The sequence below is a fragment of the Ensifer sp. ENS07 genome (assembly GCF_014852185.1).
GTDB classification, from domain to species: Bacteria; Pseudomonadota; Alphaproteobacteria; order Rhizobiales; family Rhizobiaceae; genus Ensifer; species Ensifer adhaerens.
Map to the genome: position 1 here is coordinate 55,239 of NZ_JACVBE010000017.1, position 104,394 is coordinate 159,632.

Sequence of the window (104,394 nt, forward strand, 5' to 3'; positions counted from 1 at the left end):
CGCGCCGCCAAGGCTGGCGGTACCGACGCGGTGTCGCTGATCAACACCATCAACTCGATCGTCTCGGTCGACCTCGACAACTTCGCCCCCAACCCGACGGTCGGCGGCAAGGGCACCCACGGCGGCTATTGCGGCCCGGCGGTGAAGCCGATCGCGCTCAATATGGTCGCCGAGATCGCTCGCGATCCGGAAACCTACGGCCTGCCGATCTCCGGCATCGGCGGCATCACCACCTGGCGCGACGCGGCCGAGTTCCTGGCACTTGGCGCCGGCAACGTCCAGGTCTGCACCGCAGCCATGACCTATGGCTTCAAGATCGTCCAGGAAATGATCTCGGGCCTCTCCGACTGGATGGACGCCAAGGGTCACCGCAACCTCGATGATATCACCGGACGCGCGGTCCCGAACGTTACCGACTGGCAGTATCTGAACCTCAACTACATCGCCAAGGCGAAGATCGACCAGGATGCCTGCATCAAGTGCGGTCGCTGCCACATCGCCTGCGAGGATACCTCGCACCAGGCGATCACGCAGTTCGTCAACGGCGTACGTCACTTCGAGGTAATGGAAGACGAGTGCGTTGGCTGCAATCTCTGCGTCAACGTCTGTCCCGTCGAAAACTGCATCACCATGGAAGAGCTGCCGGCCGGCACGCTCGACCAGCGCACCGGCAAGCCGGTCGATCCAAACTACGCCAACTGGACGACCCATCCGAACAACCCGATGGCCCGCCAGGCCGCTGAGTAGCGGATCTCGTCACTTCATCGAAACGCCGCCGGACCACAAGTCCGGCGGCGTTTTCTCATGTGCCCTCAGAACTCGACGACGACCTTGCCGAACGGGCCGCGGTCGAGATGCGCCAAAGCCTCGCGGAACTGTTCGAACGAATAGCGCGCATCGATGACTGGCTTGATCGCGGTCCGGTCGATCGCCACGGTGAAATCCTCGAGTGCCCGGCGATGGGCAACGCCAATGCCCTGGATGACCGGCGATTTCAGCAGGACCGGCGTGACCGGCGCCGAGATCTCCGCGCCCTCGAACACCCCGATCACCGATATCCGTCCCTGCACGGCAACCGCCTGCAGCGACTTGCCAAGATTGGTACCACCCGCCATCTCCAGAATATGATCGGCGCCGTGATCGCCGGTAATCTCAAGAACCCGCTCCGCCCAATCCTCTTTTACGCGGTTGATGCCATGGTCGGCGCCCAGAGCAAGCGCGCGCTCGAGCTTTTCCTGGCTGGCCGACGTGACGATGACCTCGGCGCCATGCGCCTTGGCGATCTGCAACCCGAACAGCGATACGCCGCCGGTGCCCTGCACGACGACGCGGTCGCCGGCCTTGGGATGCCCCTTCTCGACCAGGGCGAACCAGGCCGTCACCCCGGCACAGGGCAAGGTGCTCGCCTCGCCGTCGTCGAGGCTCTCGGGTGCTGCGACGAACCAGTCCTCAGGGAAAGCGACATATTGCGACGCGACACCCGGGTTCAGGCCGCCAAGGGCAAACGACGTTGGGTGACGAGCCGTTCCCGGCTTTTGACCGTCGATCCAGGTCGGATCGAAAACGGAGATGACCCGATCGCCGGGCTGGAAACGGGACACGCCCCGGCCGACCGCTTCGACCACACCGGCCATGTCGGAGCCCGGCACGAAGGGGAAGGATAACGGCATGCCCATGCCGTTATCCAGGACCAGCTTGTCACGAAAATTGAGTGACACGGCCGTCGTGCGAACCAGCACCTCACCTGGGCCCGGCTCCGGAACACGGCGCTCGGTAATTTTGAGGTTTTCGGCTCCAAGCGCGTCGATCGTCCATTCCTTCATCAGTCTTGCCATGGTCCGTTCCTTTCACTGGATTGATCTGATGGAGGAAGCATAGAGTTGAATTTACCTCTCCAGTTGCGATAAGAATTCGCCACATTGGTTCTTAAAAGGAGACAATTGTGGAGCGGTTGGGAGGCATTTCGATCTTCGTCGAGGCGGTCGACGCTGGTGGATTTTCAGCGGCGGCCGAACGGCTGAACCTCTCGCGCTCCGCTGTCGGCAAGACGATTGCCAAGCTCGAACAAAGACTTGGCGTCCGGCTCTTCCATCGCACGACCCGCACGCAGAGCCTGACGGCCGAAGGCCAGCTCTATTATGAAAGTTGTCTCAGAGCCGTTGGTGAGATTCGTGCCGGCGAGGCACTGCTGGAATCGGGCAAGCAGGAGATCAGAGGTCGGCTGCGCATGTCCCTGCCCGTGGTTTTCGGACGGCAATGCGTCATGCCGCTCTTGTCGGAACTACTGGGTCAGCACCCGCTCCTGGAACTCGACGTCAATTTCAGCGACCGCAGGGTCGATCTTGTCGAGGATGGCTTCGATCTCGCCATTCGCACAGGTCCACTGCCCGATGAACCCGATGTAATGGCGCGCAAGGTTGCCGACCAGCCCATGACGGTCTGCGCCTCCCCCGCCTACCTGCAGCGGCACGGCACGCCGCGCAGCATCGATGACCTTCTTCACCATCAGGCGATCCTCTATCGGCGCAGCAGCGATGCGCTTTCCTGGTCCTTCCCGGTCAAGGGAGCGGTACCCCGGCAGGTGACGCCGCCGGCACGGCTGAAACTCGACGACCTGACCTCGATCGCCGATGCGGCGGCAGACGGCTTCGGCCTCGCATGGCTGCCGTGCTGGCTGGTGCGCAGCCACATCGACTCAGGACGGCTCGTCCGCATTCTTACCGATGTGCCCGCCCTCTCCTTCGCAGCCCATGTCGTGTGGCCGCGCACGCAATACATGCCGCCGAAATTGCGGCTGATGATCGACACGCTGGCCGATCGACTGGCCCCCATGATGCAATGATCCGCCGAGCATTCCTGCTTCCGAAGGCGGCGGCGTGCGGATAATGGTCGGCTTTGGCGGCCGCTTCGCCCGGCTCTGCGGATCCCGCCCGCACCCGAGCGCGTTCCTGCGGCCGGATTCGGATGAATAGCGTGCTGCGCCGATAACGAACAGGACACGAAAACGAAACAGATTGTGTAAAAATGGTAAGTTGTCGGCTCGTACGATCTGGATAATAAGGGAGTACTCATACGGGGTGCGTCGCGGGCTCGATCAGGGCCGCAACGCGATCTCCAAAGGTTTTGACACTGCAGCCGGACGACGCTCCGGCAGAGCCGGACTTGTTGCTTGACGATCATTTCGGCCAACCGACGCAAGCGAATGCACCTCGTCTCCGGGGCCATACTCGGTACGTTCGTTCTGGCGCATTTCTTCAACCACTCGCTCGGCCTGATCTCCGTCGAAGCGATGGAAACCGCCCGCAAAGGCTTCAATCTCATCTGGCACAGCCTGCCCGGCACGGTGCTGCTCTACGGCGCCCTGCTGCTGCATTTCGCCATGGCGCTCGAAAGCATCTATCGTCGGCAGACGCTCAGAATGCCGGCGCGCGAGGCGCTGAAGATCGTCTTCGGCCTCAGCCTGCCTTTCCTTTTGATCGGCCACGTGACGGCCGCACGCGTCGAGCCACTTCTTACCGGGGTCGACGCGGATTATCCGGACATGCTCCGCATGCTCTGGTCGAATTCCGTCAATGCCACGAGACAATCGCTCGCCCTGCTGCTCGTCTGGGGCCACGGCTGCCTCGGCGCCTGGTTCTGGATGCGCGGCCGCGCCTGGTTCCCGCGTTACGAAATCCTGCTCTACACGGTCGCGATGCTCGTGCCAATCTTCGCGCTGCTCGGCTTCGTCAGCGGCGCCCGCTCGATCGAGGATCGGTTACGCCGAACATGGCGGCTACGGCGACCGTTCCTATTCGAAGCCTCAGTTCGACCTCACGCTTCTCGAGGATATTCGGCTCGGCCTCTATTTCGGCTTCGGCGGCCTGATCGCCGGCACGTTCCTGCTGCGGGCCATGCCAAAGGGCGGGCGCATTCGCGTGCGCTATCCCGACGGTCGGGTGGCCACCGTCAATCTCGGCTTCAGCGTGCTTGAGGCGAGCAGGGCCGCGGGCATCGCCCACGTCTCGGTCTGCGGCGGCCGTGGCCGATGCTCGACCTGCCGGGTACGCATCATCCAGGGGCTTGAAGACCAACCGCCACCCGAGGATGCGGAGCTCGCGACACTCACCCGGATCGGCGCACCCGACAATGTCCGCCTCGCCTGCCAGTTTCGCCCTGTCCATAACGTCACCGTCGTGCCGATCCTCGACAGCGACAGCCTCGGCATCAAGAAGCAGATCGGCCGCGAGGGCGGCGAAGGTCGCGAACGGCGCATCGCCGTGCTCTTCTGCGACCTGCGCGGCTTCACCAGCATTGCCGAACACAAGCTGCCTTTCGACACCGTGTTCCTGCTCAACCGCTACTTCGAGATGGTGGGCGAAGCGGTCGAGGATTCCGGCGGCGTCATCGACAAGTTCATCGGTGACGGCGCATTGGCGATCTTCGGGCTGAAGAGCACCTACACGGAGGCCTGCCGGCAGTCGCTTGCCGCCGCCGTGCGCATATCCAAGGGCCTCGAGACGCTGAACCAGACCTTCCGCGGCGAACTCGACGAGCCGCTGCGCATCGCCATGGGCCTGCACGCCGGCCCGGCGATCATCGGCGAGATCGGCTACGGCCAGGCCACATCGCTGACGGCGGTCGGCGATACGATTAACACGGCGAGCCGTCTGGAAGGCCTCGCCAAGGAACACGACGTACAATTGGCCGTCTCGGCCGAGCTCGTCAACCGCGCGGGCCTGGTGATCGAAGGGCATGAGCGGCTGGACATCGGCCTGCGCGGCCGGCAGGCGACGCTCGAAACCTGGATCGTCGGGGATGCCGCCGGTATCTCCACGGCCTTGCAACCTGCACCGTCGAACGCGTAGTGCAACCCCTTGAAAGCGTGAAACAGTTTTTACGCCCGAAGTTGCATACCTTCAAGGCTTTGGATCTTTTCACGGTTTCAATGAAGCGCTGAAATGATCTAGTAGTGGAGATCCTTCCCGCCCTCGCCGCCGATCCAATCCGGAAGCCCGCATGAAACAGGACGTCTCCCCGAAAACCGCGCACCAGGTTCATGCGAAGGGCGCCGAGAAGCTGAAGGCGCACCTGGCGATGATGACCTTCGCCGTCCTGATCGCCGGCTCCTTTTCCTTCGGCGGCCTTGCCACCCAACATATGGGCGCCGGGCCACTGACGCTCTGGCGCTATCTGTTGACCGTCGTCGTCCTTGGCCTGCTCACCTTCGGCTATGCACGCGTTCCCTTTCGCTTTCCCAAGCAAGCGTGGCGCTTCGTGATCCTCGGCGGGCTGATCGCCGTCTACATGCTGACGATGTTCAAGGCGCTGGAGTTCACCAGCCCTGTTTCGACAGGCGCGGTCTTCACGCTGATGCCGCTCTTGAGCGCCGGCTTCGCGTTTTTGTTGCTCGGTCAGCATACGCGCCCGGGCGTGCTCGCCGGTCTGATCATCGCTGCCCTTGGCGCCGTCTGGGTGATCTTTCGCGCCGATGTCGGCGCGATCCTTGCCTTCGACGTCGGCCAGGGCGAATTGATCTTCTTCGTCGGCGTCGTCTGCCACGCGGTCTATGTGCCGCTGATCCGCAAGTTCGGCCGAGAGGAAAGTCCATTCGCCTTCGGCTTCTGGGTGGCTGTCTTCACCGTGCCCTGGCTGCTGGTACCGGGCGCGGCCGGTCTCGTCACGGCCGATTTCGCCAGCCTGCCACCGGTCGTCTGGCTCGCCGTCCTCTATCTGGCTGTTGTGACCACGGCGATCACCTTCCTGCTCCTGCAATACGCCTCGATGCGGCTACCCGCATCGAAAGTGCTTGGCTACGGCTATCTGACGCCGAGCTTCATCATCCTGCTCGAGGGTCTGCTCGGTCATGGCTGGACCAGCCTACCGGTGCTTGCCGGCGCGCTGACCACGGCCTGCGGCCTGCTGTTGATGGCGCTGCTGCCAGATTGAAATGCGGCTCAAGCCGCCGGCTGCTCGCTCACCTGCAGCCCGTCGACGAAGAGCCGTTCGAGGAAGCGTGCCGCATCCTCGAAGCGCCCGTCCCCGGCGTTTCCCTGGCCGAGCACGGCGCGCACCTGCACGTCGAAGTCGGCGTAGTGCTGGGTGGTGGACCAGATCGCGAAGATCAGGTGATAGGGATCGCATTTGGCGATCTTGCCGGCCTTGGCCCAGGCCCGGATTACCTCGGCCTTCTCGTCGACCAGCGACTTCAAGGGCCCCTTGAGCTCGTCCTCGATATGCGGCGCGCCCTGCAACACCTCGTTGGCGAAGAGCCGGCTTTCGCGCGGATAGTCACGGGCCATTTCGAGCTTGCGCCGAATATAGCTGCGGATTTCGGCGACCGGATTCCCCTCGGCGTTGAACTCCCGCAAGGGGTCGAGCCAAGTGTCGAGCACCCGGTCAATCAGCGCCCGGTGCATCGCTTCCTTGGTGCGGAAATAATAGAGCAAATTGGGCTTCGACATTCCCGCCACTTCGGCAATCTGGTCGACGGTCGAGCCGCGGAAACCGTTGGCGGAAAAGACTTCGAGCGCGGCCTCGAGAATGCGCTCTTCCTTCTCCCCTTGTATGCGGGTCCGCCTCTGGGTCCTGGCCGCTCTCGGTAATACCATCTTTCCCCCTGGCCATGCCTGCGCAGCTCGTCGCGCAGGAACCGGCTGCCCAATTTCCGGCCTCGCCATCTTATTGGGCAACAACTTCGTTTTTTTGTTTTTCCGGCTTGAGTGCCGCAACGGAAGTTGTAATGTTTACCAACCGGTCAAATTATCAGCCAGTTCACCGCCAAAGGCAACGGCTGATCGAAGGGCACCAGAAAAAACCAAGCCTGGATTTGACCACGGGAACATGAGGGCGCGCCGATCAAGGCAAAGCCCTGAAAAGATGAGGAGACCGCCGTGGCTGCACCTGGCGAGAACATGCGCGTCAATGCCGACCGCCTGTGGGATTCACTTATGGAAATGGCCAAGATCGGCCCTGGTGTCGCGGGCGGCAACAACCGCCAGACGCTGACCGACGAGGACGCCGAAGGGCGCCGGCTGTTCCAGTCCTGGTGCGAAAAGGCCGGCCTCACCATGGGCGTCGACACCATGGGCAATATGTTCTTCACAAGGCCCGGCACCGACCCGGATGCGCTGCCCGTCTATATCGGCTCGCATCTCGATACCCAGCCGACCGGCGGCAAGTATGACGGCGTGCTCGGTGTGCTCTCGGGCCTCGAGGTCGTACGCTCGATGAACGACCTCGGCATCAAGACCAAACATCCGATCGTGGTCACCAACTGGACCAACGAGGAAGGCGCGCGCTTCGCGCCGGCCATGCTCGCATCGGGCGTCTTTGCCGGCGTGCACAGTCAGGATTTCGCCTATGGCCGCAAGGATCCCGAAGGAAAGACCTTTGGCGACGAACTGAAACGCATCGGCTGGGTCGGCGACGAGGAAGTCGGCGCCCGCAAGATGCACGCCTATTTCGAGTACCATATCGAGCAGGGCCCGATCCTCGAAGCCGAGGGCAAGGACATCGGCGTCGTCACCCACTGTCAGGGCCTGTGGTGGCTGGAGTTCACGCTGACCGGCCGCGAAGCCCATACGGGCTCGACCCCGATGAACATGCGCGTTAACGCCGGCCTTGCCATGGCCCGCATTCTGGAAATGGTCCAGGGCGTCGCGATGGAAAACCAGCCGGGCGCCGTCGGCGGCGTCGGCCAGGTGTTCTTCTCGCCCAATTCCCGCAACGTGCTGCCGGGCAAGGTGGTCTTCACCGTCGACATCCGCTCGCCGGACAAGGCCAAGCTCGACCGCATGCGGGCAAAGATCGAGGCCGAGGCACCGAAGATCACTGACGCGCTTGGCGTCGGCTGTTCCATCGAGGCGATCGGCCATTTCGAGCCGGTCACCTTCGATCCAAAGCTCGTCAGCGCCGTGCGTAACGCCGCCGAGCATCTCGGCTACAGCCACATGAACCTCATCTCGGGCGCCGGGCATGATGCCTGCTGGGCCGCCAAGGTGGCGCCGACGACGATGATCATGTGCCCCTGCGTCGGTGGCCTCAGCCACAACGAGGCGGAGGACATCTCCAGGGAGTGGGCCAGCGCCGGCGCCGACGTCCTCTTCCACGCCGTCGTCGAAACGGCCGAAATCGTCGAATGAGTTTGCGGGCGGGACGAAAGTTCCGCCCTTTTTCGTGGCGGTTGCCTGGCCGCCGGAAGCGCAATCGCGAGGAACAATCATGAGCACTGTCATCAAGGGTGGAACCATCGTCACGGCCGACCTGACCTACAAGGCGGACGTCAAGATCGAGGGCGGAAAGATCGTCGAGATCGGCCCGAACCTGTCGGGCGACGAAACGCTCGATGCGAGCGGCTGTTACATCATGCCCGGCGGCATCGACCCGCATACCCATCTCGAAATGCCCTTCATGGGCACCTATTCCTCCGACGATTTCGAAAGCGGCACGCGCGCAGCCCTTGCCGGCGGCACGACCATGGTGGTCGACTTTGCACTGCCCTCGCCCAACCAGTCGCTGCTCGAAGCGCTCACGATGTGGGACAACAAGTCCACCCGCGCCAACTGCGACTATTCCTTCCACATGGCGATCACCTGGTGGAGCGAGCAGGTCTTCAACGAGATGGAGACCATCGTCAAGGACAAGGGCATCAACACCTTCAAGCACTTCATGGCCTATAAGGGCGCACTGATGGTGGATGACGACGAAATGTTCTCGTCCTTCCAGCGCTGCGCCGCCCTCGGCGCGCTACCACTGGTGCATGCCGAAAACGGCGACGTGGTCGCCCAGCTCCAGGCAAAGCTGCTGTCAGAAGGCAACAACGGGCCGGAAGCGCACGCCTATTCGCGCCCGGCCGAGGTCGAAGGCGAAGCGACCAACCGCGCGATCATGATCGCCGACATGGCTGGCTGCCCGGTCTACATCGTGCACACCTCTTGCGAACAGGCGCACGAGGCGATCCGCCGCGCCCGCTCCAAGGGCATGCGCGTCTTCGGCGAACCGTTGATCCAGCATCTGACGCTCGATGAAACCGAGTATTTCAACAAGGACTGGGACCATGCGGCCCGCCGCGTGATGTCGCCGCCGTTCCGCAACAAGCTGCATCAGGACAGTCTCTGGGCCGGCCTTGCCTCGGGCTCGCTGCAGGTAGTGGCGACCGACCACTGCGCCTTCACATCCGAGCAGAAGCGCTTCGGCGTTGGCGATTTCACCAAGATCCCGAACGGCACCGGTGGCCTCGAAGACCGCATGCCGATGCTGTGGACCCATGGTGTCAACACCGGCCGCATCACCATGAACGAGTTCGTGGCGGTGACCTCGACCAACATTGCCAAGATCCTCAACATCTACCCGAAGAAGGGCGCAATCCTTATCGGCGCCGATGCCGACCTCGTCGTCTGGGATCCGAAGCGCACCAAGACGATCTCCGCCAAGAGCCAGCAGTCGGCGATCGACTACAACGTCTTCGAAGGCAAGGAGGTAAAGGGCCTGCCGCGCTTTACCCTTACCCGTGGCGTCGTCGCGATCGAGGAAGGCACGGTCAAGACCCGCGAGGGCCACGGCGAATTCGTCCGCCGCGATCCCTTCCCGGCGGTCAGCTCAGCCCTTTCCAACTGGAAGGAAGTCACCGCCCCCCGCGCCGTCCAGCGCACCGGCATCCCGGCCACGGGCGTCTGAGGCCTCATGTTTCGCGGCTTGCACGTCTTCGCGCCGCTCTGTCCCACCGGACATGCCCCGCCACCTTGGCGGGGCAGTTCGGCGCGGGCGGCGTCAGGCGGGCACGAGGTGATCGAGCTCGGGCAGCAGCACGAGGCTCTCGCGCTGGTTCGGATCCGTGCGCGCGATGACGGCCGAACAGGGCGCGTTCGAGCGGTTCTCCGGCAGATGCGGCATGCCGGCGGGGATGTAGACCATCTCACCGGCCCTAGCGACGACGTGCTCCTCAAGCCTCTCGCCAAACCAGGTCCAGGCCTCCCCGGAAAGCACGTAGATCGCCGTCTCGTGGCTCTCATGCAGATGCGCCTTGGCGCGCGCACCGGGCGGGATCGTGACGATGTGCATGCAGAGCCCGGTTGCCCCGACGGTCTCCGCCGCAATGCCCTCGAAATAGTTGAGCCCCTGCTGGCCGGCCACGGCGCCTTCAGGACGAACCACGCGACAGCCCGGATTGGATGATCGAGACATGAGCGTTCTCCAGAATTCCCTGAAAAACCAGCAACAAACGGCTTCGCACCCAAATCCGCGATTGCATGTTGCCGGTCCGGATAGCAGTCTGACACAGACCAGCCAGAATGAGTATTCGCCGATGACGTCCAATACCGCATCCGTGGTTTCGGCCCGGGACCTCTGCCTGACTTTCGAAACCGCCGATGGCCCGGTGCATGCACTGACCGGCGTCAACCTGGATGTCGCCAAGGGTGACTTCGTTTCCTTCATCGGTCCGTCCGGCTGCGGCAAGACCACCTTCTTGCGCGTGATCGCCGATCTGGAAAAAGCGACCTCCGGCACGATCAGCGTCAACGGCATGACGCCTGAGCAGGCGCGCAACAAGCGCGCCTATGGCTACGTCTTCCAGGCCGCAGCGCTCTATCCCTGGCGCACCATCGAAAACAACATCGCTCTGCCGCTTGAGATCATGGGCTATTCGAAGGAAGAGAAGAAGGCCCGCATCGAGCGCACGCTCGACCTCGTCAACCTCTCCGGCTTCGGCAAGAAATATCCCTGGCAGCTCTCCGGTGGTATGCAGCAGCGCGCCTCCATCGCCCGCGCACTGGCGTTTGATGCCGACCTGCTTCTGATGGACGAGCCCTTCGGCGCGCTCGACGAGATCGTTCGCGACCACCTCAACGAACAGCTCTTGAAGCTCTGGGCCCGCACCAACAAGACGATCTGCTTCGTCACCCATTCGATCCCTGAAGCTGTCTACCTCTCCACCAAGATCGTGGTGATGAGCCCCCGCCCCGGCCGCGTCACCGATGTGATCGAATCGCCGCTGCCGCGCGAACGGCCGCTCGGCATTCGCGAAACGCCCGAGTTCCTCGAAATCGCCCATCGCGTCCGCGAAGGCCTGCGCGCGGGACACAGCTATGACGAATAGCATCGGCATCCGCCGGGCCGAACAGACCGACATGGCCGCCTGCGCCGGCATTCTCAACCGCTGGATCGACGCGACGGCCTGGATGCCGCGGGTGCACGAGCATGCCGATGTCGAACGCTATTATGCCGAGACCGTCTTTGCCGAACGCATCGTGCTCTTGGCAGAGGACGACGGCGAGATCGCCGGCTTCCTTTCCCTCTCTGACGACCACCACGTCACCGCGCTTTACATCGATGAGTGGCATCGTGGCGCAGGCATTGGCGCCCGGCTGATCGACACCGCCAAGGCGATGTCACCGGACGAATTGAGCCTATGGACCTTCGAACACAATCGTGATGCCCAGCGCTTCTACGAGCACCAGGGCTTCGAGGCTGTGCGGCGGACCGACGGCGACAACGAGGAGCAACTGCCGGATATCCTCTATCGCTGGCGCGGCAGAAAGGTGCGGGCATGAACCTTGCCTTCGGCCTCTGGATGCTCTTGGCAACGACGATCTTCCTCGGTGGCGCGACCGCCTCGCGCGCCTATGTCTCCAACAACCACCTCGGCATGCTCTTGCTTGCACTCGGGCTCTACGTGATCGGCAACATCATCATGGTGAAGCTCATGCGCGAGGGCGGCCTCGGCCTGGCAATCTCGCTGTCGGCGATCGTGCAGCTCGTTATGGTCAATGTCATCGCCTTCACCGTGTTCGGCGAACGATTGAGCCTCACGCAGGCCGCCGGCGTGCTTCTCGGCATCGTCGCAATGGGCCTGATGTTGTTCCCCGCAAGCGGAAAGGCGTGACAATGCAGGAACCAAGTTTCTTCAGGGACAAGTTGGTGCCGGTCGGCACCGTCGTCCTGCTGCTGATCGCCATCTGGTATGTCGCGGTCGTCTTCCTCAACGCCCCCTTCGAGCGTGATACAGCAGCCCGCGCCGGCACCGAGATCAGCTTCTCTGAGATCGTGCGCAACACCATGGCGCAAGAACGTCCGGTACTGCCGGCACCGCACCAGGTGATCGCCGAGATCTGGGACACCACCTTCAACAAGGCAATCACCTCGAAGCGCAGCCTCGTCTACCACGCCTGGATCACGCTTTCGGCAACCCTTCTCGGCTTCGGCATCGGCGCCGCCCTCGGCATCCTCCTGGCAGTCGGCATCGTGCACAACCGCGCCATGGACCGCTCGCTGATGCCCTGGGTCATCGCCAGCCAGACGATCCCGATCCTCGCGATTGCGCCGATGATCATCGTCGTATTGAACGCCATCGGCATTTCCGGACTTTTGCCGAAGGCACTGATCTCGACCTATCTCTCCTTCTTCCCGGTCGTCGTCGGCATGGTGAAGGGCCTGCGCAGCCCGGAGACGATCCAGCTCGACCTCATGCACACCTACAATGCCTCCCCGTCGCAGACCTTCTGGAAGCTGCGCTGGCCGTCGTCGATGCCCTACCTCTTCACCTCGCTGAAGGTTGCCGTCGCCATCTCGCTGGTCGGCGCCATCGTCGGCGAATTGCCGACCGGTGCGGTCGCAGGTCTTGGTGCCCGGCTGCTGGCCGGCTCCTACTATGGCCAGACGGTGCAGATCTGGGCCGCTCTCTTCATGGCGGCAGCCCTTGCGGCCGTTCTCGTCATGATCGTCGGCTTTGCCCACACCGCCGTCCTGAAGCGCATGGGAGCCAAGCCATGAACCTTCCCGTCCTTGCCGCCGCGATCATCTTCTGGCTCGCCGCCTGGGCCTTCAACGAATGGCTGGTGCGCCAGAACTTCCGGAGCGCGGCCGCAAACAGCGCCGCCCGCTTCGCCGTGCCGGTGATCTTCGGCATCACCATCCTGGTTCTCTGGGAAGGCATCGTCCGCGGCTTCCAGGTCCCCTCCGTGCTTTTGCCGGCACCCTCGATGATCTGGCAAAAGCTGATCAATTCGCTGCCGACGCTTGGGGCTGATTTCCGCCAGACCTTCCTGAAGGCAGTGTTGATCGGCTATGCGCTCGGCTGCGGCCTCGGCTTCGCCGTTGCGATCCTGATCGACCGTTCGCCCTTCCTGCAGAAAGGCCTTCTGCCACTCGGCAATTTCGTCTCGGCCCTTCCCGTCATCGGGGTAGCCCCGATCATGGTCATGTGGTTCGGCTTCGACTGGCAGTCGAAGGTCGCCGTCGTCGTCATCATGACCTTCTTCCCGATGCTGGTGAACACGGTTGCCGGCCTTGCCGCCGCCAGCCACATGGAACGCGACCTGATGCGCACCTACGCCGCCTCCTGGTGGCAGACACTGGTCAAATTACGCCTGCCGGCCGCCTGGCCGTTCATCTTCACCGCGCTCAAGATCAATTCGACGCTGGCGCTGATCGGCGCCATCGTCGCCGAGTTTTTCGGGACCCCCATCGTCGGCATGGGGTTCCGGATTTCCACGGAAGTGGGACGCATGAATGTCGACATGGTCTGGGCCGAGATCGCCGTTGCGGCGGTCGCCGGTTCCGCCTTCTACGGCGTGGTCGCACTCATCGAGCGCGCCGTCACCTTCTGGCATCCCTCCATTCGCGGAGGGCGCGCCTGAGCCTGCTTGAAGAACTTAAATAAAACGAAGTAAAAACAAGAGGGAACTGACATGAACAAAAGACTTGCATCGCTTCTCGCCGCAGGCGTCTTTTCGCTCGCAGCGTTCCAGGCTGAAGCTGCCGAAAAGGTGACGCTGCAGCTGAAGTGGGTGACCCAGGCGCAGTTTGCCGGCTACTACGTCGCCAAGGACAAAGGCTTCTACGAAGAAGAAGGCCTCGACGTCGACATCAAGCCCGGCGGTCCGGACATCGCCCCGGCCCAGGTGATCGCCGGCGGCGGCGCCGACGTTATCGTCGACTGGATGCCGTCGGCCCTTGCCACCCGCGAAAAGGGCGTGCCGCTCGTCAACATTGCCCAGCCGTTCAAGAAATCCGGCATGATGCTGACCTGCCTGAAGGAAACCGGCGTCACCAGCCCGGACAAGTTCAAGGGTCAGACGCTTGGCGTGTGGTTCTTCGGCAACGAGTATCCGTTCCTCTCCTGGATGGCGCACCTGAAGATCCCGACCGACGGCGGCCCGAACGGCGTGACCGTCCTGAAGCAGGGCTTCAACGTGGACCCGCTGATCCAGAAGCAGGCAGCCTGCATCTCCACCATGACCTATAACGAGTACTGGCAGGTCATCGACGCCGGCATCAAGACGGACGACCTGGTGACCTTCAAGTATGAAGACCAGGGCGTAGCGACGCTCGAAGACGGCCTGTACGTACTTGAGGACAAACTCAAGGATCCCGCCTTCAAGGACAAGATGGTCAAGTTCGTCCGCGCCTCGATGAAGGGCTGGAAATATGCCGAGCAGAACCCGGACGAGGCCGCCGATATCGTTCTTGAAAACGATTCCACCGGCGCCCAGACCGAGAAGCACCAGAAGCGCATGATGAGCGAAGTGGCAAAGCTCACCGCCGGCTCCAACGGCTCGCTCGACGAAGCAGACTACAAACGCACCGTGCAGTCGCTGCTTTCGGGTGGTTCCGATCCCGTGATTTCCAAGGAGCCCGAGGGCGCCTGGACACATGAGATCACCGACGCCGCGCTGAAATAGGCCTGTCTCGGCAACGCAAAAGAGGGTCGCACGGCTCAGTATCGTGCGGCCCTCTTCCGTTTTCTTAGCGGTCGTTCGCATCCGCCAAGCTGCTGCCGGGTACCGGGCGTGGGGGTGGCAATCCGGCGAACAACGGCGCTACCTTTGCTTGCCATTGTCAAGATCGTGTCAAGATCGCAACCATAACCGCAGAACGAACGGAATATTGAGGCACCATCGCTTCGTGCACCCTTGTAAGCGTCGAAGGCCGAGATTACATAGGCCACGATGTTTGTTGGAGGCAGGCATGACGGAGGACGCCTTTTTTCCAGTGCCTTGCCTGCGGTAACCGGTCCCAGTTCCGCCCGCGTCTACGGTCTGATACCGTGCACGCGGAGCGCGAAGTGAGGAATACGCCATCTCCTGTTCCCGAGCGCTTTGCCGGGACCTTGTGGCGGTGCGGTAAAATAGCCTGATTGCCCGTGGATCCTGCATCAAGCGGAGATCCGCTCGATATTGTTTCCATTGCCGGGACTGTGAAGCCGATGGCTCAAAAAGTATTGCCTGTCCTCAGCGTGTGCGCTGCGATGACCCTTGGTTCGCTTTCCTTCGCCCGGGCGGAGGAAGCAGCGCAACCGAAACCAGCACCAAGCTTGCCCTCCATCGTCGTGACGACGGCGGTCGACCAGTCGATCAGCGACCGGGTGGTTGCGACCGGCACCATCCAGGCCGTCGAGCAGGTCTATGTCGCCCCGATGGTCGACGGCCTCTCCATCCGCACGCTCAATGTCGATGTCGGCGACACGGTTGAAGCCGGCAGTGTTCTCGTGGTCCTCAACGACGACGCGCTTCGCCTGCAAAAGAGCGAACTCGAAGCCTCGCTTGCCAAGGCCGAAGCCGGGCTTGCCCAGTTGAACGCACAGCTCAGCGAAACCAAAGCCAACAACGACGAGGCCAAACGCGTCAGCGACCGTGCAGCCGAACTCTCCAAGAACGGCACCGTCTCGACGGCCGAGGCCGATCGCGTCCGAGCGCTCGCGATCGCGACGCATGCCCGTGTGCTTTCGGCTGAACAGGCCGTTGCCGTGGCCAGTGCCGACATCAAGGTCGCCGAAGCGCAAATCGACGACATCGACCTGCGCCTCGCCCGCACCGAGGTCAAGGCGCCGGTCGCCGGCGTCATCTCCGCCAAGAACGCCAAAGTCGGCGCGATCGCCACCGGTAACAGCGACCCGCTCTTCGCCATGATCCGCGACGGTGCCATCGAGATGAAAGCCGATGTCGCCGAAGCCGATATCATCAAGCTCGCCGTCGGCCAGCCGGCCGTCGTGACGCTTGCCGGCGGCAACACCAAGGTCGAGGGCAAGATCCGCCTGATCGCGCCGACGGTCGATCCCGTCAGCCGCCTCGGCACCGTCTTCATCAGTTTGATGGACACCGAGAAGGCACGCGCCGGCATGTATGCGAGCGCGCTGATCACCGCCGAACAGAAGCAGACGGTGGTCCTGCCGCAAACGGCCGTTACCAATGAGAACGGCCGCACCATCGTTCGCAAGGTCGAAAACGGCGTCATCCGCATCCTGCCGGTCAAGACAGGGATTTCCGACGGCAAGTTCATCGAAGTCCTCGAGGGCCTGAAGGCCGGGGAGGAAGTGGTAGCGAGAGCCGGCGCCTATGTCCGCGACGGTGACCGCATCAACCCCGTCAAGTCCGCCGCATCAGCGACCAACTGACAGGAACCGTGACCATGAACTTCTCAGCCTGGTCCATACGCAATCCGATCGCTCCGATCCTCTTCTTCGTCGTCCTGATGGTGCTGGGCTACCAGTCCTTCGTGTCGTTGCCGATCACCCGCTTCCCCAATATCGACGTCCCGATCGTCTCGATCAACGTGACGCAGAGCGGCGCCTCTCCGGCCGAGCTCGAAACCCAGGTCACCAAGGAAGTCGAGGACGCGGTCGCAAGCGTCACCGGCGTCGATCATATCCAGTCGACGATCAACGACGGTACCTCGACCACCGCCGTCATTTTCCGCATGGAAGTGCCTACGGCACAGGCGGTGCAGGACGTCAAGGACGCGATCGACCGCATCCGCAGCGACCTGCCGACCTCGATCGAAGAACCGATCGTCTCCAAGGTCGACGTCGAAGGCCAGGCGATCCAGACCTTCTCCGTTTCCGCGCCGGGCATGTCGCTCGAAGAACTCTCCTGGTTCGTCGACGACGTCATCAAGCGTGAGATCCAGGGCAAGAAGGGCATCGGCCGCGTCGACCGTTACGGCGGCGCCGACCGCGAAGTCCGGGTCGAACTCAACGAAGACAAGCTGAATTCGCTCGGCATCACCGCCGCCGACGTCAACGGCCAGCTGCGCCGCATGAACATGGACCTCGGCTCCGGCCGTGGTCAGGTCGGCGGCAGCGAACAGGCGATCCGTACGCTGGGCGATACCCGCAATGTCGAGCAGCTCGCCAACACGATGATCTCGGTGCCGAGCGGCCGCTTCGTGCGCCTGTCCGATCTCGGCACGGTCACCGATACCTATGAGGAACCGCGTTCCTTCTCGCGCTTCAACGGCAACCCCGGCGTGACCTTCGCGGTCTTCCGGGCGAAGGGCGCCTCGGAAGTCAGCGTTGCCGAGACGGTCGCCAAGTCGCTCGAAAAGATCCGCGCGGCCAACCCCGACGTCACCATCGAGATGGTCGACGATTCCGTCTACTTCACCTACGGCAACTACGAGGCGGCGCTGCACACGCTGATGGAAGGCGCGCTGCTCGCCGTCATCGTCGTCATGCTCTTCCTGCGCAACTGGCGGGCAACGCTGATTTCCGCCGTGGCCCTGCCGCTGTCGGCGATCCCGACCTTTTGGGTCATGGACCTGCTCGGCTTCTCGCTGAACCTCGTCAGCTTCCTGGCGATGACGCTCGCAACCGGTATTCTCGTCGACGATGCGATCGTCGAGATCGAGAACATCGAGCGGCACATCCATATGGGCAAATCGCCCTATCGCGCCTCGATCGAAGCGGCGGACGAAATCGGCCTTGCCGTTATCGCGACGACCTTCACCATCATCGCGGTCTTCGTGCCCGTATCCTTCATGCCGGGCATTCCCGGCCAGTACTTCATCCAGTTCGGTCTGACGGTCGCCGTGGCGGTGTTCTTCTCGCTGCTCGTCGCGCGTCTGATCACGCCTGTGATGGCCGCCTATCTGATGCGCCCGTCGGACGCCGGCAGTGATCATCATGACCGGGACGGCTTCATGATGCGCAACTATACGCGCCTTGTGGTCGCCACGACGAAGCACTGGTACACCCGCTACCTGACGCTGCTTGCGGCCATCGTCTTCTCGGTTGGTTCTGTCTTCGCGCTCGTCCTCTTCGTGCCCGGCAGCTTCCTGCCGCCGGAAGACGCCTCGCGCGTCAGCCTGTCGATCGAGCTGCCGCCGGACGCCATGCTCGAGGACACCGACCGCACCACCACCGAGATCTACGATCGGATCAAGGATATCGACGGCGTCGACAACATCTTCGTACTCGGCGGTGCCTCGCCGAAGGGCGACCTGGAACTGCGCCGCGCGACGGTGACGGTGCTTCTCAAGAAGCTCGACCAGTCGCTCGTCAACAAGATCGTCAATGACGTCATCGGCCGCACGCCGCTGATCGGCGCGTACCTGCCGAAGATGCCGCCTGCCGGCCGCATCATCCCGCAGTCGCAGATCGAGAAGGAAATCTTCGCTCGCGTCCGTGACATTCCGGATGTGCGGGTGATCAAGCTCAACGACCGCGGTGAGCGTGACCTCTCCTTCAACCTGCTCTCCAACAACGAGGCCGATCTCGACCAGGCGGTGGCGACGCTGGAAGGCAAGTTGAGGAGCGACTCGTTGCTGGCCAATGTCAGCCCGGATGGCGCCCTTCCCCGTCCGGAACTGCAGATCCGTCCGCGGGACGAGCAGATGTCGCGCCTCGGCATCACCACCGCGCAGATCTCCGAGGTGATCCGTGTCGCCACCATCGGCGATATCGACGCGGCGCTGACCAAGATCGCTCTCGACGGGCGGCTGATCCCGATCCGCGTGCAGATCAACCGCGACTTCCGCACGGATATCGCCGCGATCCGCAATCTGAAGATCACGACCGCCGCCGGCGCCACCGTGCCGCTGTCGAGCGTTGCCGACATCAACTATTCGGAAGGCCCGAGCTCGATCAAGCGCTACGATCGCAACCGCGTCGTATCGCTCGGCGCGGATCTCCCGGTCGGTGTTGCGCTCAACACCGCCTCGGAGCGCTTCAAGCAGATCGCCGGCCAGGCCGATCTGCCGAAGTCCGTGCAGTTCCTCGAAAGCGGCGACGCCGAGGTGCAGGCGGAAATGCAGCAGAGCTTCGGCAACGCCATGCTGCTCGGCCTGATGCTGGTGCTGGTGGTGCTGATCCTCTTGTTCAAGGACGTGATCCAGCCCTTCACCATCCTGTTCTCGCTGCCGCTCGCAATCGGCGGCGTGGCGGCCGCGCTGATCCTGACACAGAACGCGCTATCCATGCCGGTTCTGATCGGAATCCTGATGCTGATGGGTATCGTCACGAAGAACGCGATCCTGCTCGTCGACTTCGGTATCGAGATGATGCATCACGGCATGGACCGGCAGGTCGCCATGATCGAGGCCGGCCGCAAGCGCGCCCGCCCGATCATCATGACCTCGATCGCCATGTCGGCGGGCATGCTGCCCTCCGCGCTCGGCGTCGGCGAAGGCGGTTCGTTCCGCGCCCCGATGGCGATCGCCGTGATCGGCGGCATCATCGTCTCGACGGTGTTGAGCCTCGTGATCGTGCCGTCGTTCTTCCTGATCATGGACGACCTCTCGCGACTGCTCGCCCGCATCTTCGGCCGCTTCGTCGGCAAGAAGGACGAGGAAAACCTGCCGCTCGACCGCGAGGCCCTCACAGATCTGGTGCATGAGCAAGGCAAGACGATCGAAGGCCTGGAGGACCGGCTGAAGACGCTGGAAACGGACCAGACCAAGGGACGGTCCGGCGGCAAGGTCATCAACCACCCAGCGCTCGCTGCCGAGTAGGTCATCGCCGAAGGGGCTCACCGCCCGGGGCGGCCACAATTCTAAAGCAAGCCCGCGCCCTGCAAGCGCGGGCTTTTTGTGATTTCTATTTGATCGAGGTCAAACCAAGATCTGCAAAGCCCTCTACCCTAGCACTGGATTTTACTCAGGACGGGTACGATGAAGACGTTGCGATTGAACTCGAACGACAGGGCGGTGCTGCTCGGCTCCTGCTTTTTCGAAAAGCTGCCGGCGGCGGCGTCGAGCGCCATTCTCGATGATGTCGTGGTTTCCACACACGAGGAGCACGACATCCTCTTTGGCCAGGGCGAGGCACTGGATCAAGTCTTCTTGGTCCTCTCCGGTCTGGTGCGGCTCTACCGGCTGGGCAAGGACGGGCGCGAGGCGGATATCGCCGTCTTCCCGAAAGGCGAGCTGTTCGGCGAAAGCGCCATGTTCCTTGGCAACCGCGCCACCGCCAACGCCCAGGCGATCGAGACGACGATGCTTGCGCGCATCGACAGCCGCAGGCTTCGCAAGCTGGCCGAACAGACGCCCGAGATCGCCGACGCACTGATGCAGCTTTTGTGCCGGCACGCGCAAATGGCGGAGGATTGCCTGGCCGAAGACCGGCTGCTCACGGCACCGCAGCGGGTCGCGAGCTATATCCTCGGCAATTGCCCCGATGGCATCACCAACTTTTCCTTCCGCCTGCCCTTCCAGAAGAATGTGCTGGCCGGCAAGTTGGGCCTGGCGCCCGAGGCACTGTCTCGCGCCTTCTCGGCCCTTCGCCGCTCCGGCGTCACCGTCAAGGGCCGCGTCATCGAGATCCACGACCGGCAGGCGCTGGAGCGCTTCTGACGCGTTGACGAAGGTTCAGGCGCCAGAAGCAACAAAAGCGGACGGCGTCAGAGGCCGCCGTGCAGCGTCAGGAAATCGACGATCCGGTTGATGCCGTCGCCGCGCTTCATGTCGGTAAAGACGAAGGGCTTTTCCGCCCGCATGCGCGTCGCATCCCGCTGCATCACGTCGAGATCGGCCCCGACATAGGGCGCCAGATCCTTCTTGTTGATGACCAGAAAGTCCGATTTGGTGATGCCCGGCCCGCCCTTGCGCGGGATTTCCTCGCCCTGGCAGACCGAGATGACATAGATCGTCAGGTCAGCGAGATCAGGCGAAAAGGTCGCCGCAAGATTGTCACCGCCGGATTCGATGAAGACGACATCGAGATGGGGGATACGGCGGTTGAGATCAGCGATCGCCTGCAGATTGATCGTGGCGTCCTCGCGGATCGCCGTATGCGGGCAGCCACCGGTCTCCACCCCGACGATGCGATCGGACGGTAGCGCCTGCATGCGCACCAACGCCTCGGCATCTTCCTTGGTGTAGATATCGTTGGTGACGACGGCGACGGAGTACTTCTCCCGCATCGCCTTGCAAAGCTTGTCGGTCAGCGCCGTCTTGCCCGAGCCCACCGGCCCGCCAATGCCGACGCGAAGGGGACCGTTCTTCGATGCCATCTGGATGTCCTTTCAAGGTGGAAGCAATTCCAGGGAAGCGTGAGACAGTTTCCGTCCGAAATTGCGCAGTTCTATGAGTTACGAACGGAAGAGCCGCGAATGCAGGCTCTCGTGTCTGAGCGACGAAATATCCGCTGTCATCGTGGCCGAGCCGAGATCGTCGAGCGAGGCGCCTGCGGCCTTGACGGCTGTCGCCGCGATGACCGGTTCGAGTGCTGCAATGATGCCGACGCCATCGCGCTGGCCGGTCACGCCGCAACGGATCGCCACCGAGACGGCGTTCGAGACCGAGGCGTTGAGATAGGCGGCAAGCGCCGGCTCGAGGCCCGTTTCATGAGCGCCGGCGACGGCACCGACTGCGACCGGATAGGCGACACTCTCAGGCAGCGCATCGAGAACCGGATGCGGCCACGAGCGCGCCGCTGCCAGAAACGCCTGGCCCTGCAGCATCGTTTCCATATGGCGCTCGCGGCCTCCCGCCAGGGCTTCGGCAAGCTCTGCCGCCGCAGCCAGCCGGGCATGGTCGTTCACGGCGCGATAGCTCTCGGCCAGAAGCAGCGCATCGTTCCAGCCGTAGCCCAGAGAGATGACCGCCTCCAGCCAGTTGCGAAGCTCGCCGGCGTCGCTCACCAGACGGTCGTGAACCGCCTGCTCAAGCCCGCTGGAATAGGAAAACGCGCCGACCGGAAAGGCCGGCGACATCCATGTCACGAGGCGAAGCAGCGCTTGCGTGTCGACCCGCTCAGCCATGGTGGTGATGATTATGGCCATGATTGTGGCCGCCGGCATGGTAGGCGCCGCGCAGCGGATGGAAAGGCAGCGAAACCTCGTTCACCGCCGCGCCCAGGCCTTCGAGCATCTGGCGGATCACCGGATCGCGGGCAATCAGGATGCGGCTCTCTTCGAACTGTGCCGGCAAGTGGCGATTGCCGAGATGCCAGGCAAGCTCGATCAGATGCATCGCGTCGCGCGGGCGGATCTCGTAGAGCGCCTCGGGCGCGGCAGCGATGCGGATATGGCCGCCGCCTTCGAGCACCAGGAGGTCGCCATCGGCAAGCATAACCGCTTCCTTGAGATCCAGCATCACCACATCGTCGTTTTCGAGATGCAGCAACTTGCGGCGCAGATGCCGCGCGTCGTGCGTCAATGTCACGCTATGAAGCGGCGCAATATCGGCCGGCCCCGGCGAGAGAACCTCTGTCGAACGATAGGGCATCGTCAGAGAACCTCGACCTTTTCCGGCGTCACGAGCTCGAGGCGCGCCTCGACGAGCAGGTCGGCCATCGCCGCCTGAAAGGCCTTCAGATGTGGTTCCTCGAAATGCGCGTCGACGGCTGCCTTGTCCTTCCAGGTTTCGACAAAAACCAGCGCGTCGGGCTCGGCCGGCTTGCGGTAGAGATCATAGGTGATGCAGCCGGCCTCGCGCCGGGTGGCCTCGATCAGCGGTGCTGCGAGCGACACTACCTCATCCCCCTTGCCGGGGTGTGCGGTCAGGTAGGCGATAATGTAAACCATTGAACCCTCGATATCTTTTCTGCCGGCTACTTTAGCAAGAAAAAGCCCTGGCGCCAGCGGCGGGTGCGGCTTTTCAGGCGCTTGCGGCGGCTGTACCGCGCAAGAAAAAGCCCGAAGACCGGATCCGATCTTCGGGCTCTTTCCAATCAGGAACGATAGGCTGCCATCAGGCGGCGAGCTTCTGGGACTTCAGCGTCTCCAGAATGTTCTGCGGCGAGGAAACGCCATAGGGGTCGCTGTCGCAGTTGTCGGAATAGCCCTCTTCCTCGAACCACTGCTCGACAACGCCGTTGTTGACGACGGCAGCGTAGCGCCAGGAGCGCATGCCGAAGCCGAGATTGTCCTTGGCGACGAGCATGCCCATCTTGCGGGTGAACTCGCCCGAACCGTCCGGGATCAGCTTGACGTTTTCGAGGCTCTGGGACTTGCCCCAGGCGTTCATGACGAAAGCGTCATTGACCGAGATGCAGTAGATTTCGTCAACGCCCTCGGCGCGGAAATCGGCCGTCAGCTTTTCGAAATCGGGCAGCTGGAAGGTCGAGCAGGTCGGCGTAAACGCGCCCGGCAGCGAGAACAGCACGACGCGCTTGCCTGCGAAGTAATCGTCGGAGGACACGTCCTCCCAGCGGAACGGGTTCGAGCCGCCAACGGCCTCGTCGCGAACGCGGGTGCGGAACGTTACAGCGGGTACTTTTCTGCCAAGCATCGTCATCTCCTTTGGACCACGATGATTTGGGATCGGTTCGACCAAAATCATGAACGTGATCGTCTCTTGTAAGTTAGAGCGGGATACATGCGGAGAACCGCAAACCGCTCTGGCGCAGCTCTCGGTCGGCAGGTCTTGGGAGGATTGCTGGCAACCGAGGAAGGTCGGCCGTCTTCCTATCGGATATTGCGCTGCGACGCAGCACGAAAGGCCCCAATTCACATGCGAGCATGGCAGCCATGCGGTGGCCGCATGGCTGCTGCCTGCCAATCACTGCCTGCCAATCCTTGCTCAATTATGGAGCCGCAGCGACAACCCGAGGCTTGGCGGGACCGGGTTCCACAGGCCCGTTCGCAAGCCCGCCTCACGCAACGCCCGCGCCGTCCATGTGTTGCAGCCGAAAAGCGCGTTGAAGCTGCCTCCGGCCTCGAAGAAGCGGTCGTTGCCGTTGTAGGAAAAACCCTCGATCGAAACGACAGCTCCGGCCTCGCGGGTGAAGCTTTCGGCAATAAAGCCGAGCAGCCGATCGTATCCCGCTTCGTCCAGCTCGAAGCCGGTGACGGCAGCCTGCGGCTCGACGATCCGACCGGCGATATCCACATGCATCACCGAGCGATCGACGGTCAGCGCCTTGAACACGGGCCCGGGCTTCAGCTCAGACCAGGTCGGCGTTTCCAGATAGAAGGACCGCCCGCCCCAGCCAAAGATCAGCCATTCAGCCTGCGGATGCGCAAGCGGCACGCCGGCCGCCTCGACAAAGCCGAACCGCGCTCGAATCTCGTCCGTCAGGGGTATGGCGATGTCCGTGTGGATCGGGCCGGAAAGCAGAAGGATGCGCGTGCCCCCTGCTCCCGCCGCAGAGGCGGAAACCGGCAGGAGCGGCCGCGGCAGCAAGGTTCCGGCAACGATGGCAAGTATCGCCGCCAGTAAGCCGAAGAAAGCCCATTTCAGGCCACGCTTCATTCCCTGTCCCTGCTTGTTCAGAACAGGAAATAGCGCTGTGCCATCGGCACGACCGTCGCCGGCTCGCAGGTCAGAAGCTCACCGTCGGCGCGCACCTCATAGGTCTCCGGATCGACCTCGATATGCGGCAGGAGGTTGTTGTGGATCATCGATGCCTTGCCGATGCCGCCACGGGTGTTGCGGACCGCCACAAGCTGCTTGGCAACGCCGAGCTTGGCGGCAAGGCCGGCGTCGAGCGAGGCCTGCGACACGAAGGTTACAGACGAACTCGTGCGGTTCTTGCCGTAGGCGGCAAACATCGGCCGGTAGTGCACCGGCTGCGGCGTCGGGATGGAGGCATTCGGATCGCCCATGGGTGCCATCGCGATCGAGCCGCCGAGAAGCACGAAGTCGGGCTTCACACCGAAGAAGGCTGGGTTCCAGAGGACGAGATCGGCGCGCTTGCCGACCTCGATGGAGCCGATCTCATGGCTGAGGCCGTGGGCGATCGCCGGATTGATCGTGTATTTGGCGATATAGCGCTTCACCCGGAAATTGTCGTTGTCGCCGGTTTCCTGCGGCAGCGGCCCGCGCTGACGCTTCATCTTGTCGGCGGTCTGCCAGGTGCGGATCGCCACTTCGCCGACGCGGCCCATGGCCTGGCTGTCAGACGAGATGATCGAGAAGGCGCCGATATCATGCAGGATGTCCTCGGCGGCGATCGTCTCCTTGCGGATGCGGCTCTCGGCAAAGGCGATGTCCTCGGGGATCGACGGCGACAGGTGATGGCAGACCATCAGCATGTCCAGATGCTCGGCAAGCGTATTCTTGGTGTAGGGCCGCGTCGGGTTGGTCGAGGACGGAATGACGTTCGGCTGGCCGCAGATCTTGATGATGTCGGGCGCGTGGCCGCCGCCGGCCCCTTCCGTGTGGAAGGCATGGATGGTGCGGCCCTTGATCGCCGCGATCGTATCCTCGACGAAGCCGCTCTCGTTCAAGGTGTCCGTATGGATCATCACCTGCACGTCGTATTCGTCGGCGACACCGAGGCAGCAATCGATCGCCGCTGGCGTCGAGCCCCAGTCCTCATGTAGCTTCAGCGAGGTGGCGCCGGCGAGCACCATTTCCACCAGCGCGCCCGGCCGCGACGCATTGCCCTTGCCGGCAAAGGCGATGTTCATCGGGAAGCCATCGGCAGCCTCGATCATGCGGGCGAGATGCCAGGGACCGGAGGTGCAGGTGGTGGCGAGCGTGCCATGGCCCGGCCCGGCGCCGCCACCAAGCATGGTCGTAAGCCCGCTCACCAGCGCTTCCTCGATCTGTTGCGGGCAGATGTAATGAATGTGGCTGTCCATGCCGCCCGCGGTGATGATCTTGCCTTCGCCCGCGATGACCTCCGTGCCGGGACCGACGATGACGGTGACGCCCGGTTGCGTGTCCGGGTTGCCGGCCTTGCCGATGCCGGCGATGCGTCCGTCCTTGAGGCCGATATCCGCTTTGACGATGCCCCAGTGATCGACGATCAGCGCATTGGTGATGACGGTGTCGACGGCGCCCTCGGCGCGTGTCGCCTGGCTCTGCCCCATGCCGTCGCGAATGACCTTGCCGCCACCGAACTTCACCTCCTCGCCATAGGTCGTGAAGTCCTTCTCCACCTCGACGAAAAGTTCGGTATCAGCGAGCCGCACCTTGTCGCCGACCGTCGGGCCGAACATGTTGGCATAGGCCGCGCGCGACATCTTGTAGGGCATGGTTCAGGCTCCTTGGGACGAAGTAGAAATGGGATGGAGGCGGCGAAGACGGCCGCTGGCTGCAAGCGCATCGACATGGCGGCGCTCGGCGGCGAAGGGATGCCATTCCCAGCCGACATGGCCGAAGCCGGCAAGAACGACCTCGTCGTCGGGTGTCGCAAGATGCGCGAGCACATCGGCAATGACGATCATCCCGCTCGATGGAACGACATAAGGGGCCGGCGAAAAGCCGGCGAGATCCTGCTCCACCTGGTCGTGCACATCGACCGGGACGACGCGAAAACCGCGGTTGGTCGAACGGGCGAAGCTCTCGAAACCGACAGTGTAATCGTCGCAGAAATCGTCGAGATCCGGATGCGTTTCCGCAAGCCCGGCCCGCATGGCGGCAAACTTCGCGCCGGAGCGAACGCACCATATCTCCCGCGCCTGGCGCACGGCGGCATTCGTCTTCCAGCGACCACCGCCGAGCATGGAAATCCCCGGGCGTCCGGTATTGCAGACCGCGACGATATCGGTCCTGTGGCCACCGGAGCCGACAGAGCGGCAATCGTTGAAGCGCACGACCAGATCGGCGGCATCGATCGTTGCGCCGGCGCCGTCAGGCACCTCGCCATTGCCCACGATCATGATGACGCGGCGAGCCTGCAACGGTCAGTTCCCTTGAGCTTCGAGAAATTCGTTGAGTTCGGCGGTACGCTTCTGCGTGAGCTGGGCAAGGCAGCCTGAAACCAGCATCGGCTCCGCCTGGCCGCCTCGGGCCTGGAAACCGGCCAGCTCGCATTGTCCGTCGCGATAGCCGATCCAGGCGCGCTGCGCCGTCTTCAGCGCCTCGACCGCGCCGATATCGGCGCCTTCCAGCTCCTTGTCGACCTTCTGCGCCGCCGTCATCGCCTGCCTGTAGACCGCATTCAGTTCCGCGTCCGCCGCTTCGTATTCCCGGTAGGCGCAGTCATTCAGATCCGGCTGAGCCATCGCATTCGCGCAATCCACGTCCGGCTCATCCTCGGCGAGCGCCGGGGTGGCAAGCACCAGAAGCAAACCGAGAACCGGCAGCACTCTCATAGCTTGCCCATCACCTGCTGGCGGAAGCCATAGACCTCGCGCTTGCCGGAAAGCGGTATCAGCGTCACCTGGCGCGTCTGGCCCGGCTCGAACCGCACGGCCGTGCCGGCGGGAATGTCGAGCCGGCAGCCGTAGGCTGCTTTCCTGTCAAACTGCAGCCCCGCATTGGTTTCGGCGAAGTGATAGTGGCTGCCGACCTGGATCGGGCGGTCGCCGGTGTTGGCAACCTCGATCGTCGCCGTGTCGAGACCGGCATTGAGCTCGATCTCTCCGGCCGCAGCAATGATTTCTCCTGGGATCATGGTCTTCTCCTCAAGCCGCCCTCGGCCGGCCGCATGCTTTTATCCCGCGTTCAGGCCTCAGGCACCCTGCGCCAACAAGCCACGTACTCACCTCAAGCTTAGCGGATCGGCTCGTGCACGGTGACGAGCTTGGTCCCGTCAGGAAACGTCGCCTCGATCTGGATGTCGTGGATCATCTCGGGGATTCCCTCCATCACCTGATCGCGCGTCAGCACCTGGGCGCCCGCCTCCATCAGTTCGGCAACCGAGCGCCCGTCGCGCGCGCCCTCGACGACGAAATCGGTGATCAGCGCGATCGCTTCGGGATGGTTGAGTTTCACGCCGCGCTCCAGGCGCCTGCGGGCGACCATGGCCGCCATCGAAATCAGCAGTTTATCTTTCTCGCGCGGGGTAAGATTCATGCGTCGCCACCGGTTGTTCGTGAAGCAATTCCCTGGAAATCTGCGAAGCGATCTTCCGCCAGGAATTACAAAGTTTCAATGCGTTAGATCATTTCACTGTTTCAAATAAAAATGTGAAACGAGCTAGAGAACCCAGACTTTCGGCACAGTCTTCTGCTTGCGCAAGTGCGAAATAACCGGGATGAGGATTTTTCTGAGCGCGAAGCCATCCGGCGCCACGAAGCGGGCAACCAACTTGTCGCGGCCATGGACCTGAAAATGGCTGATGCCGACGCCCGCTGCGCCATCGACGAGCGACCGAAGACGCGGCAGCAGGGGCTCGCAGTCGGGACCGACATAGAGCAGCGTGGCGAAGGCGGCCCCACCATCGAGCACCGCCTTGCGCTGACTGAGGCGCGCGACCTCTCCTGATAGCGCCAGATTGTCCGCATGCAGCAGCTTGCCCTCGACGCGGATACGCCAGCGATCGCGGAAGAGCCCGGTTTCAACCGCCTCGCCCATCGCCTTGCGACCGAGCAGAACCGCTTCCACCGCGAGAAACGTCGCGTCGGCAGCAAGCTCCACCTCCAGCGAGCGCGATAGCGAGGCACGGTCGAAGAGGATCGTCTCCTGTGGCAACCAGTCGACACGCGCGCCGGCGGCAACCTCGATGCGCGTTTTCATTTCGACGGTATCGGCGCTCGCCTTATAGATCTTCTCGCAGGCCTGCGTCGTCACCGTCACATCGGTTCCAGCCCCCGCCGCGACCTCCCAGACCATGCGGTCGCCGCCGGTGAGGCCGCCGGAGGAATTGATGAGCACTGCCTCCATCGAGGTGTCGAAGGTCTTTGGCAGGCGGATCTTGGCGCAGCCTTCCTGGTAGAGTTCGGCAATGCGGCTGTGGCCGAGCGCCGCCTTGGCGACCAGCCGTCCCTTGCCCCAGGCCCGCTGCGGGGCGATGCGTGCTGCCTTGTCCATGTCAGACCGCTAAGCGGTGTCCTTCATTCTCGACGCGGCGCCCATGGGCGCGATCGCCTTATCTTGGCGCTATCGTCCGCATCGCGGCACGACAAGTCAAGTTATTGTTTTGCAAAGAAAATCGCCAGCATGCCGCATTTCCGTGCAGGCCCTGCGCAGAAAACGGGCAACCGCCTACGCCACCCGATCCGGCGGCTCGCGACCGTCGAAAAACGCCGTGATATTGTCGACCACCTTCATGCCCATGGCGACGCGCGTCTCCTCCGTGGCACTGCCGAGATGTGGAAGCAGCACGACATTTTCGAGCCCGCGCAGACGTTCCGGCACGTTCGGCTCCGCCTCGAAGACATCGAGCCCGGCGCCGCGGATGACGCCGTTTTCGAGCGCCGCAATCAGCGCCGGCTCGTCGATCACATCACCCCGCGCCGTGTTGACGAGGTAGGCGCCCTTTTTCATCAGCGCCAGCCGTTCGGCGTTGATCAGGTGACGGTTTTCGCCGCCGCCGGGGCAATGGAGCGACACGAAGTCTGCAACCTTCAATACGTCCTCGACCGTGTCGAGTTGACGCGCACCGTAGCGGCTTGCCTCGGCCGGGTCGATGCGCGAGCGATTGTAGAAGACGATATCCATGTCGAAGCCGAAATGACAGCGCTTGGCCATGGCCTTGCCGATGCGGCCGAAGCCGATGATGCCGAGCGTCTTGCCGGTGACCTTGCCGCCGATCATGTGGGTCGGCCGCCATCCACTCCATTCGCCGGCCCGTACCTGCCGCTCGCCCTCGCCTGCCCGCCGAGCGACCGCAAGCAGCAACGTCATGGCGATGTCGGCGGTGCAATCTGTGAGAACGCCGGGCGTGTTGGCGACGACGATGCCGGCAGCCTTGGCGGCCGCGACGTCGATGTGATTGTAGCCGACGCCATAGTTGCCGAGGATCTTCGCGCGGAGGCCGCCACCGGCGAAGAGGTCGGCCGGAAGTCGATCAGAAACTGTCGGAAGAACGGCGTCATAGGTCCGGAGTGCTTCAGCCAGTTCTGCAGCCGTCAGAGGCACGTCCCCTTCGTTCAAGGTGACGTCGAAGCGTTCGGCAAGCACCTGCTCCACCGCCGCCGGCCAACGACGGGTGACGAGAATGCGGGGTTTCGAGCTCATGCCTGCCTCCGGATCAGAATCGCTGCGAGATAGTGCACGAAACGGCGCGACGCGACAGCTATCTCAACAAGCGAAACACCTATCACGAAAAGCAAAAAAGAGGCGCCGTTGCGGGCGCCTCTTCTCGGGCTTCGGACATGTCAGGCCTTGGCGAAGGCGAGCAGGTCGGCGTTGAGCTGGTCCTTGTGCGTGTCGGTGATGCCGTGCGGGGCGCCGGCATAGACCTTGAGCTCCGCATGCGGCACCAGCGTCTTCGAGGCCCGTGCAGTCGCATCGATCGGCACGATCTGGTCGTCGTCGCCATGGATGATCAAGGTCGGGACGTCGAACTTCTTCAGGTCCTCGGTAAAGTCGGTCTGCGAGAAGGCGACGATCGAGTCATAGGTGTTCTGGTGTCCCCGGGACGAGCGGCAGGTCCGGGTGCAATTGACCGAGATGGGCAAGGCGCTGCGGCAGAAGGCAATCGACGTGCCCCGCAACCTTGGCGAAGCGACAAAGCTCGGCCCCGGCGATCTCGAGCGACTGCGCGCCGAAGTCTCGTCGCTCAGAGACACGCTATTGAAATAATAGACCGCTGCGCCAAGCGTCACCAAAAGAAAAGCCCGGCGATTGCTCGCCGGGCCCCAACCAGTCGGACACAAGGTCCGAAATCAGAACTACTCGTTCTGGAAGTAGTTGTACTTGCCGTCGTCACCCTTCTTCCAGGTGTACATGACGTAGTCCGGACGCGTGATGTCGCCCTTTTCGTCATAGCCGAGTTCGCCGATTGCGGTCTTGAACGGACCCTTTGCCTTGATGGCTTCGGCCACTGCCTGCGGGTCGTTGCCGCCGGAAGCCTTGGCAGCTTCGGCGATGACCTGGAGAGCGGCGTAGGCGTAGAGCGTGTAGGCTTCCGGTTCGAAGCCGGCAGAGCGGAACTTCTCGACGAGGTCCTTGGCAGCCGGGTTCTTGCGCGGATCCGGAGCGAACGTCATCAGCGTGCCGTCAACGGCGTCGCCGGCGATCGAGGCCAGTTCGTTCGAAACGATACCGTCGCCCGACATCAGGGTAGCCTTGAGGCCCTGGTCCTTCATCTGGCGCATGATCAGGCCGGCTTCGGTGTGCAGACCGCCGTAGTAGACAATCGAAACGCCGGCTTCCTTCATCTTGGCGATCAGCGCCGAGAAGTCCTTGTCGCCGGTGTTGATGCCTTCATAGAGGGCTTCGGTGAGGCCAGCTTCGTTCATCGACTTCTTGGTTTCGTCGGCAAGGCCCTGACCATAGGGGGTCTTGTCGTGAATGACCGCGATCTTCGCGTCCTTGAAGTTGGCAGCGAGGTAGGCACCGGCAACCGCACCCTGCTGGTCGTCACGGCCGCAGGTACGGAACGTGTTCCAGAGACCGCGCTCGGTGAACTGCGGGTTGGTGGAGGCCGGGGTTACCTGCAGGATACCGTTTTCGGCGTAAACTTCAGAAGCCGGGATGGACACGCCCGAGTTGAAGTGACCGACAACGAACTTCACACCGTCAGCAACGAACTTGTTGGCAACCGAAACGCCCTGCTTGGCATCCGAAACGTCGTCGCCGAGCACAACCTTGATCTGTTCCCCATTGATACCGCCAGCGGCATTGATGTCAGCGGCGGCCTGCTCTGCACCTTTCTGGAGCTGTGCACCGAAAGCGGCGTTCGGGCCAGTCAGCGGGCCGGCGACACCAACGAGAATATCAGCCCAGGCGCTGCCGCTGAAGGCAACCATAGCCGTCAGCGCGACCGCCGACAGAAGAGACTTTTTCATCTTGTTACTCCCAATTATTCGAGCGGGTCTCGTTACCAACCTGCGCAATGCCCACCATAGTTGCGCCGGTGTTTCTTTCGCACCGGCCGCGGCGGCCGGCGCGCGCTGTTCCCTTTATTTGGCTTTCCAGGAGAAAGGCGAAGCCTTCTCATAGAGCCAATAGTAGTTATTGGTCATTTGCTTGGTCCGGTAGTACCGGAAACCTGCGGTAGCAAACAACAAAAGTACGATCGTGTCCACGATATAGTATTGCAGGCTGAACATGGTGCCTTCGAACAGCGCATGGTGGACGAAACGGATCCCCAGTCCCAGCAACGCCACGTAGAGGATGAGCCGCGGCATGCCTTCCCAGCTTTCAGCCACGCTCTTGCCCGTGCGCCAAGCGGTCCAGCCGCCGAGCACGCAGCTTATGAAAAGAAACTGCCAGATCGACACTTCTTCGTAGAGAATTCCCTGCATGTCACTTGCTCCAGATGCGGCCGGTCAATGACGGCCGCCTTCGAGATAGGCCGCGCGCACTTCCGGATTGGCGAGCAGTTCCTTGCCGGAACCGCTCATCGTCACCCGGCCGTTCACCATCACGTAGCCGCGGTCCGAAAGCTTGAGCGCGCCGAAGGCGTTCTGCTCGACGAGGAAGACCGTCAGCCCCTCCTCCTTGTTGAGTTTCTTGATCGCTTCAAAGATGCCCTTGACGATCAGCGGTGCGAGACCGAGCGACGGCTCGTCGAGAAGCAAAAGCTTCGGCCGGGCCATCAGCGCGCGGCCGATCGACAGCATCTGCTGCTCACCGCCCGAAAGCGTGCCGCCGCGCTGCGCCTGGCGCTCCTTCAGGCGCGGGAAAAGCGTAAACACCTTTTCCACGTCCTGGTCGAAGTGCTTCAGGTTGTCGAGGCTGGCGCCCATCTGCAGGTTTTCGAACACGGTCATGCGCGGGAAGATGCGCCGACCCTCAGGCGATTGCGCAATACGCAGCCGGGCGATCTCGTGCGTCGGCATACGGGTGATGTCCTGACCTTCGAAGAAGACCGAACCGGTGCGCGCCTGCGGGCTGCCGCAGATGGTCATCATCAGCGTCGACTTGCCGGCACCGTTGGCACCGATCAGGCAGACGATTTCACCACGGTGAACTTCGACATCGACCCCGCTGAGCGCCCGGATGTTGCCGTAGTAGGTCTCGACGGCTTTGACTTGGAGAAGTGGCGCCGTCATCAGTGGGTGCCCCCCTGCCCGCCTTCGATTTCCTCGATTTGTTCGATCACCTCTTCAACCTCTTCATCCTCGACACCCAGATAGGCCGCAATGACCCTCGGATCGTTCTTCACGAAATCCGGTGTGCCGTCGGAAATCTTCTGTCCATATTCCAGGACCACCACGTGGTCGGAGATCTCCATGACCACGGACATGTCGTGTTCGATCAAAAGAATCGACGTGCCGGTATCGGCGCGAATGCTTTTCAGCAATTCGTTGAGCGCCAGAGACTCGCGCGGATTGAGACCGGCGGCCGGCTCGTCCAGGCAGAGAAGCTCGGGCCCGGTGCACATGGCACGCGCGATCTCGAGACGACGCTGGGCGCCATAGGAGAGATCGCCGGCCGGATCGTCGGCACGGTCGATTAGCGACGCCTTTTCCAGCCAGTGCTTGGCAAGTTCGATCGCCTCGCGCGATGCCTGGCGGTAGGCCGGGAAGCCGAGCAGACCGAGGAAGGTGTAGCCGGATGCCTGCATCAGCTTGTTGTGCTGCGCGACGAGCAGGTTTTCGAGCACCGTCAGACCGGAGAACATCCGGATGTTCTGGAAGGTACGCGCTACCTTGGCGAGCTTGGTGATCTCGAAGTCGGGCAGACGCTCCAGCAGGTATTCCTTGCCGGCCTTCTGCTTCATCGTGATCATGCCCATCGTCGGCTTGTAGAAGCCGGTGATGCAGTTGAACACCGTGGTCTTGCCCGCTCCGTTCGGGCCGATCAGCGCGGTGATGTCACCGCGATAGGCTTCGAAGGAGAAGTCGTTGATGGCCATGAGACCGCCGAAGCGCATCGACAGGTGCTCAACCTTGAGAATGGGGTCTTTTGTCATTGTCGTTGTCTCGCGGGCCATCAACCGTGCCCTTCCTTTGTGAAGCTGCCGGAGACTGCCTTGCGTTCGTGCAGGAAGGCTGTCGGTTCGCGTGATCCGACGAAGCCGCGCGGCTTCCAGACCATGACGACGACCATGGCCAGGCCAAAGATCAGCATACGGTAGAGTTCAGGTGTGAAGTCCGGTCCGAAGACCATCTTCAGGAAGGAAAGCTCGCGCAGGATTTCGGTGCCGCCGATCATGACGGCCGCAGCGACCGCGATGCCGGTGAGCGAGCCCATGCCGCCGAGAACCACGATCGCGAGAATGACCGCGGATTCCAGGAAGACGAAGGATTCGGGCGACACGAAGCCCTGGCGCACCGCGAAGAACGAGCCGGCGATGCCGCCGAACATGGCGCCCGTCGCAAAGGCGGTGAGCTTGGTCGTCACCGTGTTGATACCGAGCGAGCGGCAGGCGATCTCGTCCTCGCGCAACGCTTCCCAGGCGCGGCCGATCGGCATGCGGCGCAGCCGGATCGTCACGTAAGCCGTGAGCAGCGCAAGTGCCAGGATCAGATAGAACAGGAAGATCTTGTAATAGGCCGACGACATCGGCAGGCCCATCATTGCTGCAAATCCGTCCTTCGAGGCATCGAACTTGATGCCGAACAGCGTCGCCTTGGCGATACCGGAGACGCCGAAGGTACCCTTCGTCACTTCGGTCCAGTTGATCAACACCAGTCGGATGATTTCACCGAAGGCGAGCGTCACGATCGCCAGATAGTCACCGCGAAGACGCAAGACCGGGAAGCCGAGAATCATGCCCCAGAAGGCGGCGAGAATGCCGGCGACCGGAAGAAGAACCCAGAAGGACAGGCCGAAATAGGTCGACAGCAGGGCGTAGGAGTAGGCACCGACCGCGTAGAAGGCGACGTAACCCAGGTCCAGCAGGCCAGCGAGGCCGACGACGATGTTGAGCCCCCAGGCCAGCATCACGTAGATCAGGATCTGGATGCCGAAATTGTCGACCCACTTCAGCGAGCCCTGGACGCCGAAGATCGCGACGACGAGCGGCGGATAGATGAGCAGGAACGCAATCGCGAGCTTGGAGAAGTTGCGGCTGAAGAAGGTCTCCTCCTTCACCGCATCCTCGGCCTCGGCCTTGGCGGCCTTGCGCCGAGCCATGGCCGGCTGGACATAGGCAACCATCAGGAAGCGGCCGACGGCAGCGACGATCACGAAGATCGCCAGCAGTCCCCAGCGCTGGTTGAGGATCAGCTCGTTGCGGATGTTCTGGTCGGACTTGAGACCGACGAACAGCACGAAAAGGCCGAGCGAAATCAGGCCCGCGAAGACAGCCTCGCGCAGGGCCCGCGCCGTCACGTCAGTGCCGGCGCTTGCAGTCGTAGAAGCAATGTTTGCCATGGAATTATACCTTCTCGACTTCCGGTCGTCCGAGAATGCCAGACGGCTTGAAGATCAGGACGATGGCGAGAATGGAGAAGGTCGCGACGTCCTTGTAGTCGATGGTGAAATAGGCCGACCAGAGGGACTCGATGAGCCCGATCAACAGTCCGCCGAGAACGGCGCCCGGCAGCGATCCGATGCCGCCGAGAACGGCCGCGGTGAACGCTTTGACGCCAGGCACGAAACCGTCGGTGAAGACGACGACGCCATAATACATCAGATACATCGTGCCGGCGACGGCAGCGAGTGCTGCACCCATGATGAAGGTCACCGAGATGGTGCGGTCGACGTCAACACCCAGCAGCGCCGCCATCTTGCGGTCCTGTTCGGTCGCGCGCTGGGCACGGCCGAGCGGCGTCTTGTTGACGATGTACCAGAAGATCGAAAGCAGAGCCGCCGTGATGACGATGATGATGATCTGCTTCAGCGAGATGGTGATGCCGAAGACTTCGTAGACCGAAGAGACGAGCGGCGGGATCGGCTTGTTGCGCGGGCCCTGCGTCACCTGGATGAAGTTCGACAACGCAATCGACATGCCGATCGCGGTGATCAGCGGCGCAAGCCGGAACGAACCGCGCAGCGGCCGATAGGCCACTTTCTCGATCGTCCAGTTCCAGAGACCTGCGGTCAGCATGCCGACGATCATCATCAGCAGGAGAGCAAGTACAACCGGGACGCCCCCGATGAATGTTGTGAGAATAAGAAAGACAATCAAAGCAGCAAAGCCGCCGAGCATGAAGATATCGCCGTGGGCGAAGTTGATCATGCCAATGATGCCGTAGACCATGGTATAACCGATTGCGATCATACCATAAATAGACCCAAGAGTCAGCCCGTTGACGAGCTGCTGGACGAAATACTCCATCAATCTTCCCCTGGACCAGATCCATAACGGTCCGGTCTCTTGTTTTTTGAGCTCATTGTTGAGCGCTGTGTTTGCTCGATTCCATACCTCTTTCAAACGAAAAGGAAAGCTAAAAAACGCGACTTCGCCAAAAACTTCCTCGATAAAATCGATTTGACGCTTTTACAGCCAGAAAAATCAAATCTTTCGCAGCTTTCGCCCGCGAAAGCATCAACTTTAGTCGTAAAAGCGTCGGGTATTCTATGAAGCTTCGACAGCCACTTCGGTCTGCATTACACCTCGAATGCTTAGGCGCGCATGCGCTGACCGTTCGAATCGAACAGCGGATGCGGCTGAAGACGGGCCGGCAGGATCTCACCCAAGAGTTCGATCGACCAGCCATCGCTTCGGTCGGCGATCTCCTTGGGCACGTAGCCCATGGCGACCGAAACCCCACTTGCATGCGCATAGCCGCCCGATGTCACCCAGCCGCGCACGACACCGTCGAGATAGATGGGCTCGTCGCCGATGACGTCCGCATCCCTCGCATCGAGCACGAAGGTCCGCAGCCGCATCGCGCCGCCATCCGCCTTCTCCTTCACGGCCGCCGCCTTGCCAATGAAATCCGCATCCTTGCCGGTCGCGACGAAACGGCCGAGCCCAGCCTCGACCGGGCCATAGAGCGGACGATATTCGCGCGCCCAGCTGCCGAAGGATTTTTCGACGCGCAATGCATTCAGCGCCCTCAGGCCGAACAAACGGATCCCGGAAGCCGCCCCCTTCTCCATCAGCAGTTCGAAGAGATAACGCTGGTGCTCCGGTTTCATCCAGATCTCGTAGCCGAGATCGCCGGTGTAGCTGACGCGGCCGACGAGCGCGGGCGCCATGCCGAGATCCATCCGGCGGATGTCCATGAACGGGAAATCGGCGTCGGAGACATCGAGATGGGTCAGGCTTTCAAGCACATCGCGCGCCTTCGGCCCGGCGATCGACAGGCCCACCAGCTCCAGCTTCAACGCCTTCAGCGTCACCGAGCCGTCCGCAGGCAGATGCGCCTCGAACCAGCGCATGTGGTAGTCCTCGGCTATGCCGGATCCAACAAGCAGGAAATCCCCCTCGCCGAGCTTGGCAAGGGTGAAGTCGCCGATCAGCTTGCCGTCCTCCTTCAGCATCGGTGCCAATGCCATGCGCCCGACCTCAGGGATGCGGCAGGCAAGCATGCGGTCGAGCCAGGCTTCAGCGCCCTTGCCGGTGATCGCATATTTGGCAAAGCCCGATGTCTCCATCAGGCCGACGCCTTCGCGCACGGCCCGGGCCTCCGCGCCCACCGTCTCGAAGTCGGTCGAACGGCGCCAGGAGAAGGCGTCCTTCACGCCTTCGGGTGCAAACCACAGCGGCGTTTCAAGCCCGTAGGACGCGCCGAAGACGGCGCCCGCAGCCTTCAGCCGGTCGTAGATCGGCGTCGTCAACAGAGGCCTTGCCGCCGGCAGCTCCTCGTTCGGATAACGGATCGAGAAGCGACGCGAGTAGTTCTCGCGCACCTTGGCATTGGTATAGGCAAGCGTGGCGAAATCGCCGTAGCGCGAAACGTCCATGGCAAAGACGTCGAAGCCGGGGTCGCCATGGATCATCCAGTTGGCAAGCGCCAGGCCGACGCCGCCACCCTGGCTGAATCCGGCCATGACGGCGCAGGCCGACCAGAAATTCCTCAAGCCCCGCACCGGGCCGACCAGCGGGTTACCGTCCGGCGAGAAGGTGAAAGGACCGTTGATGATCTTCTTGATGCCGGCCTTGTTGAAGGCCGGGAAGTGCCGGAAGCCGACCTCGAGTTCGGGCGAGATACGGTCGATGTCCTCGGCGAGAAGTTCATGGCCGAAGTCCCAGGGCGTCGTGACGGGCGACCACGGACGACACGCCTTCTCATAGGTGCCCATCAGCATGCCGTTCCGCTCCTGGCGGAGATAAATCTCGCCGTCGAAATCGACACAGTGCATCAGCTCCTTGCCGCGCGTCTGGTTGAACTCGATGACCTCGGGCATGTCCTCGGTGATGAGATACATGTGCTCCATAGCGAGCACAGGCAGCTCCAGCCCCACCATGCGCCCCACCTCGCGGGCCCAGAGGCCGGCGGCGTTGACGACATGCTCGGCGACAATCTCGCCCTGGTTGGTGATCACCCGCCAGCAACCGTCTTCCCGCTGCACCAGATCCTCGACCTTGGTGTGCAGATAGATCTCCGCACCGTTCTTCTTCGCCGATTTGGCATAGGCATGCGTCGTGCCATAGGGATCGAGATGCCCCTCGACCGGATCGAACACCGCACCGACGAACTGGTCGGGATCGAGCAGCGGCATCAGGTCATGCGCTTCCCTGGGCGTCAAAAGCTCGGCTTCGAGCCCCATGTAGCGGCCCTTGGCAAGGATCGACTTCATCCAGTCGAAACGTTCCTTGGTGGCGGCGAGCATCATGCCGGAGGTCATGTGCAGGCCGACATCCTGGCCGGAATACGCCTCGATCTCCTTGTAGAGCTCGACCGTATATTTCTGCAGCTTGGCGACGTTCGGGTCACCGTTGATCGTGTGCATGCCGCCGGCCGCGTGCCAGGTGGAGCCGGAGGTGAGTTCCGATCGTTCAAGCAGCACGGCATCGGTCCAGCCGAATTTCGTCAGGTGATAGAGCACCGAACAACCGACGACACCGCCTCCGATAACGACGACCTTGGCATGGCTTTTCATGCGTACACTCCGTCTCCCCATGCTCCTGTCGGAGGCATGGCCAAATTGTCAGGAAGAAACTCAGGCACGGCCACCACTTGCTTCAGAGACAGAAGTGCAAGCGGCGAATGATGAAAGCCTAGTCAGAAAGACGGCGCCGATAAAGACACGGCTGCGAAGGACGCTTGTCCATTTCCGCCGTTTGCTGGCGGATGGGCGACCTGTTTGCGGCATTTCATGCCGCATTTGATTTCGACCTCTTGAAGGGGCCGTTTCAATCCGAGAAGGCGGCGGTGAGATCGAAGGCCCGCCCCATCTTCATCAGGTCGTCGAAGAGCGATTCCGCATAGCTCCGCGGCACGATCAGCTCGAACGTGTCCTCGTCCGTCCGGGCGAGATTGACCGGGATGTGACCGCACAGCGCATTGGTGCTGCCGCCAACCGTGAAGGCTGAGGGATGAAGATCAAGGCCGATGCCCTTGGCGAGGATGCTGCGCACGTTCGGGCCGGCGATCCGGAAGACGACGCGCCCATCGCTTTGGTCGACAACATAGGCACCGCCGTCGCAAAGCTCTTCGAGCCAACGCACGAGCCCGCTCGGCGCTTCCACCTCGGAGACGACAATCCATTCCCCCGGTGCCGAAAACCGCATGGACAAGTCGGACTGTGCGGCGATCGCCTCACGCACGGTCTCCTCCCGGCCGGCGCGCGCAAGAACCGTCGCCATCGTGCGCCAATGCCCGACCATCAGGTGGTCGGCCGCCGGCGACATGGGTGCCGATCGCAGTTTCTGCTCCAGTGCGTGGCGGTTGTTGTAGTCGCGAACCATCACCGCCTCCTCAGGCCTTCAGCTTTGCATTTTGCGGATCGACCAAGACCGGGTCGCAGACCTCGGCGACGATCTCCTGATCGCGCAGCTTGTCGAACACCACGACCTTCTCGCCATAGCGTTCGCGCCCGGATTTCAGGAAGGCAAGCGCGATGGCGTGGCCCAGGACCGGCGAGAAACCGGCCGAGCTGACCCAACCCTGATCGTTCAGCGTCGAGGGCTTGGTCCCCTCCTTCAGAAGATGCGCTCCGGCCCGCATGTCCTTGTCGGCATCGACGGGCTTCAGACCAACAAGCTGCATGCGATCCGCCGCCGTCAGGCCGTAGCGCGTCGACAGGCGCTTGCCGATGAAGTCGGTCTTCTGCATCGAGAGCATTCGGCCGAGCCCGGCATCGTCTGGCGTCACGCGACCGTCGAATTCCGCATGCGTCAGCAGACCCTTCTCCAGCCGCAGCACGTTCAAGGCTTCGACGCCATAGGCACAGATTTCATGCGGCCGGCCGGCCTCCATGATCTGGTCGGCCACCGCCTCGCCATAACCTGCCGGCACCGCCAGTTCGAAAGCCAGCTCCCCGGAGAAGGAAATGCGGAAGAGCCGCGCCGACACGCCGCTTTTCAGGACGATCTTGCGGGCGGACAGGAACGGAAACGCGCCATCGGAAATATCGCCATCGACGATCTGCTGCAGCACCGCGCGCGCTTTCGGACCAGCGATCGCCATCTGCGCCCATTGGTCGGTCGACGAGGTGAAGCGGACTTCGAGTTCAGGCCAGAGCGTCTGGGCGCAATATTCCAGGTGCGCCATGACGGGACCGGCCATCGCCGTCGTCGTGGTGACGAAGAAATGTTCCTCGTCGAAGCGGCTGACCGTACCGTCGTCGAAGACGAAACCGTCTTCGCGCAGCATCAGACCGTAACGCGCCTTGCCGATCGGCAGCTTCAGGACCGGGTTGCAATAGAGACGGTTGAGGAACTCCGCAGCGTCGGGGCCGAAGACCTCGATCTTGCCGAGGGTCGAGACGTCACAGAGGCCGACATTGGCCCGCACGTTCAAGACTTCGCGATCGACGCTGTCGCGCCAGGTCTTTTCGCCGGCGCGCGGGAACCAGGCGGAACGATGCCAGAGCCCGGCCTCGACGAAGGTCGCGCCATTTTTCATCGCCCAGCCATGCAGCGGCGACTTGCGCGCCGGTGCTGCATGCTCATCGCGCGCCGTGCCGGCAAGTGCACCGAAGGAGACCGGGGTGTAGAACGGCCTGAAGGTGGTGGTGCCGACCTCTGCCGGGCTGACGCCGCGCATGCCGGCAAGAATGCCGACGGCATTGATGTTGGAAAGCTTGCCCTGATCGGTCGCCATGCCGCTGGTCGTGTAGCGCTTGGCGTGCTCGACATGGCCGAAACCTTCGCGCAGCGCCAGGCCGAGATCCTTCGCATGCACGTCGTTCTGGAAGTCGACAAAGGCCTTCGATTTGGCGCCCGGTACATACCAGAGCGCTGAAAAGGACGTGGCCTCTTCGCCATCGACGACCGGTGCTGCGGCCGAGCTGGCGCTGAAACCGAGGTCGGCCGCAATCGCTGCGGCCTTCTCCGCACCATCGGACAGGCAGCCCGAGAGCGTGTAGACACCGTTTGCAGCGCCCACGGGACGCAGGCCGCCACCGACATCAGGTGCGACGAAGGCCTTCAATTCCTCCGACCAGCCCGGTCTTGCGCCGCGCTGGCAGGCAAGATGCACGACAGGGCTCCAGCCACCGGACATCCCCAGCGCATCGCAGGCGATCAGTTCCTCGAAGCCGGAGCGTTCGACGACGATGCCCTTGAGGCGCTGCCTGCCCTTCGTGTCGACGATCGAGGCCGAGCGGATCACCCTGACACCCTCGGGCGCCTGATCGGTCGCCTCAGCGCGGGCGTCGACGATCGCCGCGATGGCGACGCCCTTGGACGCAAGGGCCCGCGCTGTGCGGTACCCGGCGCTGCCGCTGGTAGAGATCGTGACCTGCTTGCCGGCGGCCACACCATAGCGCTCGGCATAGGTGGTCATGGCGCCCGCCATCATCACGCCGGGCCTATCATTGCCGCCGAACACCAGCGGGCGTTCCTCGGCACCGGTTGCCATCAGCGCGCGCTTGGCAACGATGCGCCAGACACGCTCGCTCACGAGCTTCGAAGACGGTTCAGCGACGTGTTTCTGCACGCGTTCAACCGCGCCGAAGACGTTGTCGTCATACCAGCCGAAGACCGTGGTGCGCGAAAGCAGCGTGACATTGGGCAGCGCTTGCAGTTCGGCGACGGTGCGGTCGGCAAAGACCGATGCCGGCGCGCCGTCGACGGTCTCGCCGGTCGCAAGCAGGGAGCCGCCGAGCCGGAAATCCTCGTCGGCGACGATGACCCGAAGGCCGGCGCGGCCGGCCGTCAGTGCTGCCATCAGGCCGGCGGGACCGGCACCGACGACGAGCAGGTCGCAGAACGCCCAGGACTTCTCGTAGCTCTCGGGGTCGCGCTCCAGCACCGCCCGGCCGAGGCCGGCGGCGCGGCGGATGAAGGGTTCGTAGACGCGCTCCCAGAACTGCTTCGGCCACATGAAGGTCTTGTAGTAGAAGCCGGCGCCGAGGAACGGCGAAAGGACGCCGTTGACCGCCCCGACATCGAAGCCGAGAGACGGCCAGCGGTTCTGGCTTTTGGCAGTCAGCCCGCCATAGAGTTCGGCGACGGTCGCCTTGGTGTTGGCATCGGTGCGGGCACCAGAGCCGAGGGTGACGAGCGCGTTGGGCTCGGAGGGCCCGGCGCTGACGATGCCGCGCGGCCGGTGGTATTTGAAGCTGCGGCCGACGAGCAGCTGGTCATTGGCAAGAAGTGCGGAGGCGAGCGTATCGCCGGAAAATCCGCGCAGCGGCCGGCCGTCGAAGGTGAAGCTCAACGTTTTGCTGCGATCGACGAGGCCGCCGGAGGAAAGACGATAGCCGGTCATCGCGCAGCCCTCCGCGCAAACTCGGCCGCATCGACGACGGAATAGACCTCGTGGGTGGCCGTGTCGCGCTCGACCACCAGGAAGCGGCGACAGCCGGCGATGTGATGCCAATGCTCCAACGTGCGCCCACGCGGGTTGGCGCGCACATAGACGTAATCATGCCAGGCCTCGTCCGAATCCATGGGCTCGGGACGGCCGCGCGAGGCGTCGCCGCGGATCGCGAATTCTTCCTTCGGTCGGACCCCGCAATGCGGGCAGGTAATCAGGCTTGCCATCGTCTTCCGTGTCCTGAAGCCGCACTCCGGCTTCCTGTTCATTCCATACGAGCCGGCGGGCCGGCCGTGTCCTGTCAGTGAAGGTTGGGCTGCGGGCCGGCGCCGGCCTCGTCGACGGCATAGCCGCGGGCGAAGCGATCGAGCCTCAAGGCGCGCGCCACCGGATGGGTGTCGTTCTTGGCGATCAGGTGGGCGAAGCAGTAGCCGGAGGCCGGCGTCGCCTTGAAACCGCCGTAGCACCAGCCGCAGTTCAAGTAGAGATTGTCGATCGAGGTGCGGTCGATGATCGGCGAGCCGTCCATGCTCATGTCCATGACGCCCCCCCAGGCGCGCAGCACCCGAACGCGCGACAGGCCGGGGATCATCGTCACCCCCTCCTCCATCACGTGCTCGGCGGTCGCCAGATTGCCGCGCTGGGCATAGGACGAATAGCCGTCGATCTCGGCGCCGAAGACGAGGCCGCCCTTGTCCGATTGCGAGATGTAGAAGTGGCCGCCACCATAGACGATCACGTGATCGATGCAGGGCTTCAGCCCCTCGGTCACGAAGGCCTGCAGCACATGGCTTTCCAGCGGCAGCTTCAGATCCGCCATTTCGCCGACGCGCGAGGTGTTGCCGGCCGCCGCCAGCGCCAGCTTGCCGCAGCCGATGAACCCCTTGGTCGTTTCGACGCCGGTGACGACACCGTTTTCGCGGCGAATGCCGGTCACTTCGCAATGCTCGATGATGTCGACACCATGCTGGTCGGCGCCGCGGGCATAGCCCCAAGCGACCGCATCATGCCGCGCGGTACCGGCGCGGCGCTGCAGCAGGCCACCGAGGATCGGATAGCGGGCGTGATCGTAGTTGAGGAAGGGGATCATCTTCTTCAACTGCTCACGCTCGATGAGCTCCGCTGCCACGCCTTCCATCCACATGGCATTGCCGCGGCGCACATAGGCATCGCGCTGGCCGTCGCTGTGGTAGAGCATGATGACGCCGCGCTGCGACAGCATTACATTGTAGTTGAGATCCTGCTCCAGCCCCTCCCAGAGCTTCATCGAGAACTCGTAGAAGGGTTCGTTGCCGGGCAGCATGTAGTTGGAGCGCACGATCGTCGTGTTGCGACCGACATTACCCGAGCCGAGATAGCCCTTTTCCAGGACCGCGACGTTCTTCACGCCGAATTCCTTGGCGAGATAATAGGCGGTCGAGAGCCCATGGCCGCCGCCGCCGACGATGATCACGTCATAGTGGGATTTCGGCTGTGGCTGGCGCCAATGCGGTTTCCAGTTCAGGTTTCCGGAAAGGGCGTTCCTGACAAGCGAGAAGGCGGAATAACGCATGAAGGCATCCAGTTCAGTTGCGCCGGCACATTTGCACAGCCGGAACGCGGAAGCAAAGACGCAAAGCCTCTCGCAATTGCAAAAAAGCTTGAGATGCTCCGCCCCGCAGATCAGTTGCGACCACGCGTAAAGAGCCGCCTGCCATGTCAAAAGCATGGCTATAATCTTCCTCTCAATATGCTATGGGCCTGATGACGGACCGAAAGACAGGGCGAATGCTGGAGATACTGCAACAATCGGCAATAACGGCGGGTCGGGCCATTCTCGACATCTACAATGCCGGGCCGGAGGTCACGCACAAGCCTGACTGCTCGCCGGTCACCGATGCCGACACGACGGCCGAACGCATCATCCTGGCAGACCTCGCCTCCGCCTTTCCGGACATCCCCGTGGTCGCCGAGGAAGCGGTGTCCGCCGGCTTCGTGCCGGAGATTTCCGGCAAGTCGTTTTTCCTTGTCGATCCGCTCGACGGCACCAAGGAATTCATCAGCCGCAACGACGACTTCACCGTCAACATCGCGCTGATCGAAAACGGCGCGCCCGTCGCGGGCGTCGTCTACGCCCCGGCGCTTGGAATCCTCTATGCGGCACACCATGGCAAGGCGGTAAAGTCGGTTATTGATGGCAGCTTTCGCCTGACCGAAGAAACGATCATCGGCTGCCGCAGCTGCGGGGATCGCATGGTGGGGCTCGCCAGCCGCTGGCACAACAGCGCCGAGACGATCGACTACCTCGAAAAACACGGCATCGCCGATTACCGGACGGTCGGCTCGTCCTTGAAATTCTGCCTGCTCGCCGAAGGCGTGGCCGACGTCTATCCCCGCTTCAGCCGGACGATGGAATGGGACACCGCCGCTGGCGACGCGATCCTGAGGGCCGCCGGTGGCGAAACGCTGACGATGGATGGCACGCCGCTTACCTACGGCAAGCGCAACCAGAAGGACGACAGCGACTTCGCCAATCCCTGGTTCGTATCGCGCGGCAAGCCCTGAGCAGGTCGCGCAAGGGCTGAGCCGGTTCCTAAGCCTCTCTCGTCTGGATCCCAGCGGCGATCAGCTGGCCGATCGATTTCTCGTTAAAGGGTTTGTCGATCCGCGGAACGTGCCTGAGATAGGTCGGGAAGTGCTCGGCATCGCCGTAGCCGCTGGTGAAGCCGAACGGCATTCCGCGGGCAAGCATGGCATCGGCAACCACGAAACTCGTGTGATCGCCGAGATTGACGTCGAGGATCGCAAAATCGAAGGCCTGGAGCGCCAGCAGCTCCAATGCCTGGTTCGCATTTCCGGCGATCGTAACCTGCAATATTCCGAGAGAAGCGAGGATTTCCTCGACGTCCATGGCGATGATGAAGTTGTCCTCGAGAACGAGGACCGTCCGGACGGACGGTGAAAGCTCGGCCATGTCAATGCACTCCATTTTTCACGCACAGCGACGGCAGTCATCGTCGCTGCAGGCGCATTTCCAGGCGGAATGCCGTCCAGAGTCCCGGAACCTCCACTGAGGCAACGGCAACGACTGAGCTTAGGCTCCAATGGCCTGACCTGGCATTTAAAAAAGACATGTGAGCGTCATGACGGGATCGGGAACAACCCTTTCGTCGCGGCGTTCAGTTCATGCGGCGTGGCCTCGGCCGCCTCCGCTCGACATTCCAAGACAGAAATGGAGCAGAAGAATGAAACAGACTGCCGCCGTGCTGAAGCCCAAGGTCAGGGACGAAGAATTCGACATCGGCCTGACGAAGGCCTATCGCCAGCAGATGGCAACCGCGCTTTCCGATATCCTTGCCGATACCTACAAGCTGGTGATCAAGAGCCACATCTACCACTGGAACGTGGTCGGGCCCCTGTTCAAGCCGCTGCACGAACTGACCGAAGAGCACTACAACGCGCTGTTCAAGGCAACCGACATCATTGCCGAGCGCATTCGCGCCCTTGGCCACCTGGCGCCGGCGAAGCTCGCCGAAGCAAAAACCTTCGCCCCCAGCGCCGCCTCGGTCAACCACACGACGGCGGCCGAGATGGTGGCAGACCTGATCACCGATCACGAAGCGGCGGCGCGGCGCATACGCGAGGCCGGCACCAAGGCCGATGAAAACGGCGACCTGGTCACGACGGACATGCTGACCGATCGCCTCAACTTCCATGAAAAGGCTCTGTGGATGCTGCGGGCGATCGTTGCCGCCTGATCTCCCCCACCTTGACATCGATGCGGCCCTGGCGCCGCATCGATCGGCTTCGACTGGGCACGTCAGATGAACGGCCGCTTGGGTTCGCGGAGCCCTTCCCAGCCTGAAACCGCGAGCAGGCCGTCGATGTCGCGGACATTGCAGCCCTTCTCCGCCCAGCGGATCAGGCCCCGTTCGGCAAGTTTCTTCAAAGTCTTGTTGGTGTGAACGATCGAAAGACCCAGCGTGTCGGCCACATGCTGCTGGCTGATCGGAATGGCGACGCGGCTGTTGCTGAAGAGGTCGAGTACCTCCGCCCGCTGATAGAGGAAGGCGATGAGATAGGCCGCCCGCTCCAGCGCGGATCGGCGGCCGATGCTCAAGAGGTTTTCATCCAGAATGCGCTCCTCGCGTGCAGCGATCCAGGTGAGATCATAGGCAAGCTCAGGGTAGTTCTCGAACAGGCGGTTGAGCTTGCCGCGCTCGAAGACGCACAGAGTGACGGGCGACAGCGCTTCGATCGAATGCTGCATCTCCCCCATCAGGCTGCCCTGCAGTCCGATCAGATCGCCGGGCATCACATAGTTGAGGATCTGGCGGCGGCCGTCATCGAGCATTTTGTAGCGGAAGCCCCAGCCGGAAAGCACGGTGAAAAGGTGCGCACTGTGCGCGCCTTCGACGAGTATGGTCGCGCCACCATCGACCGCCAGTTCGCCAGTCTTGAACTGCGAAACGAAGGCAAGTTCTTCGCCGGTAAAGGCACGAAAATGATCGAGCTTGCGCAAGGGACAGCTTTCGCAAGGGGTGCGCTTTTCGTTGCGGGCTGTCATTTCGTTCATCGTTCCATCCACCGCATGCGTTCGTTCAGGCATTTGCGTCCAAAACTGCAAGTAGCGCCGGCATCGCAGGTGACAAGATACAACCCTGAAAACACTTGGTTTTCCGAAGCGCCATCGTTGCCATGATCATGGACAGCCAGCCCTTCGCGCCCTATCTCTTGCACTCGACCCCGCCACAGGAGCTTCACCATGTCCCACCCTGCCTTCGCCCCCGGCAATGTCGCTGTCGTTACCGGTGCTGCTTCCGGCATCGGCATTGCGGCCGCCAGACACTTCGCGACGCTCGGCATGTACGTCGTGCTCACCGACCTCGCGGGCGACAAGCTGGAGAAGGCGGCCGCCGAAGTCGCAGCCGCCTCGCCCGGCGGGGCGCGGCACGTCACGGCCATCGCGACAGACGTCTCGCGGCTCGACACGCTGGAAGCGCTCGAGCGGGAGGTGCATCAGCGGCTCGGCGACGTGCATGTGCTCATGAACAATGCCGGCATTCAGCCCGGTAGCGCGATCCTCGGCCCCTTGGCCGCCTGGGAGGCGACGCTCGGGGTCAATCTCTGGGGCGTCATCAACGGTTCGCGCGTCTTTGCATCCCGGATGATCGCCCACGGCAAACCGGCCGTCATCATCAACACCGGCTCGAAACAGGGCATCACCACGCCGCCCGGCGACCCGGCCTACAACGTCTCCAAGGCGGCCGTGAAGGTCTTTACCGAGGCGCTGGAGCACGAGCTGCGCAACACCGCCGGAAGCCAGGTCCACGCGCACCTGCTGATCCCCGGTTTCGTCTACACCGGGCTGACGGCTGGCGGCCGCACGGAAAAGCCCGCCGGCGCCTGGACGTCGGAACAGACGGTAGACTTCATGATGGAGAGCCTGGCGCGCGGGGATTTCTACATCCTCTGCCCTGATAACGACGTGCCACGCGCGACCGACGAACGGCGTATCCTGTGGGCCGCCGGCGACATCGTCGCGAACCGGCCGCCGCTGTCGCGCTGGCATCCGAAATATGCGGATGCCTTCAAGGCATTCCTCGACAAGGATGGCGATTGATCCTCCTACGTTGACACTGCGTTCTCGGCGACCCTTCTGGTGCTGGCGGGACACATCGTGTTTTGTGGGACGACGATAATGAGGGACTAAGAATGACGAGCGGCATCCATCACATCACCCTGATTGCCCGGAAGGTCCAGGCAAACGTCGACTTCTATGTCGGCTTTCTTGGCTTGCGCCTCGTCAAGCGGACGGGCGGCTATGAGGACGCCAACCAGCTGCACCTTTTTTACGGCGACGCCGAGGGTTCGCCGGGTTCGCTCGTGACCTTCCTGATGTGGGAAGACGGCGGCCGCGGCCGCGTGGGCCATGGCCAGCCGAGCGAAATCGCGTTTGCCATCCGGCCGGAGAGTATCGGCTTCTGGCTGACCCGCGCGCTGCAGTTCAACATCGCCACGTCAGGGCCAGCGCAGGAGTTCGGTGAGCCGGTGCTGCGGCTCAAGGATCCGGACGGTGTCATCGTCAAGCTCGTCGGCACCGAGTTGGTTTCGGGTGCGGCCCCCTGGAGCCCGCGCGATATCCCGGCGGAAGACGCCATCCGCCGCCTGCGTGGCGCCACGATCCTCACGGAAAAGCCGGAGGATTCCGTTCGCTTCCTGACGTCCCATTTCGGTTATACGGAAACCGGCGCAACCGACGCGATCCGGCGGCTCACCTCCGCCTCCGGCGACACCATCGACGTGCGCAATGCAAGCGGCTTCTGGACGTCTGCCCCCGGAACCGGAACGATCGATCACATCGCCTTCCGCGCGCCCGACCGAGCCGCCGTGGAACGGGTGCACGAGGACCTGCAACGGGATGGCGCGGGCGCGATCAATGCGCATGACCGCAAATACTTCTATTCGCTCTACGTCCGCGAACCCGGTGGGTCGCTCTACGAACTGGCCAGCGACGTGCCCGGCTTCACCGTCGACGAACCGAAGGAAACACTCGGCACCGAACTCTTCGTGCCGGCGCATTTCAGCGCCGCGCGCGAAGAAATGCTGCTGGCCATGCCGCAGTTCGCCCTGCCGGGAGAACCGCGGCTGACCGAGCGCGACCTGCCCTTCGTGCACCGCTTCTATCACCCTGGCGTGCTGGATGACCGCACCTTCATGCTCTTGCACGGCAGCGGCGCCAACGAAACGCAGCTTCTCCACCTCGCCCATCAGGTCGACAGGCAGGCGACGCTTGTCGGCATTCGCGGCCGGTCGAACGAGGAGGGAACGCCGCGCTGGTTCCGGCGCTATTCGCCGACGACCTTCGACCAGAAGGACGTGCGGTCGGAAGCCGAGGCCTTTGCTGCCTTCGTCGAGGGTGCCCGCGACGGCTACCGCATCGATCTGGAGAAGACGGTTTTCATCGGCTACTCCAACGGCGCCAATCTTCTGGTGGCCCTGATGCTGTTGTATCCGGGGCTCGTGCGCAATGTCGTACTGATGCGCTCAATGCTCGTCCTCGACGACGTGCCGCCGCCGGATCTCTCGGGTACGAAGGTGCTGCTCCTGACCGGCAAGCACGACAGCTACGGCGACTTCGCTCCACGCCTCAGGGAAGAGCTCGTCCGCACGCGCGCGGATCTGACCGCGGTCGACCTCGACATGGGCCACGAGATCGGCGCGCCAGATATCGCGGCTATCCAGCAATGGCTGCAGGATAAGGGCCTCTAAGCGTTTCTGAGGTCGTTTCGGCGAATGCTTTCGAGAAATCCAACAGCGCTCGCTCCCTCACCCTCATGCTTGGGCTTTGCCCGAGCATCCATACCCAGTCCTGTCCGCGATGTCCGGGGCAGCCTTAGCGCCTCACTGTGTCGGCAGACTACCGCGCTCCCTCAGCGCCGGCAAAATCCGCAAATGCCTTGACGAAGGCGGCGAGCCGGTCGCGGGCGTCCGTGTCCGTCAGCGTCCCCGCCTCATCGAAAAGCGTATCCGCCTTGGGCAGCATCAGGCGCTTGCCGGACCAGAGCTCGGCGCCGAGCGTGCGCATGACGGGCAGCCAGGCGTTCTGGCTGAGAATGGTGCCGAAATTGCCGGGCGAGCTGCCGGCAAGCGCAAAGGGCCGACCGCGAAACACCTTGGCGATATCGGCGGAAGGCCGGCTCATCCAGTCGATCGCGTTCTTGAACACGCCGGGGATGGAGTTGTTGTATTCCGGCGTGAACAGGATGACGCCGTCGGCAGCCATCACCTTTTGCTTCAGCGCCGTCACGGCGTCCGGAATGCCGCTCTCCTTTTCGACATCGCCGTCATAGAGCGGAATTCCGTGCAGCGTCGCGGTGTCGAATTCGACGCCACCAGGCGGGTTTTCCGCGGCCGCCCGCATCAGGCCGGTGTTGAACGACGCCTTGCGCAGGCTCCCGGAAATGCCGAGGATTTTTGTCATGAGGTCTGGTCCTTTTCCAAGTCCTTGCGGGCGCGCCTCGAAGCGCGAGGCGGGATGCCATCGACATAGGCAACGCAACAGCTGTCATGATGGGTCCGCGCGGAACCGATGTCCAACGGGATCAGAGGGATAGAGACAAAAAAGCCGGGGACGAGCCCCGGCTTTTCGTTGGGATCAGACCGTTAGACGAGCGGCTTCAGCCGGGCCTCGATCTGCGCGCGCTTCGGCTCCAGGAACGGCGGCAGAGACAGGCTCTCACCGAGCGTTTCCATCGGCTCGTCGACGGCAAAACCGGGACCATCGGTCGCGATCTCGAAGAGGACGCCGTTCGGCTCGCGGAAATAGAGCGAGCGGAAATAATAGCGCTCGACCTCGCCGCTCGACGGCAGACGGAAGCCGTTAAGCCGTTCCGTCCACTCCGTCAGCGCCGCATTATCAGGCGCCCGGAAGGCGACGTGGTGCACGGCACCGGCGCCCTGACGCGCGATCGGCAATCCCGGTTGGACGGCCACGTGCAGTTCGGCCGCAGGACCGCCCTCGCCCATGGTGAAGACGTTGACTTCCCCCTCGCCGTCCGGCGACGGATAGGTGCGGGCCTTGCTCATGTTCATCACATGCGTCAGGACGAGTTCGGTGTTCGTGATGTCAGGCACGCTGATGGTGATCGGTCCGAGGCCCTTGATCTGGCGCTCGGCCGGCACCGGGCTCTTTTCCCAGGGGTGTGAGGGCGCAAGCCCGCCGTCGTCGACCAGCCGGAAACGTTGGCCTTCGCCATCCTCGAAATCAAGCGCGGTGCGGCCATCGATCTCCGTGACCTCTCCACTCGTGACCTTGAGTTCGTCGAAGCGGTCCTTCCACCAGCGAACGGTTTCGGCGCTGCCGACCCTCAGACCCGTGCGCGAAATGCTGTGCGTGCCGCGCCCTTCCGGCCCGACCGGCCAGTCGAAGAAGGTCAAGTCCGTGCCGGGCGTGGCGCGCCCGTCGGCATAGAAGAGGTGATAGGCGGTGGTGTCGTCCTGGTTGACGGTTTTCTTGACCAGCCGCAGCCCGAGCGTCTCGGTGTAGAAGCGCAGGTTTTCCGGTGCGTTGGCGGTGATCGCCGTCAGGTGATGGATCCCAGTCAGTTGCAAGCTCATGATTGCCTCCAATGCGTTGGCATTGCTGTTGAGCCCAATATGGGATGCCGCATCGTTTCCGACAGTAGACCAATAGAGAACAGAACGTTCTCCTCAGGTGACAACAAACGGCCCGTCCGCGCTGCCATCGCTGAGGCGCAACGGCGATCGAGGCGCGCTCAGCGGCGATTGAGATCGCCGAGATAGGTGTTTTCAAGGCGGGAGATTGCGTAGGCCTTGGGGTCGATGTCGACGAGGAGCACGGCTTCCTGCCCAGACCCCGCCTTGGCGAGCAACTGCCCGTCGGGTGCTGCAATGCGCGACAGCCCGGCGAAGGAGAACAGCGAGTCCGAACCACAATGGTTGATGTAGGCGACGAACACCTGGTTCTCGAAGGCGCGCGTCTGGATCATGTGCTCGGCGATGAAATCGCCGGACCAGCCCGCCGGCAGCGCCGTCGGCACCAGCACGGCCTCGGCGCCGGCGAGCGCCAGCCGCCGCACATTCTCCGGAAACTCGACGTCGTAGCAGATCAGCATGCCGCAGGTGACGCCACGATGTGTGAAGAGCCGCGTCGACGGCTCCGGCGCGCGGAAGATCGAACGCTCATAGTCGCCGTAGAGATGGGACTTGCGGTAGACGACCGGCGCGGCATCGCCATCGACATAGACGGCGCTGTTATAGACGTCGTCGCCGTCGCGCTCGGCAAAGCCGGCGATGAGCGCAATGCCCGTCTCAGCGGAAATCGCCTTGAGGCGCTGAACGATCGCGCCATCCGGCGCCTCGGCGAGCGCTGTCAACGCCTCGCCGGCGCCATAGCCGGTGACGCCGAGTTCGGGCGTCAAAAGCAGCGTCGCCCCTTGTCCTGCAGCTTCCGCCGCGGCACGGGCAATGCGGTCAAGATTGGCGGCGACGTCACCCGCCGCCGATTGCATCTGGAGGGCGGCGAGTTTCATCATTTTCCATCCGACGACATGGCGCCAAGCAGCTTCGGCAGGTCGCCGAAACGGGCGACGAGGCTGAAGATCACCGCGGCGGTCGTGACGAAGAGTACCGTCACCGACGCCATGGTCGGCGTATAGCCGTAGCGCAGCGCATTGAAGATCTTGATCGGCAGCGTTTCCACCGTGAAGCCAACCGTCATGTAGGCAACGATGTATTCGTTGAGCGACAGCACGAAGGCGAAGGCGTAGCCCGACACGATATAGGGCAGAATCAGCGGCAGCACGACGGTGCGGAAGATCGTGCGCTCATCCGCCCCCATGGTCGAGGCGGCCTCGACCAGCGAGCGGTCGATCGAGGTGAAACCGAGCGACAACGTCACCAGCGGCAGCGTCACGAAGAAGATTGCGTGGCTGACGACGGCCGTCCACGGCTGGCCGTAGAAACCGACCGTCGCCCAAAAGGTGAGCATGCCGAGCGCGGTGATGACGGGCGGCAGCGTGAACGGCGCGACACCGAGAAGCTGAAAAATGTTCGCCCACGGCGCGATCCGCCGCCACAGGAACCAGGAGAGCGGCAGCGCGATCGCCACCGCAAGCGCCGCCGAAAGCACCGCCAGCGTCACCGAGGCAAAGAGCGCGTTGCGCCATTCCGGATTGAGGAAGATCTCGCCATACCAGGAGAGCGAAAAGCCCTGCGGCGGAAAGGCGAGCGTCTGCTTCTGGTTGACCGAGACGCCGGCAACGACGATCAGCGGCAGCGACAGGAACAGGCCGATCAGGAAGAAGTAGGCCTTGCGGAAGATCGAGGTCATGCCGCTTCTCCCTTGCGTCCGGCAATCACGGTGAGCGCCACGAGCCCGAGCGTGACCAGCACGAGGAACACGGCCATGGCGGCGGCAAACGGCATGTTCGACTGGTAGATCGCCTGGTCGGTGATCAGCACCGACAGCGTCCAGTGCTGCGGCCGGCCGAGAAGCTGCGGCAACAGATAGGAGCCGAGCGCGAAGATGAAGACCATGATCAAGGTGGCGGTGATGGTGTTGCGCAGCGCCGGCACGACCACGGTGAAGAAGGCTTTGAGCGGCGAGGCGCCGAGCGTGCGCGCGGCTTCCGTCAGGGTCGGATCGAGACGCACGAGCGCCGGGAAGAGTACGAGCACCGTATAGGGGAAGGCCTGATAGACCATGCCGGTCAAGACCGCGCCGAAGCTCGGCGTCAAGGCCTTGGCCTGCTCCATGATGCCGAGCGCAACGAGGATGTTGGTGATCCCTGCGGTGCGCGAAAACAGCGTCGACCAGGCAAAGCCGATGATGACTTCCGAGAGCGACAGGATCGACAGGAGCGCCACCAGCCACACGACCTGTACCTTCCGCGCCATGCGCGTCAGCATGTAGGTGAAGGGCAAGGCGAGCACGACGCAGCAGATCGCCACGATGACGGCGAGCATCAGCGAAAAGCCGAGCACACCGCCGAAAAAGACCGAGAGGAAGCGGGCGTAATTGTCGAAGACGAAGGCCGGCGTGTAGAAGCCGCCCTGCTGGCGCTGGAAGAAGCTGACGGCGATCATCGTGCCGAAGGGCACGACGAAGAAGATCGTCAGCATGGCCGCCGGAAAGAGGAGCGGCAGGTAGTCACCAAAGGTTTGGGGCGGTTCGCGTCTCATTTCTTCAGCACCACGCAGACATCGGGTGTGAGCGCGATGCCGACCTCCTGGCCGACGGAAACGTCGGGCCGGGCGCGCGGCGTCGAGACGGCGACAATCTGGTGTCCCGCGATATCGACGAAGGTTTCGATCGTGCCGCCAAGATCGCGCACGAAGGTGACCTTGCCGGTGAGCGCCCCGGCGCCGGGCGCCGTCAGGTGCACGTCTTCCGGGCGGACCGACAGCGTGCCCTTGTTGGCGCCCGCAGGCAGGGCGAGGCCGGGGACGACATGACCGAGCACTTCCGCGCGGCCGGCCCTGTCGGCCTGTACCTCGAGCAGGTTGGTCTGGCCGATGAAGTCGGCGACAAAGCTGTCGGCCGGGCGGCGATAGATTTCGATCGGCGACGCAGCCTGGCGGATCTCGCCGCCGCTCATGACGACGACGGTGTCGGCCATGGTCATCGCTTCGCGCTGGTCGTGGGTAACGACGATGGTGGTGATGCCCAGCTTCTGCTGCAGCTGGCGCAGTTCCACCTGCATCGCCTCGCGCAGCTTCGCGTCGAGCGCCGAAAGCGGTTCGTCGAGCAGGAACAGTTTCGGCGAGATCGACAGGGCGCGGGCGATCGCCACGCGCTGGCGCTGGCCGCCGGACAGCTTGGCGACCGGCCGGTCGGCATAGCCCGAAAGATGGATCATCGACAGAAGCTCGTCGACGCGCTTCTTCTGGTCTTCTTTTGCCGCACCGCGGATGCGCAGGGGGTAGGCGATGTTTTCGCCGACGGTAAGGTGCGGAAACAGCGCCAACGACTGGAACACCATGCCGAGGTTGCGCTTGTGCGTCGGAACCCGGGTGATGTCCTCGCCGTCGAGCCGGATCGCGCCGCCGGTCGGCAGATCAAGCCCGGCGATCATGCGCAGCAGCGTGGTCTTGCCGCAGCCAGATGGTCCGAGCATGCAGACGAAGGTGCCGTGCGGCACCGTCAGATCGACATTGTTGACGGCCCTAAAGGCTCCGAATTCCTTGACGACGTTTTGAAGGGCAAGTCCGGACATTGTTTCTCCGCGAGGATGGTTCCCTCCGCCTCATGGGAGGGTTTCAGGCGGGGAGCGGCTGCAAGGCCCCTCCCCGTCGTTATGCTTGTGGCTCTCCCCGGAGGCCGGGGAGCAGGCCGGATCAGCCGACGATCAGCTCGGTCCACTTCTGGTTCAGCCAATCCGACTTGGTCTGGTAGAGATCGTAGCGCGGAATGATCGGCTCGATATCCGACGAGACGGCTGCGAATTCCTTGTCGGTCAGATCCGTAACCTCGCGCTTGACGGTCGGCGACGTTCCGACCTTGCGCGACAGCGTCGCCTGGATCGAGGGTTGGCACATGTAGTCGATGAAGATATGGGCTTCCTCGGACTTCTGCGAGGCACGCGACAGTGCCCAGCAACCGGAATCCTGAATGCCGCCTTCCTTCGGGAAGGTGGAGCGGACCGGGTGACCGTCGGCAGCAGCAAGGCCGGTGACGTCGTGATAGTACTGGCCCATCGGGATTTCGCCCGACTTCAGCGACTGCTCGAACTGCGCCTCGTCGCGGTACCACAGGCGAACGTTGGGCTTCACTTCGGCAAGCTTGTCGAACGCCTTGAGAAGGCCTTCTTCGGTGTCGAGCGCATTGGTGCCGCCGAAGAACGTCTTGGCCGTCACTTCGAGCAGGAACGAGTTGGAGACGAGCGCGAGCAGGCCGAGCTTGTCGGCGTTCGCCGGATCCCAGAAGGCGGTCCAGGAGGTCGGCGCTTCCTTGTAGACGTCGGTGTTGGTCACCAGCGTGATGTACCAGGAAACCGCGCCGATGCCGGCAATGCGTCCGTCCGGATACTTGTTGACGAAGCGATCAAGCAGGTTCGAGGCATTCTTGATCTTGGCGGTATCGAGCGGCGTCCAGAGATCGGTCGACTGGCCCTTCAGCATCGCGACCTGCGACATCATCGAAACGTCGGCTGGGGCCTGGCCGGCGCGGGCGGCCTGTTCGAGCTGGACGAGCCAGGCTTCACCGGTCGGTTCCGCGATCGACTCGACGGCAATGCCGGTCGCTTTGGTGAATTCCGGGAAGATGTTCTTGTCGAACGAATCCTTGAAGTAGCCGCCATAGACGCCGACCTTCAGCGACTTGTCCTGCGCGCGCAGGATCGACGGCATCGCCAGCATGGAGGCACCGGCAAGGCCGGCGCCGAGCAGCGTGCGGCGCTTGATGGAAGTGGTGATCATTCGCGTTCTCCTTTGTTTCGGCGGTGATCCGCCTTGTTCCCTGTTCTGTTTGATTTCTTGCACATTTTCAGTCTCAGTGCGCGGCTGTTTTGCGCTCCAGCATGCGCGAATATTGTGTCAGCGGATAACACAGCACGAAGAAGATCACCGCGACCAGCCCATAGACCGTGAAAGGTTCGAAGGTTGCATTATTGATCGCATTCGCGGTTCTGAGAAGCTCTTCGAAGCCGATGATCGAGGTCAGCGCCGTGCTCTTGATGAGCTGCACGAGGAAGCCGACGGCGGCCGGCCGGGTGATGGCGAAGGCCTGCGGCAGGATGACGAGCCGCAGTTCCTGCAACCGGTGCAGCCCGAGGCTCGCGCCGGCATCCCACTGCCCGCGCGGCAGTGCCTCGACCCCGCCACGCCAGATCTCGGCGAGATAGGCACTGGCATAGAAGGTCAATCCGAGGGCTGCCGCCGTCCACGGCTCGATGCGGAAACCGAGCATCGGCAGGCCGAAGAACATCAGGAACAGCTGCATCAGGAGCGGTGTTCCCTGGAAGAGCGCGATGTAGCCGGAGCCGAAGCGCCGCGCCCAACGGCGCTCGGAAATGCGCGCTGCAAGGACGGCAAGCCCCACTGCTGCGCCGCCGGCAAAAGCGACGATCGACAGCAGGATCGTCCACCGCGTAGCGAAGATCAGGTTGCGCAGGATGTCCCAGAAGGTGAACTCGATCATGACACGCCCGCTCCAAGCACGCGGCGCCCGCCGGCGACGAACAGCCGCCGAAGCGCCATCGACAGGCCGAGATAGATCAGCGTGACGACGAAATAGGTCTCGAATGAGCGGAAAGTGCGCGCCTGCAGCAGGTCCGCCTCATGCGCCAACTCCCGCACCGCGATCTGCGAGACGACCGCCGATTCCAGCATCATGATGATCACCTGGCTGGTGAGCGCCGGGAAAATCACCTTCAGCGCCTGCGGCAGGATGATCTTGACGAAGACCTGGCGGGGCTTAAGCCCGAGCGCAAACGCCGCCTCGCTCTGCCCCTTCGGCACAGCATCGAGACCCGCACCAACGATCTCGGTCGTATAGGCCGCCATATTCAGCGTCATGGCGACGATAGCCGCGACGATCGGGTCGAGCCGGATGCCGAGGCTCGGCAGGCCGAAATAGATGAAGAACAGCTGCACCAGGAACGGCGTGTTCCTGACGACTTCGACGTAGACGGCCACCGCCTTGCGCAAGACGCCATAGCGGCTGCGACGGGCGGCGGCGAAGAGAATGCTGATCAGGATGCCGAGCACCGTGGTGCAGGCGATCAGGAACACGGTCATGGCCGCGCCATGGGCGATTGCGCCCGCGGCGTCCTTGAGCCAACCGAAGCTGAGGCCGTAGCCCATCGTCGCAACCTTTCCTCAAGCGGGCCGCGAGGGGATTGCCCCCCGCGGCCACCGAGCTTGTTAGTCCTTGAGGTTGTCGGGGTTGAGCGGCGTCTTCAGCCAGGCCTCCGAGCTCGCGTTCAACTTGCCGTCCGAGAGCATTTTGGCAACGGAGTCGTTGACCGCCTTCTTCAGGCCTTCCTCGCTCTTGTTGAGGCCGATATGCGACGGCGAGGTCAGAAGCTGGAACTTCTGCTCCGGTTTCAACGCTTCCTGGCGGGCCAGAACCTGGGCGCCGACGTCGTTGCCGACGACCATCAGTTGTGTCTGACCGGAGATGAAGGCCTGGATCACAGCATTGTAGTTGTCGAAGCGCTGGATGTCGGCATTGGCCGGGGCCGCCTCGGTAAGCGAGGTGTCTTCCAGCGTGCCGCGATTGACGGCGATGGTCTTCTCGGCAAGGTCTTCCTTGCCGGCAACCTTCAGTTCCGCCGGGCCGATGACGGCGATGTAGTAAGGCGCGTAAGCCGCGGCAAAATCGATCACCTCGGCGCGCTCCTTGGAGAAGCCGACGCTCATCAGGATGTCGACGCGCTTGTCGTTGAGATAGGGAATGCGGTTCTGCCCTGTGACGCTGACGAGGTTGAGCTTGACGCCGAGATCATCGGCGATCTGCTGGGCGACATCGACGTCATAGCCCTTGATGCTCATGTCGGCGCTGGCCGAGGAGAACGGCGGGAAGTCGGAGAAGATGCCGACATTGATCTGGCCGGCGGACTTGATATCGGCGAGCGCGTCGGCCCTGGCGATGCCTGCGGCGGCCCCGAGCATCAGGGCGGCGGCGAAGGCTGTCTTCAGTTTTGCATGGATCATCATGGTAATTCCCCTACCCGGAAGCTTTGAGATTGTGCAGTCTGGTGGCCGGCCGCCGTTTCCGGTCCGGCAGCCGACGAACCCTTAGTCAGGTCTCAGGCGGACTTGCCCGTGATCGCCGGGCTGAAGACCATGAGGCTCAGGATTTCGAAGAGCACCTGCGCGCCCGCATGGGCCGTGTTGGTGGTCGAGTCATATTGCGGCGCCACTTCGACGACGTCGCCGCCGACGAGGTTGATGCCCTTGAGGCCACGGATCAATTCCAGCACTTCGCGGGTCGTCAGACCGCCGACTTCCGGCGTGCCGGTACCCGGCGCGAAGGATGGATCGAGGCTGTCGATGTCGAAGGACAGATAGGTCGGGCCGTCGCCGACGATCTTCTTCGCTTTCTCGATGATCGCGGGAATGCCGAGACCGGTCACTTCCTCCGCATGGATGACGGTCATGCCGGACTCGTAGGAGAACTCCCAAAGATATTCGGCCGAACCGCGGATGCCGATCTGCACGACGCGGGTCGGGTCGAGCACGCCGTCGAGCACCGCGTTACGGAACGGACCGCCATGGTGGAACTTGGTGAGGTCGTAGGCGCCGCCGGTGTCGCAATGCGCGTCGATGTGGATCATACCGACCGGGCGCTTCTTGCCGACCGCTTTCAGGATCGGGTGGGTGATCGAGTGGTCGCCGCCGACCGACAGCGGCAGCACGCCGGCATCGACGATCTGGTTGATGCGCTTCTCGATGTCCTCATGGCTGAGTTCCAGCCGGTAGCGGCTCTGGAACGGCACGTCGCCGATATCCGCGACGCGGAGTTCCTGAACCGGCGTGCAGCCGAGCACGTGGTTATAAGGGCCGATACGCTCGATCGAGCGCAGCGCCCGCGGTCCAAAGCGCGAGCCCGGACGGTTGGTGACGCCGAGATCCATGGGAATGCCGACGATCGCCACCTGCAGATTGCCGAAATCCGGGTTCTCCGCGTCGACAGGCATGTGCGGCGCCGTCAGGAAGGTCGGGATGCCGGAATAGGGCGCGAGACGTGTGCCGCTCTTGTTGAAGATCTTGTCGGCGACCTTGCGGAAGGTCGGGTCGAACAGCTCGCCGCCATGGCTTTCGCCATACTTTGCCTTCAGTTCGGCAAGCTTGTTGTCGTTCCAGGCCATCGATTCAATCCTCCGTCTTCCATAGCCTGAGGCATGCGCGCGAAGGCGCCACAGATATCTGTCTGCGGAAGGTGCCGGCTCGTCCGGCGCGTTCATGTTCCCCAGGCGTTTTCGCCTTTGTTGATGAATATTAGGCGGCAATTCCCCTAGAAAATCAATTGACATTGTTATAGCGTTTCGTGTGAGAAAAATTCACATCACAGCAACCGCCGGAACACCCCGATTTGTCCAGCCGCCTGCCTCCCCTCAACCCCTTGCGCGCCTTCGAAGCGACGGCGCGGCGGGGCTCCGTTTCGGCCGCGGCGCGTGAACTCAACGTCACCCACGGTGCGATCAGCCACCAGATCCGCGCGCTCGAACTTTCGGTCAAGGCGGCGCTGTTTGAGCGCGGCGGCAAGCGGCTGAAATTGACGCCGCAGGGCGCATTGCTGCTGCCGGCCGTCACCCACGCCTTTGCCGAAATCGCGGCGGCGACCGCAGCGATGACGCGGCCGACGACGAGCGGCGAACTGCGCATCACCTGCGTCCCGGCGCTGCTTTCCTTCTGGCTGATCCCGCGGCTGCACCTTTTCACCGAGCAATATCCGGACGTGCGTCTGACGCTGATCGCCTCTAACGACGAGGCGTATCTCCACTCGCCCGACGTCGACGTCTGCCTGATCTATGGCGACGGCAACTGGTCCGGCGCCTGGGCCAAGCTCTGGAGCCGTCTCGAACTTTTCCCTGTCGTCAGCCCGACCCTGCTCAACATGCGGCCACTGCGCTCGGTTCGCGACCTGCGCGACCACGTCATGCTGCATGGCGACGATGGCCGCGAATGGAACACCTGGCTTGCGGCGGCGGATGCCAGCGACCTGCAGCGCGGCCAGCAGCATTTCATGAGTGACGCACGGCTTTCGACCGAGGCCGCCCTGCACAACCAGGGCGTCGCGCTCGGCGATACGATTACCGCCGGCAGCCTGATCGCGCGCGGCGAACTGATCGCTCCTTTCGACCTGACGGTGCCCGCCAACGACGCCTTCTTCGTCGCCTGCCGCAACGAGGTGCTGGCGGCACCGATCGTGCGCATCTTCATCGACTGGATGTTCGAAACACTCGAAAGCGACCCGATGCCGGAACTGCAGACATCGGCGCGCACGATTATTCGCAGCCGCACCTCGAAATCCGAGCCGACAGATCGTAAATCGGAGAAGAACGGTTTTCAGCCGGTTTCGGCGCCGAGTCGTGCTCGCCGCACCGATCGTCCGCAGAAACGCAAAGCCAAGGCCTAACCCACAGGAACACCCGTCATGCCGCATTTCAACCCGCTCGTCGAAAAGCTCTCGCCGCCGCCCGTGCCCTCGGTGCTGGCCTGGGCGAAGTCCTACGATGGCTCCCGTGGCCCGCTGATCGACCTGTCGCAGGCAGTGCCCGGCTATCCCGCCCATCCGGACATGCTGGCCTGGCTCGGTGAGGCTGCAGCCTCAACCGCTTACACCGGCTATGGCGCGATCGAAGGCGAAGCGGAGCTGCGTGAGGCCTATGCGGCGCATGTCGCCGGCCTCTATGGTGCCGCGGTCGCCGCCGACAACATCCACATCACCTCGGGCTGCAACCAGGCCTTCATCTGCACGGCAATGGCCATTGCCGGCGCGGGCGATACGATCCTGATGACCAACCCCTATTACTTCAACCAGGAAACGACGCTGTCGATGCTCGGCATCAATGTCGAGCTCGTACCTTGCGATGCCGGCGCCGGCTTCCTGCCGGAGGTCGATGCAATTGCCGCGGCACTTCACCCCGGCATCCGGGCGCTCGCGCTGGTCTCGCCCAACAATCCGACCGGCGCCGTCTACCCGCCGGAGCTGCTCGCCCGCATCCACGAAGCCTGCCGTGCCAAGGGCGTCTGGCTAATCCTCGACGAGACCTATCGCGACTTCCTGCCCGATGCCTCCGCAGCACCCCACGGCCTTCTGGCAACCGAAGGCTGGCAGGATAGCTTCATCGGCCTCTACAGCTTCTCCAAGTCCTTCTGCATTCCCGGCCATCGCCTCGGTGCGATCACCGCCGGCCCTGCCGTCATCGAGCAGGTGACGAAGATCATGGACAACCTGCAGATCTGCGCACCGCGTTCCGCGCAAGCCGCCGTCGCCAAGGCCATACCGGCGCTTGCCGAATGGCGCCAGGCCAACCGCGCCGAGATCTCCGCACGCGCCGATGCGCTTAGGGATGTGATGAGCCGCCTGCCGAAGTGGAAGCTGCAGGCGGTCGGCGCCTATTTCGCCTATGTCCGCCACCCCTTCCCCGACATCGACTCGCAGTTCATCGCCGAGAAGCTGGCCAAACTCGCCGGAGTCGTCTGCCTGCCGGGCGATTACTTCGGTGAGGGCCAGGAGAACTACCTGCGCTTCGCCTTTGCCAACGCGGATGCCGATACGATCCGCAAGCTCGAGGAGCGTCTGGCGAACTTCACGCCGCCGGGTCTCTAAGACTTTGAAATGACGCAATTCCGGACGGAAAACCGTTTCACACTTTTCCTGGAATTGCTCTGAGGAAAGCGCGCGGCGTCATCCGCGCCGCGCGATCAGGATGCCGACAAGGACGATCGCGCCGCCGATCGCCTGCATCAGGCCGACGGGTTCGGCAAGCAGGATCCAGGCGAGGATCGCCGCGACCACTGGCTGCAACAAGAGGGTGAGCGACGAGAAGGCGGGCGGCAGATAGGCGAGTGCATAGGTGATCGCCACCTGCCCGCCGGCATGGCTGACGAAGGCGAGACCGAACAGCATCGCCCAGCCGAACGCGGTCGGCGGCAACAGCGTCGGCTCCGACAGAAGCACGATCGGCAGCATGCAGATGGCAGCCGAGGCCGTACTCCAGACCATGATCCTGATCGTGCTGAACAGGCTGCGCAGCCGGCCGATCGCCAGGATATAGCCGGCATAGAACATCGCGGCGACAACGGCGACGCCATCGCCCAGCAGATTGCCGTCACCAAGCGCCATCGGCCCGCCCTTGAGGGTGACCACACCGACGACTGCCGTCACCAGCCCGATGGCAAAGACAGCGCTGATCCGCGCTCGGAACAACAGCCAACTGGCAAGCGTCACGAAGACGGGCGCGAGATTGGCAAGCAGCGTGGCATTGGCGACTGACGTCTTCGTCAGCGCGTAGTGCCAGGCCGCAAGATCGATGGCGAGAAACACGCCGGGCAGAACCAGCAGCGCGTACTCGGAGAGCTTTTGCGGGCGCCGGTCGTTGGCGCCCTCACCGCGAAACCACGACCAGGCGAGAAGCGGGATCAGCGCCAGTGCCACCCGCCAGAAGGCCGTCGCCATCGGCCCCACCTCGGACAGCCGCACGAAGATCGGCGAACCGCCAATCGCAGCACCGCCGATGAGGAGGGCAGCCATGGCAAGGCGATTTTGGGAGGAAGCGGTGGCGGGTACTGGGGTCAAGGCAATGTCGCTATTCTGCTGGCGGGCGATCTTCGCGCCCTCGACAAGGCAGCTAACAGAAGACCGGCATCGGCGACAGTCGCAATAAATCGCCCACCCGAACAATGGCGGCCGCCCTGCGCAGACAGGGCGGCCGCCGATTTCTCCGTCTGGCAGACGCGATAACTCGTTTGTCAGGCCGCGTCGGGAACGTGCACGGTCTTCACTTCGAGGAAGTCCTCAAGGCCGAACATGCCACCTTCGCGACCGTTGCCGGACTGCTTGTAGCCGCCGAACGGGCTGCCGTAGCGGTGCGGCCCGCCATTGATGTGCACCATGCCGGCGCGCAGGCGTCCGGCGACGCGCTCGGCCCGTTTCGGGTCACCTGTCTGCACATAGGCTGCGAGACCGTAGTTGGTGTCGTTGGCAACAGCGATCGCCTCCTCCTCGGTGTCGAAGGGGATGATCGCGAGCACCGGTCCGAAGACCTCCTCGCGGGCGATGCGCATGTCGTTGTTGACGTCGGCAAAGATCGTCGGCTTGACGAAGTAGCCGGTCTCGAAGCCCTCAGGCTTGCCGGCACCGCCCACAAGCAGGCGCGCGCCTTCGGCAATGCCTGCTTCGATCAGCGCCTGCACCCGGCCGAACTGGATGTGACTGACGAGCGGGCCGATATGGCCGCCCTCTTGCGTCGGGTCTCCGACTTTCGCCTCGCGGCCGACGCGCTTGGCGATCTCAACCACCTGGTCATAGACGCTGCGCTCCACCAGCATGCGGGTCGGCGCGTCGCAGGACTGGCCGGAATTGTTGAAGCATTCGAGCACGCTGCCGGTGACGCGGTCTTCGAGATCGGCGTCGGCAAAGACGATGTTCGGCGACTTGCCACCGAGCTCCAGCGTCACGCGCTTGACGGTCTCGGCGGCATCCTTGCTGACGGCGATGCCGGCGCGGGTCGAGCCGGTGAACGACATCATGTCGATATCGGGATGCTTCGACAGCGCCGCACCGGCATTGATGCCGTCGCCGTTGACGAGGTTGAAGACGCCGGCCGGGAAGCCCGCCTCATGCACCATTTCAGCGTAAAGCATGGCGTTGAGCGGCGTGAACTCGCTCGGCTTCAAGACGCAGGTCGAGCCGGTCGCAAGTGCGGGCACCACCTTCAGCGCGATCTGGTTGATCGGCCAGTTCCAGGGTGTGATCAGACCGCACACACCGATCGGCTCGCGCAGGATCACGTCACCGTTCGGCAACCGGTCGCGGGTCTTCAAGCGCTTCAGTGCATCGATGAAGCCCTGCAGGTGACCAACGCCGACATCGGCCTGCTGTTCGCGGGTCATGGTCTTCGGCGCTCCGAGTTCCATGGTGATGGTGTCGACCATCTCGTCATAGCGGCGCTTGTAGACGGCAAGCAGCTTTTCGAGCAGCGCCAGGCGCTCCTCGACGCTCGTCTGGCTATAATTGGCAAAGGCCTTCTTGGCGGCGGCAACCGCTTGGTCGATATCCGCGGCCGTGCCCATGGAGATCACCGCAACCGGCTTTTCCGTCGCCGGGTTCAGCACCTCGAGATCGTTGGCGACGATGGGATCCACCCAGGCGCCGTTGATGTAGAACTTGCGTTTGTCGAGCATTCGCTCCTCCTTCCCGTCAGTTTGTCTTTTGTTTTTCGGCAAGCCATTCAAGGATTAGCGCTCGGTAACGCTCACCCGAAAAGCTCGGAAAATGTCCGCCGTGAACGATACGCACGGGTATCTTCAGCAGCCGTTCCATCGACGCCAGATAGTCGTCGGCATTGGAATGATAGGTGTCCTCGATCAGCGGGCCATCGTAGAGGATGTCGCCGGAGAACAGGATGCCGGTCTTCGCCTCGAAGAGCGCAATGCCGCCGGGCGAATGGCCGGGCGTGTGGATCACCTCGAAGACCCGGTCGCCGAGATCGATACGGTCGCCATCCTCCAGAAGCCGCGTCGCCGGCGCCGCCTTCACCGCATAGGTGGTGGAGGCGTAGGGCTCGGGCGGCAGCGCGTCGAAGATCTCGTCGGCGACGTAGGGGTCGGCGAGCGTGTTCTTGCGCGTCGGATGCGCCAGCAGTTCCGCCTCGGCCGAATGCACGCAGCGGCACTCGAACTCGTGATGGCAGCCGATATGGTCGAAGTGGGTGTGGCTGGCGACGGCGTCCAAGGCGCGTTCGGTGACGAGGGGCACCCATTGCCGGAGCGACACGACACCCATGCCGCTATCGACGAGCATATCGCGGTCGCGGCCGCGCACATGCCAGATGTTGCAGCGGTAGAATTCCTGGATATAGGGCTCATCGATAGCGGTGACGCCGTCGTCGAGCCGCCTCACCCGGTACCAGTCCTGAGGTGCAATTCTCTGCATCGTGCTACGCATGTCCACCCGTGGCGGGCAAGGCTACGACGTCGGCGGCGCGCACGGCAAGCGGCACAATCTCGCCCTCGCGCACGCTTGCCGATTGCGGCAGGTGCGCGACCAGCGCCCTCGTGTCCGCCGCACAGGGCTGCAGGTGGCAGCGGTAATGCGTGCCGAAGAAAGCGCTGCCGGCAACCCGCGCCTCACCAAGCGCCACTGTCGGACCCTCTGCCTTGTCGTCAGCGCGGAAGTGTTCCGGCCGGATGGTGAGCGTAATCCGGTCGCCGGTCTTCGGCGACGATGCGGTAAAGTTGCCGGTCGGCAGCGCCAGGCTGCCGAGCGGGGTTTCGACACGGGCGGAGCTGGCGTCCGCCGCCGCCACACGGCCGGAAACGAAATTGACCTCACCCATGAAGCCCGCCGAAAACAGCGAGCGCGGGCGCATATAGATCTCCGATGGCGGGCCAAAATCCTCGATACGGCCCTGGTTCATCACCACGATCCGGTCGGCGATCGCCATCGCCTCTTCCTGGTCGTGGGTGACGTGCACGAAGGTCGTGCCGACGCGCTTTTGGATCGCCTTCAGCTCGTCCTGCATCTGGCGGCGCAGTTTCAGGTCGAGCGCGCCGAGCGGTTCGTCGAGAAGCAGCACATCCGGGTCGACGGCAAGCGCGCGGGCGAGCGCCACGCGCTGGCGCTGGCCGCCCGAGAGCTCGTGCGGCCGCTTGCCGGCGGAAGCCTTCAGACCGACGAGATCGAGGAAACCGAGCGCCTTTTCGTCCCGCTCGGCCTTGGCAAGGCCGCGCATCCTGAGGCCAAAACCGACATTGTCGACAAGGCGCATGTGCGGAAACAGCGCATAGTCCTGGAACATCGTCGTCGTCGGACGCTTGGCCGGCGCCACATAGGTCATGTCCTGCCCCGCGATCGTCACGCGTCCCGCGCTTGGCGACTGAAAGCCGCCAAGGATCGACAGAAGCGTGGTCTTGCCGCAGCCGGACGGCCCGAGCAGCACGATGAACTCGCCAGCCCGGATATCGAGGGAAACGTTATCCAGGGCCGTGAAGGTACCGAAGATCTTGCTGACGTTTTCGATCGAGACAGGAGCGGTCATTGTTTCTTCGTCCTTCCGAACAGGGAAAGCTCAAGGATGAGGAGCACGGCGACAGAGGCTAAGAACACCAGCGAGCCGATGGCATTGGTCTTGGGGTTGAGGCCGGAGCGCAGCATGCTCCAGATCTCGACGGGCAGCGTCACGTCGAAGCGCGACAGCAGGAAGGCGATGATGAACTCGTCCCAGCTGAAGGTGACGGAAAGGAAGAAGGCAGCAAGGATCGACGGCATCAGCATCGGCGCCGTCACCAGCGCCATCACTTTGAAATCGTTGGCGCCGAGATCGCGCGCCGCCCGCTCGATGTTGATGTGATGATCCCCCATCGAGGCATAGATGATGGCAAAGCAGAGCGGCAGGTTGATCACCACATGGCCGATGCCGACCGTCATCAGCGACAGCGGGATATGCAGCGCGTTCATGAGCGACAAAAGGCCAAGCGCGATGATCAGGTAGCTGACCGTCATCGGCGCGATCAGCAGTCCCCTTTGCAGCGCCGAGCCGGGCAGCTTGTAGCGCGCGAGCGCATAGGCTGCGAGAAAGCCGAGCAGCACGGAGATGACCGAGGAGACGAGCGCCACGACCATCGAGTTACCAAGCGCTGCCATCAGCTTGCGGTCGGCGAAAACCGCCTCGTACCATTGCAGCGAAAAGCCGTTGAACGGCGGCACCGGCAGGCGACCATCCTGGAACGAGAACAGCACCAATACGGCAACCGGCAGGAAGATGAAGGCATAGACGAGGACGAGATAGGTCCAGGAGAGCACGCTTGCGGAGATCTGGCGCAGCATCGTCAGGCCCTCTCGATCTTCAGCCAGCGAGCGCAGGCGAGATAGGCGACGGTGACGGCGAGCATCAGCACGATCGACAGCGCCGCTGCCATCGGGAAATCCGCCCGGCGCCCGAGCTGCAGCATGATGATCTGCGGCAGCACCAGCTCGTTGTTGCCGCCGAGGATCTGCGGCGTGACATAGTCGCCGATGCAAAGCACGAAGGTAAGGAAGGCGCCGGTCATGATACCGGGCAGCGTCAAGGGCAGCACCACATGCCAGAAGGTCTGGAAGGCATTGGCGCCGAGGTCTGCGGCCGCGCGGCGGTAGTTTGGCGAAAGCTGGATCAGGTTGGAATAGATCGTCAGCGTCAAAAGCATGACGAAGAAGTGCACGAAGCCAATGACCGTGGCCGTGCGCGTGCTCGCCAGCTCCAGCGGCTCGGAGATAAGGCCGATGCTCATGAAGACCTGATTGATTACACCGTTCTTCGATAACACCAGCAGCCAGGAATAGGAGCGCACCACATAGGAGGTCCAGAACGGCAGGATCGCCAGGATCAGCGCCATGCGCTGCAGCCGCTTCGGCACGCGCTCGGCGATGATCCAGGCGAGCGGATAGGCGAGCAGCACCGAGATCACCGTGACGATAACGGTGATTTCGAGCGAGTTGACGAGCCCCCGGAACAGCGCGTTTTCGGAGAAGAAGCGGACGTAGTTGTCGAAGGTCCAGGCATGGACGATGTCCCGCCCTTCCCGCTTCCAGAGGCTCATCGCCGCCATGAAGGCGAAGGGCACGACGAAGAAGGCGACGGTCCACAGAAGCGCTGGAGCAACGAAGCCCCAGGCCTTGCGCCGGTCGGCGTCTTCAAGCGCTGTCGCTGATGTCAAAGCGGTGTCTGCCATTACCGTTCCAGATCAAAGGATTTCGGCGAGCGAAGAAGAAGGGCGAGCGCGACACATCGCGCCCGCTGCTTTCATTACTGCTGCAGCATTTCCGTCCAGGCGTCCTGGAACTGCTGGTCGAGCTCGGCCGACGGGATCGGATAGAGCTGCGTCTTCTTCAGATATTCGGCCTGCTGGTCGAAGCGCAGGGCCGCCTTCTGCTGGTCGGTCAGGTGTTCACCCGCCTTGGCATTGGCCGGCATCGCCCAATAGCAGGATGAGGTCGCAAGCCGCGCCTGGCCCTCGGGGCTCACGATGTACTGTACGAACTTCAGCGCCAGATCCTGCTTGGTCGAATCCTTCATCACGCCGATCGACTGCGCCCAGCGCACAGCGCCCTGCTCGGGGATGGTCCAGTCGAGGCTGGGCTTGTCGGCCGAGAGAACAGCGGTGATCCATTCGCCGCCGCCGACGAGAATGTCGACTTCGCCGGTCGCAAGCGCGGTCTGCGATGAGACGACGTCGCTCACCTGCTTGGAAACGGCCCGCATTGCCGCGAGCTTTTCCTTGATCGCCGGCATGTCCGCGTCGCTCAGATCGGCGGTCTTCTTGCCGAGGCCAAGCCCGACGAGACCGATCATCGGCAGATAGTAGTCGTAGAGCGCTATGCGGCCCTTGTATTTATCCGACCAGATAACCGAAAGGTCCTGCATGTCCTTTGGGTCGACCTTCGTCTTGTCGTAGGAAATCGTGTTGTAGCCGAACTTCTCGGTGACGGCGTAGGTCTTGCCGTCCTTGGTGTTGTTGGCCTCCATGCGCACTTCCGGGAAAATGTCGGCGGTCGGCAACGCATGGGCCGGCATTTCGGCAAGCAGATCAAGGTCGATGGCCCGGTGCACGTCGACGCCGTCGATCACGAGCACGTCCCAGTCGCCCGGTTGCGACTGGTCGAGGATCGAGAGCCCTGCCCCGGTACCCTCATAAACCTTGACGTTGACCTTCACGTCATTGGCCTTCTCGAACGGCTCAAGAAGCGCCGGATCGGTGTGGTCGCACCAGACGAGCGCATTGAGCTCTTCCTGGGCAAAGACCGGCGCGGGGGCCGCGACCGTCGACAGAGCGGCGATCGCGATTGCGGCCGTGGAGGAGAAAAAACGGCGCAGGCGCGCACCGTCACGAACTGACTGCATCATGCTGTTGCCCTCTTGTTTTGACGCTCGTTTCGGCGTCTTCAAAAAAAGATTGAATGAATTCATTTTTTAAGTCAATCTCAATTTTGAACCAATTCATAATTCGGGGAAACACTGGAATGACAGGGCTGCGCGCACGGCAAAAGGCGGATCGCAACAGGCGAATTCTCGACGCCGCCGCCGTGCTTTTTCGCGAAGTCGGCTACGACAGCGCACGCATCGAGGACATTGCCGAGCGCGCCGAAATTTCGGTCGGAACCTTCTACAACTACTATGAAAACAAGGGCGACATCCTGCTTGCGACCGTGTCGATGGAAGTCGAGGAAGTGCTCGCCGGCGGCGGATCGATCGTCGACAACCCGCCCGCCTCCGTCATGGGCGCCTTGGACGCGCTGATCGGCGAATACTACGATCACTCGCTCTACTATCTCAGCAAGGAGATGTGGCGCACCGCGATGGCGATCGCCATCCAGCAGCCGGAGAGCCCGTTCAGCAAGCGCTACACCGAACTCGATCGTCGGCTATGCGAGCAGGTTTCGACGCTGATCCGCAAACTTCAGGCCAAGGGCGTCGTCGCACTTGATGTCGATGCCGAGGCGGTCGGCGAGATGTTCTTCAACAATCTCAACATGATGTTCACCGAGTTCGCGAAGCGCGAAACCATGTCGCTCGACGATCTCAAAGCGCGCGTCTCACGCCAGAACCGCCCGCTGGCGACGCTCATTGCAGTGCGCTGACCATCACGAAGACCACCGGAGCAGTCTGCTTCCGGATAAAGAGGGAACCCCATGAAAGATCTCGAACAGTCGGTGCTTCAGGCCGCCGACCAGCTGGTTGCCGCTTTCGCCAGGCATGACCGGACAGCCTATTTCTCCGCGTTCGCGCCGGATGCGACCTTCATCTTCCACACGCTCGACCGACCGCTGAAAAGCAGGGCGGAGTACGAGGCCGAGTGGTCGCTTTGGGAGGAACGGGACGGTTTTCGCGTGCGCGCCTGCCGGTCGAGCGAGCGAAATGTGCAGACGGTGGGCAATGTCGCGGTCTTCACCCACCGGGTCGAGACCGAACTGGAATTCAATGGAGAGCCCGCAACCGCGGACGAACGGGAAACGATCGTGTTCGAGCGGAAATCGTCAGGAGAGTGGCTTGCCGTGCACGAGCATCTGTCACGGCAAAGCTGAGGCAGCCGTCAGAAGGCGCCGACGACGACGGCGCTGACGAAAGAGAAGGCGGCAACGATGGCAATTGCGTGCGGAACGAGATGAACATGTGAGCGGCGTTGCGGTGTGGTCCCGTAGAGTGCGTAGCGGGACTGGATCATCGGTTTCGCTGCGTTCATCGCGTCTCTCCGTTCCTGCGAGGGCCACGGCCCATCGACTGTCTTGTTCTCCTATATTTTCCATTGAGTTTGTAGATATTAAATTCCGCAAATCGCATAAATCGTAAAAAATCGGTTCGCCGCCATCGCGCTCATCAATGGCGGTTGCGGTCGCGGTCCTGAAGATGCTTCGCCCAGGTTTCGCTGAACCATGGGGTGAGCAGCGAAACGTCGGAGGCACGATGCGAGCCTTTGAGCGCGCTATCCGTTTCGACGCAGGTCCAGACGGTGAAAGCGGTGAGCTCATGTTTGCCGAAGGTCTGGATCAGCGGAATGTCGGCGGCATCACGGCCGCGGGCAACCGCGATGCGCCCCGCCCGCCGCTGGTTGTTCTTGGCGTCGAACGTATGCCAGCGATCGCCGAGATAGACCTCGAACCAGGCATTGAAATCCATCGGCGCAGGATGTTCGCTCGCGGGGATATCGGCCATATAGCCGTTCACGTAGCGCGCCGGCATGTTCATGCAGCGACAGAGGGTGATCGCCAGATGGGCGTAGTCGCGGCTGACACCGACGCGATCCTCATGCGCCTCGAGTGCCGTGCGCATCGCCTGCGCATAGCCGTAGCTGAAAACGAGGCGTTCATGGACATAATCGCAAATCGCCTGGACGCGCTCCCAGCCGGCTGGCACATCGCCGAACAGACGCCAGGCAAGCGCGCCAAGCCGGTCCGTTTCGCAGTAGCGGCTGGCTGCAAGATAAGGCAGCCACTCGGCGGGCAGGTTCTCGACCGGCACCGCATCCGCCAATGGGTCCGTGGCGTCGAGCCTGCCGTCATCCTCTATCACCGCATCATAGCAGAGCTTGAAATCGCCCTCGGGCACAGTCATCCGGAAGCAGGTGTTGCCATGCGGATCAGTGATCTGCTCCATCTTCACGATCGGCGAAGAGACTGGACCATGCTCGCGCCGCAGGCATGAGCGCCGTTCCGGCACGACGGAAAGATAGGTCATCATCGGGGTCGGCTGCGGGCAACGAATGCCGATTTCATAGCCAAAGCGCACGAACATCGCGAGGTCTCCCAGGAAATCAATCGGGAGCGACAGGCTCCCCGTTTGCTTGCCCGCAGCGACAGGCGGGCGATCCTTGGTGACCGATTCAGCAAGCGCCAGATGCGGGCGGTCACAGGGCAGAGACGCAAAGGCCCACTTTGAGACGGCGGACCCCTGCCGCAGAAGGTCGATACTATCGCATCGCCAATCAGGACGGAAACACATTCGACGCGAGATCGACCGCGGACCGCCGCCGAGACGGCGGTCCGCCCGGCCAAAACGCCGCTGCGCGCGGATTGTTCCTAGAGCCCGGCCGCGTCCTTGAACTGGTACCACCAGGAACCGATGGTGGAATACTGCGCCCGGAACATGCGCCCGCCCGGGAACGGATACCAGGGCAGCTTCTCGAAGACATCATAACGCGTGGTGTCGCCGTCGATCGCCTCGGCGAGCGTGCGGCCGAAGAGGTGCGAACCGGTAACGCCGTGGCCGCTATAGCCATGGGCGAAATAGGTGTTGGAGCCGATGCGCCCCATCTGCGGCACGCGGGTGAAGGAGAGCGCGAAATTGCCGCTCCAGGCATACTCGATCTTCACGCCCTTGAGCGCGGGGAACACCTTTTCGAGATTGGGCTTCAGCTTGGCGACCACGTCGGCCGGATCGGTTCCACCATAGACGGTACCGCCACCGAAGATCATGCGCTTGTCGGCCGAGAGCCTGAAATAGTCGAGGATATAGCGCACGTCCTCGACGCACATGTCGCTCGGGATCAGCGAATGGGCAAGCTCTTCGCCGAGCGGCGCCGTGGTGATCATCTGCGTCGAAACCGGCATGACGCGCGAGACGAGCTTCGGCACGGCATCGCCGAGATAGGCATTGCCGCAGAGAACGACGATGCGCGCCGAAACCTCGCCGCCTTCAGTATAGACGGTCGGCCGCGCCGCCTCGTGGTCGACACGTGTCACCGGCGACTGTTCGTAGATCGTGCCGCCAATGCTTTCGAAGGCACGGGCCTCGCCGAGTACCAAATTGAGCGGATGCATGTGGCCGCCGGTCGTGTCCAGCATGCCGCCGCAATAGGCATCCGACTTGACGAGCTTGGCGAGCGCGTCACGGTCGAGCAACTGGTGATCGTCCATGCCGTATTTGCGCCAGAGCGCCTGCTTGGCTTCGAGCTCCTTCATATGCGCCGGCGTATAGGCGGCGTAGATATTGCCCGGCTTCAGGTCGCATTCGATCTGGTACTGGCTGACGAGGCGGCGGATGATCTTGCCGCCCTCCTGCACCAGCCCGCCGATGAAGCGCGCCGCATCCTCGCCGTAGCGGCGCTGGATGGTCGCGAGACTGGCATTGAGGCCGTTGACCACCTGACCGCCGTTGCGGCCCGAAGCGCCCCAGCCGACCTGCGCGCCCTCGATGACGACGACCTTGTAGCCTTTTTCGGCAAGGTGGATCGCCGTCGACATACCGGAATAGCCGGCGCCGACGACGCAGACATCGGCCTCGACCCGGCCCTGCAGCCGGACCGGCGTGCGGATGATGTTGCGGGAGGCGGCGTAGTAGCTGGTCGGGTAGCTGCCGTCACCGGCATAGGATTTCTGTTTGGTAAGCATCAGACGATTTCCAGATAGGCGCTGAATTCGTAGTCCGTGACCTGCTCGGCAAAGCCCGCGATTTCCTGGCGTTTGCAGGCGATCAGCATCGAGCGCAGCACGGGATCGAAGATTTCGGCGGCAATCGGTCCTGCCTCGAAGCTGTCGACCGCTTGCCCCCATTCCGAGGGAATTTTGGGCAGTTTCTCCGCTGCATAGGCCCGACCCGAAACCGGCGCCGGCGGCTTCCACTTGTTGCGGATGCCGACCAGGGCAGCACCGAGGATCGCGGCGATGACGAGATAAGGATTGGAGTCGGCACCGGCGACGCGGTGCTCGATACGCCGCGCGGCAGGATTGCCGCCGGGAATACGGATGGCCGAGGTACGGTTCTCGTAACCCCAGCAGACGGCGGTTGGCGCGTGCGTATCCGGCCGAAGTCGCCGGTAGGAATTGAAATGCGGCGCAAACAGCAGCGTCGTCTCGGCCATGCCGCGCAGTAGACCGGCGACGGCGTTCTTCAGCATCGGCGAGCCCTCGTCGCTGCCGTCGTTGAAGACGTTGTTGCCCTCCTCGTCGAGCAGGCTGAAATGGATATGCATGCCATTGCCGGAACGGGTGCCATAGGGCTTGGCCATGAAGGTCGCGGCGAGCCCATGCTTGCGCGCCACGCCCTTGACAATGCGCTTGAAGAAGATCGCGTCGTCGGCCGCCTTCAGCGGGTCGTCGGTGTGGAGCAGGTTGATTTCGAACTGGCCGATGCCGTTCTCGGCGATCGCCGCATCCGCCGGCACGTTCTGCCGGGCGCATTCCTTGTAGACGTCGGAAAAGAACTCGCCGAAATCGTCGAGTTCGTCGATCGAGAGGATCGCATCGGAATCGAGACGTTTGCCGGTATAGGGCGAGATCGGCGGCACTGCGCTGTCCGGCTCCGGGTCGATCAGGTAAAACTCCAACTCGGTCGCGACGACGGGGCGAAGGCCGAGCTCCTTGTACTCACGCACGACCGCCGCAAGGGCCTGGCGCGGATCGGCGAGAAACGGCTTGCCGTCCTCAAGCTGCAGCCAGAGCGGCACCAGCGCGCTCGGCCGCGAGGTCCAGTTGACCGGCAGCGCGCCGCGGCCGGTGACACCGCAGATGCCGTCGCGGTCGCCGCTCGCAAACACCTGCTCGCTGTTGATGATGTCCTCGCCCCAGACGTCCACACCGACGATCGAGAGCGGCATGCGGATGCCGCCGCCGAGCACCTTGCCCGCCTGCTCCACTGGCACGCGTTTGCCCCGCATGATGCCGTTGAGGTCGCAGACGACGGCCTGGATGCTTTCGATCGGCCCGTTCTGCTCGAGCCATGCCTTGAATGCGCTGGGATCTTCCGCGTCGAGCGACATATCGCAAATCTCTTTTTGTGATCACATTTTCCGAAAGTTGACATAATTCTGGAATTGGAGTCAAGCAGCGGCAGTGCTATCAGGCGTTTGACGTAGAGCGGCGCGCGGAAAAGTGTATGCAGGCGTTTGCCAAACACCGCTCTCGCTGATGAGAAAGCCATCGCAATTCGGGCAAAAGGACATGCGCACTTGAAACCCCTTGTCTTACCGCCACTTGCGCGCCCCGACGGCATGACCACGCATGACTATGCCTTTCACCGGCTGCGCCAGGCGATCATGGTCGGCGCGTTCCGACCCGGCACCTCCGTCACCATCCGCGGTCTGGCCGAGGCGCTTGAAAGCAGCCCGACCCCGGTGCGCGAGGCGCTTAGACAGCTGACCTCGATCGGCGCGCTGCAGTTCCTCGAAAACCGCCGCATCGTGGTGCCGCACATCACGCCCGCCCGCTTCGAAGAACTGATCTCGTTGCGCATCGCGCTCGAAAGCCATGCGGCTCGCCGGGCCGTCGCTCATCTTTCCGAACGTCAGATCGAGAAGATCACGGCGATCGACGACAGCATCGAGACGGAGATCCGTCGGGGTGACAAGGTGGCGGCGCTGATCGCCAACCAGGCGTTTCACCGAATGATCTATACGGCCAATCCCGATGCGGTCGCCGTGCCGCTGATCGAGAGCGTCTGGCTGCAGCTCGGCCCGATCCTCGGCATCGCCATGGAACACGTGACCGAACTTTACGTGGTCGACCGCCACCGCGAGGCAATCGAGGCGCTGAGGCGCCGGGATGAGAACGCTGCTGCCGACGCGGTCGCTGCCGACATCCGTGAGGGTATCGGCGGCTTCGACCAACAGGCGGTTGCACGGTTGCTGCGATTGGCTGCCTGAGGCGATGCCGTCATAAATTTTAGTGTGACTAAAATTCCATATTGACAACGCTCAGCCACAGCACCAAAGTCGTGCAAATACAGACGCATAGCGACGGGAAGCGACCAGCCTCCCGGCCTCATGTTCGTGCATTCGAGGGGGAGGTGTCCGCTTGAAGAGCCAGAGATCCAAGTCCCGCCGCAAGACAGGCGCGGGCCTCAGGCATTCCCCGTAGCCGACGACGCGCCGATCTCCGGTGCTCCTTTCCCCCTCACCTTCGGCCACGGCCGCATGACCGGCTGTGGCATCTGATTTCTCAAGCCAGAATTGGAAACACCATGAAGGAACTCACCAAGAGCCGTTTTGCAGCACTCCGCCGCACGATGGCCGAAAGCAATGTCGGCCTCGTCGCGTTGGCGCCGGGATCGCATATGGATTGGCTGATCGGCTACCATCCGCATCCCGACGAACGCCCGTGCCTGCTGCTCATCGGCCCGGAGAAGGAAGCGTTCCTGATGCCGGCGCTCAACGCCGAAGGCACGCGCGAGCACACCGATATCGCCTTCCACAACTGGGCCGATGACGTTGGCCCGAGCGACGCCCTGACCGCAGCGCTTGCCGATGTCGGCGCCGCAAAGCCCGGTCGCGTCGTGCTCGACGAAACCATGCGCGCCGATTTTGCGCTGCTGCTGATCGATGCGCTGCCCGCCGATACCGCGCGCGAATTCACCCCGGCGACGCTCGGCGCGCTCCGCATGCGCAAGGACAAGAGCGAGTACGCGCTTCTGAAGATGAATGCCGGCATCGCCGATCGCGCCATGCAGGCGGCATTCTCCAAGATCCGCCCGGGCATGACCGAGAAGGAACTGGCCGCCGACATCCGCGCGCACTTCGCCTCGGAAGGTGCGGCACCGGCCTTCTGGATCGTCGGCGCCGGCGGCAACGGCGCCTTCCCGCATCACTCCGCCAGCGAGCGGGTGATCGAGGAAGGCGATGCCGTCGTTATCGACATCGGCGGCCGCAAGCAGGGCTTCCCGAGCGACATTACGCGCATGGCGATCGTCGGCCGCGCGCCCGAAGGCTACGGGCAGATCCACACGATCGTCGAAAGGGCCGTCCAGGCGGCACTGAAGGCGGCTCGCCCGGGCGTGCTCGCCAAGGAGGTTGATGCTGCTGCCCGCAGGGTGATTTCGGACGCCGGTTATGGCGAGTACTTCGTCCACCGCACCGGCCACGGCATGGGCATCGACGGCCACGAGCCGCCCTATATCACCGCGACCTCGGAAACCGTGCTCGAAGAAGGCATGGTCTTCTCGATCGAGCCCGGCATCTATCTCCCCGGCCGCTTCGGCATCCGGCTCGAGGATATCGTTATCCTCCGGGAGGATGGGCCGGAGGTTCTCTCCTCACTCCCCCGCGACGTTCACGTCGCGAAGGTCTGATCAAAGTTGCGGCGCCCCAGGGCGCCGCTTCTCTTTGCGCTCTTCGTCGAGCCCTGCGGCTATTGAACCGGCCGCTTGCGCGGCTTCGCGAGCTCGCTCCCCTTCTTGCCGGGTTGCTTCTTGTAGACGGGCTGCTGCTGCTCGACCGGTGGCCAGATCCAGTAATAGCCATAGGGCTTGCGCTGGATCCCCTCGTAATACTCGCCCTTCCGCGTCCGCATCTGAGCCTCGGCATCCCCCGTAGCCGCCACCATGACGAAGAACGCGCCGAGCACGGCTGCGACCACGAACTGATATTCCGATTTCATCATCACCAGAGCTCCTTGCCTCCCTTGTCTACGCCTGAGGCGAGCGGGGTCAACAGTTGTGCGTCTATCAGTTCTTGCTTGACGACCCCAACTGGCTTGATCATATTGGTGAGATGTCAGACCAATTTGGCCTCTGGGGAGGGAGCCGAATGAATGAACCGGCAAGAGCGGCACTAATGCCCCTGCCCCCGGCCGACCGGGCTCAGCAGGTGATTGCCGCGTTGGCTGACTACATAGAACAATCGGGCCTGAAACCCGGCGAACGCCTGCCGGCCGAGCGCGAGCTGATGACGGCGCTGGCCGTCGGCCGCTCCACGGTCCGTGAGGTCATTCGCCACTTCCAGGCACTCGGCGTCGTCGAGGCGCGCAAGGGCAGCGGCACCTATCTCTTGCGCACGATCTCCGGCGCGACCGTCCATATGCCGCTCACGCTCGACGCGGCGCATCTGCGCGACGTGCTGTTGATGACGCTCGAAGTGCGCCGCGGCATCGAGGTCGAGGCCAACATGGTCGCCGCCCGCCGGCGAACCGATGAAGACCTGAAGATCATCGAAATCAGGCTCAACGAAATGGAGCGCGTGCATATCGCCAAGGGCACGTCGGGGCCGGAAGACCTGGCCTTTCATCTGGCGATCTACGACGCCACCCACAATCCGCTCTTTCGCCAGCTGCTCGAGCAAATGCGCGAGGCCTTCGAGCGCTTTTGGGACCATCCTTTCGACCGAACGGATTTCGCCCGTCGCTCCTTCCCGTTCCACCGCACCCTCTTCAACGCAATCGCTGCTCAGGACCCTGAGACCGCGCGCGAAGAAACGCTGAAAATCCTCGCGATCGTCGAGGAAGACATCAAGGAAATGTCCAAATGACCAACGGCCTCGATCCGTTCGACCATGCCTCGCTGATCGTCGCGCATGACGAAGGCCACGCCTTCGACGCCGTCGTGCCGCCGATCGTGCAGACCTCGCTCTTCACCTTCAAGGACTATGACGATATGGTCGCCTCCTACCGGGGCGAGCGCGTGCGGCCGATCTATACCCGCGGCCTCAACCCGACTGTGCGCATGTTCGAGGAGATGCTGGCGAAACTCGAAGGCGGCGAGGACGCGATCGGTTTTGCGAGCGGCATGTCGGCGATCTCCTCTACCGTGCTCTCCTTCGTCGAGCCGGGCGACCGGATCGTTGCCGTCAACCATGTCTATCCCGATGCCTTCCGCCTGTTCGGCACGCATCTGAAGCGCATGAAGATCGAAGTGACCTATGTCGACGGCCGCGACGAGGAAGCAGTCGCCAAGGCGCTGCCCGGCGCCAAGCTCTTCTACATGGAAAGCCCGACGAGTTGGGTAATGGACACCCACGACGTCGCTTCCCTTGCCCGCCTGGCGAAGGACCAGGGCATCATCACCGCGATCGACAACAGCTGGGCGAGCCCGATCTTCCAGCAGCCGATCTCGCTTGGCGTCGATCTCGTCATCCATTCGGCCTCGAAATATCTCGGCGGCCACTCGGACGTCGTCGCCGGCGTCGTCACCGGATCGAAGGAACTGATCGGCCGCATCCGTTCCGAAGCCTATCCCTATCTCGGCGGCAAGCTTTCGCCCTTCGACGCCTGGCTCTTGATCCGCGGTCTGCGTACCTTGCCGATCCGGATGAAGTCGCACGAGCGCTCGGCGCTTGAAGTCGCGCGCCGCCTGCAGGCTCACCCGCTGGTCGAGACCGTCTGCCACCCCGGCCTTGGCAACACGTTGCCGCCGGGCCTTTCCGGCACCTCCGGCCTCTTCTCCTTCATCTTCCGCGAGGGCGTCGACGTCAGGCGCTTCGCGGACCATCTCGAACTCTTCAAGCTCGGCGTGTCCTGGGGCGGGCATGAAAGCCTCATCGTGCCGGGCGAAGTCGTGCTGTCGCAGAAAGCCCAGCCCAATTCCGCGGCCGCCTTCGGCATCTCGCCGCGATCGGTACGGCTCCATGTCGGTCTGGAGGGAACGGAGGCCCTCTGGAGCGATCTCGAAGCGGCGCTCGCCGTCGCTTCGACTGACTGACTGGAGCGGGATGAGGATCCCGGTCCGCCCACTTTGAACCAAAACCAACGAAGAAAAGAGGGAACAGAAATGAAGAAACTGATCACTGCCACGCTTCTCGCCAGCCTCATGGCTGGAAGCGCGCTCGCCGACACCAAACTGAAGCTCGTCGAGGTCATCACCAGCCCCGAGCGCACCGAGACGCTGAAGTCGATCGTCGCCAAGTTCGAGGCCGCCAACCCCGGCACGACGGTCGAGATCATCTCGCTGCCCTGGGGCGAAGCCTTCCAGAAGTTCGCGACCATGGTTTCAGCCGGCGAACTGCCTGACGTCATGGAAATGCCCGACACCTGGCTGTCGCTCTATGCCAACAACGGCATGCTCGAAAGCCTCGAGCCCTACCTCGCCAAGTGGGAACACACCGGCGGCCTGACGGAACGCGCGCTCGAACTCGGCCGCGACGTCAACGACACCGCCTACATGCTGCCCTACGGCTTCTATCTGCGCGCCATGTTCTACAACAAGAAGCTCTTGTCGGAAGCCGGCGTCAACGAGCCGCCAAAGACCATGGACGATTTCGTCAAGGCGTCGGAAGCCGTCTCGAAGCTTCCGGGTAAGTCCGGCTACTGCCTGCGCGGCGGTCCGGGCGGCCTCAACGGCTGGGTGATGTTCGGCGCCACCATGGCCGGCAGCAACACCTTCTTCAATGAGGACGGCACCTCGACCATGAACAGCGAAGGCTGGGTCAAGGGCCTCACCTGGGTGATCGATCTCTACAAGAAGGGGCTGGCGCCGAAGGACAGCGTCAACTGGGGCTTCAATGAAATCGTCGCCGGTTTCTACAGCGGCACCTGCGCCTTCCTCGACCAGGACCCGGATGCTCTGATCGCGATTGCCGAGCGCATGAAATCGGAAGACTTCGGCGTCACCACCATGCCGAAGGGCCCGAGCGGCAAGGCTTTCACAACCATCGGCTTTGCCGGCTGGTCGATGCTGTCGGCAAGCCAGAACAAGGACCTCTCCTGGAAGCTGATCGAGACGCTCGAAGGGCCGGAAGGCAACATCGAGTGGAACAAGCGCACCGGGGCGCTTCCGGTACACAAGTCGGCCGAGAAGGATCCCTTCTATGCCAGCGCGCAGTTCAAGGGCTGGTTCGACGAACTTGCCGACAAGGACGTCGTCCTGACTGTGATGCCGACCTACCTCGAGGAATTCGCCTTCTTCAAGGACTCGCTTGCCATCAAGACGACCCAGGAAGCCTTGCTCGGCGATATCACGCCGCAGCAACTCGCCGACCAGTGGGCCGACTACCTCACCAAGGCACAGCAGAAGTTCCTCGCCAGTAAGAAGTAAGCTTTTGGCCGGCGGCGGTTCGCCGCCGCCGGCCCTCATAACTCTTTGAGCGGAATGAAGTGTGCGCGGTCTCCGCCCTTCCCGCTCCGACCTAGAATCGAGGCACGCCCGAAAAACCGGCGGCCGCACAGGGGAAATTTCGATCGATGGCCTATGTCGCCCGCCAAAGCGGCCTGCCGGCAAGCAGGACGCCGCTGAAGAAGCGCATCGCCGATGGCGCCGCACCCTATCTCTATAGCGCGCCGGCGCTGATCCTGATCGTCACCGTGATGCTGGTGCCGCTGGTGCTCGGCGTCTCCTACGCCTTCCGCGATATCCAGCTCCTGAACCCGTTCTCCGGCGCCTATATCGGTCTTGATCATTTCCGGGCGCTGTCCGAGGACCAGGCCTTCTATCGGGCGTTGCGCAATACGCTCTGGTGGACCGGTGCCTCGGTCTTCTTCCAGTTCGTTTTCGGTCTGATCCTCGCATTGCTGCTCGACAAGCCCTTCTACGGCCGCGGCCTCGCCCAGGCGCTCGTCTTCCTCCCGTGGGCGGTGCCGAGTTTCCTCGCCGGCCTCAACTGGGCCTGGCTGTTCAATCCGGTCGTCGGCCCCCTGCCGCACTGGCTCTTCGGCCTCGGCATCATGAGCGAACCGAACAACATCCTGTCCGACCCGCAGCTTGCCATGTGGGGACCGATCATCGCCAATGTCTGGTGGGGCATACCCTTCTTCGCCATCACGCTGCTAGCAGCCCTTCAGGCGATCCCCCGCGACCTCTACGAGGCCGCCAGCATTGACGGCGCCGGCCCAGTGCAACGTTTCCTGTCGATCACCCTCCCCTTCCTTGCGCCGACGATCGCCATCACCATCCTCTTGCGCACCGTCTGGATCTCCAACTTCGCCGATCTCATCATCGTCATGACCAATGGCGGACCGGCCGACCGCACCCAGATCGTCGCCAGCTACATCTTCACCCAGGCCTTCAAGCGGCTGGATTTCGGTTACGCCTCGGCGATCGCGCTCGTGCTCCTGGCGCTGCTGCTCGCCTATTCGATGCTGATCGTCATCCTGCGGCAATGGCTCCTGAGCAAGGATTGAACCGATGCGCGCCAAACCTCTTTTCCTCATGATCGCGCACCGGCTGGCAATCCTTGCCTACATCGCGTTTGCGCTCTTCCCGCTCTACTGGCTGCTGAAGGTCGCCGTCACGCCCAACGATCTGCTCTACTCCGAAGGCATTCGAATGTGGCCGTCGCGCGCCAGCCTTGAGCACTTCGATTTCGTGCTCCGCCACAGCGCCTTTCCGGTGTTCTTCAAGAACAGCCTGATCGTCTCGGGTTCCACCGCCGTCATCGTCACCATCCTCGCCTCGCTCTCGGGCTACGCCCTGTCGCGCTTCAATTTCCGCGGCAAGTATTGGCTGGTGGCGCTGATGCTCCTGACGCAGATGTTCCCGCTGGTCATGCTGGTGGCGCCTATCTTCAAGATCCTCTCGCCGCTCGGGCTGACCAACAGCCTCACCGGTCTTGTCATCGTCTACACCGCCTTCAACGTACCGTTTGCCACTTTCCTGATGCAGTCGTTCTTCGACGGCATCCCGAAGGATCTGGAGGAGGCCGCGATGATCGACGGCGCCACCCAATTCGTCGCCTTCCGCCAGATCATCCTGCCGCTGACGCTGCCCGGCATTGCCGCAACGCTCGGCTTCGTCTTCACCGCAGCGTGGAGCGAGCTACTGTTCTCGCTGATGCTGATCTCCGGCAACGATCAGGCGACGTTCCCCGTCGGGCTTCTGTCCTTCGTGTCGAAGTTCTCCGTCGACTTCGGGCAGATGATGGCCGCCGGCGTGCTCGCGCTCATCCCCGCCTGCCTCTTCTTCCTGCTCATTCAACGCTATCTCGTCCAGGGCCTCACGGCCGGCGCGGTCAAAGGCTGAGGATTGTTCTCATGGCTTCCATCGATATCGCCAATATCCAGAAATCCTACGGCATCCACCCGGTCCTGCACGATGTCGACCTGAAGATCGGCGACGGCGAATTCGTCGTGCTCGTCGGCCCGTCAGGCTGCGGCAAGTCCACGCTTCTGCGCATGATCGCCGGGCTCGAAAGCGTGACCTCGGGTGAAATCCGAATCGCCGGAAAACGCGTCAACGAACTGGCCCCGAAGGACCGCGACATCGCCATGGTGTTTCAGTCCTACGCGCTCTATCCGCACATGTCGGTCGCCAAGAACATGAGCTACAGCCTGAGGCTGAGGAAGGTCGCCAAGGAAAAGATCGCAAGCGTCGTCTCGGGCGCTGCCGCCAAGCTCGGTCTCGACCCGCTGCTCGAACGCCGCCCCCGTGCACTTTCGGGCGGACAGCGCCAGCGCGTCGCCATGGGCCGGGCCATCGTGCGCGAACCCAAGGCGTTTCTCTTCGATGAGCCGCTCTCCAACCTCGACGCGCGCCTCCGCGAGCAGATGCGCGCCGAGATCAAGAAGCTGCACAAGGACTTGGGCGCCACCTCGATCTACGTCACCCACGACCAGATCGAGGCTATGACGCTCGCCGATCGCATCGTCGCCATGAACGGCGGCTTCGTCCAGCAGGTCGGAAGCCCTCTTGATCTCTATGACCGCCCGGCCAATCTCTTCGTGGCCGGCTTCATTGGGTCGCCAGGGATGAACTTCTTCGAGGGAACCTATCGCAACGGTACCGCCCCGCGCTTCGAAACCGAAGGCGGCATCATCGTTCCGGCCCAGCCGCATCCTGCCTTGACGGACGGCGCCAGGGCGACGCTCGGCATCCGGCCGGAGCATGTCGAGATCGGCGTCGAAGGCCCGGATGCGCTGAAAGCCAATGTCGACCTGGTCGAACCGACGGGCTTCGGCATCATCCTGCACCTCTCCTTCGGCCGTGCCGGCTTCAAGGCGTTTACCAACGACCGCCGGTTCCTCAACGTTTCCGGCTCGCTGCCCGTACGCCTGCCGGTCGAGCGGCTGCACTTCTTCAACGCCGACGGCAATCGCGTCTGAGCGACGGCAGCGACATGGCGAAAATTTAGGCGCATCCGGCAAGCCGGCCGGCTGCGCCGGTTGACTTCCACAAAGCGAGGCGTACCGTCGTCGTGTCGCAAGTATCAACCGCCGTGGCGCCAACTTAAGAGAAGCAAGCACCGCCAAAACGACAGATTGACGATAGCCTTCCTTGCCTGCGCCCGGCGATATTGAGGAAGTGTCATGCGAATTCTTGTTGTTGCCCTTGCCTTTTCGACAACGATGCTCTGTCCGTTCGCTGCCCTTTCGCAAGAGGGCGATGCGGCCGCCGGAGCCACCGTCTTCAAGAAATGCGCCGTCTGTCATGTGGCCGACAGCGACACCAACAAGGTTGGGCCATCGCTCAACCATCTGTTCGGACGAACGGCAGGCACTCATGCCGACTTCAGCTACTCACCGGCGATGATCGATGCCGGCAAGGGTGGACTCGTCTGGGATGAGGCGCATCTGCGCGACTATCTGCACAATCCAAGGACCAAGGTGAAAGGCACGAAAATGGCCTTTGCCGGTTTGAAAGATGATACGGATATCTCCAACCTCATCGCCTATCTCAAGCAGTATTCGCAGTAACCTGCGGAGACTAAACGCAACCGCTGCTCGCACGGAGGCGGCGAATTGCGACTGTTCGAGGTTCGTGTAATAATTGCAGCTACAGCACCGCGTGTCTGACCAGACGCGCAAAGGTCGCTGTAGAACTTTGAATTCCTGCATGTTTTGCCGTTTGATCGGCGACGATTAACGGAAACATGCAGAAGGCTCTACGGATTGCGTATTCATGCCCACAGCCGCCAGCGGCGAGGAGGGACAGAAATGGCCGTGGTAGTTGTTCTGGTTTTGGTGGCCGTCGGTTCGGTGTTGTTCCATCTGTTGAGCCCATGGTGGTGGACGCCGATCGCGTCCAACTGGAATTACATAGACAATACGCTCATCATCACCTTCTGGATTACCGGCGTCGTCTTCGTCGCCGTCGTGCTTTTCATGGCCTATTGCGTCCTGCGTTTTCGGCATCGCCCGGGAAACCGGGCCGCCTATGAACCGGAAAACAGGAAGCTCGAAGGGTGGCTTGCCGGCGGCACCACGCTCGGCGTCGCCGCCATGCTCACCCCCGGTCTTTTCGTCTGGCACCAGTTCGTGACCGTGCCGGACGGTGCGGCGGAGGTAGAAGTCGTCGGCCAGCAATGGTTGTGGAGCTTCCGGCTGCCCGGCGCCGACGGCAAGCTCGGTACGTCGGAGACCCGCGACATCACCCCGGAAAATTCGCTCGGCCTCAACCGCAACGATGCGGCCGCCCTCGACGACGTCGTCATCGAAGGCGGCGAGCTGCATTTGGAGGTCGGCAAGCCGGTCAAGATCCTGCTGCGATCGGTTGACGTGCTGCATGATTTCTACGTGCCGGAGTTCCGCGCCAAGATGGACATGGTGCCGGGCATGGTCACCTATTTCTGGCTGACGCCGACGCGCACCGGCACGTTCGAGGTGCTGTGCGCCGAACTCTGCGGCACCGGTCACCCACAGATGCGCGGCACCGTCGTCGTCGACAGTGCCGCCGATTATCAAGCCTGGCTCTCGCAACAGACGACATTCTCGCAATTGCAGGCAAAGGCAGGAACGAAAGAAACGGCGCAGGCAGTGAATGCCGCCCCGGCGCAATAACAGGCGCCCCGACGGCCAAAGCGGGATGAGGAAAAGTGCTCGCGATATCCGCCCGCATCCCGCTCGTGAGGAGACGCAATTCCATTGTTGGACGTGCGGAATTGCAGGTTCAAGGCGTTGGATCGAGATGATCCGGTGTTGGGAGGTTCTCGCAGATGGTCGATATCCGGTCAGGCACGGGCGAACAGATTGGCCCCGCGGAAGTGGAGGACGTGGAGCTCTATCATCCCCATAGCTGGTGGACGCGTTATGTCTTCAGCCAGGATGCGAAGATCATCGCCGTGCAATATGCCTCGACCGCGATCGCCATCGGCATGGTCGCCCTCGTGCTCTCCTGGCTGATGCGTCTGCAGCTCGGCTTTCCCGGCGCCTTCGCCTTCATCGATGCGGAACGCTACTACCAGTTCATCACCATGCACGGCATGATCATGGTGATCTATCTGTTGACTGCGCTCTTCCTCGGCGGCTTCGGCAACTACCTGATCCCGCTGATGCTCGGCGCGCGCGACATGGTCTTCCCCTATGCCAACATGCTGAGCTACTGGCTGTATCTGCTGGCCGTCCTCGTGCTCGTCGCGAGCTTCTTTGCACCGGGCGGGCCGACCGGCGCCGGCTGGACGCTCTATCCGCCACAGGCAGTACTTTCCGGCACGCCCGGCGGCAAGGACTGGGGCATCATCTTGATGCTCTCCTCCCTCATCCTATTCGTCATCGGCTTTACCATGGGTGGCCTCAACTATGTCGTCACCGTGTTGCAGGGGCGCACGCGCGGCATGACCTTGATGCGCATGCCGCTCACCGTCTGGGGCATCTTCACGGCGACGGTGATGGCGCTTCTCGCCTTCCCCGCCCTCTTCGTCGCCTGTGTCATGATGCTGTTCGACCGGGTGCTCGGCACCAGCTTCTTCATGCCGGCGATCGTCGAGATGGGCGAGCAGCTGCAGCATGGCGGCGGCAGCCCGATCATGTTCCAGCACCTCTTCTGGTTCTTCGGCCATCCGGAGGTCTACATCGTCGCCCTGCCCGCCTTCGGCATCGTCTCCGATCTCATCAGCACCCACGCCCGCAAGAACATCTTCGGCTACCGCATGATGGTCTGGGCGATCGTCATCATCGGCGCGCTCTCCTTCATCGTCTGGGCGCACCACATGTATGTCAGCGGCATGAACCCCTATTTCGGCTTCTTCTTCGCCACCACCACCCTGATCATTGCCGTGCCGACGGCGATCAAGGTCTACAACTGGGTGCTGACGCTCTGGCGCGGCGATATCCATTTGACGCTGCCGATGCTGTTCGCGCTCGCCTTCATCGTCACCTTCGTCAATGGCGGGCTGACCGGTCTGTTCCTCGGCAATGTCGTCGTCGATGTGCCGCTCTCCGACACGATGTTTGTCGTCGCCCATTTCCACATGGTCATGGGCGTTGCGCCGATCATGGTGATTTTCGGGGCAATCTATCACTGGTATCCGAAGATCACCGGCCGCATGCTCAATCAGGCGATGGGGCAGATCCACTTCTGGGTCACCTTCGTCGGCGCCTATCTGATCTTCTTCCCGATGCACTATCTCGGGCTGATCGGCATGCCGCGCCGCTACTATGAGATGGGCGAGACCGCCTTCGTGCCGGCATCCGCCCACACGCTCAACGAGTTCATCACCATCATGGCGCTGATCGTCGGCGCCGCCCAGATCGTCTTCCTCTTCAATCTCATCTGGAGCATCCGCCACGGCCGCGAGGCCGGCGGCAACCCCTGGCGGGCAACGACGCTCGAATGGCAGACGCCGGAAACGCCACCGCGGCATGGCAATTGGGGTAAGGAGCTGCCGGTCGTCTACCGCTGGCCCTATGACTACAGCGTGCCGGGTGCAGCGGAAGATTTCATTCCGCAGACTGAGCCGGGTTCAGTAGGCCACGCGCCGGAGGGTGCCTCATGAACGTCACCCTCGTCTTCCTGGCGGTGATCTTCGCGATCGCCGCCTGGTGGCTCAGCCGGCAGCGGCTGTTCTCGAAACCCTGGCTGGAGGTCGGCCACGCCCACGATCCCCGTCCGCGCGGTAGGCCTTCGATCCCGCCTGCAAAAATCGGCCTTGGCGTCTTCCTTGCTGTCGTCGCCGCGCTCTTCTCTCTCTTCATCAGCGCCTACTTCATGCGCATGGCCTCCACCGACTGGTGGTCGACGCCGATGCCGAAGATCCTCTGGCTGAACACCGCCATCCTTGCGCTTGGCAGCCTGCTTCTGCATGCGGCCCGCGTCACTGCCGAACAGCATCGTAACGAGGCGAGCCGCACGGCGATGATCGCAGCCCTTGCCGCCGGTCTCGCCTTCCTCGCCGGCCAGGTCTTTGCCTGGCGGGAGTTGACCGACGCTGGCTTCCTGCTCGCCGACAATCCGGCCAACAGCTTCTTCTACATGATCTCGGGCATGCATGGCCTGCACATCCTCGGCGGCCTGTTCGCGCTTACCCGGGTCATCGTCAAGACGCGCACCGGCCCGATGGGCGAAAGGGCCGTGCTGTCGATCACGCTCTGCGCCACCTACTGGCATTTCATGCTGGCCGTATGGCTGGTGCTTTACGCGCTCTTTTCCGGCTGGGCCAACGACTTCGTCGAGCTCTGCCGGTCCCTCTTGACTTGAAGGAGGCAAGGCATGTCCGCCGAGACACATTCGCCTGTCCGAGAACCGCTCCATCGCCCCGCGGGACTTGCCGGCTTTGCCGCCGACTGGGCCTCCGACCAGCGGACGTTCAAGAACGTCTCCTGGGGCAAGGCGATGATGTGGATCTTCCTCCTGAGCGACACCTTCGTCTTCGGCTGTTTCCTCATCGCCTACATGTCGGCGCGCATGTCGACCGCCGTTCCCTGGCCCAATCCGAGCGAGGTCTTCGCGCTGCACATCGGCGGCTCGGACGTGCCGCTGATCCTGATCGCCATCATGACCTTCGTGCTGATCACCTCGAGCGGCACCATGGCCATGGCCGTCAATTTCGGTTACCGGCGCGATCGCAAGAAGACCGCTCTGCTGATGCTGCTGACCGCCCTTTTCGGCGCCACCTTTGTCGGCATGCAAGCCTTCGAATGGACGAAGCTGATCACCGAGGGCGTGCGTCCCTGGGGCAACCCTTGGGGTGCTGCGCAATTCGGCTCGACCTTCTTCATGATCACCGGCTTCCACGGCACCCACGTCACGATCGGCGTCATCTTCCTGCTGATCATCGCGCGAAAAGTCTGGCGCGGCGATTTCGACACTGAACGGCGTGGCTTTTTCACGAGCCGAAGAGGACAATACGAGATCGTCGAGATCACCGGCCTCTACTGGCACTTCGTCGACCTCGTCTGGGTCTTCATCTTCGCATTCTTCTATCTGTGGTGAGGCATGGCCATGACGGAAACGACTGTTCACACCCACGCGGCACCGGCAGCAAAAGTAGAAGGCCACGCACAAACGCACCAGCAACACCCGATCGGCCTCTACTTGGTCGTCTGGCTGCTGCTCTTCGTGCTCAGCACCTTTTCCTACCTCGTCGACTATGTCGGGCTGCAGGGTTATCTCAGGTGGTCGCTGATCCTGATCTTCATGGTACTGAAGGCAGGGCTGATCGTCGCGATCTTCATGCACATGGCCTGGGAACGGCTGGCGCTGATCTACGCGATCCTGCTGCCGCCGCTGCTGGTGCTGGTCTTCGTGGCGCTGATGGTCTCGGAATCGCACTACGTGCTGTTCACCCGCCTCACCTTCTTCGGCGCCGCACCATGATTGCCAACCGGCGCCGCCCCAATGGCGGCACCGCTGGACTCATCCGCCTCAGTGTTGCTGAAGCCCGGTGATCATCGCGATGATCTCGTTTTTGTCGGTCTTGGCCGTCTCACGGATGCCGATCTGCTTGCCGCGGCGCAGAACGCAGATGCGGTCGGCGAGCTTGAACACCTGATCGAGGCTATGGCTGATGATCAGTACGCCGATGTTGCGGCTTTTCAGCGATTCGACGATCTCCTCGACCTTGGCGGTTTCGGCAACGCCAAGTGCTGCCGTCGGCTCATCGAGCAAGATCAGCTTGCTCGCCCAATGGGTGGCGCGGGCAATCGCGACGCCCTGGCGCTGGCCGCCCGAGAGGTCGCGGATCGTCGCATGGGCCGAGGGGATGCGGACATCCAGTTCCTTCACCAGAGTTTCCGTCTCGGAAATCATCCGGCGACGGTCGAGCAGGCCGAAACGGTTTACCGGCTCGCGGCCAAGAAACATGTTCATATAGACCGTCTGCTGGTCGGCAAGCGCCAGATCCTGATAGACGACCTCGATGCCATGGGCGCGCGCCATCGTGGCGTTCGACATCGCCACGGTCTGGTTTTCGATGGTGATCGTTCCCGAGGTCGGCGTGTAAACGCCGGAGATGATCTTGATCAGCGTCGACTTGCCGGCGCCGTTGTCGCCGACGAGCGCCACGATCTCGCCCGGACGGACGTCCAGCGAGAAGTTCTCGATCGCGGTGACGCCGCCAAAGGTCTTGCGGATGTCCTTCAGCTTGAGGACCGGCTCGCGTGCAGAATTCGTGTTCACGTTCATGACGTCACCCCTCAAACCGGCCAGGCCGCGGTTTCGCCGAAACCGTTTTCGATCGTTTCCACCTTCGGCGCGCCCTTGGAGATGCCCGACACGCCGACGACATAGGCCCGCGTGACGAAGGCCTGCCCGCGGAAGCCGAACACCGCCGTATCGCCAGGCTTCGGGGCCGCCGCACCGCTGGCGTCGATCATCGCGTAATAGTCGATCGCCGAGGGGGGCGGTACTTCGACGCTTCGAAGCGCCGACGCCGAAGTCGTCGGGTCGGCAGAGACGATCGCCTTGACGTCGTAATCCGGAAAGATCGGGTCGATGTAGAAGCCGCCGCCGAAGCAATAGGCCTTGCCGCCCGAGAGATGGGAAACTTCGGTGAGGTAGAGTACCGCCGGCAGTTCCGGCAGATCTTCCATCACGTGCAGTGCGGTGGTGCCGTGCAGACCGTTGCCCGGCTCGCACTGCGTCGCGCCCGCTTCGGCAAGGGCCGGGAGCATGACGCTGGAGGTCGTACCCGGCGCATTCACCTCGATCCCGTTGCGGCCGGCCTTGGCCAGCGCCTCGGCAGCTTTCGAGAGCGTCGCGAGATTGTGTGTCGGCTTCACCTTGCGGCTTTCATGGTCGAAGAGCAGCGCCGGAAAGGTGGTGATGCCGGCAAAGCGGCCACCGTCGAGCGCATCGAGACGGTCCGCCACCGCGGCAACGTCGCTGGCATCGAACCCGCCTTCATGGCCGCGGTAGAAGGTATCACCTTCCGCCCGGATACGGGCGAGCAGATCCTGCCGATAGCCGGCTGCATGTGCGCCAGCCGCCGCTTCTGCAGCCTTTTCGCCGTTGAAGACCGTCCAATAGTCCGGCCGGAAGGTTTTCGCTGCGGCAGCCGCCTCGTGGCGCGCGACCTGCTGCAGGTGGCCGAGATGGCCGACCTTCAGGCCCGCCTTGTGGGTGGCGCGGGCACAGGCCATGTCGACGGCAACCGAACGGTCAATGCCACCACGCTTGACCGCTTCGCAGAAGGAACTGGAGCGGCCCACCTGCTTGGTCATCGCAAAGGTCTTCAGGCCGAGGCGACGAGCCTCGTTGCTCATAATCGCCGCATTGGCCTCGACCGTGTCGAGATCGAGCACATAGGCGTTGGCCGGAAGCTTGCCCTGCTGGTGCAGGCTCATCGCCGCTTCGATGAATGCCGGGTTGCGGCGGCGCAGAACGTCGAGAAACATGAAATCCTCCTTCAGCGGGACTTTTCGCGCAGCGACACGGCGACCGCAGCGAGGATGATGAGACCGCGAACGATCATCTGGTCGGATACGGAAAGGCCCATCAGGATCAGGCCATTGTTGAGCATGCCCATCATCAGCGAGCCGACGAGCGCGCCGATGATCGTGCCCTTGCCGCCGTTGAGCAACGTGCCGCCGACGATGACGGCGGCGATCACCGTCATCAGGTCGGTCTCGCCAAGCGTATACTTCGCCGCCTGCAGGCGACCGGCGTAAAGCAGGCCCGCAAGGCCGGCGAGACCGCCGCTGATCATCAGAACGGCCAGCCGAATGCGCGGCACGCTGATGCCGGAGACGCTCGCTGCCCGGCTGTTGTCGCCGGTCGCCAGCACATGGGCGCCGAAGCGGGTTTCGCGGTAGATGACATGGCCGCAGACGACGGCAACGAGGGTCCACCAGATCAGCGAAGGCACGCCGAGGAACGAGCCGGAGCCGAAAAAGCCGGTAAAGGTGCTGTCGGTCACCGGGATCGAGCGCAGGTTCGTCATCGAGCGGGAGACGCCGGCAAAAAGCCCGAGCGTCGCCAGCGTCACCAGGAAGGACGGCAGTTTGACATAGGCGACCAGCGCGCCGTTCAGGAGCCCGATCAGCACGCCGGCGCCGATACCGGCGACGACGCCAGCCACCAGGCCGTACTCGTTGATCGTCACCGCCGCCGCCAGCGCCGAGACGGCAACCGTCGAGCCGATCGACAGGTCAATCTCGCCGGCCGACATGACGAAGACGAGGCCGATCGCCATGATCGTCACCGGTGCTGTCTGCAGCATGATGTTCGACAGGTTGCGAACCGTCAGAAACCCGCTGTCGCGAAGCACGATGGCGAAGAACAGAAAGATCGCCAGGAAGCCGAGATAGACGACGTATTGCTGCAGGTTGAGGCGACTGACGAGGCTCGCCGGCTGGCCGCTCGCGCTGGAATGGGCACTGGACATTATTCTTCCTCCGAAGGCAGGGGGAAAGCTCCCCCTGCACTACGGCGCCGCGGGTCTGGTCAGACGCGCAAAGGTCGCCGCAGCACTATGAAAAGCTGCATGTTTTACTCATGCAGCGGGCATCATTTCATCACTTCATCGCATCCGCGATCGACGCGGGCACATCCTTGTTCAGAGACTTCTTCCAGCCGTCGGCGACCGTCGCCTTGGTCACGGCAAGCGAGTCGACCACCAGGAAAGGCTCGGCCTTCTTGCCGACCAGCGACCCTGCCGCGGCGCGCGCTGCGGTGACACCGATATTGTAGGCTTCGTCGGCGACCAGAGCTGCGATGTTGCCGCCCTTGACCATGTCGAGTGCTGCCGGTTCGTTGAGGTCGAGCGTCACGATCTTGGTGTGGCTGTTGCCGGCGCCGCGCAGCGTCGAAAGCACGCTCAGTGCCGGCTCCGCCCAGGTCACATAGATCCCGTCGAGATCCGGGTTCTGGGTGATCATGCCTTGCGCGATTTCCTCGCTGCGGGCCGGATCGGCCATGCCGGCCTCGGCAACGATCTTCATGTCGGGATAGTCCTGCTCGATCGTCGACTTGAAGGCGCCATCGCGCTGGTTGGTCACGTAGAAGTCGGCGTCATGATAGATATAGCCGAGCTTGCCCTTGCCACCGAGCGCATCCGCCATGGCAACGGCCGCCTTGTTGCCCATCTGGAAAAGGTCGTCCGAGACGATCGTCACATAGTCCTTGCCGTGTTCGTAACCGGCCGGCGAATTGTCGACGAAGGCGAGCTTCACACCGGCGGTGCGTGCCGGATCGTAAACCACGGCGGCGCTTGCCGGGTCGACCGGCAGCGACAGGATGATCGAGGGCTTCTTGGCAAGCACCGTCTCGACATCCGCCTTCTGGCGGGCGGCATCAAAGCCGGCATCGGTCTGTGCGACCACCTCGACGCCAAGGCGCTTGAACTCGTCCTGGGCGCCGCTGTTGACCGCGTTGGTGTATTCGCTCATCTCGTGCCAGACGAGCGCTGCGGTAAACTTGCCGTCCTTGATCTGCTGTTCCTGCTCCGCCGTCAGCGTCAGGCTGCCCGCCGGCGTCGGCGTCTCGCCATGCGGACCCGTGGTCTTGCCGTCAGCGGCAAAGCCGGATGTCGCGGCAAAGACCGTTGCCAGCAACGCGAAGTGTTTCACTGCCCTGTGCATATCTGCCTCCCTTTTAGGAATGACGCCGCCGGAAGCGTCCTCTCTCCCGGCGGCCACCTGATTACTTGGCCGCGTCGAGCACCGACTGCGGCGCATCGCGGTTGAGCGACTGCTTCCAGCCGTCCGCGACGTTTTCCTTGGTGACGGTCAAAGCCGGGGCAACGACGAAGGCCGGCGTCTGCTGTCCGAGAAGCGACTTCAGGCCGGTCGCAGCCATGGCGCGTCCAAGCTCATAGGCCTTGTCGGCAACAAGCGCGGTGACGTTGCCGCCCTTGACCATGTCGAGCGCGACCGGTTCGGCAAGATCGAGCGTGACGATCTTGGTCTTGGTATTTCCGCTCGAGCGCAGGGCAGAGAGCACGCCGTCGGCAGGCTCGGCCCAGGTCACGTAGATACCGTCGAGATCAGGGTTCTGCAGCAGCATGGCGCTTGCCAGCTCCTCGGCACGTGCCGGGTCTGAGATGCCCTGCTCGGCAACGATCTTGATATCCGGATAGTCCTTCTCGATCGTCGACTTGAAGGCCTGGTCGCGCTGGTTCGTCACATAGTAGCTGGCATCGTGGAAGATGTAGCCAACCTTGCCCTTGCCGCCGATCGCCTTGGCCAGCGCATCCGCCGCCTGCTTGCCCATCTGGAAGAGATCGTCGGTAACGATCGAGGCATAGTCCGTGCCCTGCTTATAGCCGCTCGGCAGGTTGGAGAGGAACACGAGCTTGCTGCCATCGGTCACTGCCTGGCGGAATGCTTCGGCCGAGGTCACCGGATCGAGCGGCAGCGCCAGGATGACGTTCGGCTTGGCGGCAAGCGCGGTTTCGATATCGCTGCGCTGGCGGGCAGCGTCGAAGCCGGCATCCGTCGTCACCGCGATCTCGACGCCGGCGCGGGCAAACTCATCCTTGGCACCGGCCGAAACGGCGTTGGTGAAGTCGGACGAGGTATGCCACAGCAGCGCCGCCTTGTAGCCCTTGCCCTTGAGCGCGCCGATATCGGCATCGGTCAGGGCGACATCGGCGCTCGGCGTCGCGCTCTCGCCGGACGGACCCACCGTCTGGGCAGAGGCGGCGTTTGCGGCAAGCACGAAACCGCTGACGAGTGCGGCAGCCATCAATTTCTTCAGAAGCATTGTCGTTCTCCCTCTTGTTTGGCAGTTCAGTCCATGACGCCGCAGTAGCGCGCCATGAAGGCGGCAAATCCGACGATCCCGGCGAGGTATTCCTCCACCTCGACCCGTTCCTCGTAGGTATGGCAATTGCGGATGTCGCCGGGCGCGCAATAGACGGCAGGCACACCCAAGCGGTTGACGAAGAATGGCGATTCCGACCAGAAGGGCGCGCCTTCGATGACGCCGCGCCCAGCCATCGCTTCGGCCATGGCGGCTGATAGCGCACCGACTTCGCCCGCCGTTTCGTCGATTTCAGCCGCCGTGCCGCCAAGCGCATGGTCGCGGCCGGCCGGATAGGAAAACTCGACCGTGATTTCCGGATCGGTGATCGCCGAGCGCACCGCAACCTCGATCTCGGCCGCCGCCGTGTCCAGCGATTCCCCTGGCAACAGTTTGCGGATCAGCGACAGCGTGCAACGCTCGGGCACGGCGATGTAGCCGCCGCCGGCAAGGCCGGTGATCAGCAGGAAACTGCGACCGATCAGCTTGTGCTCGGCCCGCGCGGCGATCTCGTCGGAGTGTTTCCAGAGAGCCGACATCGCCGCGTGGCTGGCGCGCAATGCATCCTTGCCGAGTTCGGGTACGCCGAAATAGGCGGACTTGCCTGTAATCGTGATGTCGGCGATGAAAAATCCGATCTGCGCCGGATAAACCGAAAGCCGTGTCGGCTCGACATAGACGACGAAGTCCGGACGGACGATGTCACCGGTCTCGATGCGTTCGACCAGATCCTTGATACCGGCGGAGACACCGGTCCCCGGCTGACCGCTTTCCTCGTCGCCGACGAAGGCAAAGGCCACGTCCCCGGCCAACGCAACGCCGGACTTGTCGAGCAGCGACAGCGCCGCCAGCGATGCGCAAATGCCTGCCTTCAGATCGCCCGAGCCGCGCCCCCAGACCGCCCCATCGATGATCGGTGCAGCGAAGGGATCCTCGCGCTCGGTACCGGCCCAATGCTCGCGCCAGCCGTCGACATGCACCGTATCCGTATGGCCAATGAACAGCAGGCGTGGCCCCTTGCCGCGCCCCTTGCGCTCCGCCCAGACGTTCGGCCGACCCGGCAGGAACTCCGCCGTTTTCAAGCCTTCCAGGCCAAGGCGCTGCATCGTTTCGGCCAGAAAGGCGACGAAATTCGCCTCGTTGCCGGTAATGCTCTCACGCCCGATCGCGCCACGAAAAAGATCAATCGCCGTCTCGCGATCAAGCGCCGCTCGCAAACGTTCGACCAAGCCGTCATTCATCGTCATCACATCGCCTCCCGAAGCGCGTTGACGTTTGCCCGCGGCAGCGAAATCCGGCCATCGGGCGCATCGACCCCGAACAGGGTGTTGTGCAACTGACCGAGCCCGATCGCCGCCGCCCCGATGATCGCGGCGCGCGCGCCGAGTTCACCGGTCTCCACATTGACCGGATAGGGGAAGCACTGCGGCAGGAAGGCTTTTACCCGCTCAAGCATTTCCGGCCGGAGTCCGATGGATCCGCCCAGGATGACCTTCTGCGGGTTGGCGATCGCGGCAATCGCGGCAACGCCGGCTGCCAGATACCGCGCAGTGTCATCCAGCACCGTCAGCGCTGCCGCATCGCCCGCTTCTGCCTTGGCAAAGATGGTGGGCACGGCAACGGTCTTGCCCGAAAGCGCCGCGTAACGTTCCGCCATGCCATGCGAGGCAACCGCGCGCTCGAAGGCGCCGGTGCGCAGCGATTCCGCCTCGAACGGGTCGGCGCCGAGCGGCAGGAAACCCATTTCGCCGGCCGCATTGCTGACGCCGCGCACCAGATGGCCGCCGACCATCAGGCCGCTGCCGACGCCGGTGCCCAGCGCCACATAGGCGAGGTTGTCGATCCCCTGCCCCTGGCCCAGCCAGTTTTCGCCAAGGACGGCAAGATTGACGTCGTTTTCGAGCATGGCTCCAAAACCGAGCACCTCTTCGAAGGCGCCGACGACATCCATCGTGTCGAAGCCGGCAATGTTCGGTGCAAGCAGCACACGGCCGGTCTCGCTGCAGGGCGCGCCGGGAACGCCTACCACCGCAAGCCGGATCTTCTCGCGAGCGATCTTCTGTCGGTCTGCCGCATCAAAGGCCATGGCAGCGATCTGCTCTACGACGAAGCGGCCGCCCCGCGGATCGGTCGGCGCCGTGTCTTCGGCAAAGATCTGGCAGGCGAGATCGGTGATCGCCACGCGCACCTTCGTGCCACCGAGGTCGACGGCGATGATGAAGGCGGCATCGCACACCAGTTCGTAGGTGACGGCAGTGCGCCCGACATGGCCGCTGGTGCGCCCCGTCTCCTGCACCCAACCCTCTTCTTCGAGGCCGCGGACGATCTCCGAAATGGTCTGCTTGGAAAGGCCGGTCTGCTTCGAGATCGACGCACGCGAAATCGGACCGCCCTGGACGATCGCCTCCATGACGGAGCGCTGGGAGAACTTCCGGGAGATGCGCAAGCTGTCGTTCACGGGGACCTCTTTTAATTCGTTCTGTTACCGAACTTATTAACATCATGCATCGCTGTCAATCTTACCCGATGGGATTATCTTTCGTGGCCAACGCCGCGATCACTGGAAAGCAGGTAGATCGCAATGACGCATTCGGATGCGTCGCCATTTGCGATATGCTAGATGAAATCAGATTGGCGCTGAGAGGCGCTTTTTCTCACGAAATCAGTGGCATGACCGTCTCGACAGCTCTCGTTCGGCGAACCGCAAAATGCTCGGCTCTGGTCGTGCAGTTTGATGAGAATGTCGTAGACAGGCTCTGGTCGGGGCGGATCAGGCCCTAAAATCCGGCATCCAATCCAACTAGGGTCGCAATCAATGGCAGAGTTTCCGCAAAAGGCGAAAGTCGTAATCATCGGGCTGGGTGGCATCGTCGGTGCTTCGATCGCGCACCACCTGATCGAGCGCGGCTGGGACGATATCGTCGGCATCGACAAGTCGGGCGTACCGACCGATATCGGCTCGACCGCACACGCCTCGGACTTCTGCTACACCACCAGCCACGACTATCTCTCGGTCTGGACGACGCAGTATTCGATCGATTTCTTCGAGAAAATGGGCCACTACGCCCGCATCGGCGGCCTGGAAGTGGCGCGCACCGGCGACGATGTCTGGATGGAAGAGATCAAGCGCAAGCTGTCCTCCGCCAAGGCCTTCGGCACCCGCGCCCACTATGTCTCGCCGGCTGAAATCAAGACGATGTTCCCGCTGATCGAAGAAGATCAGGTCATGGGCGGCATGTTCGACCCGGATGCCGGCCTCGTCATCCCGCGCTCGCAGACGGTTGCCGGCAAGCTCGTCGACGCCGCGGAAAAGTCCGGCAAGCTGCAGGTCTTCGGCAACACGCCGGCAAAGTCGCTGATCGTCGAGAACGGCCGCATCAAGGGCGTCGTCACCCATCGCGGCACGATCATGGCGGACCACGTCATCGTCTGCGCCGGCATCTGGGGTCGCCTGATCGCTGAATTGGTCGGTGAGGACCTGCCGGTCATGCCGGTCGACCATCCGCTCACCTTCTTCGGCCCGTACAACGAATTCGAAGGCACCGGCAAGGAGATCGGCTTCCCGCTTTTGCGTGACCAGGGCAACTCGGCCTACATGCGCGACACCGGCGACCCGAAGACTACCGAGGGCGGCCAGATCGAGTGGGGCTATTACGAGACCACCAATCCGCGCCTCTGCCATCCACGCAACATTCTTGAAAAGCACGAGGCGCGCCTGTCGCCTTCACAGCGCGACCTGGAGATGGAACAGATCATCGAGCCGCTCGAGCGCGCCATGGAACTGACGCCGATCCTCGGCGAACTCGGCTACAACGAGAGCCATTCCTTCAACGGCCTGCTGCAGGTCTCGGCCGCCGGCGGCCCCTCCTGCGGCGAGAGCCAAAAGGTGCGCGGCTTGTGGTACTGCGTCGCCATCTGGGTGAAGGACGGCCCCGGTTATGGCAAGCTGATCGCCGACTGGATGACAGACGGCCGCACCGAGATCGACCACGCCTCGATCGACTATTCCCGCTTCTATCCGCACCAGCTGGAAGAAAAGTTCATCGAGGGCCGCTGCTTCGAGGCGGCGCAGAAGATCTATTACCCCGCCGTGCACACCCGCGAACCCTATGCCACCGGCCGCAACGTCAAGCGCTCGCCCTTCTACGAGCGCGAAAAGGAACTCGGCGGCTATTTCATGGAACTCGGCGGCTGGGAGCGCGCCCACGGCTACGCTGCCAACGAGCACCTTTTGGAGAAGTATGGCGACCGCGTTCCGGTACGTGAAAACGAGTGGGACAGCCGCCATTTCTGGCGCGTCTCCAACGCCGAGCATCTGGCGATGAGCGAGGACTGCGGCATCGTCAACCTCTCTCACTTCCATATGGTCGACATCGAAGGTACTGACCATGTCGAGCTGCTCGAATGGCTGTGCGCCGCCAAGGTCGGCGGCGACGGCAACATCGGCAAGGGCATCTACACCCACTTCCTCGACGACGAGGGCATGGTACGGGCCGACTTCACCGTCTTCCGCATGGCCGACCGCTGCCGCCTGGTGAACGGCGCCGACGCCGGCCCGCGCGACTTCCAGTACATGCGCCGCGTCGCCGAAGATCGCGGCCTTGACGTCACCATCACCGACGTCTCGGAGAAGTTCATCACCATCGGCATCTGGGGTCCCAATGCCCGTGAGACGCTGAAGAAGGTGGTTGCCGATCCCTCGGGCCTCGACATCGAGAACTTCGCCTTCGCCGCGATCAAGCCGATCGAGATCGCCGGCAAAAAGGTCACCGCCTTCCGCATCTCCTATGTCGGCGAGCAGGGCTGGGAACTGCACATGAAGTACGAGGACGGCCTCGCCGTCTGGGACGCGCTGCGCTCGACCGGCGTCATGGCCTTCGGCGTCGAAACCTATGCGAACTCGCGCCGCATGGAAAAGAGCCTGCGCCTGCAGAACGCCGACCTGCTTACCCAGTACAACCTCATCGAAGCCGACCTTGCCCGCCCGAAGGTCAAGGACGTGGACTTCCGCGGCAAGGCCAAGCATCTCGAATACAAGGCGCGCGAACATCAGCCGGCCATGCTCTGCACGCTCGTCATGACGGAGAATACCGACAAGAACGGCGTGAAGCGCTATCCGGTCGGAACCCTGCCGGTGATGGATCCTGAAACCGGCAAGGTGCTGGTCGATGAACTGGGCCGCCGTTCCTACACCACCTCGATCGCCTTCGGCCCGACGATCGGCAAGAACATCGCGCTTGCCTATCTGCCGTGGTCCCATTGCCAGGTCGGCCGCAAACTCAACGTCGAATACTTCGCCGAGACCTATCCGGTCGAGGTCGTCGGCGTCGGCTACAAGCCGCTCTACGATCCGGAAAACCTGAAGCCGCGCAGCTAAGCCCGCATCAGCCCCCAATACATAAAAGGCCCGCTCGGATCCGAGCGGACCTTTTCAATGGTCTGCAGACCTAACGAGGTCAGGGCAGCACGTGTCCTGCCGCCGTGAAGAGACGATACCAATCCTCGCGCGACAGCGTGATGTCGGCGCCGGGCGCGATATCGCCCAAACGCTCGGGACTTGTCGTTCCAAGCACCACCTGAATGTTGGCCGGATGGCGGGCGATCCAGGCATAGGCGATCGCGGAAGCCGATACCCCGTACTTGCCCGCGAGTTCGTCCAGCAACCGGTTGAGTTCCGGAAAGTTCTTCTCGTCGCCGACGAAGACGCCGCCGAAGAAACCCTGCTGGAACGGTGACCAGGCCTGCAACGTCATGCGGTTGATGCGCGAATAGACGACCACTTCCCCGTCGCGATCGATCGATTGCTCGAGACCTGCCATATTGGCGGCGATTCCGAAGGCGACCGAAGGCGCATGCGCAATGCTGAGCTGGATCTGGTTGGCGACGAGCGGTTGGCGGACGGCGGTCTTCAGAAGATCGATCTGCCGCGGGGTGTGGTTCGAGACGCCGAAATGCCGGACCTTGCCAGCCGCCTGCAATTTGTCGAAGGCGTCCGCCACCTCCTCCGGTTCCACCAGCGCATCCGGGCGATGCAGCAAGAGAAGATCGAGATAGTCGGTCTTCAGCGCCGCAAGCGATCGATCGACCGACTGCAGAATATGATCTTTGGAGAAATCGAAATAGCCGCGACGGATTCCGCACTTGCTCTGGATGACGATCTGTTCGCGCTCAGTCGGCTTCAGCCGCAACGCATCGCCGAAACGGCGCTCGCAGGCATGCAGTTCGCCGCCATAGATATCGGCATGGTCGAAGACGTTGATGCCGACGTCCCGTGCCTTCCCATAGAGCCGGCTTATGGCGTCGTCGCTGAGATCGGCAATCCGCATCAGGCCGAGAACGGCAGAGGAAACGGAAAGGTCGGTTGGTCCCAGATTGAATCTTTTCATCGGCTCGCACCATCAACATCGTTTCGAGGGAGGATTTTCGCACAGGGACGGAGTGGTCGGCCTTGCGAAATCTTTGATCCTCAATTTCTAAGCAGCCTGAGGGCGCTTGGCAAACGCCTTTGAGGCAAACCGTGGAAACGCTGTGGCTTGCTGTGCCCAAGCGGAAAGGCCCGAGCATCGACCGTCTCAGCAGGTGCAGGCGTTCGGAGCGGACGCCAAACGCCCGCTCCGTGCGTGGACCGGTCAGGCAGCGGACCGATAGCGCTCGGCCGGCAACGACTGTGCAAAATTCGGCAGCATTGCCTGCCGTGCCGTATCGAGGGTGTTCCACTGGCCGGCATCGGGAAGCGGCGGGATGGTTACCAACTCGCGTCGATCGTAGCCGATCAGCGCCGCATCGACGAGATCGCCGACCTCCATCACACCGGGGAGCGTCTCGACATCGACGCCGGCATGATCCCAGATCTCGGTGCGCGTCGCTGCGGGCAGAACCGCCTGAACGTAGACGCCCTTGGTGGCGAGTTCGACATTCAAGCCTTGAGAAAGGAACAGCACGAAGGCCTTGGTCGCGCCGTAGACGGTTGCGCCCATCTCCGGTGCAAGCCCGACGACCGACGCGATGTTGATGATCGCCCCCTCGCCTCTCTCCGCAAACCCCGGAGCTGCCGCATGCGCGAGCCTGGTGACTGCCGTTACGTTGAGCGCGATCAGCTTCGAGATGTCCTCGCTCTGCTGCTGAAGAAAGCCTCGGGGGATAGACGTCCCGGCATTGTTGACCAGCACGCCGATGCTCCGGTCTTCGCGCAGCCGCTGCTCGACCTTGGCGAGGTCCTGTGCGTCGGTCAGGTCCGCCGGGACCACATCCACCGCCACGCCGGTTTCGTTCTTGAGGCGCTCAGCGAGCGCGTCGAGCCGCGCCGCATTGCGCGCGACCAGAACGAGATCATGACCGCGACGGGCAAATCGCTCCGCATAGACGGCGCCAATGCCGGTCGAGGCACCGGTTACAAGGACTACTGGCTTCCTGCTCATCGATTGGGCTCCTTCAGTTTATTCATGATAACTATCATGTATTTGGATATATGATGACTATCATGTATATTGTCAATCGAAATTTCAGGAGACGATGATGCGCGTGAGCCGGAAGCAGGTCGAAGAGAACAAGAAGACAATTCTGGAGGCGGCGGGACAGCTGTTCCGGGAGCGCGGCTTCGAATCCGTCACCGTTACTGATGTCATGAAGGCGGCAGGCCTCACCCATGGCGGCTTCTACGGCTACTTCAAGTCGAAGGAGGATCTGATCGCGCAGACATTGGCCGGTCTGCAGGGAGAAACCGAGCCGCTAACGGTGGATCTTGCATCCGTCGCCCGACGTTATCTTTCGCCGGAGCATCGGGACGATTTCGGCCACGGCTGCCCGCTTGCAGCCCTTGCGTCGGAGGTAAGCCGCCAGCCCGGTTCCGCACGGTCGGAGATGACGGACGTCCTCAAGCGCCAGTTCGCCCGGTTCGGCAAGGTCGCGCCGGGCACGGATGAGCATGAGAAGCGTCGCGCGGCAATCGGCAGTTCTGCGGCCATGATCGGCGCGCTTATCCTGGCGCGGATGACTGACGATCCCGACCTGTCGACGGAAATCCTCGATGAGACGCGGGTGTGGCTTTCCGACCGCGATCACGGAAAGCTGAGAAGCCAAGGTCCTTCCGACGGCAAGAGCGACGCCGGAAGCTGAACCATGTCGCGGAAAAATGCGCAGCGGTTTGCGATCACGGCGCACGGCAATTCAAGATATTGGAGCGCAAGCGGCAGAGCGGAACGGCGGCCACGTGCTTGGCATATCCTCTAATGCACCGAATTCGTTCGCAGATCACTGCGCCGGAACGATACCAGGCGAAACACGGGAATCGTTGATGCGGGGCGTGAAGCGCCCAAAGACAAACCGTTAAAGCGCGTCTCGGGTCGAGCTCGGAGCAACCTGTCCAACGATCCGCCCATCGCGTCTTATCCCGTCACCGGGCGGCGATCCCTTATCGCACCGTCACCGGGCCTCCGGCCAGCCGAATTTCTTCGTCCAATAGCCGTTCCAGTCACTCACCGACTGCTGCGTTCGCCGGTAGATCCGCTCGGCTTCCTCCTCCGCCTTCAGAGCCGCCGCGAGCGCCGCATCGTCCTTCGCATTGGCGCGCGCCTTTTGTGCGATGTCGAGACCGATACGCGCTTCGTTCTGGGCATCCGCCAGGAACTGACCGGAGCTATAGCCTTCGGCATCGGCAACATAATGCAACTGGTCGCCGGCGGTTTTCAGCTTATAACCGAGCACGATCTCGGTTTCGGCAAAACGGCTGCGATTGCCGCGCACCGTCGCGGTCAGCGCATTGGCGATGGCCTCTTCGTGTCTGAGACCGGGATTGTTGAGCAGTTCAGCCTCGACCCGGCCGGCGAAAATCTCACCCTGCTCGTTGAGGATTTCCTTCAGCACTGCCTTCACATTGGGGTCGTTGGATCTGAAACGGTCGGAGTTCAGCAATTCCAGCGCCGTGCCGACAAAAGCGTCGGCCCTCGCCTTCAGCTCCAGTATGCTGTTGTTGATTGCACCCTGCGCCTGCGTCGTTGCTCTGCCAGGCTCCGCTGAAACGCCGTTCGCGGCCTTGAGGATGTTGTTCGCGCTGTCGGCAGAACCGGCTTTCTCCTCGGCCTCGGCCGTTGTCCGCCTGAGGATTTCCAAGGCAACGTTGCTCGTCGGCGATATGGTGGTCACGCGTGGGTCTCCGCGGCAAAGGCGGCGCTCCTGCACCTGCCTGCCGAATGGGTGCGCACAGCCTCATGCCATCGCGAGAATCAAGAATGAAAGCAACTATCGATTGTATGTCTTAATAAACGGGTAACGCCGGTCATAGAAGCAGACGACGCCGCCACCTCCCCCGCCCCTCTCCACCCGATGAGGATTGAAGGACGCTCGCTCACCGCGTTGCGGCGCCCGCCCCTTACATCTGTCCGCTTAGCTTTGTTTGCGCTTGTTCCCTGCGGTTCAAACGTCAAAAAGCCCGCTGGATTTCTCCATGCGGGCTTTTTTTGATTTGGTTGCGGGGGCAGGATTTGAACCTGCGGCCTTCAGGTTATGAGCCTGACGAGCTACCGGGCTGCTCCACC

Annotated in this window: 101 protein-coding genes and 2 pseudogenes (1 of these 103 cut by a window edge); 40 read left to right on the forward strand and 63 right to left on the reverse strand. The window is 62.8% G+C overall.

Annotation, left to right across the window (positions count from 1 at the left end):
- Positions 1–747, forward strand: partial view of an NAD-dependent dihydropyrimidine dehydrogenase subunit PreA gene (gene preA / locus IB277_RS33010; RefSeq protein ID WP_034794108.1) — the 3' portion only. Its footprint begins 567 nt before the window's first position; 747 of the gene's 1,314 nt are visible here — the last part of the coding sequence; its start codon lies off the left edge, out of view; its stop codon occupies positions 745–747.
- Positions 748–812: 65 nt separating this feature from the next.
- Here the strand turns inward: preA and IB277_RS33015 are convergent, their stop codons facing one another.
- Positions 813–1,835, reverse strand: a complete 1,023-nt coding sequence (locus IB277_RS33015) for an NAD(P)-dependent alcohol dehydrogenase (protein ID WP_090298204.1) — start codon at positions 1,833–1,835, stop codon at positions 813–815.
- A gap of 107 nt (positions 1,836–1,942) precedes the next feature.
- Between IB277_RS33015 and IB277_RS33020 the strand changes: the two genes are divergently transcribed.
- From IB277_RS33020 to IB277_RS33030, 3 genes and pseudogenes are all read left to right on the forward strand, one after another.
- Positions 1,943–2,842, forward strand: a complete 900-nt coding sequence (locus IB277_RS33020; RefSeq protein WP_110819512.1) for a LysR family transcriptional regulator — start codon at positions 1,943–1,945, stop codon at positions 2,840–2,842.
- Positions 2,843–3,169: 327 nt separating this feature from the next.
- Positions 3,170–4,847, forward strand: a pseudogene (locus tag IB277_RS33025) (adenylate/guanylate cyclase domain-containing protein).
- Positions 4,848–4,998: 151 nt separating this feature from the next.
- Positions 4,999–5,928, forward strand: coding sequence for a DMT family transporter (locus tag IB277_RS33030; RefSeq protein WP_077960027.1), 930 nt, complete (start codon positions 4,999–5,001; stop codon positions 5,926–5,928).
- Positions 5,929–5,936: 8 nt separating this feature from the next.
- Here IB277_RS33030 and IB277_RS33035 read toward each other — a convergent pair whose 3' ends face one another.
- A complete protein-coding gene (locus tag IB277_RS33035) occupies positions 5,937–6,590 on the reverse strand; it encodes a TetR family transcriptional regulator C-terminal domain-containing protein (RefSeq protein ID WP_034794116.1) in 654 nt (217 codons plus the stop codon).
- 282 nt (positions 6,591–6,872) lie between these two features.
- Between IB277_RS33035 and IB277_RS33040 the strand changes: the two genes are divergently transcribed.
- Positions 6,873–8,123 (forward strand): Zn-dependent hydrolase, encoded by a 1,251-nt coding sequence (locus IB277_RS33040; RefSeq protein ID WP_089045634.1) that lies wholly within the window; start codon positions 6,873–6,875, stop codon positions 8,121–8,123.
- Between the two features lie 79 nt (positions 8,124–8,202).
- Complete coding sequence (gene hydA / locus IB277_RS33045; RefSeq protein WP_090298216.1) at positions 8,203–9,657, forward strand: dihydropyrimidinase; 1,455 nt, start codon at positions 8,203–8,205, stop codon at positions 9,655–9,657.
- Between the two features lie 93 nt (positions 9,658–9,750).
- Here the strand turns inward: hydA and IB277_RS33050 are convergent, their stop codons facing one another.
- Positions 9,751–10,164 carry a cupin domain-containing protein gene (locus tag IB277_RS33050; RefSeq protein WP_090298220.1) on the reverse strand — a complete coding sequence of 138 codons (414 nt, stop codon included), beginning with the start codon at positions 10,162–10,164 and terminating at the stop codon, positions 9,751–9,753.
- A gap of 121 nt (positions 10,165–10,285) precedes the next feature.
- Here IB277_RS33050 and IB277_RS33055 point away from each other — a divergent pair, with 121 nt between their 5' ends.
- The 9 genes from IB277_RS33055 (at position 10,286) to IB277_RS33095 (ending at position 20,544) form a co-directional block, all read left to right on the forward strand.
- A complete protein-coding gene (locus IB277_RS33055) occupies positions 10,286–11,077 on the forward strand; it encodes an ABC transporter ATP-binding protein (protein WP_034794266.1) in 792 nt (263 codons plus the stop codon).
- The gene (locus IB277_RS33060; RefSeq protein ID WP_089045637.1) at positions 11,067–11,531 is read left to right on the forward strand and encodes a GNAT family N-acetyltransferase; all 465 of its coding nucleotides are present in this window, start codon (positions 11,067–11,069) and stop codon (positions 11,529–11,531) included. Before IB277_RS33055 ends, IB277_RS33060 begins: the two co-directional genes overlap by 11 nt.
- The gene (locus IB277_RS33065; RefSeq protein WP_034794138.1) at positions 11,528–11,863 is read left to right on the forward strand and encodes a membrane protein; all 336 of its coding nucleotides are present in this window, start codon (positions 11,528–11,530) and stop codon (positions 11,861–11,863) included. The genes IB277_RS33060 and IB277_RS33065 overlap by 4 nt, the downstream gene beginning before the upstream one ends.
- A 2-nt stretch (positions 11,864–11,865) precedes the next feature.
- A complete protein-coding gene (locus IB277_RS33070; RefSeq protein WP_034794141.1) occupies positions 11,866–12,750 on the forward strand; it encodes an ABC transporter permease in 885 nt (294 codons plus the stop codon).
- Positions 12,747–13,616, forward strand: coding sequence for an ABC transporter permease (locus IB277_RS33075; protein WP_034794144.1), 870 nt, complete (start codon positions 12,747–12,749; stop codon positions 13,614–13,616). Before IB277_RS33070 ends, IB277_RS33075 begins: the two co-directional genes overlap by 4 nt.
- A gap of 51 nt (positions 13,617–13,667) precedes the next feature.
- On the forward strand, positions 13,668–14,660 hold the full coding sequence (locus IB277_RS33080; protein ID WP_034794145.1) for an ABC transporter substrate-binding protein: 993 nt from the start codon (positions 13,668–13,670) through the stop codon (positions 14,658–14,660).
- A 524-nt stretch (positions 14,661–15,184) separates the two neighbouring features.
- Positions 15,185–16,372 carry an efflux RND transporter periplasmic adaptor subunit gene (locus IB277_RS33085; RefSeq protein WP_034794147.1) on the forward strand — a complete coding sequence of 396 codons (1,188 nt, stop codon included), beginning with the start codon at positions 15,185–15,187 and terminating at the stop codon, positions 16,370–16,372.
- A 14-nt stretch (positions 16,373–16,386) separates the two neighbouring features.
- Positions 16,387–19,704 carry an efflux RND transporter permease subunit gene (locus IB277_RS33090; protein ID WP_090298225.1) on the forward strand — a complete coding sequence of 1,106 codons (3,318 nt, stop codon included), beginning with the start codon at positions 16,387–16,389 and terminating at the stop codon, positions 19,702–19,704.
- Between the two features lie 159 nt (positions 19,705–19,863).
- Positions 19,864–20,544 carry a Crp/Fnr family transcriptional regulator gene (locus IB277_RS33095; RefSeq protein ID WP_034794150.1) on the forward strand — a complete coding sequence of 227 codons (681 nt, stop codon included), beginning with the start codon at positions 19,864–19,866 and terminating at the stop codon, positions 20,542–20,544.
- A 47-nt stretch (positions 20,545–20,591) separates the two neighbouring features.
- Here IB277_RS33095 and ureG read toward each other — a convergent pair whose 3' ends face one another.
- The 14 genes and pseudogenes from ureG to IB277_RS33165 all read right to left on the reverse strand — a co-directional run.
- Positions 20,592–21,203, reverse strand: a complete 612-nt coding sequence (gene ureG, locus IB277_RS33100; protein ID WP_192372768.1) for an urease accessory protein UreG — start codon at positions 21,201–21,203, stop codon at positions 20,592–20,594.
- A gap of 78 nt (positions 21,204–21,281) precedes the next feature.
- Positions 21,282–21,953, reverse strand: a complete 672-nt coding sequence (locus IB277_RS33105; RefSeq protein ID WP_060518926.1) for an urease accessory protein UreF — start codon at positions 21,951–21,953, stop codon at positions 21,282–21,284.
- Positions 21,946–22,419 carry an urease accessory protein UreE gene (ureE, locus tag IB277_RS33110; RefSeq protein WP_060582411.1) on the reverse strand — a complete coding sequence of 158 codons (474 nt, stop codon included), beginning with the start codon at positions 22,417–22,419 and terminating at the stop codon, positions 21,946–21,948. The genes IB277_RS33105 and ureE overlap by 8 nt, the downstream gene beginning before the upstream one ends.
- Positions 22,420–22,421: 2 nt before the next feature.
- Positions 22,422–22,718 (reverse strand): putative quinol monooxygenase, encoded by a 297-nt coding sequence (locus tag IB277_RS33115; RefSeq protein ID WP_034794161.1) that lies wholly within the window; start codon positions 22,716–22,718, stop codon positions 22,422–22,424.
- A 166-nt stretch (positions 22,719–22,884) separates the two neighbouring features.
- Positions 22,885–23,424 (reverse strand): peroxiredoxin, encoded by a 540-nt coding sequence (locus IB277_RS33120; protein ID WP_034794163.1) that lies wholly within the window; start codon positions 23,422–23,424, stop codon positions 22,885–22,887.
- A gap of 291 nt (positions 23,425–23,715) precedes the next feature.
- The gene (locus IB277_RS33125; RefSeq protein ID WP_060582410.1) at positions 23,716–24,387 is read right to left on the reverse strand and encodes a TIGR02117 family protein; all 672 of its coding nucleotides are present in this window, start codon (positions 24,385–24,387) and stop codon (positions 23,716–23,718) included.
- Between the two features lie 17 nt (positions 24,388–24,404).
- Positions 24,405–26,117: an urease subunit alpha gene (gene ureC, locus IB277_RS33130; RefSeq protein ID WP_034794169.1), complete on the reverse strand. Its 1,713-nt coding sequence runs from the start codon at positions 26,115–26,117 to the stop codon at positions 24,405–24,407.
- 3 nt (positions 26,118–26,120) lie between these two features.
- On the reverse strand, positions 26,121–26,765 hold the full coding sequence (locus IB277_RS33135; RefSeq protein ID WP_083523655.1) for a Urease operon accessory protein: 645 nt from the start codon (positions 26,763–26,765) through the stop codon (positions 26,121–26,123).
- Between the two features lie 3 nt (positions 26,766–26,768).
- Positions 26,769–27,179 (reverse strand): lysozyme inhibitor LprI family protein, encoded by a 411-nt coding sequence (locus IB277_RS33140; RefSeq protein WP_090298228.1) that lies wholly within the window; start codon positions 27,177–27,179, stop codon positions 26,769–26,771.
- A complete protein-coding gene (locus IB277_RS33145; RefSeq protein ID WP_034794182.1) occupies positions 27,176–27,481 on the reverse strand; it encodes an urease subunit beta in 306 nt (101 codons plus the stop codon). The genes IB277_RS33140 and IB277_RS33145 overlap by 4 nt, the downstream gene beginning before the upstream one ends.
- A gap of 98 nt (positions 27,482–27,579) precedes the next feature.
- Positions 27,580–27,882: an urease subunit gamma gene (locus tag IB277_RS33150; protein WP_034794185.1), complete on the reverse strand. Its 303-nt coding sequence runs from the start codon at positions 27,880–27,882 to the stop codon at positions 27,580–27,582.
- A gap of 123 nt (positions 27,883–28,005) precedes the next feature.
- Positions 28,006–28,839, reverse strand: coding sequence for an urease accessory protein UreD (locus tag IB277_RS33155; protein WP_090298231.1), 834 nt, complete (start codon positions 28,837–28,839; stop codon positions 28,006–28,008).
- Positions 28,840–29,013: 174 nt separating this feature from the next.
- Positions 29,014–29,988, reverse strand: coding sequence for a D-glycerate dehydrogenase (locus tag IB277_RS33160; RefSeq protein ID WP_090298234.1), 975 nt, complete (start codon positions 29,986–29,988; stop codon positions 29,014–29,016).
- Positions 29,989–30,128: 140 nt separating this feature from the next.
- Positions 30,129–30,386, reverse strand: a pseudogene (locus IB277_RS33165) (alpha/beta fold hydrolase); the annotation flags it as partial.
- 37 nt (positions 30,387–30,423) lie between these two features.
- Between IB277_RS33165 and IB277_RS38755 the strand changes: the two are divergent.
- On the forward strand, positions 30,424–30,555 hold the full coding sequence (locus IB277_RS38755; RefSeq protein ID WP_256436363.1) for a hypothetical protein: 132 nt from the start codon (positions 30,424–30,426) through the stop codon (positions 30,553–30,555).
- An 89-nt stretch (positions 30,556–30,644) separates the two neighbouring features.
- On the opposite strand, the gene IB277_RS33170 is transcribed toward IB277_RS38755, so the two are convergent.
- From IB277_RS33170 to IB277_RS33220, 11 genes are all read right to left on the reverse strand, one after another.
- Positions 30,645–31,763, reverse strand: coding sequence for a branched-chain amino acid ABC transporter substrate-binding protein (locus tag IB277_RS33170; protein ID WP_034798823.1), 1,119 nt, complete (start codon positions 31,761–31,763; stop codon positions 30,645–30,647).
- A 114-nt stretch (positions 31,764–31,877) separates the two neighbouring features.
- On the reverse strand, positions 31,878–32,222 hold the full coding sequence (locus IB277_RS33175) for a DUF6867 family protein (RefSeq protein ID WP_034798825.1): 345 nt from the start codon (positions 32,220–32,222) through the stop codon (positions 31,878–31,880).
- A 24-nt stretch (positions 32,223–32,246) separates the two neighbouring features.
- On the reverse strand, positions 32,247–32,972 hold the full coding sequence (locus IB277_RS33180) for an ABC transporter ATP-binding protein (protein ID WP_034798827.1): 726 nt from the start codon (positions 32,970–32,972) through the stop codon (positions 32,247–32,249).
- Positions 32,972–33,856, reverse strand: a complete 885-nt coding sequence (locus IB277_RS33185) for an ABC transporter ATP-binding protein (protein ID WP_090298237.1) — start codon at positions 33,854–33,856, stop codon at positions 32,972–32,974. The genes IB277_RS33180 and IB277_RS33185 overlap by 1 nt, the downstream gene beginning before the upstream one ends.
- Positions 33,856–35,241, reverse strand: coding sequence for a high-affinity branched-chain amino acid ABC transporter permease LivM (livM, locus tag IB277_RS33190; RefSeq protein WP_060520354.1), 1,386 nt, complete (start codon positions 35,239–35,241; stop codon positions 33,856–33,858). Before livM ends, IB277_RS33185 begins: the two co-directional genes overlap by 1 nt.
- 4 nt (positions 35,242–35,245) lie before the next feature.
- Positions 35,246–36,148 (reverse strand): branched-chain amino acid ABC transporter permease, encoded by a 903-nt coding sequence (locus IB277_RS33195; RefSeq protein WP_034798833.1) that lies wholly within the window; start codon positions 36,146–36,148, stop codon positions 35,246–35,248.
- Between the two features lie 287 nt (positions 36,149–36,435).
- Positions 36,436–38,862: an FAD-dependent oxidoreductase gene (locus tag IB277_RS33200; RefSeq protein ID WP_090298242.1), complete on the reverse strand. Its 2,427-nt coding sequence runs from the start codon at positions 38,860–38,862 to the stop codon at positions 36,436–36,438.
- A gap of 253 nt (positions 38,863–39,115) precedes the next feature.
- On the reverse strand, positions 39,116–39,670 hold the full coding sequence (locus IB277_RS33205; protein ID WP_060605195.1) for a sarcosine oxidase subunit gamma: 555 nt from the start codon (positions 39,668–39,670) through the stop codon (positions 39,116–39,118).
- Positions 39,671–39,680: 10 nt separating this feature from the next.
- Positions 39,681–42,638: a sarcosine oxidase subunit alpha family protein gene (locus tag IB277_RS33210; protein ID WP_090298245.1), complete on the reverse strand. Its 2,958-nt coding sequence runs from the start codon at positions 42,636–42,638 to the stop codon at positions 39,681–39,683.
- The gene (locus IB277_RS33215) at positions 42,635–42,913 is read right to left on the reverse strand and encodes a sarcosine oxidase subunit delta (protein ID WP_090298248.1); all 279 of its coding nucleotides are present in this window, start codon (positions 42,911–42,913) and stop codon (positions 42,635–42,637) included. Before IB277_RS33215 ends, IB277_RS33210 begins: the two co-directional genes overlap by 4 nt.
- 74 nt (positions 42,914–42,987) lie before the next feature.
- Positions 42,988–44,238, reverse strand: a complete 1,251-nt coding sequence (locus IB277_RS33220) for a sarcosine oxidase subunit beta family protein (RefSeq protein ID WP_034798844.1) — start codon at positions 44,236–44,238, stop codon at positions 42,988–42,990.
- A gap of 215 nt (positions 44,239–44,453) precedes the next feature.
- On the opposite strand from IB277_RS33220, the gene cysQ reads away from it, so the two are divergent.
- Positions 44,454–45,230, forward strand: a complete 777-nt coding sequence (gene cysQ, locus IB277_RS33225) for a 3'(2'),5'-bisphosphate nucleotidase CysQ (RefSeq protein ID WP_034798846.1) — start codon at positions 44,454–44,456, stop codon at positions 45,228–45,230.
- Between the two features lie 28 nt (positions 45,231–45,258).
- Here cysQ and IB277_RS33230 read toward each other — a convergent pair whose 3' ends face one another.
- A complete protein-coding gene (locus IB277_RS33230) occupies positions 45,259–45,645 on the reverse strand; it encodes a response regulator (RefSeq protein WP_034798951.1) in 387 nt (128 codons plus the stop codon).
- A gap of 265 nt (positions 45,646–45,910) precedes the next feature.
- Between IB277_RS33230 and IB277_RS33235 the strand changes: the two genes are divergently transcribed.
- Complete coding sequence (locus IB277_RS33235) at positions 45,911–46,423, forward strand: Dps family protein (protein WP_060583003.1); 513 nt, start codon at positions 45,911–45,913, stop codon at positions 46,421–46,423.
- Between the two features lie 62 nt (positions 46,424–46,485).
- Here IB277_RS33235 and IB277_RS33240 read toward each other — a convergent pair whose 3' ends face one another.
- The gene (locus tag IB277_RS33240) at positions 46,486–47,241 is read right to left on the reverse strand and encodes a Crp/Fnr family transcriptional regulator (protein ID WP_034798848.1); all 756 of its coding nucleotides are present in this window, start codon (positions 47,239–47,241) and stop codon (positions 46,486–46,488) included.
- Between the two features lie 189 nt (positions 47,242–47,430).
- Between IB277_RS33240 and IB277_RS33245 the strand changes: the two genes are divergently transcribed.
- On the forward strand, positions 47,431–48,288 hold the full coding sequence (locus IB277_RS33245) for an SDR family NAD(P)-dependent oxidoreductase (RefSeq protein WP_090298253.1): 858 nt from the start codon (positions 47,431–47,433) through the stop codon (positions 48,286–48,288).
- A gap of 92 nt (positions 48,289–48,380) precedes the next feature.
- Positions 48,381–49,937 carry a VOC family protein gene (locus IB277_RS33250; protein ID WP_060583001.1) on the forward strand — a complete coding sequence of 519 codons (1,557 nt, stop codon included), beginning with the start codon at positions 48,381–48,383 and terminating at the stop codon, positions 49,935–49,937.
- Positions 49,938–50,085: 148 nt separating this feature from the next.
- On the opposite strand, the gene IB277_RS33255 is transcribed toward IB277_RS33250, so the two are convergent.
- The 11 genes from IB277_RS33255 to speB all read right to left on the reverse strand — a co-directional run bounded on the left by IB277_RS33255 (position 50,086) and on the right by speB (position 60,001).
- A complete protein-coding gene (locus IB277_RS33255; RefSeq protein WP_060520347.1) occupies positions 50,086–50,649 on the reverse strand; it encodes an NADPH-dependent FMN reductase in 564 nt (187 codons plus the stop codon).
- Between the two features lie 182 nt (positions 50,650–50,831).
- The gene (locus IB277_RS33260; RefSeq protein WP_060583000.1) at positions 50,832–51,785 is read right to left on the reverse strand and encodes a ring-cleaving dioxygenase; all 954 of its coding nucleotides are present in this window, start codon (positions 51,783–51,785) and stop codon (positions 50,832–50,834) included.
- Positions 51,786–51,943: 158 nt separating this feature from the next.
- Positions 51,944–52,723 (reverse strand): carbon-nitrogen hydrolase family protein, encoded by a 780-nt coding sequence (locus IB277_RS33265; RefSeq protein WP_090298259.1) that lies wholly within the window; start codon positions 52,721–52,723, stop codon positions 51,944–51,946.
- Positions 52,720–53,520 (reverse strand): ABC transporter permease, encoded by an 801-nt coding sequence (locus IB277_RS33270; RefSeq protein ID WP_034798857.1) that lies wholly within the window; start codon positions 53,518–53,520, stop codon positions 52,720–52,722. Before IB277_RS33270 ends, IB277_RS33265 begins: the two co-directional genes overlap by 4 nt.
- Positions 53,517–54,371 (reverse strand): ABC transporter permease, encoded by an 855-nt coding sequence (locus IB277_RS33275; RefSeq protein ID WP_060605215.1) that lies wholly within the window; start codon positions 54,369–54,371, stop codon positions 53,517–53,519. Before IB277_RS33275 ends, IB277_RS33270 begins: the two co-directional genes overlap by 4 nt.
- Positions 54,368–55,405 carry an ABC transporter ATP-binding protein gene (locus IB277_RS33280; protein ID WP_110819507.1) on the reverse strand — a complete coding sequence of 346 codons (1,038 nt, stop codon included), beginning with the start codon at positions 55,403–55,405 and terminating at the stop codon, positions 54,368–54,370. Before IB277_RS33280 ends, IB277_RS33275 begins: the two co-directional genes overlap by 4 nt.
- 121 nt (positions 55,406–55,526) lie before the next feature.
- The gene (locus tag IB277_RS33285; protein ID WP_034798862.1) at positions 55,527–56,606 is read right to left on the reverse strand and encodes a PotD/PotF family extracellular solute-binding protein; all 1,080 of its coding nucleotides are present in this window, start codon (positions 56,604–56,606) and stop codon (positions 55,527–55,529) included.
- Between the two features lie 73 nt (positions 56,607–56,679).
- Entirely contained in the window at positions 56,680–57,327 is a 648-nt protein-coding gene (locus tag IB277_RS33290) for an amino acid ABC transporter permease (protein ID WP_034798864.1), read from the reverse strand.
- A complete protein-coding gene (locus IB277_RS33295) occupies positions 57,324–57,992 on the reverse strand; it encodes an amino acid ABC transporter permease (protein WP_034798866.1) in 669 nt (222 codons plus the stop codon). The genes IB277_RS33290 and IB277_RS33295 overlap by 4 nt, the downstream gene beginning before the upstream one ends.
- Before the next feature lie 60 nt (positions 57,993–58,052).
- Positions 58,053–58,847 carry a transporter substrate-binding domain-containing protein gene (locus IB277_RS33300; RefSeq protein WP_110819505.1) on the reverse strand — a complete coding sequence of 265 codons (795 nt, stop codon included), beginning with the start codon at positions 58,845–58,847 and terminating at the stop codon, positions 58,053–58,055.
- A gap of 92 nt (positions 58,848–58,939) precedes the next feature.
- Positions 58,940–60,001, reverse strand: a complete 1,062-nt coding sequence (gene speB / locus IB277_RS33305) for an agmatinase (protein WP_034798870.1) — start codon at positions 59,999–60,001, stop codon at positions 58,940–58,942.
- 224 nt (positions 60,002–60,225) lie between these two features.
- On the opposite strand from speB, the gene IB277_RS33310 reads away from it, so the two are divergent.
- Positions 60,226–61,272 (forward strand): LysR substrate-binding domain-containing protein, encoded by a 1,047-nt coding sequence (locus tag IB277_RS33310; protein ID WP_034798872.1) that lies wholly within the window; start codon positions 60,226–60,228, stop codon positions 61,270–61,272.
- A gap of 18 nt (positions 61,273–61,290) precedes the next feature.
- Complete coding sequence (locus IB277_RS33315) at positions 61,291–62,469, forward strand: aminotransferase (RefSeq protein WP_090298268.1); 1,179 nt, start codon at positions 61,291–61,293, stop codon at positions 62,467–62,469.
- Between the two features lie 78 nt (positions 62,470–62,547).
- On the opposite strand, the gene IB277_RS33320 is transcribed toward IB277_RS33315, so the two are convergent.
- From IB277_RS33320 to IB277_RS33350, 7 genes are all read right to left on the reverse strand, one after another.
- Complete coding sequence (locus IB277_RS33320) at positions 62,548–63,393, reverse strand: DMT family transporter (protein WP_090298271.1); 846 nt, start codon at positions 63,391–63,393, stop codon at positions 62,548–62,550.
- Positions 63,394–63,611: 218 nt separating this feature from the next.
- Positions 63,612–65,045 (reverse strand): aldehyde dehydrogenase family protein, encoded by a 1,434-nt coding sequence (locus tag IB277_RS33325; RefSeq protein ID WP_090298273.1) that lies wholly within the window; start codon positions 65,043–65,045, stop codon positions 63,612–63,614.
- A gap of 16 nt (positions 65,046–65,061) precedes the next feature.
- Complete coding sequence (locus IB277_RS33330; RefSeq protein WP_090298276.1) at positions 65,062–65,796, reverse strand: MBL fold metallo-hydrolase; 735 nt, start codon at positions 65,794–65,796, stop codon at positions 65,062–65,064.
- 4 nt (positions 65,797–65,800) lie between these two features.
- Complete coding sequence (locus IB277_RS33335; RefSeq protein WP_090298282.1) at positions 65,801–66,901, reverse strand: ABC transporter ATP-binding protein; 1,101 nt, start codon at positions 66,899–66,901, stop codon at positions 65,801–65,803.
- Positions 66,898–67,689: an ABC transporter permease gene (locus tag IB277_RS33340; protein WP_034798882.1), complete on the reverse strand. Its 792-nt coding sequence runs from the start codon at positions 67,687–67,689 to the stop codon at positions 66,898–66,900. The genes IB277_RS33335 and IB277_RS33340 overlap by 4 nt, the downstream gene beginning before the upstream one ends.
- Positions 67,690–67,691: 2 nt before the next feature.
- Complete coding sequence (locus IB277_RS33345; RefSeq protein ID WP_110819504.1) at positions 67,692–68,573, reverse strand: ABC transporter permease; 882 nt, start codon at positions 68,571–68,573, stop codon at positions 67,692–67,694.
- Between the two features lie 74 nt (positions 68,574–68,647).
- Entirely contained in the window at positions 68,648–69,742 is a 1,095-nt protein-coding gene (locus tag IB277_RS33350; protein WP_110819531.1) for an extracellular solute-binding protein, read from the reverse strand.
- Positions 69,743–69,861: 119 nt separating this feature from the next.
- On the opposite strand from IB277_RS33350, the gene IB277_RS33355 reads away from it, so the two are divergent.
- Together IB277_RS33355 and IB277_RS33360 are read left to right on the forward strand one after the other, a co-directional pair.
- The gene (locus IB277_RS33355) at positions 69,862–70,479 is read left to right on the forward strand and encodes a TetR/AcrR family transcriptional regulator (protein ID WP_089045837.1); all 618 of its coding nucleotides are present in this window, start codon (positions 69,862–69,864) and stop codon (positions 70,477–70,479) included.
- Positions 70,480–70,530: 51 nt separating this feature from the next.
- Positions 70,531–70,923, forward strand: coding sequence for a nuclear transport factor 2 family protein (locus IB277_RS33360; RefSeq protein ID WP_090298288.1), 393 nt, complete (start codon positions 70,531–70,533; stop codon positions 70,921–70,923).
- 8 nt (positions 70,924–70,931) lie between these two features.
- Here IB277_RS33360 and IB277_RS33365 read toward each other — a convergent pair whose 3' ends face one another.
- The 4 genes from IB277_RS33365 to IB277_RS33380 form a co-directional block, all read right to left on the reverse strand.
- The gene (locus IB277_RS33365) at positions 70,932–71,081 is read right to left on the reverse strand and encodes a hypothetical protein (RefSeq protein WP_034798890.1); all 150 of its coding nucleotides are present in this window, start codon (positions 71,079–71,081) and stop codon (positions 70,932–70,934) included.
- 134 nt (positions 71,082–71,215) lie between these two features.
- On the reverse strand, positions 71,216–72,130 hold the full coding sequence (locus IB277_RS33370) for a transglutaminase family protein (protein ID WP_034798891.1): 915 nt from the start codon (positions 72,128–72,130) through the stop codon (positions 71,216–71,218).
- 284 nt (positions 72,131–72,414) lie between these two features.
- Entirely contained in the window at positions 72,415–73,728 is a 1,314-nt protein-coding gene (locus IB277_RS33375; RefSeq protein WP_162731807.1) for an FAD-binding oxidoreductase, read from the reverse strand.
- On the reverse strand, positions 73,725–75,092 hold the full coding sequence (locus IB277_RS33380; RefSeq protein WP_034798892.1) for a glutamine synthetase family protein: 1,368 nt from the start codon (positions 75,090–75,092) through the stop codon (positions 73,725–73,727). Before IB277_RS33380 ends, IB277_RS33375 begins: the two co-directional genes overlap by 4 nt.
- A gap of 189 nt (positions 75,093–75,281) precedes the next feature.
- Here IB277_RS33380 and IB277_RS33385 point away from each other — a divergent pair, with 189 nt between their 5' ends.
- Positions 75,282–75,974: a GntR family transcriptional regulator gene (locus IB277_RS33385; RefSeq protein WP_034798895.1), complete on the forward strand. Its 693-nt coding sequence runs from the start codon at positions 75,282–75,284 to the stop codon at positions 75,972–75,974.
- A gap of 317 nt (positions 75,975–76,291) precedes the next feature.
- On the forward strand, positions 76,292–77,395 hold the full coding sequence (locus tag IB277_RS33390; protein WP_090298294.1) for a Xaa-Pro peptidase family protein: 1,104 nt from the start codon (positions 76,292–76,294) through the stop codon (positions 77,393–77,395).
- Between the two features lie 59 nt (positions 77,396–77,454).
- On the opposite strand, the gene IB277_RS33395 is transcribed toward IB277_RS33390, so the two are convergent.
- The gene (locus IB277_RS33395) at positions 77,455–77,706 is read right to left on the reverse strand and encodes a hypothetical protein (RefSeq protein WP_090298298.1); all 252 of its coding nucleotides are present in this window, start codon (positions 77,704–77,706) and stop codon (positions 77,455–77,457) included.
- A 146-nt stretch (positions 77,707–77,852) separates the two neighbouring features.
- Here IB277_RS33395 and IB277_RS33400 point away from each other — a divergent pair, with 146 nt between their 5' ends.
- The 12 genes from IB277_RS33400 (at position 77,853) to IB277_RS33455 (ending at position 89,497) form a co-directional block, all read left to right on the forward strand.
- Positions 77,853–78,569: a FadR/GntR family transcriptional regulator gene (locus tag IB277_RS33400; protein ID WP_110819503.1), complete on the forward strand. Its 717-nt coding sequence runs from the start codon at positions 77,853–77,855 to the stop codon at positions 78,567–78,569.
- Entirely contained in the window at positions 78,566–79,738 is a 1,173-nt protein-coding gene (locus IB277_RS33405; protein ID WP_034798903.1) for a PLP-dependent transferase, read from the forward strand. Before IB277_RS33400 ends, IB277_RS33405 begins: the two co-directional genes overlap by 4 nt.
- Positions 79,739–79,807: 69 nt before the next feature.
- The gene (locus IB277_RS33410) at positions 79,808–81,070 is read left to right on the forward strand and encodes a sugar ABC transporter substrate-binding protein (protein WP_034798905.1); all 1,263 of its coding nucleotides are present in this window, start codon (positions 79,808–79,810) and stop codon (positions 81,068–81,070) included.
- A 146-nt stretch (positions 81,071–81,216) separates the two neighbouring features.
- Entirely contained in the window at positions 81,217–82,152 is a 936-nt protein-coding gene (locus tag IB277_RS33415) for a carbohydrate ABC transporter permease (RefSeq protein WP_051659467.1), read from the forward strand.
- A gap of 4 nt (positions 82,153–82,156) precedes the next feature.
- Positions 82,157–82,990, forward strand: coding sequence for a carbohydrate ABC transporter permease (locus IB277_RS33420; protein WP_060520333.1), 834 nt, complete (start codon positions 82,157–82,159; stop codon positions 82,988–82,990).
- Between the two features lie 11 nt (positions 82,991–83,001).
- Positions 83,002–84,069 (forward strand): ABC transporter ATP-binding protein, encoded by a 1,068-nt coding sequence (locus IB277_RS33425; RefSeq protein WP_034798909.1) that lies wholly within the window; start codon positions 83,002–83,004, stop codon positions 84,067–84,069.
- 204 nt (positions 84,070–84,273) lie between these two features.
- Entirely contained in the window at positions 84,274–84,660 is a 387-nt protein-coding gene (locus tag IB277_RS33430) for a cytochrome c family protein (RefSeq protein WP_034798911.1), read from the forward strand.
- A gap of 240 nt (positions 84,661–84,900) precedes the next feature.
- Positions 84,901–85,743 (forward strand): cytochrome c oxidase subunit II, encoded by an 843-nt coding sequence (locus IB277_RS33435; protein WP_034798913.1) that lies wholly within the window; start codon positions 84,901–84,903, stop codon positions 85,741–85,743.
- 155 nt (positions 85,744–85,898) lie between these two features.
- Positions 85,899–87,677: a cytochrome c oxidase subunit I gene (gene ctaD / locus IB277_RS33440; RefSeq protein ID WP_110819502.1), complete on the forward strand. Its 1,779-nt coding sequence runs from the start codon at positions 85,899–85,901 to the stop codon at positions 87,675–87,677.
- Positions 87,674–88,378, forward strand: a complete 705-nt coding sequence (locus tag IB277_RS33445) for a cytochrome c oxidase subunit 3 (RefSeq protein ID WP_090298306.1) — start codon at positions 87,674–87,676, stop codon at positions 88,376–88,378. The genes ctaD and IB277_RS33445 overlap by 4 nt, the downstream gene beginning before the upstream one ends.
- 12 nt (positions 88,379–88,390) lie before the next feature.
- Positions 88,391–89,113, forward strand: a complete 723-nt coding sequence (locus tag IB277_RS33450) for a heme-copper oxidase subunit III family protein (RefSeq protein WP_034798919.1) — start codon at positions 88,391–88,393, stop codon at positions 89,111–89,113.
- A gap of 9 nt (positions 89,114–89,122) precedes the next feature.
- Positions 89,123–89,497 carry a cytochrome C oxidase subunit IV family protein gene (locus IB277_RS33455; protein WP_034798923.1) on the forward strand — a complete coding sequence of 125 codons (375 nt, stop codon included), beginning with the start codon at positions 89,123–89,125 and terminating at the stop codon, positions 89,495–89,497.
- Between the two features lie 48 nt (positions 89,498–89,545).
- Here IB277_RS33455 and IB277_RS33460 read toward each other — a convergent pair whose 3' ends face one another.
- The 7 genes from IB277_RS33460 to IB277_RS33490 form a co-directional block, all read right to left on the reverse strand.
- On the reverse strand, positions 89,546–90,304 hold the full coding sequence (locus IB277_RS33460) for an ATP-binding cassette domain-containing protein (RefSeq protein ID WP_034798925.1): 759 nt from the start codon (positions 90,302–90,304) through the stop codon (positions 89,546–89,548).
- A gap of 11 nt (positions 90,305–90,315) precedes the next feature.
- Entirely contained in the window at positions 90,316–91,515 is a 1,200-nt protein-coding gene (locus tag IB277_RS33465) for an alanine racemase (protein ID WP_090298309.1), read from the reverse strand.
- 11 nt (positions 91,516–91,526) lie between these two features.
- A complete protein-coding gene (locus IB277_RS33470; RefSeq protein WP_034798931.1) occupies positions 91,527–92,504 on the reverse strand; it encodes an ABC transporter permease in 978 nt (325 codons plus the stop codon).
- 130 nt (positions 92,505–92,634) lie between these two features.
- Entirely contained in the window at positions 92,635–93,699 is a 1,065-nt protein-coding gene (locus tag IB277_RS33475; protein ID WP_090298312.1) for a substrate-binding domain-containing protein, read from the reverse strand.
- A gap of 61 nt (positions 93,700–93,760) precedes the next feature.
- Positions 93,761–94,822, reverse strand: coding sequence for a substrate-binding domain-containing protein (locus IB277_RS33480; protein ID WP_034798936.1), 1,062 nt, complete (start codon positions 94,820–94,822; stop codon positions 93,761–93,763).
- 26 nt (positions 94,823–94,848) lie between these two features.
- Positions 94,849–96,108 carry a M20 family metallopeptidase gene (locus IB277_RS33485; protein WP_090298316.1) on the reverse strand — a complete coding sequence of 420 codons (1,260 nt, stop codon included), beginning with the start codon at positions 96,106–96,108 and terminating at the stop codon, positions 94,849–94,851.
- Entirely contained in the window at positions 96,108–97,319 is a 1,212-nt protein-coding gene (locus tag IB277_RS33490) for an ROK family transcriptional regulator (protein WP_034798940.1), read from the reverse strand. The genes IB277_RS33485 and IB277_RS33490 overlap by 1 nt, the downstream gene beginning before the upstream one ends.
- Before the next feature lie 357 nt (positions 97,320–97,676).
- On the opposite strand from IB277_RS33490, the gene IB277_RS33495 reads away from it, so the two are divergent.
- Complete coding sequence (locus tag IB277_RS33495) at positions 97,677–100,238, forward strand: FAD-dependent oxidoreductase (protein ID WP_090298321.1); 2,562 nt, start codon at positions 97,677–97,679, stop codon at positions 100,236–100,238.
- 79 nt (positions 100,239–100,317) lie between these two features.
- Here the strand turns inward: IB277_RS33495 and IB277_RS33500 are convergent, their stop codons facing one another.
- Positions 100,318–101,247: an aldo/keto reductase family oxidoreductase gene (locus tag IB277_RS33500; RefSeq protein WP_089045824.1), complete on the reverse strand. Its 930-nt coding sequence runs from the start codon at positions 101,245–101,247 to the stop codon at positions 100,318–100,320.
- A gap of 243 nt (positions 101,248–101,490) precedes the next feature.
- Positions 101,491–102,279 carry an SDR family oxidoreductase gene (locus IB277_RS33505; protein ID WP_060520324.1) on the reverse strand — a complete coding sequence of 263 codons (789 nt, stop codon included), beginning with the start codon at positions 102,277–102,279 and terminating at the stop codon, positions 101,491–101,493.
- Between the two features lie 97 nt (positions 102,280–102,376).
- On the opposite strand from IB277_RS33505, the gene IB277_RS33510 reads away from it, so the two are divergent.
- The gene (locus IB277_RS33510; protein ID WP_089045823.1) at positions 102,377–102,976 is read left to right on the forward strand and encodes a TetR/AcrR family transcriptional regulator; all 600 of its coding nucleotides are present in this window, start codon (positions 102,377–102,379) and stop codon (positions 102,974–102,976) included.
- A 306-nt stretch (positions 102,977–103,282) separates the two neighbouring features.
- On the opposite strand, the gene IB277_RS33515 is transcribed toward IB277_RS33510, so the two are convergent.
- Positions 103,283–104,002, reverse strand: coding sequence for a hypothetical protein (locus IB277_RS33515; protein WP_090298324.1), 720 nt, complete (start codon positions 104,000–104,002; stop codon positions 103,283–103,285).
- Between the last annotated feature and the right edge of the window lie 392 nt (positions 104,003–104,394).

Bases quoted from the DNA above. Each gene is read 5' to 3' on its own strand.
- IB277_RS33325 (WP_090298273.1), bottom strand. From the start codon at position 65,045: ATGCTCGACAAACGCAAGTTCTACATCAACGGCGCCTGGGTGGATCCC.
- IB277_RS33345 (WP_110819504.1), bottom strand. From the start codon at position 68,573: ATGGCAGACACCGCTTTGACATCAGCGACAGCGCTTGAAGACGCCGAC.
- IB277_RS33250 (WP_060583001.1), top strand. From the start codon at position 48,381: ATGACGAGCGGCATCCATCACATCACCCTGATTGCCCGGAAGGTCCAG.
- IB277_RS33200 (WP_090298242.1), bottom strand. From the start codon at position 38,862: ATGAAAAGCCATGCCAAGGTCGTCGTTATCGGAGGCGGTGTCGTCGGT.
- ureG (WP_192372768.1), bottom strand. From the start codon at position 21,203: ATGGCATCGAAGAACGGTCCCCTTCGCGTCGGCATTGGCGGGCCGGTG.
- IB277_RS33470 (WP_034798931.1), bottom strand. From the start codon at position 92,504: ATGTCCAGTGCCCATTCCAGCGCGAGCGGCCAGCCGGCGAGCCTCGTC.
- IB277_RS33300 (WP_110819505.1), bottom strand. From the start codon at position 58,847: ATGATGATCCATGCAAAACTGAAGACAGCCTTCGCCGCCGCCCTGATG.
- IB277_RS33050 (WP_090298220.1), bottom strand. From the start codon at position 10,164: ATGTCTCGATCATCCAATCCGGGCTGTCGCGTGGTTCGTCCTGAAGGC.
- IB277_RS33270 (WP_034798857.1), bottom strand. From the start codon at position 53,520: ATGACCTCGATCTTCCGCAAGGCCTACTTCTTCCTGATCGGCCTGTTC.
- IB277_RS33435 (WP_034798913.1), top strand. From the start codon at position 84,901: ATGGCCGTGGTAGTTGTTCTGGTTTTGGTGGCCGTCGGTTCGGTGTTG.
- IB277_RS33205 (WP_060605195.1), bottom strand. From the start codon at position 39,670: ATGGTTCGCGACTACAACAACCGCCACGCACTGGAGCAGAAACTGCGA.
- IB277_RS33400 (WP_110819503.1), top strand. From the start codon at position 77,853: ATGAATGAACCGGCAAGAGCGGCACTAATGCCCCTGCCCCCGGCCGAC.
- IB277_RS33015 (WP_090298204.1), bottom strand. From the start codon at position 1,835: ATGGCAAGACTGATGAAGGAATGGACGATCGACGCGCTTGGAGCCGAA.
- IB277_RS33365 (WP_034798890.1), bottom strand. From the start codon at position 71,081: ATGAACGCAGCGAAACCGATGATCCAGTCCCGCTACGCACTCTACGGG.
- IB277_RS33330 (WP_090298276.1), bottom strand. From the start codon at position 65,796: ATGCAGAGAATTGCACCTCAGGACTGGTACCGGGTGAGGCGGCTCGAC.
- hydA (WP_090298216.1), top strand. From the start codon at position 8,203: ATGAGCACTGTCATCAAGGGTGGAACCATCGTCACGGCCGACCTGACC.
- IB277_RS33430 (WP_034798911.1), top strand. From the start codon at position 84,274: ATGCGAATTCTTGTTGTTGCCCTTGCCTTTTCGACAACGATGCTCTGT.
- IB277_RS33460 (WP_034798925.1), bottom strand. From the start codon at position 90,304: ATGAACGTGAACACGAATTCTGCACGCGAGCCGGTCCTCAAGCTGAAG.
- IB277_RS33145 (WP_034794182.1), bottom strand. From the start codon at position 27,481: ATGATCCCAGGAGAAATCATTGCTGCGGCCGGAGAGATCGAGCTCAAT.
- IB277_RS33415 (WP_051659467.1), top strand. From the start codon at position 81,217: ATGGCCTATGTCGCCCGCCAAAGCGGCCTGCCGGCAAGCAGGACGCCG.
- IB277_RS33075 (WP_034794144.1), top strand. From the start codon at position 12,747: ATGAACCTTCCCGTCCTTGCCGCCGCGATCATCTTCTGGCTCGCCGCC.
- IB277_RS33395 (WP_090298298.1), bottom strand. From the start codon at position 77,706: ATGATGAAATCGGAATATCAGTTCGTGGTCGCAGCCGTGCTCGGCGCG.
- IB277_RS33080 (WP_034794145.1), top strand. From the start codon at position 13,668: ATGAACAAAAGACTTGCATCGCTTCTCGCCGCAGGCGTCTTTTCGCTC.
- IB277_RS33150 (WP_034794185.1), bottom strand. From the start codon at position 27,882: ATGAATCTTACCCCGCGCGAGAAAGATAAACTGCTGATTTCGATGGCG.
- IB277_RS33055 (WP_034794266.1), top strand. From the start codon at position 10,286: ATGACGTCCAATACCGCATCCGTGGTTTCGGCCCGGGACCTCTGCCTG.
- IB277_RS33475 (WP_090298312.1), bottom strand. From the start codon at position 93,699: ATGCACAGGGCAGTGAAACACTTCGCGTTGCTGGCAACGGTCTTTGCC.
- ctaD (WP_110819502.1), top strand. From the start codon at position 85,899: ATGGTCGATATCCGGTCAGGCACGGGCGAACAGATTGGCCCCGCGGAA.
- cysQ (WP_034798846.1), top strand. From the start codon at position 44,454: ATGCTGGAGATACTGCAACAATCGGCAATAACGGCGGGTCGGGCCATT.
- IB277_RS33280 (WP_110819507.1), bottom strand. From the start codon at position 55,405: ATGTCCGGACTTGCCCTTCAAAACGTCGTCAAGGAATTCGGAGCCTTT.
- IB277_RS33215 (WP_090298248.1), bottom strand. From the start codon at position 42,913: ATGGCAAGCCTGATTACCTGCCCGCATTGCGGGGTCCGACCGAAGGAA.
- IB277_RS33180 (WP_034798827.1), bottom strand. From the start codon at position 32,972: ATGACGGCGCCACTTCTCCAAGTCAAAGCCGTCGAGACCTACTACGGC.
- IB277_RS33405 (WP_034798903.1), top strand. From the start codon at position 78,566: ATGACCAACGGCCTCGATCCGTTCGACCATGCCTCGCTGATCGTCGCG.
- IB277_RS33465 (WP_090298309.1), bottom strand. From the start codon at position 91,515: ATGTTTCTCGACGTTCTGCGCCGCCGCAACCCGGCATTCATCGAAGCG.
- speB (WP_034798870.1), bottom strand. From the start codon at position 60,001: ATGGCCTGGAACGACAACAAGCTTGCCGAACTGAAGGCAAAGTATGGC.
- IB277_RS33425 (WP_034798909.1), top strand. From the start codon at position 83,002: ATGGCTTCCATCGATATCGCCAATATCCAGAAATCCTACGGCATCCAC.
- IB277_RS33175 (WP_034798825.1), bottom strand. From the start codon at position 32,222: ATGCAGGGAATTCTCTACGAAGAAGTGTCGATCTGGCAGTTTCTTTTC.
- IB277_RS33410 (WP_034798905.1), top strand. From the start codon at position 79,808: ATGAAGAAACTGATCACTGCCACGCTTCTCGCCAGCCTCATGGCTGGA.
- IB277_RS33070 (WP_034794141.1), top strand. From the start codon at position 11,866: ATGCAGGAACCAAGTTTCTTCAGGGACAAGTTGGTGCCGGTCGGCACC.
- IB277_RS38755 (WP_256436363.1), top strand. From the start codon at position 30,424: ATGGGCAAGGCGCTGCGGCAGAAGGCAATCGACGTGCCCCGCAACCTT.
- IB277_RS33085 (WP_034794147.1), top strand. From the start codon at position 15,185: ATGGCTCAAAAAGTATTGCCTGTCCTCAGCGTGTGCGCTGCGATGACC.
- IB277_RS33210 (WP_090298245.1), bottom strand. From the start codon at position 42,638: ATGACCGGCTATCGTCTTTCCTCCGGCGGCCTCGTCGATCGCAGCAAA.
- IB277_RS33035 (WP_034794116.1), bottom strand. From the start codon at position 6,590: ATGGTATTACCGAGAGCGGCCAGGACCCAGAGGCGGACCCGCATACAA.
- IB277_RS33140 (WP_090298228.1), bottom strand. From the start codon at position 27,179: ATGAGAGTGCTGCCGGTTCTCGGTTTGCTTCTGGTGCTTGCCACCCCG.
- IB277_RS33065 (WP_034794138.1), top strand. From the start codon at position 11,528: ATGAACCTTGCCTTCGGCCTCTGGATGCTCTTGGCAACGACGATCTTC.
- IB277_RS33240 (WP_034798848.1), bottom strand. From the start codon at position 47,241: ATGAACGAAATGACAGCCCGCAACGAAAAGCGCACCCCTTGCGAAAGC.
- IB277_RS33360 (WP_090298288.1), top strand. From the start codon at position 70,531: ATGAAAGATCTCGAACAGTCGGTGCTTCAGGCCGCCGACCAGCTGGTT.
- IB277_RS33105 (WP_060518926.1), bottom strand. From the start codon at position 21,953: ATGGCTGAGCGGGTCGACACGCAAGCGCTGCTTCGCCTCGTGACATGG.
- IB277_RS33255 (WP_060520347.1), bottom strand. From the start codon at position 50,649: ATGACAAAAATCCTCGGCATTTCCGGGAGCCTGCGCAAGGCGTCGTTC.
- IB277_RS33155 (WP_090298231.1), bottom strand. From the start codon at position 28,839: ATGGACAAGGCAGCACGCATCGCCCCGCAGCGGGCCTGGGGCAAGGGA.
- IB277_RS33245 (WP_090298253.1), top strand. From the start codon at position 47,431: ATGTCCCACCCTGCCTTCGCCCCCGGCAATGTCGCTGTCGTTACCGGT.
- IB277_RS33495 (WP_090298321.1), top strand. From the start codon at position 97,677: ATGGCAGAGTTTCCGCAAAAGGCGAAAGTCGTAATCATCGGGCTGGGT.
- IB277_RS33505 (WP_060520324.1), bottom strand. From the start codon at position 102,279: ATGAGCAGGAAGCCAGTAGTCCTTGTAACCGGTGCCTCGACCGGCATT.
- IB277_RS33390 (WP_090298294.1), top strand. From the start codon at position 76,292: ATGAAGGAACTCACCAAGAGCCGTTTTGCAGCACTCCGCCGCACGATG.
- IB277_RS33485 (WP_090298316.1), bottom strand. From the start codon at position 96,108: ATGACGATGAATGACGGCTTGGTCGAACGTTTGCGAGCGGCGCTTGAT.
- IB277_RS33295 (WP_034798866.1), bottom strand. From the start codon at position 57,992: ATGGGCTACGGCCTCAGCTTCGGTTGGCTCAAGGACGCCGCGGGCGCA.
- IB277_RS33480 (WP_034798936.1), bottom strand. From the start codon at position 94,822: ATGCTTCTGAAGAAATTGATGGCTGCCGCACTCGTCAGCGGTTTCGTG.
- IB277_RS33125 (WP_060582410.1), bottom strand. From the start codon at position 24,387: ATGAAGCGTGGCCTGAAATGGGCTTTCTTCGGCTTACTGGCGGCGATA.
- IB277_RS33170 (WP_034798823.1), bottom strand. From the start codon at position 31,763: ATGAAAAAGTCTCTTCTGTCGGCGGTCGCGCTGACGGCTATGGTTGCC.
- IB277_RS33060 (WP_089045637.1), top strand. From the start codon at position 11,067: ATGACGAATAGCATCGGCATCCGCCGGGCCGAACAGACCGACATGGCC.
- IB277_RS33315 (WP_090298268.1), top strand. From the start codon at position 61,291: ATGCCGCATTTCAACCCGCTCGTCGAAAAGCTCTCGCCGCCGCCCGTG.
- ureE (WP_060582411.1), bottom strand. From the start codon at position 22,419: ATGCCCTATCGTTCGACAGAGGTTCTCTCGCCGGGGCCGGCCGATATT.
- IB277_RS33370 (WP_034798891.1), bottom strand. From the start codon at position 72,130: ATGTTCGTGCGCTTTGGCTATGAAATCGGCATTCGTTGCCCGCAGCCG.
- IB277_RS33220 (WP_034798844.1), bottom strand. From the start codon at position 44,238: ATGCGTTATTCCGCCTTCTCGCTTGTCAGGAACGCCCTTTCCGGAAAC.
- ureC (WP_034794169.1), bottom strand. From the start codon at position 26,117: ATGCCCTACAAGATGTCGCGCGCGGCCTATGCCAACATGTTCGGCCCG.
- IB277_RS33290 (WP_034798864.1), bottom strand. From the start codon at position 57,327: ATGATCGAGTTCACCTTCTGGGACATCCTGCGCAACCTGATCTTCGCT.
- IB277_RS33445 (WP_090298306.1), top strand. From the start codon at position 87,674: ATGAACGTCACCCTCGTCTTCCTGGCGGTGATCTTCGCGATCGCCGCC.
- IB277_RS33340 (WP_034798882.1), bottom strand. From the start codon at position 67,689: ATGCTGCGCCAGATCTCCGCAAGCGTGCTCTCCTGGACCTATCTCGTC.
- IB277_RS33160 (WP_090298234.1), bottom strand. From the start codon at position 29,988: ATGAGCTCGAAACCCCGCATTCTCGTCACCCGTCGTTGGCCGGCGGCG.
- IB277_RS33275 (WP_060605215.1), bottom strand. From the start codon at position 54,371: ATGAGACGCGAACCGCCCCAAACCTTTGGTGACTACCTGCCGCTCCTC.
- IB277_RS33115 (WP_034794161.1), bottom strand. From the start codon at position 22,718: ATGGTTTACATTATCGCCTACCTGACCGCACACCCCGGCAAGGGGGAT.
- IB277_RS33450 (WP_034798919.1), top strand. From the start codon at position 88,391: ATGTCCGCCGAGACACATTCGCCTGTCCGAGAACCGCTCCATCGCCCC.
- IB277_RS33090 (WP_090298225.1), top strand. From the start codon at position 16,387: ATGAACTTCTCAGCCTGGTCCATACGCAATCCGATCGCTCCGATCCTC.
- IB277_RS33350 (WP_110819531.1), bottom strand. From the start codon at position 69,742: ATGCAGTCAGTTCGTGACGGTGCGCGCCTGCGCCGTTTTTTCTCCTCC.
- IB277_RS33285 (WP_034798862.1), bottom strand. From the start codon at position 56,606: ATGATCACCACTTCCATCAAGCGCCGCACGCTGCTCGGCGCCGGCCTT.
- IB277_RS33320 (WP_090298271.1), bottom strand. From the start codon at position 63,393: ATGGCTGCCCTCCTCATCGGCGGTGCTGCGATTGGCGGTTCGCCGATC.
- IB277_RS33420 (WP_060520333.1), top strand. From the start codon at position 82,157: ATGCGCGCCAAACCTCTTTTCCTCATGATCGCGCACCGGCTGGCAATC.
- IB277_RS33355 (WP_089045837.1), top strand. From the start codon at position 69,862: ATGACAGGGCTGCGCGCACGGCAAAAGGCGGATCGCAACAGGCGAATT.
- IB277_RS33095 (WP_034794150.1), top strand. From the start codon at position 19,864: ATGAAGACGTTGCGATTGAACTCGAACGACAGGGCGGTGCTGCTCGGC.
- IB277_RS33335 (WP_090298282.1), bottom strand. From the start codon at position 66,901: ATGACCGCTCCTGTCTCGATCGAAAACGTCAGCAAGATCTTCGGTACC.
- IB277_RS33235 (WP_060583003.1), top strand. From the start codon at position 45,911: ATGAAACAGACTGCCGCCGTGCTGAAGCCCAAGGTCAGGGACGAAGAA.
- IB277_RS33500 (WP_089045824.1), bottom strand. From the start codon at position 101,247: ATGAAAAGATTCAATCTGGGACCAACCGACCTTTCCGTTTCCTCTGCC.
- IB277_RS33195 (WP_034798833.1), bottom strand. From the start codon at position 36,148: ATGGAGTATTTCGTCCAGCAGCTCGTCAACGGGCTGACTCTTGGGTCT.
- livM (WP_060520354.1), bottom strand. From the start codon at position 35,241: ATGGCAAACATTGCTTCTACGACTGCAAGCGCCGGCACTGACGTGACG.
- IB277_RS33030 (WP_077960027.1), top strand. From the start codon at position 4,999: ATGAAACAGGACGTCTCCCCGAAAACCGCGCACCAGGTTCATGCGAAG.
- IB277_RS33260 (WP_060583000.1), bottom strand. From the start codon at position 51,785: ATGAGCTTGCAACTGACTGGGATCCATCACCTGACGGCGATCACCGCC.
- IB277_RS33185 (WP_090298237.1), bottom strand. From the start codon at position 33,856: ATGGCCCGCGAGACAACGACAATGACAAAAGACCCCATTCTCAAGGTT.
- IB277_RS33265 (WP_090298259.1), bottom strand. From the start codon at position 52,723: ATGATGAAACTCGCCGCCCTCCAGATGCAATCGGCGGCGGGTGACGTC.
- IB277_RS33120 (WP_034794163.1), bottom strand. From the start codon at position 23,424: ATGCTTGGCAGAAAAGTACCCGCTGTAACGTTCCGCACCCGCGTTCGC.
- IB277_RS33455 (WP_034798923.1), top strand. From the start codon at position 89,123: ATGACGGAAACGACTGTTCACACCCACGCGGCACCGGCAGCAAAAGTA.
- IB277_RS33380 (WP_034798892.1), bottom strand. From the start codon at position 75,092: ATGTCGCTCGACGCGGAAGATCCCAGCGCATTCAAGGCATGGCTCGAG.
- IB277_RS33510 (WP_089045823.1), top strand. From the start codon at position 102,377: ATGCGCGTGAGCCGGAAGCAGGTCGAAGAGAACAAGAAGACAATTCTG.